Source organism: Photobacterium sp. CCB-ST2H9, assembly GCF_023151555.2.
Taxonomy (GTDB): Bacteria; Pseudomonadota; Gammaproteobacteria; order Enterobacterales; family Vibrionaceae; genus Photobacterium.
Window position 1 is genome coordinate 1,785,285 of the sequence record NZ_CP100425.1, and the last position, 115,343, is coordinate 1,900,627.

Here is a 115,343-nt window from a genome sequence, read left to right on the forward strand (position 1 = left end):
AGCACTGAAAAGCGGTCAGCTTTATGCTGTATTTTTATATAATGCAGCTGGAGAGGATCAGGATATTCCGGTAAACGTCAATATCGGTAATGGCTTCCCACCAAAAACTGTCACTGTACCCGGAACCACAGGCAACAATGGCTTAGCTGCTCTGGCATTGATCTCAGGTACCGATACACAAACAGTTTCTATCTCAATCACCAGTCAACAGTCAGGAGCGAAAGTTGATGCATGGATCGGTAGTGTTGGTATGCCAACAAACACTTCTGGTATCGAAAACATGCAATTACCTTTCAATGGTGAGACTCGTTCGTATGGCAGCCGTGATCGTTACTACGCAGTGCCTGAAAGCCGCTGGTACCAGCTGACGATTAATAGTCCGCAAAATCAGTTCATTTCAGTTCAATTCACCGAAAACCAAGCGAAAGTATTTATCAATAACCCTGTGGGTGATCCCGGTAATGTGATTGTGCCAACCGGTACAGTTGCTGAAGGTTCAAGCTACGAAATCGTAAAACCTAAAGGACAACCACAAACAATTACTTATGATGACCAGGGTAATGGCAGACAAAAAGTATGGATGAATGCTGATAGTCAGCAAAACTCATCTGACTCAACAATTGTTGCTCAATATCTGTAAAAAATAATGAGAGGTTGCGTGAAATGGAAAAACCAAAGCAACCTTCTCATAATCAAACCGCTATAATGAATGTGCCCAGGCGTCAATTTCTGATTTCAACGGTTGGAATTGTATGCTTGGGCTTTTCATTCCTTACCAGCTTTCCTGTTATTTCTTCTGAATCGCTGCAAAAAAGTCAAAGCATTATCAATTGGGATGATGGACGACTCATTTATTTGCAGGAAAGTCAAACTGCAACCTGCTCCTCTTTATTAAAAAATCATATATATTGTGTTGTCGTCTATAACGCTTCAGAAAACGATAACGATATTGAATTAACGGTCACTTGGAGCAATCAATACCAACCTGAGATTTTCACCATTCCAGGCACAACAGAACGTCAAGGAAACGCGTCTTTAATTATTGTTTCCGGTGATGATACTTCAACCCTTTCAATCTCTTTATCACAAGGCAATGGAGAACCACTGGAATGTTGGCTGGTGAGCACCGAAATGCCTAAAAACTTAACTCAATTATCAAAAACCGAACTACCCGCGGACGGAAAAATGTACCCGCTGCCAAAACGGAAAATATACAATGTTCAAACAAGCCAGAACTGGTATCAGTTAACGCTGGAGAACGTACAAACCCAATCCGTCATTGCTCAAATTCAGCAACAGAAAATTGTACTTTATATCGTCAACCCGGTTGAGCACCCAAATGTAAATATACTTGCACTGGGCACAGTGAAATCTGGTGATCAATATGTCATTCAGATGCCCCCTTCTGATGAACAGCCACAACGGTTAGAGACATTTGTTCAAGGAGACGGTGAGCAATTGGTTTGGCTTGGCGTGTCTAGTCAGCAGGACCTTGAAAATGCAAAAATTTCATTACAAACCCTGTAGTAAATGCCAATCGGCATAGTCACCAATCTTCATGTTCTCCTGATAATTTCTTCATTAACGGTGAAAACCCCGCTCAGCTTAACTTCGTCTTCCCAGGGATTGGTCGTGTAAACAAACACTTTTTCAGATCATAGGCTTCTGCGCGTTTACGCAAAACATACTGGAATCCATCGCAGGAATCCGTATCATACCCGCCATAATTTTTGCTAAAGGCCAGCAAGTCCGACTTGCGCCTCGAAAGCATGCATTTTTACGATGGCGAACTGTCGATTTAGCAGTTCATCACGCTCAGTGAAATAACCGCCAATAGGTTGAAAGCAATACTATTGGTGTGAAAGAGAGAAACAATGATTCAAGATCAAGAGCTTACAAAATCACAGAAGTATGGTTTTGACAAATTAGCGAAAAAACTGCGCCGCAATACCGGACAGGCCATTGCTGATTTCAACATGATCGAAGATGGCGATCGGATTATGGTCTGCCTGTCTGGTGGTAAAGACAGTTATACCATGCTGGAAATGTTGAGCAGTTTGCAACGCAGTGCGCCTGTTAGTTTTGAATTGATCGCAGTCAACCTTGATCAGAAACAACCTGGTTTCCCTGAGCACATTCTGCCTGAGTACCTGGAGTCAATTGGTGTTCAGTACAAGATTGTCAATGAAGATACCTACTCCATTGTGAAAGAGAAGGTTCCTGAAGGGAAAACAACCTGCTCTCTTTGCTCACGTCTGCGCCGGGGAATTCTGTACCGCACCGCCAAAGAGCTGGGTGCAACCAAGATTGCTCTTGGACACCACCGTGATGACATGCTGGAAACCCTGTTCCTGAATATGTTCTACGGCGGCAAGATGAAAGGTATGCCCCCCAAACTGGTTTCGGATAATGGCGAACACGTTGTGATCCGTCCTTTAGCGTACTGCCGTGAAAAAGACATTGAACGTTACTCGGAAATGAAGGAATTCCCAATCATTCCATGTAACCTTTGCGGTTCACAACCGAATCTTCAGCGTCAGGTGATCAAAGAGATGCTGCGTGACTGGGATAAACGTTATCCGGGCCGGATAGAGACCATGTTTACAGCCATGCAAAATGTGGTGCCATCACATCTGGCAGACTTTAATCTGTTCGATTTCAAATCGATCGACAAAGATTCAGGTGCAATCAACGGTGGCGATATCGCATTTGACCGAGAAGAAATGCCCGCCTCTCCCGCTGCTGCGGATGATGTCAGTGAATTTGATCCGGGTGAAAAACTGAATATCCTTCAGGTCAATTAACCCAAAGTACTCCCTGAGCCGCAGACACTGCGGCTTTTTTAATGTCTGCAGTCATCAGTTTCTCTGAGATTCCATACTTCAATTAAAAGATGATAGCTACAGCATCTATATTTACAGTCAGTCACACTGCATTTTGTAGAAAACATTTAACAAAACACCAAAGTTTTTGTTAAAAACGGACTGGTATATGGTTGTATTATCCGTATCATACTAAGGTACGTTAGATACTTGTCATCATTTGAAGCCGTCTGTTCGCCCGCTGCGCAGATCGTTAAGAACCAGATCGAAACCCAGGGGTTTCTTCCCTGAACATCATTTCATCGATTGAACAAAGTGGCCTTTGGCTGGGTTCTTTATCGCTAGACGCGTTTCAGACAAGTAAGGTTCAAAGTCTGCAGTAGTCCTGCACGCTGCCAAGTCACTATAAAGGATTAAAAATGACTTATTACCAAAAATTGGAGCAACACACTAAGAAGCTCTCAAGAATTCATCATTTATCCTCAATCTGCAGCTGGGATCAAGCTGCAAAAATGCCTGAAGGCGGGAACACTGCGCGCTCAGAAGCCATGGCTGAGCTGGCTTTAATTCACCATGAACTCTCTACCGCTCCTCACCTGAGTGAATGGTTTGAAAAAGCTGAATCTGAGTCTCTGTCCGCTGAACAAAAAATCAGCCTGAAAGAAATGAAGCGCCAGTGGAAAATGGACAACGTCCTTCCCGCAACATTAGTCGAGCAAAAATCTCTGGCCGGCTCAAAATGTGAGCATGCGTGGCGCTCTCAGCGTAAAGAAAACAACTGGCATGAATTCAGCCAGAATCTGGAAAAAGTGGTTCAGCTTGCGCGTGAAGAAGCGCAGATTCGGGCAGAAGCCACAGGATTAAGCCGCTATGACGCGATGCTGGATTTATACGAACCCGGAATGACCTGTGACAAAATTGATCAGATTTTTGGCCAGGTTAAAACCTGGTTACCTTCTCTGATTCAGGATGTCCGGACAAAACAAAGCCATGACGAAGTGTTAGTGCCAAAAGGCCCATTCCCGGTTGAACAGCAAAAGACGCTTAGTCTGGATATCATGGGCAAACTTGGTTTCGACTTCAGGCATGGCCGCCTTGATGTCAGCACCCACCCGTTTTGTGGCGGTGTGCCAACTGATGTTCGCATCACGACGCGTTATGATGAAGACGACTTCACCAGTGCATTAATGGGTGTCATTCATGAAACCGGACATGCTCGTTATGAGCAAGGTCTGCCTGAGCAATGGCTGGACTTCCCTGTCGGCCAGGCACGATCAATGGGAATTCACGAATCTCAGAGCCTGTTCTTCGAAATGCAGCTTTCCCGCTGTAAGCCTTTTATCGAAATTCTGGCGCCTCTCGCGCGTGAAGTATTTGGCCGCAATAACGATAAAGCCCTCAGCACAGAAAACATGGCACTCTTCAATACCCGCGTTGAGCCGGGCTATATTCGTGTCGATGCCGATGAGGTGACCTATCCTGCCCATATTATTCTTCGTTATGAAATTGAGCGTGATTTGATGGAAGGCAAGATTGAAGTCGCTGATATTCCTGAGCTTTGGGATAAGAAAATGACGGAATACCTAGGCCTGTCAACAAAAGGAAACTTCACCGACGGTTGCATGCAGGATATTCACTGGACAGACGGTAGTTTTGGCTACTTCCCTTCCTACACGCTTGGTGCCATGTATGCCGCGCAATTCATGGCCGCTATGCGCCGCGAGATGAATGTTGATAACCTGATCCGCGAACGGAACCTGCAACCTATTTTCAATTGGCTGGACCGACACATCTGGAAAAAAGCCAGCTTCCTCTCTACCGAGGACATCCTGAAAGAGGCGACAGGTGAAACATTGAATCCGGATTACTTCAAGGAACATCTGGTCAGCCGTTACCTTGAAGGTTAAATGAGCTGAATCACTGAAATAAAGGGCCGTTGAGGCCCTTTTTCATTTCAGACCATACTCATTTCAAGCACGGTGTTAATCGCAGTACCATTCCATTTATAGACATAGTGTGCAGACTGGCAGACTTTATGGACCAGATTTGGCTTATAAAGTGCGTAACAATCATGCCCCCGATGACGCACAGATTCATACACAACGCCATCGCTTTTATTTTCTTTCAATGAAACAGCCAGCGCCTGTGAATGGGCATAATGCGTTGGGTGGTACAAATTAGAATCCAAATGAACCTGTGTTGTCAGGTCAGTGAGATCGGCGGTAAACCAAGCCTGAATGCTCCGCATTTGGATATCTTGTGCAGGTTCCCGGGTATATCCGAGAATTCGTTCCATGTGATAGATCGTTTCCTTAATGGAGGTATTCACATCTCGTGACGCATAGTAAGCACCAAAATCAGACGTGTTAAACCGGCCACCGTCAGGGTTCACATGAGTAAAAGCTGCCATCACAAAACTACAGTGCGGGATACCGACTAACCTTTCTTTCGGCGGAACCCTTGAAAAGTCCCCCGTCTCTTCAGATAACCGGGGATTCGTTAAAGCCTCAACTGCAAAAACGGCTTCTAATTGTTCGGGATCGGCAACATCTTCATATAGATTGATCGGAGGATACTTTGAAGGGATCAGCCTGAAACAGACCTGATCATTAAAATGCTGAATATTGTCATCATTCGGCATATCAGGATCGTCCTCCTCGCCAGGCATTCAATCGCGATGCAACTTCGTACAAGTCTGCCACCCGGCCCTGAGACATCACATCCATTGCACTTCGGCCAGCGAAGAATGGGTGACTGTTTGGCTTTTGAACCCATCGATAGACACTGTCTTCACTGGTGAACAAAATTCTCAGACATTTATGAATGTTCAGCAGATAACTCATTCTTTCCAGCAGATCCTTCGAGACTTTGGCTGACTCAGGATTTGAACGGTATTTATTCAGTGTTGAGCGACTGGATAAACCCAGCAACGCCATCTGTTGGTTCTGATTACAGTCCCATTTGTCCAGAATGTTGAAGACAACGGGTAGCACTTTGTTACCCGCATTCTCAATCGGCTCATTGGCAGCAACGGAATGCGTACTCATGATCCTCTCCCACCATGCTTATTAATAGACATATTATAGCACAATGTTTATGAATGGACATTCATCCGCATATTGGGAAGAAGGGAAACTCAGCAGAATTGTGGAAGGCGGGCCCGAAGCACAGTCGCTCAAGCCCGGACCTGAATTGACTAGGAAGAGGATTTTGCCAGCCAAGGCGTCACCTTATCCGCAGGGTAAGGTAAGGTTAAAACAGCATTTTCAGGAAGATCTTTAACGTGAACGACAGCTTTACCATCTTGAATCGCAATCGTGCTCTTGTCTGAAACTTCAATCAGCCCTGATTGGGTCTGCTCAAAATGCATGACAACACCACTGACCTCTGGCATAAACCAGGAAGAGAACATACCACCAAGATCACTCAGCATTGTGTCCATTTGTGGCAGAAGTCCAGCAAGCTCAGCCTTTGTCACAGACTTTCCAAATGAGTGGGTCGCAATCACTTGCATGGACAGATCGCAGACGATGTCATCGTCAATGACAAATGTGACATCCGGATTCGCCTGACGGAGATTGTTATCCAGCGGAATCACCAAGGCATTATCTGCGGGAATCACAAGCTCCTCATAATGCTCTTCTTTCTGCATCCAGCCTTTATGGACAACACAGGTTTTACCCGTTTGCTGTTCAATCAAATAAAGGGCGATCTTTACATCAGGATGGGAAGATTCAACATTGTGCTTCAATTTGCCAAAAAGGTTGCTGTAGCGCATCTCAATATTCTGCGCCAAGGTTTGTGTTGAAGCACTGAGTAATGCTGCAGCGCATGCTGCCAGTAAAAAAGTGTTTTTAGCCATCGGTCAGCCCTGTTGCCAATACTGTCTGTTATGCCGAATCATTCCCTGAATTTCATCAACATAATCCTGCCCGCGCTCAGAGTAACGATGCAGGCCTTCCGCAAGTTTCAGTCCTGTAATTTTGTGGCCGGAAGCTCTTTCCTGAGCCCGGATTTCTCTCAGTTCTGCATAAGCCCGATTACGGTTCACATTCATGAAATAAGCGTGAACCGATTGCTGCGCATCGGAGAACACCGCGACTTCATGAGTTGCACCTTCGTTTCTTGCGCTCGGTACAAGGCCACAACCCGGTGTATAACACCATTGTCCAAAATAATTGTTGCCTTCTTTAGCGAAGCGGGAGGTTCCCCAGCCGGACTCGTTGGCGGCCTGGCTCAACACAAGCGTTTCCGGGATTTCATCGACGCGTACCAGCATCTCATCCAGCCATTGTTCGGTAATTTTGTCATCTGTGAGTTCAACTTTGTAAGCATCTCCAAGCTGCCGGGCTTCATCCAAGTCGTTTTCCTGAATTGCCTGTCCCACTTTAAACTGAGCCTGAATTGCCAATAAGAAAGAGCGTTCCTGGCTCACTCTGGCATTTTCCTGCGAGACTGCAGGACGGAGAAAGTTGAAAAAAGTTTGTTTCTTGTGAGTCACGTCTTCCATGACGTTGAAATCCGGCCGGGTCACTCGTTTCGTCTCTTCAGCTGGCTTTTCAGGTTCAGCACAGCCAAAAATCACCAACGTGCACCCTGCAACGGCAGTTTGTTTTATATTTTTTATCACGCGTCGAATACCTTCGTCTCTTCTTCTTTTCCTTGGTTATTGTTGTCGTCGCCATTGTCCCCTTTACGCACTGTGGTCACCTGAAGAGTGATACCAAACAGATTTCTGTACACAATCGCTTTTACATTAAAGAAAAACGGAATTGTCCAGATCAGACCAATACCTGCTGTCGCAAAGGAAAGGAAAAACAGGATCAGTACGGCCAGGAAAATGGCAGACATCGGCAGAATTTTACGGAATGTGGCGACAACCGAATATTGAATCGCCTTCATTGGTGTCACACGCTTTTCGCATACCAGAGTGATCGTCATGCTGAAAGCCATCGTCAGGAACAGGCCAATCAATGGGAACAACGCACTACCGATCCCCTGCAGCGAAGATGTCAGCAGCATTGTCACAACAGACACCACAGCAAAAGGAAAACCTTTCACCAGATATCGCGGTTTTGTAGGTAAACCGACCGCATGGTTCAATGCCATCAGGCTGACACCGGCATATAATGGCGCGCTGAGTACATCAGACCAGAAATTCGCCATAAATCCGGCTTCGAGAATATCCGGGGTCAGGCCTTCACCTGTGATAAAAGCGTCAAAGAAGATGCCCGGGTTACCCAGTTGCACTTTCAGCGCAACCAGCAGCAGTGCCAGCTGCGCCAGAAACAACCCTGCAATCGCGGGAAAAAATGTCAGAAAGTGCTTTGCAGTCACTTTCCAGGCTTCCTGAAGAACAGCGATAGCCTGCAAATCTGCTGTACCAGATGTTGCTTTTTCGATTGAGCCGCCAACCTGAAGACTTTTGTTATTCATACAGATATAAGATTCACAGTAAATTCAAAACAGTGCTGTCGATTGTACGCTACCCCTTTCGGTAAACAAATCGCGCGATGGTTAAAAAATGCTTCAATACCTCAAAATGAGCGCAAAAGTATCGTCTTGATTCGGGTTTTGTTCAGATTAACACTGGGCCCAGTCGTCAGATTGCAATCTAAAAGCTGCATGATAAAGCTGGAAAACCGACAGATTTTGTTCAGAAACATTCAAAAACCTTTCGCAAAATCAATTGGCAAAAAAGTCATGTTCATGGGTCAAAAAAAACTTTGAATTCAACCGGTGGAAGACTATTATCCGCCTCCTGAAATAGACCTTATTTATGCTGCATGTAGTTGCATGAAATGATGTGGAGACAAGGTAGAGTTGAACACAAACATCACATCCAAAGAATCGGTTATTCAACTGAAAGAGCTCAGTAAGAGCTTTGACGGTAAACAAATTATTACCGGGTTAAATCTCAATGTTAACGACGGCGAGTTCTTAACTATTCTTGGACCATCCGGCTGTGGAAAAACCACGGTCCTGCGTCTGATTGCAGGCTTCGAAGATGCTGACGAGGGCCAGATTCTGATTGCAGGACAAGATGTGACACAGGTTCAAGCCGAACAGCGTCATGTCAACACGGTATTTCAGAGTTACGCCCTGTTTCCACATATGACTGTGTTTGACAACGTTGCATTTGGCCTGCGGATGCAGAAAGTACCTGAAAAAGACATCAAGCCACGTGTGATGGAAGCGTTGCAGATGGTCCAGCTGGATCAATTTGCCCCGCGTAAACCGCATCAGTTATCTGGCGGACAACAACAGCGGGTTGCTATCGCCCGTGCTGTGGTCAATAAGCCGAAGGTACTGCTGCTGGATGAATCGCTTTCTGCTCTGGATTATAAACTCCGGAAACAGATGCAGCTGGAACTGAAACAACTTCAGCGTCGTTTGGGAATCACCTTCATTTTCGTGACTCACGATCAGGAAGAAGCCCTGTCGATGTCTGACCGCATTATTGTGATGCGTGACGGTAAGATCGAACAAGACGGCACTCCCCGTGAAATCTATGAAGAGCCGAGCAACCTGTTTGTTGCCCGCTTCATCGGTGAAATTAACGTCTTTGATGCAACGGTCATTGAGCGTATTGATGAGAAGCGCATCAAAGCAACCGTCGAAGGTCGTGAAGCCGTGATTCATTGTGACCTGAGCGTCAACAAAGACGATGCACTGAAAGTTTTGCTTCGTCCGGAAGATATTCGCCTGGAAGAAATCAACGAGAACGAAGAATCCTGGGGCCTGATGGGTCACGTTCGTGAACGTACCTATAAAGGGATGACTCTGGATTCAGTGGTTGAAATCGAAACCGGCAAATCGGTCATGGTCAGTGAATTCTTTAACGAAGATGATCCGGATGTAGACCACTCCTTGGATCAGAAAGTCGCGATCACCTGGGTTGAAAGTTGGGAAGTGGTACTGACTGATGACGAAAAAGCTTAATCTGCAAAACATCATCATTTCGGTGATTGTCGGATGGCTACTGCTGTTCGTTTTCATTCCGAACCTGATGATTATCAGCACCAGTTTTCTGACCCGTGACGATGCCAATCTGATTGATCTGACCTTCACGCTGGAAAACTATGTCCGTTTGTTTGATCCCCTGTATGCACAGGTGATGCTGCATTCGTTCTACATGGCCGGCATGGCAACAATTCTCTGCCTGCTGGTGGGCTATCCGTTTGCGTACTGCATTGCGAAAATGCCGCAGAAATGGCGTCCTGTCATGCTGTTTCTGGTCATTGTCCCCTTTTGGACAAACTCGCTGATCCGAACGTACGGCCTGAAGCTCATGTTAGGAACTCAGGGCGTGTTCAACAGCAGCCTGATGGCTATCGGAATCATCGATAAGCCACTTCGCATTATGTACACAGAGTATGCGGTCATGGTTGGCCTGGTCTATATCCTGTTACCTTTCATGGTGTTGCCCCTGTATTCTGCAATCGAAAAGCTGGATCACACCTATATTGAAGCGGCGCGGGATCTGGGCGCGAATAAAGTTCAAACCTTCATCAAAGTCATCGCACCTTTGACAATGCCGGGCGTGATTGCAGGCTGCCTGCTGGTATTCCTGCCGGCAATGGGAATGTTCTATATTTCCGATCTGCTGGGCGGCGCGAAAAACCTGCTGATTGGTAACGTGATTAAGAGCCAGGTACTGAATGCCCGTGACTGGCCATTTGGTGCAGCGACAAGCATTGCCCTCACCTTGTCCATGGCCGTCTTGCTGTATGCCTACTATCGTGCTGGTAAGCTACTCAACCGTAAAGTGGAGCTGGAATAATCGTGGGACGTATTTTTAAATTCAGCTTGATGTCTGTGGTATACGCCTTCTTGTATATCCCGATCATTATTCTGATCGTGAACTCATTCAATGCCAGCAAGTTTGGGATGAAATGGGGCGGCTTTACGACGAAATGGTATGAGCAGCTGGTCAATAACGACAGTCTGATGCAAGCAGCCTGGCACTCGCTCAATATCGCGGTGTTTTCTGCAACGGCTGCAGCGATCATCGGCAGTCTGACTGCCGTTGCCCTGTTCCGCTACCAGTTCAAAGGCAAAGGTTTCGTCAATGGCATGCTCTTTGTGGTGATGATGTCACCAGATATCGTGATGGCCATTTCCCTGCTGGCACTTTTTATCCTGATGGGTGCGAAGCTGGGTTTCCTCACGCTGTTGCTCTCCCACATCACCTTCTGTCTGCCATTTGTGGTGGTTACTGTATACAGCCGCCTGAAGGGCTTTGATGTCAAGATGCTGGAAGCGGCGCGTGATTTGGGAGCCAGTGAATGGGTCATCCTGAAGCAAATTATTTTGCCGTTAGCAAAACCGGCTGTATTGGCCGGGTGGTTGCTGAGCTTTACCCTGTCACTCGATGATGTCATTGTCAGTTCGTTTGTGACCGGCCCGACTTATGAAATTCTGCCATTGAAAATTTATTCAATGGTTAAAGTTGGAATTTCCCCTGAAGTCAATGCGTTAGCAACTGTCATGCTAATCATTTCGCTGAGCATGGTTGTACTTTCACAGGTCATTACCCGCGATAAATTAAAATAAGTTGCGTTTCTTCTTTTCTGCCCGATAATCAGGCAAGAAACACGGCCAGGTAGATTTCTGCCTGGCTGTTTACGCAGAGAGTCAGTCGATTGATTCTCTGTTTTATTAACCATCCCATCAGGGATTTTGGAGTTATCACATCAATGAAGAAGTGGTCCGCGTTTCTGGCCAGCGCCGCATGTGCCGCTACACTGGTATCCGGTAGTGTCAATGCAGCCAATGAAGAATTAGTCTTTATGAACTGGGGTCCGTATATCTCAACGGAATTACGTGAACAGTTCACTAAAGAAACGGGCATTAAAGTCATCTATTCGACTTATGAGTCGAACGAAACCATGTATGCCAAACTGAAAGCACACCCGGAAGGTTACGATCTGGTGGTGCCATCAACTTACTTCGTTGCCAAAATGCGCGATGAAGGCATGCTGCAGAAGATCGACAAATCGAAACTGACGAACTTCAAAAACCTTGATAAGAACTATCTGAACAAGCCATTTGACCCGAACAATGAGTACTCTATCCCTCATGTTCTGGGGATCACTGGCCTTGCGGTTAACACTGAAATGTATAACCCTGCTGATTTTGACAGCTGGGAAGACCTGTGGGATCCGAAATACCGTGGTCAGCTGATGCTGATGGATGACACCCGTGAAGTGCATCACATCGCATTGAAGATTCTAGGTTACTCAGGCAATACAACCGATCCTAAACAGATCAACGAAGCTTACGAAAAACTGAAAGAGCTGATGCCAAATGTTCTGGTCTTCAACTCTGACAACCCAGCTGCGCCATATATGGCCGGTGAAGTTGGCTTAGGCATGCTTTGGAATGGTTCAGCGGCGGCTGCGCAGCGTGAAGGACTGCCAATTCAATTAGTATGGCCAAAAGAAGGTGGTATTTACTGGGTAGACAACCTGTCGATTACCAGCAACGCGAAAAACGTGGACGCTGCGCACAAGATGATCGACTTCCTGCTGCGCCCGGATGTTGCCGCAAAAATTTCAGAAGAAACCGGTTACCTGACGGGTGTTGCTGCTTCGAATGCGAAGTATAAAGACAACCCGACATTATTCCCGCCACAGGAAGAACTGGATCGCGGCGAGTTCCAAAACGCCGTCGGCGATGCCAATATTCTGTACGAGGAAAACTTCCTGAAACTGAAAGCTGGCCAATAAGTACTTTCTTTAGGCAACCAAACCACATTGGTTGCCTTTTTCCGCCCCCCCTCTGCTATACTCTCCCACTGATTCTTGAATGAATTCCACACGTTAGAAACGGCACCCGTGCCCTTCTGACATGCACCCGTCAACGTATTTGACATCACTTGTCCGCAAGAGAGGTGGGCATTGCTATAGCGACCGGATAGCCTCAGCAAGGCTTCTGAAGTTAGGAGTAAAAAAATGAATAAATGGTCTTCAATGATGACCGGCGGTGTGTTCGCCATGTCGCTTGTTTCCAGTGCGGCGCTGGCAGCAGACAATGAACTGTATTTCTATAATTGGTCTGAGTATATCCCGGCTGACGTGCTGGAAGACTTTACCAAAGAAACCGGTATCAAAGTGATTTACTCGACCTACGAGTCGAATGAATCAATGTACGCAAAATTGAAGACCTATGGTTCTGGCTATGATCTGGTTGTGCCTTCAACTTATTACGTCTCTAAGATGCGTGATGAAGGCATGCTGCACAAGATTGACAAATCAAAGCTGAGTCATTTTAAAGACCTGGATTCAAACTTCCTGAATAAGCCTTTTGATCCGAATAACGACTACTCTATCCCCTACATTTGGGGTGCAACCGGCATCGGTGTGAATACTGATACGGTCAATAAGGACGAAATCAAAGGCTGGAGTAATTTCTGGGACAGCAAATGGCAAGGCCAGCTGATGATGATGGACGATGCGCGTGAGTTCTTCCATATCGCATTACGTAAGCTGGGCTACTCAGCCAATACCAAGAATCCGGAAGAAATTAAAGCAGCATATGAAGAGTTGAAAAAGCTGATGCCAAACGTATTGCTTTTTAACTCAGATTTTCCGGCAAACCCATATATGGCTGGCGAAACCTCTCTGGGTATGCTGTGGAATGGTTCAGCCTATATGGCTCGCCAGGAAGGTGCACCCATTGAAATCATCTGGCCGAAAGAAGGTGCGATCTTCTGGATGGACAGCCTGGCGATTCCGGCTGGTGCGAAGAATGTTGAAGCAGCCCATAAAATGATCGACTTTCTGCTCAAGCCAGAAAATGCAGCGAAAATTGCGCTTGAAATCGGTTATCCGACCCCGGTCGCAGCAGCAAAAGACAAACTGCCCAAATCCTTTGTCGACAACCCTAGTGTTTACCCGCCACAGGAAGTGCTGGATGCCGGTGAATGGCAAGACAGTGTCGGTGATGCTGTCACCCTCTATGAAGAATACTTCCAGAAGCTGAAAGCTGGTCAGTAAGGTTTAAGGCGCCGAAAACGGCGCCTTTTTTGTCAGGTTAAACAGAATCAGCTGCCAGTAACTCTTCAACCAGCTGCGGCACAATTTGAGATGCGGGCCCGTAGCGCTTTTCCTCAAACTCACTCTCGATAATACTCGGTTCCAGATTTAACTCGATGGTATGAGCACCATGCATTGCAGCCTCATGTACAAATCCGGCTGCCGGATATACAGAGCCAGATGTTCCGATGGCAATAAAGAGATCAGCTTCAGTCAACGCGGCATAAATCTTATCCATGCCTTGCGGCATTTCACCAAACCAAACCACATTTGGTCGTAAAGGTGCCGGAATCTGACAACAGTGGCAGCAATCATCCAAAGAAATATCGCCGCTCCAGTCAATCGTCTGCCCACTCTGACTGCACTGTGCTTTCAGTAATTCACCATGCATGTGAATGACTTGATGACTGCCAGCCAATTCATGCAGATTATCAATATTTTGCGTCACAACCGTAACCTTGCCATCCAGCTCTTGTTCCAGACGTGCAAGCGCGATATGAGCCGCATTCGGCTTTACCGTTCCGCTTTCTAACTGCCTGCGGCGTTGGTTATAAAATGACTGAACTAAAACCGGGTCTTTCTGGTAACCTTCCGGAGTTGCAACATCTTCAATACGGTGGTTTTCCCAAAGTCCGTCCTGATCCCGAAAAGTTTTGATGCCAGACTCAGCCGAAATCCCTGCTCCAGTGAGAATGACAATGTTTCGATAGGGAAAATGCATCTTACCTTGCCTTTGTTCATTTTTCTTTCAGTTATACCATCGACTGACAACGAATATAATGCCCTTCCTATCAGACCATGGTCTTATAGTGAGAGCATATTGTATGAATGCAATGTTTTAGTGTGTTGAATTTTAATACCACCAACAAGTTATAGTGCATTAGATGCAGATCAAAATTCTTACAATTCAGACCGCGTTATTTTTCCCAAGACAGCTCAAAAAATCCGCAACGTGGCAACCAATGCTCTGAATATACTTGTGAAATCAACAGAATCATTCCCTAACAAAGCTTTGAGCTTAATTGAGAAAAGTTTTCACAACCTCAGCAAGATTTTGAGCTCTCGTCTATGCTTCTGAAGTATCACAAAACAATGGAGTGATAAAAATGAAACAAAAAGCATTGGCATTATTGGTCTCAACGATGTTAGCCAGCCCGGCTGCACTTGCAGTAACCCTGGAAAAAGGTACGCAAGAGTTTGGTTTACAAGGTAGTTTGGACCTTGATTACATTGATGATTACCTGTTCATTTTAAATACCTCTTACGGATACTTCCTGACTAACGATTGGGAACTGGGTGGCGTACTGGATGTCAATATGAGTGACAGTATGAAAACATTCCAGATTGGTATGTTCACTGAGTACAACTTTACCAACTCCACCGATTGGGTACCCTACTTAGGTGCTGCAGCTCAGGTTGCAAACTTGTCTGCAAATGCTGATGAAGATGTCGATTTTGATATCGAAGATGTCACCGCCTTGAATATCAAACTGGCTGCTGGCCTGAAATATTTCATTAATCAACACGTTGCTCTCAGTGCTGAAGTGAACTACAACATCGCAACAGATGATATCAATGTGACCAAAGACGGTGTGGAAGACAGTTTCACCCGGTTTATTTTCGGTACACGATTCTACTTCTGAAGATTTTCCCCTCTGAATCAACGCCACTGAGTGTGGCGTTGATGCTTACTTCAATTTCAACGTGTTTTGCTGCGCTTTACTTAATCCGCTGACAACCAGTTGATAGGATGCTGAAGCAAGCTGCTCTAACATGCCAGACTGGATCTGACCATCCATACGAACCGTTATCCAGTGTCTCTTATTCATATGGTATCCGGGGGTAATGGAGGGGAACTCTCCCACCAAAAATTCCACATCTGCCGGCGTTGCCTTCACGGTCAGAACGGGGATATTTTCCCTCACAGCAACCCAGGCAAACATCTTCCCGGCCACTTTATAAACCGTTGGCTCAGGCCCAAATGGATAATCAATCACTGCACCAGGCTGGCTCAAAAGGTGCTGGTCAATGAAAGCAGCCCAATCATTTGTACTTTTCATTCCCACATCCTCCGCAAAGAAATACAACAACCGTATCAAAACTCAGACAGTTTGCATAAAGCTGTCTTGCTATACCTGAAAAGTTCCACAAAAAAATGCTGGCTCAATGTGAACTAGGTAAGCAGGTCTGTTATGAAATATGCGATGCCGTTGTTAGTGTTGTCATTCCAGTTACTGACCGGGTGCGAAAGCTTGTCAGTGACAAACACAGAAACAGTGAATCAAGAAGAACAAACCTTACTGCAATTGGCTCTGAATCATGCGCATTGTCAGATTAATCACGATGTGATTGAAGGACGCTATCTTGCGACGGGTTTGCCCGCAGATTACACTCCACCTTCCCTGCCCGAATTATCGTTGATGAAAGAAGCCAGTTTATGGGACAGATTTGCAAGAGAGAGCAACATTAACGTCCCCAATGACCGTCGTGTCAAATATTACCGGAACTGGTACCTTCAACGCCCTTTGCACATTAAAACAGTCTCCCAACGCGCCGAACCTTTTCTCTATTATCTGTATGAGAATGTTAAAGCACGACACTTGCCGGTTGAATTAGCTTTATTGCCTTTTATTGAAAGCGCGTTTGACCCTTACGCATACTCACATCAGGGCGCAGCAGGACTTTGGCAAATGACCAGAGCAACCGGAAAATCTTTTGGCCTTCGAATCAACAATGAATATGACGGACGGCTGGATATTGTGGCATCAACCAACGCCGCACTGGATTTGCTTGAATATCTGTATGACAGATTCAACGGTAACTGGCTTCATGCAATTGCTGCCTATAACAGCGGAGAAAGCCGGGTACGTAAAGCGATACGACAAAATAAGAAACTGGGTAAACCAACAGATTTCTGGGCATTAGATCTCCCGAAAGAAACAGCACATTACGTTCCGAAGTTACTCGCACTCAGCCAGCTACTAAAGGAACAGCATCAGTTCAGTATGCCACTCGCCTTCATTCCCAACAGACGGGTCATGACAACAATCACAGTCACACACCAAATGCCGCTGAAGCAGATTGCTGAAGATGCCGGTATGTCCGGAAAGACGCTGAGCCTGTTCAATCCGGCTTATGCTGCAGGGCTGACGCTCCAGCGCGAAGAAAGCACTTTGCTGATACCACGCAAGCAACTGGAGCACTTTTTTCAGCAGTCAGACGTCTTGCAATACATCAAACAAAAGTACAGCATTCATCATATTGAGCCGGGTGACTCGCTTTACCAGCTGGCGACACTGAACAACACTTCAATCGGCACCCTCAAACAAATCAATCAACTGGCGAGCAGCAAAATCCATGCAGGTCAGCGCTTGTTGATTCCAATCCCCTAGTTGAGAAGTCTCTGAATCATCAGCTAAAGCCACATATTTTCATGATGCGGAAGGGTTACTTCGGTGACCCTTCACTCGTGAATGTCTCACTGGTCATTGCCTCGCTGGTAACTGTCCCATTCTGAATGACATTCCAGTCAGGTTCAGCAGCAGATTTCAGCACACTGCCGACTTGATTCAGAAGTTTAATATCCGTTTGGTTATGAGATAAAGCCAGACCGACAATCACGCCTGCAAGCAAGCAAACCGGGGCGATCAGGCTCCGGATTGCCATCAGACTACTCAGGGCGACAACCATGAGGATCGTCGCGATATACAGATGCCCTGAAAACTGAGAAAAAAACGCGATGTAGACAGCAACCGCCTGGATCAGGCCACCGAGAATTAACAAGGAAATTGTCATTTTTTCACCACGATTGGTACTTTATTGTGCTGTTTTCAGTGAGTATAGACACAGGACTGACGTTTGTGGTGATCAACAGAAGTCACTTATATGAATTGATTCAGTGTTGCAAATTTGTTTTTCTTTCGTGTCAAATATGTTCTTGCATTCCTGGACTATACTGAAAATAAAAGAAAAGCTGTGCTGCCTGGAGGGAGAACAGTCACAGGACAGAATAGAACAACGATAAAATAGCAGGAGGGTATGTCCATGAATCATCACGACGAAATGATTGTCCCCAGTACATTCGGGTTAATTGGCAGAATTGAAATTGCTGCCGCCTGCATTCTGGTCGCCGGATTATTTTTAATGCTTGTTTGAAACAGGAAGTCTCGCGTTCGGACAAAAAAGAAAATGAAATGAGAAATGATAGGGTGCTCAGCCTCAGATAAAGCTGAGCACCCTTTCGAATGCAGTTTCCCTACCGCTTATAGTCTCTGGCCTCTTCTACACGTCCAGATCAAGGATGGAGAACATTCCCCAAATGGTCGGGAATCATACATGAGTATGTCATCAGTTGCATCACTTTTGTGCTAACTTCGGAGACATGTCTTTTTTCTGACACATTCACCATCTGGCTAGACCATTTGCTCTGAAATTATCGGTTAAACTACCCGGATTACGATGATCTAAGGTAGTTCCAACTCAATGTTTCTAAATTCTTACTTCGCTGAACAAAACGGTAGTTATTCTTTTTCTCGTGAACAAGCCAGCCACTTTGCCAAAAGAGTTGCCGGTGACTTTAACCCGATTCACGATGCTGACAACAAGCGCTTTTGTGTTCCTGGCGACCTGCTCTTTTCCGTGATGCTGGCAAAAACTGGATTAAGCCAGAAGATGCGTGTGGAATTTGCCGGAATGATCACCGATGGTATCGCACTGACTATCAACACCAAGTCAGCAACCGATCTGTCACTGGTCGACGACAAAGGAAAAGAATACCTGCATGTGATCCGTGATGGTGAGATTACCCACAATACAAAACTGATCGAAACAGTCACCCAAAACTATGTGAAATTCTCCGGGATGAACTTTCCGCATATCATGGTGCCACTCATGGAGTCTGAACAGGTGATGATCAACCCTGTCCGTCCACTGGTGATCTACGAAAGCATGGAGTTAGAATTTTCACGTCTGGATCTGGATGCTCCTCAAGTCGAACTGACTGACTCCATCATCGAAACCGACGGCAAGCGTGGCAGCGTCACACTAGCCTTCAGCTTTAAAGAAAATGGTGAAGTGGTTGGCGAAGGCAGAAAGAAAATGCTGATGAGCGGCCTGAAACCATATTCTCAGGAAGACATTAACGATCTGGTTGATCGCTTTAATGCCCGTAAAGCCGCATACCTGGCTGCATAATTCGTTTCATCAGACTCAGGTGTCCAGATTGTCTTGCTCAATTCTGGACACTTTTGTCTTTCCCTGCTAAATTCCCGTCACTTATCCCACAAAATGAAGGACACACGATGATTGTATTCAAAACCCGCCGGGCACAGAACATGGTAAAGAGTCAGTAAGCGAAAGAGTCCACTGAAACCCACTCCGCTTCTGCCCTTCCCGCTTGTCTTGCCCGGTTCATTCTGACCGGGGCCGTATTGCCCCTGAATAATTTCTAATTTCAGACAATGGCGCTTTGCGTCAGGGGTCAACACATCATGACAACACTTATTTCTCAACCCATACACGCTTTACAGGAACTGGGCTGGAAACCTTACTTTCAACAACAACTTTCCCTGCAAGAATGGGAAACATGTAAACCTGCACGTGTCAGTGCCGTCCATAAGAGCCGTATTGATGTTCTTACCGAACAAGGCCTGTTATCGCTGCCCATGCTACCGGCAATGCCGGCACTCGCCGTGGGAGACTGGCTTTTAGTTTCAGAAACCAACGCCTATATGCGCTTACTTGATCGTTATTCGCGCTTTCAGCGAAAAGCTGCCGGCAGTAAGGTGGCTGAGCAACTAATCGCCAGCAATATCGATACTGTATTTATCGTCTGTTCACTCAATCAAGATTTCAATCTGAGCCGAATTGAACGTTATCTTGCTTTAGCGCATCAAGCCGGTGTTGAGCCTGTCATCGTGCTGTCGAAAGCCGACTGTGTTGAAGACCCGGCACCATTCATGGAACAAGTCCGTCAGCTTGACAGCATGCTCCTGATTGAAGCCGTGAATGGACTTGATCCGGACAGCGTTGCCAAATTGTCAGCCTGGTGCGGCAAAGGAAAAACAATCGCTTTTCTCGGTTCATCTGGCGCCGGTAAATCAACACTGGTCAATACACTGTTATCTGCAAACGCTCAGTTAACGGGAAGTATTCGTGAAGATGACAGTAAGGGACGTCACACGACAACAGCCCGTTCCCTGCATCTTATGGCTGAGGGCGGTTTGCTTCTGGATACACCGGGTATGCGAGAGCTTCAGCTGGCAGACTGCAGTGAAGGTCTTTCCGTAACGTTTAATGATATTGAAGCACTTGCGGAAACATGCCGCTTCAGCGACTGTTCACATCGTCAGGAACCCGGCTGTGCGGTACAGGAAGCCATTATCAATGGCGATCTGGATGAGCGACGGCTGCGGAACTACCACAAACTGAACAGAGAAATTGCATTCAACTCTGCATCCATTGCGGAGAAACGTGCAAAAGCGAAACAGATTGGCCGCTACCACCACGCGATACAGACAAGCAACCGAAAACATAAAAACCGAGTATAAACAAAAAGCCCTCCGGAAACGGAGGGCTTATTTTATGTAACACACTAAATCAACGAAGATTTGCGCATTGCGCTTCTTTGTTCACAGAGTTCACAGACTGATGTTTTTCACGATAAAGCCGCACTGCGGCCTGCGGACCCGTCAGCAATGTCAGAACCATCAGGAAAGAAACCGGCACCGCTGTAATCACGATGAAAGACTGGAGTGCGTTTAATCCGCCATCACCAGCCATCACCAGCACAGCGGCAACACATCCCATAGCAATTGCCCAGAACAATCTGTGACTGGCCGCAGGTTCATTCTTCCCTGAAGTCACCATCGCAATGGCATAGGCCATTGAATCACCGGTTGTCACGACAAAAGTCGTCGTCAGTACCAGGAATGCCGGAATTAACCAGTCACTGAAAGGTAACTGCGCCAGTGTCGCCAGCAATACTGCAGGCAATCCCCCTTCATTCAGCGGACCAGAGATTGCACCTGGTTGCGTCAGCTCAAAATAAATCCCTGAACCACCCAACACGGAAAACCAGAAGTGCGTCACCAGAGGGGCACCAATCGCAACCGTCATCACCAACTCACGAATACTGCGACCGACTGAAATACGGGCAATAAAAATCGCCATCATCGGTGCAAATCCGATAAACCACCCCCAGAAAAACCAGGTCCACCATGCGTTCCAGTCAGGGGAAGTCTGAGTCAGACTCATCTCAGGCAAATGTTGAATGTACACAGACATTGCCTGTGAGAATTGTTCAAAAATAAATCCGGTAGGACCGGCCACCAGCATCACAGCCAACAGGAAAACAGCGACGATGACATTAAACCGGCTGAGCCACTGCAAACCTTTGTCCATACCTGTTGCTGCCGACAGAGAATAGATGGTGACGACAACCGCCAATAAACCGACTTGCGTCATCACCGAGTCACCCAGTCCGGCAACCACATGCAAGCTGTACCCCAGTTGCGAAGCCAGAAAACCAATCGGCCCGATGGTCCCCGCTGCAACTGCAATGATCGAACAGGCATCAATCACAGATCCAATCCAATGATTCTCCAGCCGGTCCCCCAGCAACGGATAAAGTAATGCTCTGGGACGCAACTGAATGCCCTTTTGATGATGCGCATACATCAGCACAATCGTCGCCAGTGTTCCCAGCACAGCCCAGGCAAGAAATCCCCAGTGCAGAAAACTTTGACTTAGTGCCGGAGCAACCGCTGCTGCCTGCCCCGCTTGGACTCCCTCAAAAACAGGTGGCGTGGTCACAAAATGATAAATGGGTTCAGCTGCCGACCAGAACACCCCGCCACCAGCCAGCAATGTGCACATAATCATTGCTGTCCATCTGAACTGACCGATTTCTGGTTTCAGGGAATTCCCGAGTCTGACCTGGCCCAATGGCAGCAGAGCCAGCACAACCGCGAGGATAAAGTTCAGCAACATAAACCATTGCCAGAAATGTCCAAATGCGGTGGTCGCTTGACCAAAGAGTGTTTGAATCGCTGAAGATACCCAGGACAGATCCGCGATTGCCGCGATCAGGAACAGGCTCAGGAAGCCAATCGTTAGAACTGAAATTAATTTATCAGCCCCTGGTTGTTTGGTGGTATGCATAAATTACTCACTAGTTGTGTGAGGGGACGCACACTAACAGCTTATTTTCTGTAATTCCAACGAACCTGTGTGATTTTTAGCCCGCCATTCCTAAAAAACCTTCAGTCGTACAGAAATCCACCAATTAAATTCTGATGACAAAATTTTACTTGTGATCACCAAGTCGGTTTGAGTACAAAACAAATGAGCCGATGTTGATTCCATCGGCCCAGGGAATTTGATTGATAAGTAATTTGACTGATTCGGAAAAAGTCAGGATCACTGCCCCAGCTTCTTGCAAATCATTTCAGCAAGATAATGAGAATTCAGGTTTCTCTGAATCAGCGTTTGATCCATCCTTCCATGTGAAACAACATCCAGCCAATGCGCAATCATCGCGGTAAAACCTTTACTCTCAAGCATTGGCGTCCAGTCCGGCAACGTCAGTTTGCTTTCTGCGCCATCAGTCCAGCCGGTCCCGGTCGCCAGTGAATCAAAATGGAGAGTCTGATTTTCAAAGTTTAGGGTCACCTGCTCTGCAGTGACACCATTAATCCGGTTCATTGATGCCTGATGAATGGTTTGATCAATCTGCCATGCGACGTCCAGTCTGGCTAACTTCCCATGCAATTGCTGAGTGATCACCTGAAGATCTTCTGCCTGGACATTTCCTTTCAGATTGACGCTATCAAGCGGATGGATAAAGTCATCAAATACAAAAGTCCGGGCATCTCCGGGCTGATTCAGCCGGTGTTTCTGCCAGCGTATCTCCAGCAACTGCTCTTGCATTACCTTTTCGCTCAGATGAGGTTGAATCAGAGGCAGATATCGCCGGTTAAATCCCATAAACAAAGGCAATTGCTTCGTTTCTGCAAGGTTATACAAGGATTCACATTCCGCGTAAGTGTCACTCAGCGGCTTATCGACAAAGACCGGAATCCCTTGATTCAGAAAAAACTGTGCGATTTCAAAATGAGAGGCCGTCGCGCTGTGGATCATCACACCATCAACTCCCAGCCCCGCCAGCTCGCGGTAGTCCGTCACTGCATCATGAATACGATGGGTCTGAGCAATCTGCTTCAGTACCCCTGGATTTCGGGTACAAAAAGCCAGCTCAATACCCGGCCATTGCGTGATCACAGGCAAATAAGCTTTCTGAGCGATATCGCCCAGCCCGATGATGCCAATTTTCATTTTTACTCCTTGTAATCCGGATAAAAAAAGCCCCTGTCTGTGACAAGGGCCGATGCATTCCGATCATGACAAATTGTCTGAGCCAATCAGTGCGTTGTCACGTTATGTTCATATTCAACAACGATTTGATTGCCACTATAACGCACATTTTTAATATTACCATCAACAATATAGGTATTGGTCAGCGTCACCGTATTCGGTAATGTGCCGCCAATTTGTTCCCGCAAAGAAGGAATCGTCAACACCGGATCAACCCCCATATACTGACAAAACTGACTGACGAAACGATGTTCCAGCGGCAAACTGCCCCGCAAAATGTCGGAGAAAAACAACTGACTGACGCCCAGCTTTTTCGCCATTTCAATTTGTGTCACCCGCATCTTCGCCTTGTAACTCATCCATGTTTCATACAGGACTTTTCTGTCTTCTTCTGTGTATTGCATACCCGTTCCTAGCGCAAAAAAATGTCAATTCATCGCAATTAAAGCCTAAAGCATCCGGTAAAATGTCAGAAAAACGTTAGGCTTGTTCCAAATAAAAATCTCGCAAAGCCGCATGAAATCTGGGTTTCGTTCATTCCACACAATTTCAGCAAGTTAGAAAACTCACCTTGTCTTGATTTTGATTATGAAAGCTTTCTGCAATCCGGTTATACTGCTTTGAGTTCATATTTCGTCAGGGATTTCATACCAAACGCCATGCTCTCACAGACGCGCAATCAGCAGAATTCAAGCTTAAGAAGGGTCATGATTGTTATCCTTTGTTTGCTGTTTTTGCCCTGGAGCAGCCTGAGTGTCGCCCTGACAATCGCTGGTGAAGATCTGCTCGATGACTGTATGAACCCCGCGATTGAGATGACACAGCCAGACTGTTGTGATGGCATGACGGATCAGATGTCGGAAGGCAAACAGCGCACCTGCCATGAAAGTCTCCATGCCGTGAATTGCGAACAACACTGTCAGTCTTCGTGTCACACGTCACTCTTTATGCCGGCATCCCCCCTGTTCCCCCTGATGCTGACATCCGCAATTTCATTTCATGCCTATGCATCCGGGTACTGGGATGAACCGGTTTCCACACGTTTAAGACCCCCGATTCGCTCCTGAACGAATAAATCCGTCCTCTTGTCTGGTTTTGTCTGGTTCAGACTGACTCTTGCCGGGAGGAATTTCGTTTTCGCCAGCCCGATCAGGCTGTGCACCAGAAGTGAATCAAGGAAATAAACATGAAAAAAACACATCAACTCTTATCCGCTGCTCTGCTCATGATGAGCTTGTCCTCTGTCGCAGCAGAGGTGATTGAGGGCACAAATTATCAGTCTCCGTCCTGTGGTTGTTGCAAGGGCTGGGTCAAACACATGAATGACAATGGGTTTGATATCAAAATGACCTTCGAGAATAACCTGCATCCAATTAAGCAAGCGAATGGCATTCATCCTGAGTACGCCTCCTGCCATACGGCAAAAATTCAGGGGTATGTCTTTGAAGGCCACGTTCCGGCCCAGGACATCAAACGGTTCCTGGCAGAAAAGCCTGCCAATCTGAAAGGTTTGGCCGTCGCGGGGATGCCGATGGGGTCACCGGGAATGGAATACAATGATCAGAAAATGCCATACGATGTCGTCGCATTTGATCAGGATGGTAATACCGTGGTCTGGGCAAGCCATCATCAGCCACAGACACCGTAAATAAAAATAAAGGCCGGGATGACCGGCCTTTTTCTTTTCTGAACTGGTTGATCAATTCGACTGCTGATTTAAGCGATGGAACCACTGACGATTCGGATCCTGAGTTTCGGCCCATTGCGGATCCAATGCCCGTTTTTCGAGGTACACTTGAAGCCCTGTAAAATACAGAACCGCCGTCAGCTCAGAATCCTGGCTGAAATAAGCGAAAAAGGCATCTTCTCGCTCGGCTAATTGTGCCAGTGTACTCACACCGTGACGCAATGCCCATTGCACGGCATAGGGGGACACTTCCGTGCGATGCAAAATCTGAGGCTCAATCGACTTAAGCGCGACATCAATCCCCTTCGGTTCTTGAGCCAGACGCACCGCCGATTGCACATGGCTTTCTTCTTCTGCCAGCCTTTCCCGCAAACTGGCCAGACTCGCCGCCTGTTGCGTTTCGGAGTAACCATGGGTTGTCTTACAGAAACGAATGGCAAATCCCAGCTGATGGCGGCCAACCAGCTCAACTGTTTGTTCCAGGTACTCTTGCGGAATCGCATAAGTTTTGGCTAACTGTTCTACAGCCTGAACCAGATTCGGATAGACGATACCATTATATTCCACCTGAAATGCCTGACTGACCTGACCAACAGGCTGACCATCAATCGCCAGCGGCCACCCGGTATAGTTCACGCGTTCTCTGGCAATCTCAAACATCTTCCAGGCACTTTCCTTAAAGCCTTCAAAGGCTTTGCCTTCCATTTCTGAGTCTTCCAGTTCTTCCTTTGTCCAGTGCGCACCAATCTGCAAATGTTTCTGATACTTACGGTGAAGCCTTGCTTTCACCCGATCGCGTAATAAATCCAGCCCGCTCGCTTTCGTCCGGGTACACAAACCATAGCATTCTTCACAACAAGGGACTTTGACCGGCAGATCGCCTGCATAGTCCGGTTCAGGCCGGAAAATAAAGCTCTCATAATAAGGCTCACCGCAAAACCAGCAGGTATGGCGAAACTCAAAAGGGACATCGATCGACTGGATAGTCATGATTCTGCAGGCTCTCTTTGCATCAGGTCCGTTTTATTATGCGTATCATCGGTGACCGGTACAAGGTAAGTCACTCATTTGTCTGAACCGCAAATTAATTACAACTTTGTTTTTTGCCATTCTCGTACCGAACACGCTAAAATACGTGACCGTTTTTTGAATGTGAGTGGTATGGATGTCTGAACAGAAGCGAAAGGCGCTGAAAAAAATCGCCAAATGCCTCGAATTAGGTAACTCAGCCAATGTCAATGAAGCAGCACAGGCCATCAAGATGGCGCATCGTCTGATGCTGAAGTATGGCCTTGAGAAAGATGACATTGAATTTATCCAGATGGGTAAAACAAAATCAGCAACGCTGTTACCAACAGACATCAGCCAGCAGATCCTGAAAATCATCCGTGGCATCAACCGGCGCTTTGGTGTCGAGTGTGTATTGACCAATTACAAAGGATTGAAGCAGGCCGAGTTTATCGGTGTCGCCGAGCGGGCAATTTTTGCCGCGTTTGCCTTTGATGTGGTTTACCGGGAAATGAACCAGCAAACCGGCCAGTTCCGCAACAGTTTTGCCGGGACAGGTGCCAGTCAGACCGAAGTCACGCGCCGGGTCTCTTCTTTCCTGGCAGGCTGGATTGAAGGGGCATTAGAAAAATTACCCGTTCTGAACACCGATGATGATCATGACAAGCGCATGAGCAACTACATCGATCGTGAATTTGAAAACCTGGATCGTGAGACGTTCAAACAACAACTTCAGGAAGCAATGAAAGGCATCACGGATGACTACGAAAAAGGCATGAAAAAAGGCCGATCCATTTCGGTCAACCGCCCTGTCGGCGGCGATCGCCGGGAAGCCACTAAACTACTGAGCTGACAGCGGTTTCCGAAACGGAAAACCGACTTCGGTAACATCTGCAAGAAAAAATAAATCCGGTGCCCAATCAGGCACCGGATTTTTTTTACATAATATCCCGCTTCGTTATCGGGTGCTGTTCTCCTCCGTTGCTATCTTCTGCAACAGAACATTCAGACACTCACCTAACCGGCGACGGTTATCTGAATCTGACATCATGCTGGCATGATCGCCTTCCACCAGCGTGACATTCAGTGAGTCAGCAGGCAGATATTGCTCCCAGCCCAATGCAGAATCATCCTTCCGGCTGTAACCCGGCGGTTGAATCCGCGCCCAGTACTCAGCCAGCGCCTGACTGCGGATCGGCGGCATTTCCTCCTTCGCTTTCAGCAAGTGTACCGGCAGGCCAGAAAGTGTAATGACTGTCTCTTCCACCAGCGTCGCAAAGTGATAGCGCCGTTTCCACAACGACAGTTCCTGTTGCGGGTCTTCCAGCAGCGTACGAACCCCCATCTTCTGCAGCGCCATCAGCACTTGCTGCAACGGCATTTCCCGCAGACTGTCCATCAGAGCCATTTCCAGTTCAGGATATTCACTCTCCAGCCAGCTCATGAACAGATGCGTCATACTTGCCATCGCAACCTGAGGCCGCATGGTGTCAAGCAGTCCCAAACATGCCACCTGTTCTCCTTCCCGTTGCAGCATATCAGCCACCTGATACGCAAGCACACCCCCAGAAGAGTAACCGAACACATGATACGGCCCGCTGGGTTGCACCTGACGAATCATCTCGATACAGGATTTCGCCATCATGGCCATACTTTCCGGCAACTGCGCTGACATATCCGGCCAAGGCACCGCATACACGGGATAATCCGCATGGAGTGACTTCGCGAACTCATACACATAGGAATGATCCCCGAAACCGGTCGGCATAAAGAACAGCGGTTGACGGGTTCCGCCACGACGCGCGGGAAGAGCATTGCGTGCGCCTTTCACTCCCGGATTCCGGTCAAGATACTCAGCCAGATCCGACAGCACCGGATAGTCGAAGACTGCCTGTACCAAAATCTCCAGCCCGTACTGCTTCGCCATACTCACCTGACGAACCACCAGCAGTGAATGACCGCCGAGCTCAAAGAAATGATCATGGCGTCCGACCTGCGCTATACCCAGAAGCTCGCCCCACATATGTGCCAGGATCATTTCCGTCTCGCTTCTTGGCGGTACATAGTCATCACTGACTGCAGTCAGTCCTTCAGGCTTCGGCAATGCACGGCGATCCACCTTGCCGTTTGGTGTCAGAGGCAATTGATCCAGCCACATATAGGCTGAAGGCAGCATGTAGGACGGCAGACGATCCGCCAGATACTTTCTCAGTTCAGCTGATTCCGGCGTTTTTGCACGATCACTATTAAAACCATCGCTTGGCGTCAGCCAGACTACCAGACGTTGCTCAGCGCCCAGTGTTCGCAAATCCACCAGCACATCACGAACCGCAGGATGTGACAATAATTGTGCTTCAATTTCACCCATTTCAATCCGGAAACCCCGGATTTTCACCTGCCCGTCATTCCGTCCCTGATACTCCAGACTGCCATCTGGCAGATACCGGACCAGATCCCCGGTACGATACATGGTTGTTCCCGCGTGAAATGGATCCGGCAGGAAACGCTCAGCGGTAAGTGCCGGACGGTTCAGGTAGCCAAGGGCCACCCCCACACCTCCAACATACAGTTCACCAATTGCTCCCCGGGGAACCACCTGACCCTGCTGGCTCAGCACATAAACCCGGGTATTTCCAACCGGCTTCCCAATCGGCAGCCGTTCACAGCCGTTCACTTGCTCAATATGAGCCGTCGTCGCATACGCACTTGCCTCCGTCGGGCCATAAGCATGAATCACTTTCACAGGCCCCTGATGTTTCAGCAGGCACTCGTAAGCCGATGGTTCTTCTTTCTCCCCACCGGAAATCAGATGCCGGAGCTGTGACAAAGCTTCGCCAATCAGGTGAACATACTGGTTGAACAATGCTGTCGTCAGGAACAAAGTCGTGATTTCAAGTTCCTTCAGCGACCGGGCAAGCAACTTCGCATCCATGATAACGTCCTGCGGAATCACCACCATCTGACCGCCATTCAACAGCGGCGCCCAGACTTCCATCGTCGAGGCATCAAAGGCCGGGTTCGATGAGAAAGCAATCCGTTCCGATGCATCAAAATCTGCATAGCCGTTGTGGATGACCAAACGGGTAATCCCCTGATGCGGCACCAGGACCCCTTTCGGCTGGCCGGTTGAGCCCGAGGTATACATCAGATAAGCCGCGCTCGTACTTTGCAGAGCCAGCTCAGGATTCTCGCGCCGCTGGCTGCGTTCTTCAGGGAACACATACGGCAATGCATCATTCCCCGGCTTATCTGCGATGATAAGACGGGCACCACTGTCACTGAGAATCCAGGCCTGTCGCGTTTCCGGCAGTTTTGAATCCACCGGAACAAACATCGCTCCTGTTTTCAGAACGGCCAGTTGCGCAGCCACCAGTGCCAGACTGCGGCCCAGCTTGAGTGCAATACGATCGCCGGGCTGAACGCCCCGTTCAATCAGCGTATGCGCCAATTGGTTTGCCATCCCATTCAGTTCGGCATAACTCACCCTTTGCTGGCCATCAATGACTGCAATCGCATTCGGCCGTCTGCGGACCTGCTGTTCAAATACGGTATGAACACAATCCTCTGCCGGATAATCCGTTACTGTCTGATTCCAGGTTTCCAGTTGCAGGTGATATTCAGCCTCCGGCAGAATCTCCAGTGAACTCACAGGCAAAGCCGGTGTTTCTGACAATGCATGCGACAGCGACGTCAGTGCATGAACCATATAACTGCAGATTCGTTCCGCTTCAATTGGCTGACTAATCTGAGCCGTCAGACCCAGTGAATCTCCGCCATCTTCCACCGACATCACAAACGGGTAATTGGTCCGCTCCTCAGCACTCAACAGAGAAACGCCTTCAGGCAGAACCAGTTCATCCCCCATGTTATGCCGGTAATTCAGCAAGGCACTGAACAGTGGCGCCCCTGCAGCCATACCGCTGCAACGCTGAGCCAGAGCCAGTGGTGCATGCTCATGCAGCAGCAGGCCACTTAAGCGCTGATGCGCCTGGCGTACCGCAGACACAACATCCTGATCATCGATATCCAGACGCAATGGCAGCGTATTGATAAAGAGACCCATCGCCTGATCAGCCCCCTCACCGGCCTGCATCCGACCCAGTAAGACGGTACCAAACACCACCGCAGCTTTGTCTGTCACACGGGAAAGAACCTGCGCCCAGGCCAGATGACACAGACTTGCCAGACTCACCCCGAGATGACGGGCCTGCTCCCGCAGTGCTGCATTGAGTTCAGCCGGCACAACGCAATGTGCTGTTGCAATGGCTTTGCCGTCGCCCCGAACGTTACTCAGCTCAAACGGCAGCACGGGTTCCTCGATATCTGCCAGCATTTCCCGGAAGAATGCTTCATGGGCATCCTGACTCATCCCCAGACGGGTCTGAGCAATTACATTCCGGTATGGCGGTGCAATCGCGAGCGAATCCGCTTTCCCGTCCAGAATCGCTGCCACTTCGCTTTCAATCAGTGCTGAAGTGGAGTGATCGCCGATCATATGATGCCATTGTTGCAGCATCAGCCATCGGCCCTGTTCATCTTTTGCAATCACCAGATTCAGGAGCGGTGCCTGTGTCAGATCCAGTCGTGAATGGCGCGGGTCAAACTGCGCCATCAACTGTTCGGCCACAGGTCCCTCCTGTGGATCCAGTACCAGTTCGCGGACAGGCAATGTTGCTTTGCGCCATACAACCTGAACCGGCTCAGACAGTCCCTGACTGAGAAAGGCTGAACGCAGGATATCGTGACGATCCACAACAAGCTGCATGGCCGACAGCCAGGCATCAAGGCGTGTACGACTATCAAATTGCAGCATGGCAGACAACAGATAGGTATCGCCTTGCTCACTGAGCAGATGATGGAAAAGGATTCCTTCCTGCAACGGCGACAGACCATAGATATCCTGCACATTGCCGACCCCGCCCGGAACCCCGGCAACCACCTGATCAATTTCCTGCTGACTCAGATTCGCCAGTGGCAGTAACGCAGGAGTGATGTGAGTTGTTTCAGCCGTGATCAGATTCTCCGGCACCTGAACCTCATGCTGGGTACCCAGCGCCGATGCCAGCGCCGCAAGCGTGGGTGAAGAGAAAAGCGTGTTCACACCAGCCGAAAGACCGTGCCGGCGCAGTGCCGCCATCAGTTTCACCACAAGTAACGAGTGACCGCCCAGTTCGAAGAAATTGTCATGGCGACCAATACCTTCCACCCCGAGCACTTCAGACCAGAGTCCAGCCAACAGGCGTTCCGTATCTCCCTGCGGCGCTTCATACACCCGGCCAGCATCAGCATCCGGCACAGGGAGCGCACGGCGATCCAGCTTACCATTCGGGGAAATTGGCAACGCCTGCATGCAGACAAAGGCTGCCGGAATCATATATTCAGGTAAACGTGCCGACAGGAACTGTCGTAACTGTTCGATCAGGGATGTCTGTACACTCGCTTCCTGATTGTCCTCTTCTTGTTCGAAGACTTTCGGAACCATCCAGGCCACCAGGCGTTTTTCGCCATTCCTTCCGGGCAAGGCATCCACAGCCACATCACGCAATGCCGGATGTGCTGCGAGCTGGGTTTCGATTTCTCCCAGTTCAATCCGGAAGCCACGGATTTTCACCTGCTGATCATTCCGGCCCAGATATTCCAGACTGCCGTCGGCCAGATAGCGCACCATATCGCCGGTACGATACATCCGCCCGCCCGGATGGAATGGATCTGCCAGGAAGCGCTCAGCCGTCAGTTCAGGCTGATTCAGATAGCCCCGTGCCACCTGAAGACCACCGACGTAAAGCTCTCCCACTGTGCCTCGAGGCACTGGCAGACCCGCTTCATCCAGCAGGTAGATCCGGGTATTGCTGACGGGTCGCCCGATGGAAGGCACCGCCGCATCCAGCGCTAACGTCGCAGACGTTGCTACGACGGTTGTTTCTGTCGGGCCATAGTTGTTCATTACGATCAGCCCTTCAGGTACCTCCAGCGGCCAATGGCGGAGACTGTCACCACCGATCAGCAATTGACGTAACGAAGGCGGCATCATCCCATTTGCCAGCGCAACTTCCGCCAGCGGCGTCACCATAAAGGAAACCTGTGCGCCACTGTGCTGCCACCAATGCAGCAATGCTTCACTGTTCCCGGCAACCTGAGGTGGCGGCAGCAACAAGGATGCACCCAGCGACAGTGCCGGCCAGATCTCCCAGACACAGGCATCAAAGCCAAGGCCAGCCATGCAGGTCGTTTTTTCCCTCGCCTGCAGCCCGGTCGCCTCTTCATGCCAGTGAATCAGATTCAGTAACTGACCGTGCTCGACCATCACCCCTTTGGGCTGTCCGGTAGAACCTGAGGTGTAGACGACATAGGCCAGATGCTCTGGACGAACCTCAACGACTGGTGCACCGACAGAGACAGGTGTCGACAAGGGCTGATCCAGTGACAGCACAGGCACATCAATATCACTCAGGGTCTGATCACCGATGGCTTTACAGCCGACGGAATCAGCCAGCAGCAGGGTTGGAGCACAGTCGCTCAGAATATAACTCAAGCGGTCACCGGGATAAGCCGGATCCAGCGGGACATAGGCACCACCGGCTTTCAGCACGGCCAGCAAAGCCACAACCATATCCGGTTTGCGTGCGGCGCAGACAGCGACCCGTGTTTCTGTGCCGACACCCCGGTCAATCAGGGCATGCGCCAGTCGGTTCGCCCGGCTGTCCAGCTGACCATAGCTCAGCACTTCATCGCCACAAACCAGTGCGAGTGACTGAGGAGAGCGCCCCACCTGTGCTTCAAACAGATGGTGGACTGCATGATGCTTCGGATACACCCGCTCCGTCTGGTTCATGTCATTGAGTAAGAGGTTACGTTCTGCTTCCGGCAATAGATCCACACGGGAAACCGGTATGGCAGAATCCGTCACCATCGCCTGAAGCACAGCTTTCAAATACTCGCTGAAGCGGTTGGCCGTGCCGGCATCAAACAAGGCGGTCGCATAGTTCAGAGCGCCCGTGATCTGATGGTCCGCTTCTCTCAGTTCCAGCGTCAGATCAAACTTCGCAATATCATAGGCCAGACCGGCCTCCGCAACAGTCAGCTCCGGTAAGTTGATGTCACGAACCGAACCCTCCTGCCAGGACAGCATGACCTGGAATAACGGTGTTCTGTCGAGCTGACGCGGCGGGTTAATCACTTCAACCACTTGCTCAAACGGCAAATCGCTGTTTTCGCGGGCAGCAAGGACAGACTGTCTGACCCGGGTCAGCAATGAACGCAATGTCGGATCGTCCCGCAGATCAATATGCAGGGCCAGTGTGCTGACAAAGAAGCCCACCAGCGGTTCAACTTCCAGACGGCCACGATTTGCATCCGGCATACCAATCATAACTTCCTGCTGACCGGCCAGACGCGAGAGGACAATCCCCCAGGCAGAGAGCACGGTCATAAACAGGGATGTTCCCTGACGCTGGCTTAACTGACGCAAGGCTTGAGTCAGCTCAGCATCAATCACAAGGGGTACTTCCGCCCCGGCGAAAGACTGCACCGGCGGACGGGGTCTGTCGGTTGGCAGCGTCAGCTGTATGGGGGCATCACCCAGTGTGGCTTTCCAGAAGCTGGCCTGTGCATCCAGTCGTTCCTGGCTGAGATGTTCCCGTTGCCAGTGCGCATAATCCGCATACTGCAAGGCCAGCGGCGGTAATGGATTAGCCTGTTGCTGGCGGAATGCGCCATACAGCTCGCTCAGTTCCTGCAAGAGGATCTTCGACGACCAGCCATCAGAGACAATATGATGACAAACCAGCAGGAACAGGTATTCATGGTCCGTCACCTGCCAGAGATGCGCAGCAACGAGCGGGCCATTTTCCAGATCAAACGGCGCAGCCATCACCTGACGAATCCGGGCCATGACCAGATCGCGGTTTCGGGTTTCATTGCTCAGCGTTTCCGTGCGCAGGTCATGCCAAACGTAAGGCATCGGTTCAACCGGAAGAATACGAACCTGAGGCTGATCGTCCTGCGTGACAAACACACTACGCAGACTTTCATGCCGTGCATAAAGCGCGTCCAGGCTTTGTCTGAATGCATCCGGATCCAGATCACCGGTCAGTTCCAGAACAAGCGGGATATGATAGGTTTCACTGTTGCCTTCCATCTGGCTCAGGAACCACAGCCGTTGCTGGGCAAACGACAGCGGCAAAACTTCATCCCGGGAAACCGGCACAATCGGTAACTGATGAACATCCTCATTCCGGTGGAGCTGTTCAGCTAATGCATGAAGGACCGGCGCAGCAAACAATGCGGACAGCGAGAGTTGCCATCCGGCCTGTTCTAGCCGGTTTGCCAGCTGTACCGCCAGCAACGAATGTCCGCCAAGATCGAAGAAGTTATCCTGGCGGCCAACTTTTTCAATGCCCAGCAGAGATTCCCACAACGTTGCCAGCAGCGTTTCCCGTTCACCTCGGGGTGACTCGTAGGATTCGCGGATCCCGGCTGCGCTTTCCGGCGCAGGCAAGGCACGTTTATCCAGTTTGCCATTGGTTGTGAGCGGCAACGCATCCAGCCAGAGATAAGAAGATGGCACCATGTAATCCGGCAAGCGACCCGCCAGGAACTGACGGAGTTGTCCTGCCAGCACCTCGCAGTCAGCCTGAGGTCCGGGAACAATCCAGGCCACCAGACGCTTGTCGCCATCTGCCGCTTCCCAGGCATCTACCGCAACATTGAGAACCGATTCGTGCGCAAGAATTGCAGCTTCCACTTCTCCGCATTCAATCCTGAAGCCACGAATTTTCACCTGATGGTCATTCCGGCCCAGATAGTCCAGCTCGCCGTTTGGCAAATAACGGGCTAAATCACCAGAGCGATACATGCGACAGCCCGGATGGAATGGATCATCCAGAAAACGTTCTGCATTCAGTTCCGGACGATTGAGATAGCCCCGGGCCACCCCTTCACCACCCACATACAATTCACCTACGGCGCCGTGCGGGACCGGCTGACCATGCGGATCCAGCAGATACACACGCAGATCCGAGATCCGGCGGCCAATCGGGCTGCCGCTGGACCGGACATCAGCCGGTGACATTGCCCTGTAAGTGACGTGAACAGTTGTTTCGGTGATCCCATACATATTGACCAATTGCGTTACATCGGCCGGATTGCGGGCATACCAGGGAGCCAAATCAGCCGGATTCAGCATTTCCCCGCCAAATACGATGGTTCTTAACTGATGCGGCGTTTCATCCTGGGCCTGAATGAAAGCTTTGAATGCACTTGGCGTCTGGTTCAGAACCGTCACGCCATGCCGGCAAATGAACGAATAGAAATCCCGGGCCGAACGTGCTGTCGCCTGAGGGACAACCACCAGGCAGCCACCGTGTCGCAGTGCCCCCCAGATTTCCCACACCGAAAAATCAAATGCAAACGAATGGAAAAGACACCAGACATCATCTGCACAAAAACTAAATTCGGTCTCAGTCGCACTGAACAGGCGATCGACCTGCCGGTGTTCAACCATGACGCCTTTCGGTTTCCCGGTGGAACCCGACGTATAAATCACATAAGCCAGACTGGCGGGCGTCAATCCGGTCACCTCCGGATTCCGGCTGTCTCCGTCAAAAGCTTGTTCAAGCGGCAACTGCGGCAGCTCTATCTCACCCAGCGCGGCACGGCCTTTTTCATCAGCCAGTAACAGAACCGGATTAGCGTCTTCAAGGATGTACTGCAAACGATCACCGGAATAAGCCGGATCTAACGGAACATAAGCGCCGCCCGCTTTCAGAATGCCAAGCAAACCGATGATCAACGCCGGACTGCGTTCAGCACAGATTGCAACTCGGCTCTCCGGCTGAACACCCCGTTCAATTAACACATGAGCAAGCCGGTTTGCTTCGGTATTCAGCGCAGCATAGGTCAGACGTTGCTCACCACAGACCAGCGCAATCGCTTCAGGCGTTTGCACCACCTGATCTTCGAACCGCTGTGTCAGGCATAGTGACGCAGTATTGAGGGCGGGTGTCTGATTCAGTGTTTCCAGTAACAGACGAAGTTCACTGGGGGGCATCACATCCAGCTGACTGACCGGCAACTCCGGTGTCTCCGACAAAGCGTGCACCAGTAAGGCCAGCGTCTGCTCCATATAACCGCAAATGCGCCCGGCTTCAATTGGCTGACTGATTTGTGCCGTCAGTCCCAGTGAATCACCACCGTCTTCAACAGACATCACAAACGGGTAGTTGGTCCGGTCATCCACATGCAGCAGCGTGACACCTTCCGGCAGCTCTAGCTCATCGCCGTCATTGTGCCGGTAGTTCAGCAAGGCACTGAACAAAGGCATTCCGGGAATAATGCCACTGCAACGCTGTGCTTCGGCCAGTGATGCATGTTCATGCTGCAACAATCCACTGAGTCGCTGATGCGCCTCGTGTACAGCGGCTTCAACTGTCCTCTGATTGATATCCAGACGCAGCGGCAGCGTATTAATGAACAGTCCCATGGCCTGTTCCGCGCCTTCCCCGGCTTGCATCCGGCCCAGCAGTACTGTACCGAACACCACAGCATCCTGTCCGGTCATCCGGGCAAGAACCTGCGCCCAGGCGAGATGACACAAGCTGGCCAGACTGACCCCCAGACGCCGGGCTTGCTGACGTAAATTCCGGTTCAGCTCAGCAGGCAGTTTCAGACTGGCTTCATTTATTGTCCGGCCGCCGCCCTGAACATCGCTCAGACCAAAAGGTAATGTCGGTTCATCGATATCCGCCAGCATCTCGCGGAAAAATGCTGCATGCTCACCCGTTCCGAACCGGGCCTGAGCCACTGCATGACGGAAAGGCTGTGCTGGCAGCAATGCGGCGCCCCGGCCAGACAGAATCGCCCTCACTTCCTCCATCATCAATGCCAGTGTCGAGTGATCCCCAATCAGGTGATGCCATTGCTGCAACAGACACCAGCTGCCGTCTGTGTCTTGCGCAGCCGCAAACCGCATCAGCGGCGCCCGGGTCAGATCCATCCGGTTCCGCGCCGAATCAAAGCGGGCTTCAAGGGCTGAGACAAGGGTTCTCTCCTCTGCTCCCTGTTCGGAATCCGATTCTGAACGCAGCTGGAGGAAATCAACCTTCAAGTTGGCTTTGCGCCAGACCACCTGAACCGATTCCGACAACCCGGCACTCACAAAGGCGGTACGCAGGATGTCATGACGATCAACCACCTGCTGCATTGCATTTAACCAGCCATCCAGTGTTGCACGAGATTCAAACCGCATCATCGCCGACAGCAGATAGGTATCACCGCGCTCATTCAGCCGATGGTGGAACAAAATCCCTTCCTGTAAGGGGGACAGACCATAAATATCCTGAATATTCCTGAGCCCCTCAGGAACCGTCGCCACAACACGATCAATTTCCTGCTGATTCAGACTGGCCAGAGGCAGCAGCTCTGGCGTAATTGCCTTCGTGTCCGGTGTGAGCTGATTCTCTGGAACCTGAACATCGTGTAATGTTGCCAGCGCTGCCGCCTGAGAAGCCAGAGTCGGAGCAGAAAACAACGCTTTCATCTCCGCAACCAGTCCATAACGGCGCAATTTTGCCAGTAACTTCACCACCAGCAGCGAATGGCCCCCCAGTTCGAAGAAATTATCCTGACGACCAATACGTTCAACACCCAGCACCTCTGCCCAGATGTCGGCCAGCAGCCTTTCCTGCTGCCCCTGTGGTGCCTCATAGCTGGCACGTTCCTGAGGATTTTCTTTGGGTTCAGGTAAAGCCCGGCGATCCAGTTTACCGTTTGGCGACAAAGGCAATGCATCGACCGCAGTCCATGTGACAGGCACCATATATTCCGGTAAACGTCCCGTCAGGAAATCCCGCAAGTCGGCCGGCACCAGCGCTGTGCCTGTTTCACACACAACCCAGGCCACCAGCCGTTTGTCACCACGGTCATCAGCACGCGCATCAACCACCACCTCACGAACCGCCGGATGAGTCGACAAGACCGCTTCAATTTCGCCACACTCAATCCGGAAACCGCGAATTTTCACCTGCTGGTCATTCCGGCCCAGATATTCAATGTTGCCATCAGGCAGATATCGAGCCAGATCCCCGGTACGATACATCCGCCCGCCGGAATGGAACGGATCAGCCAGAAACCGTTCTGCGGTCAGTTCGGGACGATTGAGATAGCCCCGTGCCACCTGAACCCCACCAATATAAAGTTCACCGGCTGCACCCTGCGGTACAGGTTGCCCGTATTCATCCAGCAGATAAATGCGAGTGTTTGCCACCGGACGACCGATCGGAACGGTCACCAGCTCAGATTCGCGGGTGCAATGCCAGGCCGTGACATCAATCGCGGCCTCCGTCGGACCATAAAGATTATGCAGTTCTGCATGAGGCATCTGACGATAAAACTCCGTCACCAGACTCGCAGGCAACGCTTCACCACTGCACATCACCCGGACAACGTGCTGACAGCGCGCAGTCGCTCCCTCAGATGCCAGAAAACTTTGCAGCATAGACGGAACAAAATGCATCGTCGTGACGTTGTCACGCAAGATGGCACAACTCAGATAATCCGGGTCCTTATGGCCTTCAGGACGCGCCATCACCAGGCGCGCACCATAAATCAACGGCCAGAAAAACTCCCAGACCGAAACATCAAAACCAAACGGTGTTTTCTGTAATACAGTATCTTCTGCAGTCAGACCATAAGTGTCCTGCATCCAGATCAACCGGTTGACGATCGCTCGGTGCTCATTCATCGCCCCTTTCGGTTTTCCGGTCGAGCCCGAGGTATAAATCACGTAAGCCAGATGATGGGCCTGCGATTGTGATAACGGATTCTGACTGCTGAGATCCGAAGAATATGCGCCATCCAGAGCCAGTACAGGCACGCTGTGTGTGCCAAGTGCCTGACGACCGGCAGCATCGGCCAGCAGCAGCACCGGATCAGCATCTTCCAGAATGTACTGAAGCCGCTCTCCCGGGTAAGCGGGATCTAACGGCACATAACCGCCGCCCGCTTTGAGGACCCCGAACAAGGCGACGACCATGGCCACACTTCGCTCAGCACAGACAGCCACCCGGCTGTCCGGACCAACACCGCGTGCAATCAGCACATGAGCCAGTTGGTTAGCTGCCGCGTTCAGCTCGGCGTACGTCAGACGCTCCTCTTCACAAACCAGTGCAATTGCTTCGGGTGAACGGGACACCTGCGCTTCAAACAATTGCTGCAGGGTCACATCAACCGGATAATGACGTTCGGTTTGATTTAAACCATCCAGTAACCACATCCGCTCAGTATCTGGCATCAGATTGAGTTGCGATGCAGGCTGCGCCGCATCAGACACCATCGCCAGAAGCACCTCACGCAAATAGCCGCCAAAACGCTCAACGGTAGAGACATCAAACAGCGCGGTTGCGTAATTGAGCATCCCTTGAATCTGATTGCCCTGCTCAGCCAGTTCCAGCGTCAGTTCATACCGGGCTGTGTCATGAACCAGATTTGTTTCTTTTACCTGAAGACCTGGAACAGAAATATTCCGGACTGAACCGTCCTGCCAGGCCAGCATCACCTGAAACAAGGGTGTTCTGTCCAGCATTCTTGGCGGATTGATGGCTTCCACCACCTGTTCAAAAGACACATCATTGTTTTCACGCGCAGCAAGTACCACCGTTTTTACCCGGGTCAGTAAATCAGCGACAGTCGGATCGTCACGCAGATCCAGATGCAGGGCCAGTGTACTGACAAAGAATCCGACCAGCGGCTCAACCTCCAATTGTCGCCGATTGGCCTCAGGGATCCCGATGACGACTTCCGGCTGCCCGGCAAGCCGAGACAGCACGATTCCCCAAGCGGTCAGCACCGTCATAAACACCGAGAGGTTGTGCTGTTCACTGAACTGACGCAGCGACGCTGTCAGTTCATCACTGAACACGACGGGGATCTGTGCACCGGCAAAGGATTGCACCGGCGGATGGGGCCTGTCGGTTGGCAATGTCAGATGTGTCGGGGCTTCACCTAACGTTTCCCGCCAGAATTGCGTCTGTTGTTCAAGCCGTGCCGGATTCAGTTGCACCTGTTGCCAGTTCGCATAATCCACGTACTGCAATTTCAGTGGCGGTAAAGGATTCACCTGTTGCTGGCTGAATGCCCCGTACAGCACACTCAGGTCTTGCAGGATGTTTTTAACCGACCAGCCATCTGACACAATGTGATGGCAAAGCAACAGGAACAGACATCTGTCGTCCGCCAGTTGCCAGAGATGCGCGCACACGACAGGGCCGGATGCCAGATCAAAGGGCTGGCCGATCACCTGACAGGCCTGAGCCATTGCCTTCGATTCACTGTCTTGATCAGCACGCAGGTCATGCCATGTCAGTGGCATCGGCGAAACCGGCAGAATCCGGACTTCCGGCTGACCGTTTGTCGCGACAAAAGTACTCCGTAAAGCTTCATGGCGTTCATAGAGTGCATCCAGACTTTGTTCAAATGCAGATGTGTTGAGATCTCCCTGCAACTCCAGCAACAGCGGAATATGATAGATTCCGCTGCTTCCTTCCAGTTGCTCCAGGAACCACAAACGCTGCTGCGCAGACGACAACGGCAGTTTGCTCTCTCTGTGAACCGGTTCAATCGGCTGAACAATTGCATGCTGAAGGCTTTCCAGTTGCTCAGCCTGTGCATGCAACACGGGTTTGGCGAACAGCGCAGCCAGCGGCAGTTTCCACCCGGCCTGTTCCATGCGGTTTGCCAGTTGTACGGCTAAGAGTGAATGCCCGCCCAGTGCAAAAAAGTTATCCTGACGACCGACCGTATCAATTTTCAGGACTTCTCCCCACAACCGGGCCAGCAATTGTTCTTTCTCCCCTTTCGCTGGTTCATAGGCCTGACGGATCCCGGCTGCATTTTCCGGTGCCGGTAAAGCACGCTTATCCAGCTTGCCATTGTTCGTGAGAGGCAAGCTGTCCAGCAGGACATAAGATGCCGGAATCATGTAGTCCGGCAGGCGATCTCCCAGTGCATCTCGGATTTGAGCCGAGAACTGACCCTGGTCGGCATTCGGATGCGGGACAATCCAGGCCACCAGCCGCTTGTCGCCATCCGGCGACTGCCATGCATCAACGGCCACGCTGGACACCTGTTCATGCGCCAGAATTGCAGCTTCCACCTCACCACACTCGATCCGGAAACCCCGGATTTTCACCTGCTGATCGTTTCGTCCCAGATATTCCAGCTCACCATTTGGTAAATAGCGGGCCAAATCTCCGGAACGGTATAAACGGCCACCCGGATGGAACGGATCATCCAGAAACCGTTCTGCATTGAGCTCCGGCCGGTTCAGATAACCGCGGGCCACCCCTTCGCCACCGACATACATTTCTCCCACGGCGCCCAGTGGCACAGGCTGACCGTAAGGATCAAGCAGATAGAGGCGAAGATCCGAAATGCGATGTCCGATCGGGCTGCCTATGTTTTCAATATCTGCCGGGGACATCGCACGGTAAGTCACATGCACCGTTGTTTCCGTAATGCCGTACATATTTACCAGTTGCGGTGCATCAGCAGCATTGCGTGCGTACCAGGGTGCCAGATCCGCCGGATTCAGCATTTCACCACCAAAAATAATGGTTCTCAGCTGGTGGGAAGTCTCATCCTGGGCCTGAATAAACGCCTTGAAGGCACTTGGGGTCTGATTCAGCACGGTCACACCGGTCTGACAGATCAACTGGTAAAAATCTGTCGCCGAACGAGCCGTTGCCTGCGGAACGATCACCAACTGTCCGCCATGTCGTAATGCGCCCCAGATTTCCCAGACAGAGAAATCAAAAGCATAGGAATGAAACAGACACCAGACGTCATCGGCACGGAAGTCAAAATCGGCATGTGTGGCATGGAACAACCGGTCAACCTGACGATGTTCAACCATCACCCCTTTCGGTTTGCCGGTTGAGCCGGACGTATAAATCACATAAGCCAGATGGGCTGGCGTTAAACCAGCGACCTGCGGATTCTGACGACTGCCTTCCCGAGACTGACCTAACGCAAACAGCGGCACATGTTGCTCTCCAACCGCCGCCTGACCGGCTTCATCGGCCAAAATCAGTACTGGCTCAGCGTCCTGCAGAATGTAATTCAGACGTTCACCGGAATAAGCCGGATCCAGCGGCACATAGGCCCCGCCCGCTTTGAGAATTGCCAGAATCGCGACGATTGTATTCGGCCCGCGCTCGGTACAGAGGGCAACCAGACTGCCCGGACCGACACCGCGCGCAATCAGATCATGCGACAGCAAATTAGCCTCGAAATTCAGTTGACCGTAGGTCACGGTTTTCTGCTGGTACACCAGCGCAATCGCCTCTGGCGTCCGGGCCGCCTGCGCCTCAAACCGGTGATGCAGACAGGCTGGCTGAGAGTCATTCTCCGCTGTGACATTCCAGCGGTTCACCAGCAGATCAAACTCATCGTCAGGCAAAATTGACAACTCATAGGCCGGAATATCCGGCGTCTGCGCCAGAGCATTGACCAGTGCACCCAGCGTTTGCTGCATATAACCACAAACACGCGACGCTTCGATCGGATGAATCACCTGAGCTGTTAAGGACAGTGAATCCATGCCGTCGTCGACACAGAGGACAAACGGATAATTTGTCCGCTCAATGGCGCTGACCAGGCTCACTCCGTCCGGCAACGGCAGATTTTCACCTTCGTTATGGCGATAATTGAGCAATGCACTGAACAACGGAGCTCCCGCCGTCACGCCGCTGCAACTTTGTGCGAGCGCCAGCGATGCATGTTCATGGGCAAGCAGCCCGCTCAGGTTCTGATGTGCCTGACGCGCAGCTTCTTCAATACTCCGGCTGTCGAGGTCCATACGCAGAGGCAAGGTATTGATAAAGAGACCCATTGCGCTGTCGGCACCTTCCCCGGCCTGCATCCGTCCCAGTAAAACGGTCCCGAAAACCACAGTGTCCTGTCCGCAGGTTCTCGCCAGTACCTGACCCCAGGCCAGGTGACACAAACTGGCCAGACTGATGCCCAGCCGTTTGGCCTGATAACGCAACGCCTGATTCAGTTCCGGCGTTATTGCCAGACGGGCTTCATTAACTTGATGACCATCACTGTGAACATTGCCCAGCCCAAAAGGCAGCACCGGTTCTGAAATATCAGCCAGCATCTTGCGGAAAAATACCTTATGTTCGCTTTCGCTGACACCCAGTCTTGCCTGCGCAACTGCATTCCGGAAAGGTTGCGGGCGGCTCAGTGTCTTCTGATGGCCTGCCATCATCGTCCGAACTTCATCGACCATAAAAGCCAGTGTGGAATGGTCACCGATCAGGTGATGCCATTGTTGCAGGACGCACCAGCTGCCGTCCGTATCTTCCGCAACCACGAAATGCAGCAATGGCGCCTGCGTCAGATCCAGACGGGTATGGCGGGGATCATAACGTGATTCCAGCTGTGTACTGACAGGCCCGTCTGCGGGGTCAAGATCCAGCTCTGCCACCTGAAAGTCGGCCTGACGCCAGACCACCTGAACCGGTGATGCGGCTCCGGATCCAACAAACGCAGTGCGCAAAATATCGTGACGGTTCACAACCTGCTGCATGGCGTGCAGCCAGGCATCCAGACGAGCCCGGTTTTCAAAACGCAATGTCGCTGACAACAGATAGGGATCACCCTTTTCTGCCAGCAAATGATGGAAAAAGATCCCTTCCTGCAAAGGAGACAAGGCGTAGATGTCCTGGACGTTGGCGACACCGCCCGGGACTATCTGAACGACGGCATCAATCACTGCCTGACTCAACTCAGCCAGAGGTAGCATCGCTGGCGTAATCTGCTGACTGTCTGGCCGGATCTGATTTTCCGGCACGATCACGTCATGTTGTGTGCTCAGCGTCTGAGCCAGTGCTGACAAGGTCGGCGCCGCAAATAAGGCCGGTAAATCCGTTGTCAGTCCGGCGCTTCTCAGCTTCGCCATCAGTTTCACCACCAGCAGTGAATGCCCGCCCAGTTCAAAAAAATTGTCCTGACGGCCAATACGTTCGATGCCCAGGATTTCCTGCCAGATCTTTGCCAGTAATTGTTCTGTTTCACCCTGCGGTGCAACATACTCGGTTCGGCCCCCCGTATTCAGTTCCGGCACAGGCAGTGCTCGCCGGTCCAGCTTGCCGTTCGGAGACAGCGGCAATGCGTCCAGACGAATATAAGCGGTTGGGATCATATAGCCGGGCAAGCGCTCCGCCAGAAACTCACTGAATTCTGCTGTTAAGCTCAGCCAGTCACAAGTCGCGGTCGGTACCACCCAGGCAACCAGTCGTTTCTCGCCGCTCTGGTCATCCGGGGCATCAACCACCACATCGCGGACTGCGGGATGAGCGCCCAGCTGCGCCTCAATTTCTCCCAGTTCAATCCGGAACCCCCGAATTTTAACCTGTTGATCGTTCCGTCCGAGGTATTCAAGACTGCCATCGTCTAGATACCGGACCAGATCCCCGGTCCGGTACATCCGTCCCCCCGGATAAAACGGATCATCCAGGAAACGTTCGGCAGTCAGTTCAGGCTGATTCAGATAGCCCCGGGCAACCTGTACGCCACCAACATATAATTCACCAATCGCGCCAAACGGAACGGGCTGCCTGTGCTCATCCAGCACATAAATCCGTGTATTCGAAATTGGACGACCAATCGAAGGAACAGCCGCACCTGTCTCCGGATTTCCTGACGTCGCGACAACCGTGGTTTCCGTCGGGCCGTAGTTATTCAGAAGCGTCAGCCCTTCCGGTAAGGCCTGCGGCCAGCGACGGATGCTGTCTCCGCCAATCAGCAGCATGTTCAGCGCGGGCGGTAACGTCCCGTCCGCCAGTGCAATCTCTGCAAGCGGCGTCACCATAAAAGACACTTGTGCTTCACTGCGACGCCACCAATTGAGTAACGCATCGCTGTCACCCGAGACCTGAGGCGGTGGCATCAGCAGCGTGGCCCCCAGAGACAATGACGGCCAGATTTCCCAGACGCAGGCGTCGAAGCCCAATCCGGCCATACAGGTCGTGTAGTCTCCGGCTTTCAGCCCGGTTGCCTCACCATGCCAGCCAATCAGATTTCGTAACTGATGATGTTCAACCATGACCCCTTTGGGCTGACCGGTTGAACCCGAGGTATAAACGACGTAAACCAGTTGGTCTGGCTGCACCTGTATCTCAAGATTTTCAGCAGACAACGTGGCAGTTAACGGGGCTTCCAGATCCAGTACCGGAATCTCTTGTTCACCCAGAGCAGACCGGCCTGTTGAATCGGCCAGCAAAAGCACCGGCTGGCAGTCGTGCAGAATATAAGTCAGCCGTTCACCGGGATATGCCGGATCGAGCGGCACATACGCCCCGCCCGCTTTCAGAACAGCAAGTAAAGCGACAATCAGGTTCGGTCCCCGGGCGGCACAGACAGCAACCCGGGTTTCAGCCTGAACACCACGCGTCAAAAGCTCACTGGCAAGACGGTTTGCCCGGTGATTCAGTTCAGCAAAACTGAATGCGGTATCTCCGCAGCACACCGCAATTGCATCGGGGGTTTGTCTGACCTGCGCTTCAAACAGCGTATGAACACCGTCCACTGCCGGGAAATCAATGGCAGTGCGATTCATCTCCTCCAGCAAGATGTGGCGCTCTTCTGCATCCAGTAAACTCAATGTTCCGACAGACAATTCAGGATGGATACGGGCCTGCTCCAGAAAGTCGCGTAAATGCTTACTGAAGGTATCAATGTGCTGCGAACTCTGTACCGACTGATCATAAACCCAGCGGAATGTCTCTCCGTTTTTATCAATCTGGAGCAAAGTGCTGACATGGCGTGCGCTTTCAGGGGCGGATGAAATATCGGAAATCAACTCAACCGCAAATGGCCATTGTGTGGTTTGCGTGATCAGTGCATGTAATTCTGGATGAAATGGGAGATGCGCCATCACCCGCTCACATTCACCCTTCAGCAGTTGCTGCGTACAGGTAAAGGTCTGGGTCATATCCAGAGAAATTTGTACTGGCAACACAGCATCGGGCAGAAGGCTGTTGGTTTTACGTTGCAGCCAGCCAATCTGAAAATCGGTTTGCGCCCCCATCCGGGCAATGTAAACCGCTACCGCGCTCAAAAATGTCGATAAGGCCGTCTGGTCCGTTGGCATCCATGCCGTGGTTTGCCAGTCTACTGCTGTCTGAGCCGCCCTTCGATGCGCCGGGAATGCAGATAACATGGGTTGTTTCAGTCGCGAATCCCAGAAAGACGCGTAACTGGCACCTTTGGCAAAGAGTTCAGCAAGTCGGGAGGCTTGTGCTTTCGTCAGAACTGGCAAGCGATGCCCAACTTCCAAATGGAACTGACGGGCAAGTTCCATCCCGGAACTGATTGCGCCCGATGCACTGAACCAGCCGCCAATACGCGCGATGCCCTGCGACGTTGCAATATCCCACCCTTGGTCATCGATATGCAGCAAAGTCCCCGGGGCTGCTTTGTGCACTTCCTCGCTCACAGTCAAATGACCTATCCCAACCACGCGATCAGGCAATGCCAGTTTCAGCGGACATCCATGAGACGGATGCGCAATCGCATAAAACAGACGTTCCAAATCCTTGGCAGGCTGATCCCAACGCAGTACACCGCCCGCATCAGGATCACGGCGGAAAACATAAAAGTTGTCATGAAGGATTGCCGGGTCTTTTTCAGCGGCAATTTGCGTCAAATCCCCGAGCGTGATATCTGGCTGACGACAACATGCCTGAAGAATAAACTGAAAGCGCTGCTGAAGGTTTTCAAGCTGCGCTTTTGAATGAATATGGGGGGCATCGACAAACATCACATCCATTGCCTGCGCCTGCCGATCTTCAAAAAACAGAATCTGCAAATCACTGACCGAAATATTACCGCCGTAATGCCAGCGGGTTTTGCACTGCCAGAAACTGTCCCCGTTATCAAAAGACACGATATTGATTGCCGGGCCGAACCAGGATGCATCTGCTGTGTCTCTCTGACGGCGGATATCTTCTCCGCGATATAATTGACGGCGCACCACTTTCCCCATTTCTGCCGTCACCTGCCGGGTAAAACCGGCCAGCATTTCCTCAGGGTTGATCTGCACAATCAGTGGTACCACATTCGCAGTCATACCAATGCTGTTTCTTTCAAGTGTCCCGGTCACAGGCAAACTAAAGTTCAGTGCGGTTTCGCCAGTGATACTGTAAAAACAAGCAGCCACGGCGGTTGCAAAAATATGGGCACGGTGTACGCCAATCTGTGATGCGCATTGGTCAATTTGATCTAAAGCTTCCTGACCGAGAACATGCAGACTGCTGTTCATTGCGGAATATTGGACCGGCTTTTCTTTTCGGGTCAGTGTATGCGGGGCAGAAGCAATGTAATTCTTCCAAAACTGGCTGTCTTTACTGAGTCTGGCGGAAGACTGGTATTTTTTATCGTTTTCAGACAAACAGGTAAAACCACGGTTATCAAACTCTGGTGTCGGCGAATTGGAAGCCAGTGCATTGTAATAAAGGACAATCCGACGAGAAAACTCACCACCACTCAAACCATCAATCAGCATGTGGTGCGTACGGCGATAAAAAATAAACTTTTCCGGCGCTAATGTCAGTACGGCGAAATGGTATAAATCCGGATCCAGTGCGGATACAATTTTATCGGCATCATTTTGCATCCAGGCCAATGCACTTTCGAATGGCGACGTACTGGCACTGAAATCATAGAATTTTAAATGTTCAGTGGTTGATATCGCACGGTATTGATAAAGTTCACCCTCTTTTTCAACAAAATGAGCTTGCATGGCAGGTGTATCATGAATAATCGCCTCTACGGCCTGACGCAATAACGCAATATTCAAAGGCCCTTCTATCGTGCCGTAACCCCAAATATTAAAGGGTTGCTTTTCAGACATGCGTTCACTTAACCAAAGTTCATGCTGAGCCGTCGTTAATTCATGCAGCTCATATTTTGCTGGAATGGTTAAAAATTGAGACTGACTTTCATTCCCATTTATTTGTTCCTGATTGTTCATTATATTCCCTATCATTTTGTCAATACGCAATAGAACTCACCGTCCGGTCTGCATACAAACAACGATGCGCCAACTGACAGACATGTGAAAAAGAAGTGTGGGATAAGATATATCCAAAAAATGACAAACGTGGTATCACGATTATTTTCTGAGATTCCTCACGTCATACACAGCGTGATAAATTGTAGAAAACAGTATTTCACTTGTCTAAATAACAAGAAGTGATAGAAGACATTTTTGCGTACGATAAGATGATGTGATGAAAATATTTGTAATTGAGAATATAGACAATTTAAAAACCAAATAAATCAATAGAGAATGTATGTTTAATAATTTTTTACTTCTCAATAAGTATTGATGAAAATTAAATCCAACTCTAACAAGCGTTTAAATTTCACTGTACCTGATGAATGGCCATAAAAAGAGTAATCACTCCAATTTTGTATGTTTGAAGCATTATATCAATTCGTTAGACAAGTGAACTTCAAACCGGTTTTTATTCACCCGAAAAGGTACTGCTGCGAAACCAGTGTTTCATGTTGAATATTTATTTATCTTAATTTACTGAAAAATAAATTTACTCAAAAAGCAACCAGAAACAAAATGGCGAGTTTCTCACTCGCCATCTATTGATATATGTTGAAGCATCGATGAAATTTACATGAATAGAATCATCATCAACATTCCGATATTGCATTCCGGACACGTTTATCCGACACCGGATAAGGCGTGCCTAATTGCTGAGCAAAATAACTGACCCGCAATTCCTCCATCATCCAGCGAATTTCTTTCACCTTCTCCGGAACAGGCTGGCCTTTCGGGATCTTATTCAGCAACTCTTGATAGTCATGAGCCACCGACTCAATCTTCAGTATATGCATTCTGTCTTTATTCGGATCGATCGGCAGTTTCTCCATTCTGCGCTCAATCGCCTTCATGTAGCGAAGAATATCCGGCAAACGACGCCAGCCACTCTCGGTCGCAAAGCCTTTAAAGATCAATCCTTCCATCTGGGCTTTGATATCAGACAAAGCAAACGCCATCGTGAAATCGACTTTTCCTTTCAGCTTTTTATGGATGTTAAACGCTGTCGTCAGAATCGATTCAACCTGCTTGGCAATGTCAACGACAGTATCTCCCAACTCGGCACGGACATACTCTTTCAATTCCGCGAAAGCTTCCGTGTCCCAAACCAGACCGCCTTTCTGTTCAATCAGCTTATCCACCCCGCAGGCAATACAGTCATCGATCAGATCCATGACCCGTCCATACGGGTTGAAATAAAGACCTAATTTTGACTTGTTCGGCAGGTTCTCGTGCAGATACTTAATCGGTGACGGCACATTCAACAGGATCAGACGTCGCTGTCCCTGCTGCATGGCGGTACGCTGCTCTTCTTCCGTTTCAAACAGCTTAATCCCGACAGAGTCCTTGTTATCAATAATTGCCGGATAAGCTTTGACTTCAAATCCGCCACGCTTCTGTTGATAACGCTCAGGTAATGCGCCGAAACTCCAGGTCGTCAGTCCATTCTGTTCAATGTCATCATCCGCGACCTGAGACAGGGTTTCCTGAACCTTTTCTTTCAGACTCTCTTTCAGCGCATACAGGTCTTTGCTTTCACGCAATTTGCGGTTGCGGTGGTCCACAGCCCGGAATGTGATCTTCAAATGCTCTGGCACCTGATCCAGATTCCAGTCTTCACGCAAGACAGTGACACCAGTGATTCGTTTCAGTTCTTTTTCCAAAGCATCCAGCAACGGCGCAGACATCGCCTGTACACGAGCCAATACCGCATCAGCATAGTTGGGTGCCGGCACAAAGTTACGCCGTAATGTTTTCGGCAATGACTTGATCAGCGCTACGACCAATTCATGACGTAACCCTGGAATCTGCCAGTCGAAACCGTCCGGCTCAACCTGATTCAGAACAGGCAACGGCAGATGTACGGTCACACCATCGTTATCCTCGCCCGGCTCAAACTGATAACTCAGTTTGAGTTTCAGGCTACCCTGATGCCAGAAGTTCGGATAGTCCAGCTCCGTCACATGGCTCGCATCCCCTCTGAACAGCATATCGCGTTCAAAGTTCAGCAATTCCTTGTCTTTACTTGATGCTTCTTTCCACCAGGTATCAAAATGGCGTCCTGAAACCACAGTATGATCAACCCGCTGGTCGTAAAATTCATACAGGGCGTCATCATCAATCAGAATGTCACGTCGACGGGACTTGTGCTCCAGCTCTTCAACTTCACGCAGCAACTGACGGTTCTGATGGAAGAACTTGTGCTTGGTCTCCCAGTCCCCCTCAACCAGCGCGGAACGAATGAAAATCTCCCGGCTGATCACCGGATCAATCTTGCCGTAATTCACCTTCCGCTTCGGAACGATCGGAATTCCGTACAAACTAACTTTCTCGAAGGCCTGAACCGAAGCTTGTTTTTTCTCCCAGTGCGGTTCACTGTAGCTGCGTTTGATCAGATGCTGTGCCAGTGGCTCAATCCATTCCGGCTGAATTTTGGCTGCAATACGTCCCCAGAGTTTCGAGGTTTCAACCAGCTCTGCCACCATGACCCATTTCGGCTGTTTCTTAAAAATGCCTGAGCCGGGGAAGATATTGAACCGGGCATTCCGCGCGCCCTGATACTCATTCTTCTCCTGATCTTTCTGACCGATATGCGACAGCATCCCCGCCAGCAGCGCCGTATGTACAGCCGGATAACTGGCTGGTTCATCGTTATGACGCAATTTCAGCTCACGGACCACCTGGTGAACCTGGAAGTAGATATCCTGCCACTCACGGACCCGTAAATAATTCAGATAATCACTTTTACACTGCTTACGGAACTGATTGCCCGACAAGGCTTTTTGCTGTTCTTTCAGGTAATCCCACAGGTTCACAAAGGTCAGAAAATCCGAATCTTTGTCATAAAAACGGCGGTGTTTTTCATCCGATGCCTGTTGTTTTTCCAGAGGACGTTCGCGAGGATCCTGAATCGACAGCGCAGATGCAATAATCATCACTTCCTGCAAAGCACCATGCTTCGGCGCTTCCAGAACCATACGTGCCAGACGCGGGTCAATCGGCAGCTTTGCCAGCTGACGGCCAACTTCCGTTAAACGCTTCCGCGGATCTTTGGCATTTGCATTGATAGCGCCCAGCTCTTCCAGCAGACGTACGCCATCCTGAATGTTGCGGTTATCTGGCGGCTCAACAAATGGAAAAGCCTGAATATCACCCAGCCCGATGGCTGTCATCTGCAGAATAACGGATGCCAGATTGGTCCGGAGAATTTCCGGATCCGTAAATTCCGGACGGGACAGAAAGTCTTCTTCAGAGTACAGACGGATACAGACACCCGCTGCAACCCGGCCACACCGGCCTTTACGCTGGTTTGCACTGGCTTGCGAGACTGGCTCAATCGGCAATCGCTGAACTTTGGTGCGGTAGCTGTACCGGCTGATCCGGGCTGTACCCGGGTCAATTACATACCTGATGCCCGGAACGGTCAGTGATGTTTCAGCCACATTGGTCGACAAGACAATCCGGCGGCCGCTGTGTGACTGGAACACCCGGTTTTGCTCGCTGGCAGACAATCGTGCGTACAGCGGAACAATTTCAGTATGTTTCAGGTTTCGTTTGCTCAGTGCATCGGCAGTATCACGAATTTCCCGCTCACCGTTCATGAAGATCAGGATATCACCCATGCCTTCGTCACACAGCTCATCCACAGCATCAAAGATTGCCTGCAGTTGGTCGCGATCGCTGTCGTCACTGTCATCCATCACCGGACGATAACGGACTTCAACCGGATAAGTCCGGCCAGAAACTTCAATAATCGGCGCATTACTGAAATGCTTCGAAAAACGTTCCGGATCGATCGTCGCCGAGGTAATGATCACTTTCAGATCCGGGCGTTTTGGCAGCAGATTCTTCAGATAGCCCAGAATGAAATCGATGTTCAGGCTGCGTTCGTGGGCTTCATCGATAATGATGGTGTCGTACTGATTCAGATACTTATCATTCTGAATTTCTGCCAGCAAGATACCATCGGTCATCAGCTTGACCTGAGTTTTATCAGAAACCTGATCGTTAAACCGAACCTTATAACCAACGGTTGAGCCCATTTCACAGCCCAGTTCCTCAGCAATACGGTTGGCAACGGAACGGGCCGCCAGGCGTCTTGGCTGCGTATGACCAATGGTACCAGTCGTCCCCAGACCCAATTCCAGACAGATTTTCGGCAACTGCGTGGTTTTACCCGAACCCGTTTCACCGGCCACAATCACGACCTGATGGTCACGGATAGCTTTCGCGATGTCGTCTTTTTTCTGACTGACCGGCAATTGTTCCGGATAAGTAATCGCCGGACAGCTGTTCCGGCGGATCTCAACGGACTGCATTGAACGTGCAATGTCCATCGCAATTTCATCGAACACGGCATGTCGGGCCTGTTCGTTCTTAATTTTTGCCGCGCCCTGCACTCGTTTGAGCAGACGGAATCGATCCCGGATCAGGCAATCTCGAATGGCGGCTTTCAATGTTTTTTCACTGTTGCGAACTTCTGTTCGCTCAGATTGAGGCGTTGTAGACTGAGTCAAGTGAATTCCTGCTTGTATCAGTAAGTCGTTCAGGTAAGGAAAACAAGAAGTAACCTGAACATGCTCTTCGTAAAACTGGCGCGATTCTACCACAGACTTCTGTATTCATCAGGCCAGCATCAACATGAAACTCAACAATCTCTTGCATTTTTTCTGACAGGGCTGCAATGATAAATAGGTAAGTAACTAAAAGGGAAATGGCTATGTTCCAGCAATTGCGTATTCTTTTTCGCCAGATCATGAATGATGGCAGTGATGATGGTGCTGTTGATACACCAGCCCTCCATCTTGCAATCGCGTCGTTGCTCTGTGAAGTTGCCAATGCGGACCATAACCGGGATCCCAACGAAGAGACTGCAAAAATCCACCTGCTGATGAAATTGCTCGAAACAGATGATATTCAGGCCAGGACATTGCTGCATGAGGCGCAGACCCGAAGCGAACAGTCGGTCTCGGTGTATGAGTTCACCAGCAAGCTACGTTCTTTATCCGCAGACGATCGCTATCGTCTGATTGAAGCCATGTGGCAGGTCGCTTTCGCAGACGGTATTTTGGATCCGCTGGAAGAAGCCGTTATCAGGCAGGTTTCAGAGCTGATTTACGTTGACCACGCAACGTTTATCAAAGCCAAATTCTCTGCCCAGGCTGGCGCCTCAGAATAGTCCCGCATTATTCTGTTGATGCGACAGAAGCAAACTGAACGGGTGAAGACAGAGTATATTTCTGACAATCACCCCAATAACCAACTGCAACGATACTAATCGACCCGAAATCAGCAAATTACCCCGCCCAAGAAACAAATATCGAACTTTTATCCTGTGATATGGACATTTTTGTGCTGAACTTTGATTTGTTCAACAAAAGTTGAAAATGTTGATCATTTTAACAATATTTTTGAATTTTCTCTTTGAATATAGTGGTTGTTAGGACTACGATGTGCCACTCAATAAAAAGAAATGCCAAAATTTCAGCCGAAAACAGAGTCTATTACATGAAAGACGATAAAAGACCCCTATATATCCCCTACGCCGGTCCGGCCCTGCTAGAAACTCCTCTCCTGAATAAAGGAAGTGCGTTCTCAGTCGAAGAAAGAATGTTCTTCAACCTGGAAGGCCTGCTGCCAGAAGCCATTGAAAGTATTGAAGAACAAACAGAGCGTGCTTACCAGCAATACCTGAAGTTTGATAATGATATGGATAAGCATATCTATCTGCGAAACATTCAGGATACCAATGAGACCCTGTTTTATCGACTGGTTGAAAATCATATCACTGAGATGATGCCAATCATCTACACCCCGACTGTTGGCGCCGCTTGTGAGAATTTCTCCAACATTTACCGCCGTGGTCGTGGTCTCTTTATCTCCTATCCGAACCGTGATCGCATTGAAGATATGCTCAACAATGCATCCCGCCACAACGTAAAAGTGATCGTTGTGACCGACGGCGAACGAATCCTTGGTCTGGGTGATCAGGGCATTGGCGGTATGGGTATTCCGATTGGTAAGCTGTCTCTGTATACCGCCTGTGGCGGGATCAGCCCGGCCTATACCCTGCCAGTTGTTCTGGATGTGGGTACGAACAATCCGCAGCGCCTGTCTGACCCGATGTACATGGGCTGGCGCCATACCCGGATTACCGGCAAAGAATACGATGACTTTGTTGATGAATTTATCCAGGCAGTGAAACGCCGCTGGCCAGATGCGCTGATCCAGTTTGAGGATTTCGCACAAAAGAATGCGATGCCATTGCTGGAACGCTACAAAAACAAAGTCTGCTGCTTCAATGATGATATTCAGGGAACGGCTGCCGTCACTGTCGGCTCTCTGCTGGCTGCATGTAAAGCGGCTGGCAGCAAACTGTCTGAACAACGTGTCACCTTCCTGGGTGCGGGTTCAGCAGGCTGCGGGATTGCAGAAGCCATCATTGCACAAATGGTGTCTGAAGGAATTTCTGAGAAACAGGCGCGCAGTCAGGTCTTCATGGTAGATCGCTGGGGCTTACTGCTGGACGACATGCCAAATCTGGTCAATTTCCAGAAGAAACTGGTTCAGACCCGTCAGAGTGTGAGCGAGTGGGAAACCGATGACAGCAACATCTCCCTGCTTGATGTGATGCGTAATGGCAAACCGAACATTCTGATTGGCGTATCTGGTGTACCAGGCCTGTTCAGTGAAGATGTGATTCGTGAAATGCACAAACACTGTGAGCGTCCGATCATTTTCCCGCTCTCGAACCCGACCAGCCGTGTGGAAGCCATGCCTGCGGATATCATCCGCTGGACAGACGGACAGGCGCTGGTGGCAACTGGTTCTCCATTCGAGCCTGTCGTCTATAACGGCAAAACCTACCCGATTGCCCAATGTAATAACAGTTACATCTTCCCGGGTATCGGACTGGGTGTGCTGGCTGTCGGCGCACGCCGCGTCACCGATGAAATGCTGATGGAAAGTAGCCGTGCGCTGGCTGAGTGTTCACCGCTGGCGATTAACGGCACTGGCGCATTGCTGCCACCACTGGAAGATATCCAGAATGTATCTCGCCATATTGCATTTTCCGTGGCGAAGAAAGCGGTTGCACAAGGTAAAGCGCCGAAGAATACAGATGAGCGTATCAGGGAAAAGATTGAAACGAACTTCTGGGAATCCGGCTACCGTCGTTACAAACGGACATCATTCTGATAAATATGCTGCACGTTTGATGAAAAACCCGCCAATGGCGGGTTTTTTGTTGAATCGCTCACCAACCCAGCGAAATCGTCATCATGTATGACCAGATTTTTACACAACATTATCAACGGATTAAGGTACACTTAATGAAATAAATTGAGGTGATTTATGCGTTTTAGACCATTATGAAGCTGCGTTCAGTTCTGCGATTTGCAGCCATCTTTCTCATCATTCTTTTTGGATTGTTTCTGGTACTCGACCGTTGGGTAGCAGCGACAACAGCTGATCGTATCTACACAGAAACAGCGGAAGTGCCTGCACGGACCGTTGGTCTGGTTCTGGGAACCAGTAAATACATTGCCCACAACCTCAACCCTTATTACAACTTCAGAATGGATGCTGCTGTCCGGCTGTATCGGGAAAAGAAGATCCAAATCCTGTTGCTCAGCGGCGATAATGCACACCGCTCATACAATGAGCCCTGGACCATGAAACGTGACCTGCTGAAAGCCGATATTCCTGATGAAGCCATCGTCCTCGACTATGCTGGTTTCCGGACACTGGACTCTGTCATTCGCGCCAAAGATGTCTTTGAAGCCAGCAGCCTTACCTTCATCACCCAACAGTTCCATTGCGAGCGAGCCCTGTTTATTGCCGCCCACAAGAATATTGATGCGATCTGTCTCGCGGTCCCTCAGCCCCGCGGACTGGCTGGTTTTAAAATCAGACTCAGAGAAGTATTTGCCAGAGTGAAAGCCTGGCTGGACCTTTACATTCTGGACGAACAGCCCCGCTTCCCGGGCCCGAAGGAACCTATTTTCAGTCAACCGTCTTTTGCTGAACCTCAGCAAGAGCCGGCATCACCCGAGCCAGTCCTGCCGCCGCTCCGGCAAGAGCCTGTCCCACCCGGTCAGCAACAGTAAGCGACGAAAATCGCTCAGGCTCAAGACGTTACACCTTTCGGCATGACCTGAAACAGGCAGAACCTGTCTGGCTTTCAGCCAACCGGCAGCATCCCATAACTACAGTTCTGACAATAGTGGGTGGATTCCCACACATTCAAAAAACACCACGTCACAAAAGCTGCCTCTTCTCACCTGAGCGCCCACAAACGCGTTAACAAACGATTAAAAAAATGCAACATTTCACACCGACGACACAAAGTGATCACAAATTCGCTTCGTGAATAACCGACATATGATAACAACAGTCAATCTGAAGGAACCTCTATGACAGCCTTAGCACTCACACTGAAACAGTGGCTGTTTGATCGAAACAGCCTGATTCTGCTCGCAGATATCGCCCTCTTTTTTGTTCTGCTCAATACGCTGCCCGTTGATAAAAACGTCGCAATAGGTTTGAGTATTCTCGCCTTTGTCGCCGTGTTATGGCTGACAGAAGCCGTCCACGTCAGCATTACCGCTTTGCTTGTTCCCCTTTTGGCGATTGGTTTTGGCGTGTTCAACACCTCTGTTGCACTGGGTAACTTTGCCAACCCGATTATTTTCCTGTTTCTGGGTGGTTTTGCACTGGCTGCAGCACTGCGAAGCCAGGAACTGGATAAAGCCATTGCAGATAAAGTTCTGCTCATGGCGAAAGGCAAAATGTCTGTCGCCGTCTTCATGTTATTTGGTGTCACAGCCGGTCTGTCAATGTGGATCAGTAACACCGCCACGGCTGCAATGATGCTGCCGCTCGTGCTGGGTGTTCTGGCAAAAGTGGATGCTAAAAACCAGCGCAATACCTATGTCTTCGTTCTGCTGGGTGTGGCGTATTGCGCAAGTATTGGTGGTATCGCAACACTGGTCGGCAGCCCGCCGAACGCGATTGCCGCAGCAGAAGCAGGTCTGAGCTTTACTGACTGGATGATGTTCGGCCTGCCAGTCACCATTGTTATGTTGCCACTGGCCGTCACGGTTCTTTACTTCCTGCTGAAACCGGATCTGAACCACACCTTCGAACTGGACCACAAACCCGTGGCGTGGACGAATGGTAAAAAAATTACGCTGGCAATTTTCATTCTGACCGTTTGTCTGTGGATTTTCAGTAAGCCAATCAATGCCATGCTGGGCGGACTCAGCAGTTTTGATACGCTGATCGCGCTGTTTGCTATTGCGCTGTTGGGTGCCTCACGGGTCGTAGAATGGAAACAAATCGAGAAAACCACAGACTGGGGTGTACTGCTGCTGTTCGGGGGTGGTATCTGCCTGAGCAATGTTCTCAAACAAACGGGAACCAGTGTCTTCATGGCGAACAGCCTGAGCGGCTTCCTTGATCAGGCCGGTATGCTGTATTCCATTCTGGTGATTGCTGCTTTCGTCATTTTCCTGACCGAATTTGCCAGTAACACAGCCAGTGCGGCGCTGTTAGTCCCAGTATTCGCATCAGTCGCAGAAGCGCTCGGTGTATCTCCGGTTCTTCTCTCTGTCCTGATTGGTGTGGCTGCTTCTTGTGCCTTCATGCTGCCGGTTGCAACGCCGCCAAATGCCATTGTGTTCGGTTCAGGCCACATCAAACAGAAAGAAATGATGCGCGCCGGTGTTTACCTGAACATCGTCTCCATTGCATTCCTGACCGCCGTGGCTTACTTCTTCTGGTAACCACTTCGCATAGCATCATCACAAGATCCCCTGCCGTTTCGACGCAATCACATCGAATCGTCAGGGGATTCATACTCATGCTTTTAACAATCTCTTCGATTTCCGGTGGCCAGACGGCCACCTTTTTAACGCCTGATTTCTATTAATCCGCTGGGTAACGAACACCAATGATATCCCGGGCTTTCGTCATCACACTGTGAACAATACGGCTGCGTTCCAGCCCTGAATGCACGTACATTTCATCTTCGATTAACTGGGCAAATGCCGCGGCTTCATACTGCATAGTATTTTTTGCCTGATATCGTGACAACGTCACTTCAGGTTCATTTTTCCGGTAAATTACGACCTTTTTGCAATCCGCGATCGCATCAATCACCAGAGTGCCCTGCTCGCCCTGAAGCTCACAAGGGAGCATACTGTCGCTGACCTTCGAGTGACTGATCACCGCATCAAAGTCGCCATAGTGCAAAACAAGCGTGCCATGCGCGTCCACTCCGGAGTCCAGTAATGTTCCCTGAGCGGTAAAACTCATCGGCTCGCCAAATAGTGCAATCGCCACACTCAATGGGTACACCCCAATATCCATCAGAGAACCATTCGAAAATTCAGGGTTAAAGGTGTTCGGATTTTCACCATTGAGGTATTTGTCATAACGGGATGAATACTGACAAAAATTAAAATAGGCTTTCCGCAGACGGCCGATTTTGTTCAGACTGTTACGAATCACTTCAAAATTGGGAATATAGGTTGTTTTCAGTGCTTCAAACAGAACGACATTGTGTGCTTTCGCCAGTGCAATCAGTTTGTCCACTTCTTCAATATTCGAAGCCATCGGCTTTTCAACAATGACATGCTTCCCGGCCCGGATAAACAGCTCTGCCTGCGCGGCATGCAGTGAATTGGGGCTGGCAATATAGACGGCATCAATCAAATCACTGTTTGCCATGTCTTCAAGCTGGTCAAAGCAATGTCTGATGCCATGTTTTCTGGCAAAGTGCTCGGCATGCTCTATTGTTCTTGAATAAACAGCTGTCGGATTCAATTTTCCGGTTTGCAGCACAGCCTCAATAAAGCGGTCTGTGATCCAGTTTGTGCCAATGGTGCCCACGCGTATCATGACTTCAAGGTTCCTGCTGACAATTTTATTCATTTCATTATGCATGGAAGACACTGCGCGTAAACGCCAACGCTTTGATAACGAGCACAAATCTCTGGCCTGATTGCTTGGAGTCACCCAGTGCTTGGAGTAAGATAACAAACTGAATGTAAACTCTTTCGACGATGTTCCTGCATTTTAGCGCAGAGAAGACACCCGAATTCATAATCAGGCTTATCAATTGCCTGAAATCATAATCAAAACAGAGAATCGCTATGTACCACGCTGAAATTACCGGTTGGGGCAAGTGCCTCCCTCCCGCAGTACTGACCAATGATGAACTCAGTCAGTTTGTCGATACCACTGATGAATGGATTCAGACCCGTACCGGTATCCAGGAACGTCGAATCAGCCATGTTGACACATCCAAAATGGCCGAAGTTGCAGCGACACACGCACTGGCGGCAGCTGGCCTGACTGGCAGTGACCTGGATTTGATCATCATTGCGACCTGTTCTCCGGATACCTTACTGCCAAACATTGCCTCTAAAGTCGCGCGCGAACTGGGCGCACAACGGGCTGCAGCATTTGACATAAACGCTGCATGCACCGGCTTTCTGTACAGTCTGGAAACCGCAACACGTCTGATTCAGCTGGGGAATTACCGTCATGCGCTGGTCATTGGTGCTGAGCGTCTGTCCTGGCTGATTGACTGGAGTAAACGTGATACTGCCGTGCTCTTTGGTGATGGTGCCGGTGCGGTCGTCCTGAGCCGGACTGAAGAAAACACTGGCCTTCAGGAGTCGCAACTGGGCTGTGATTCTGAAGGGCGTGATGTACTGGCGATTCCAGATTTCGGGACATCCATGGATCGTTTTGATCCGGATCCGGGACACTTTACATTTAACTTTGTCGGCCGTGAAATTTTCCGCCGGGCTGTCCGCGGCATGGGCTCAGCCGCCAGCACTGTCCTGGAGCGTGCAGGACTGAGTAAAGAAGACATTGATGTTGTGATTCCTCATCAGGCGAATAAACGCATTATTGAAGCGCTCTGCGATCATACCGGCATTCCGTTAGAGAAAGCTTTTGTGAACATTCACCGCTACGGCAATACCTCTGCGGCCACCGTGCCGATTGCGTTGTGCGAAGCCGTCGAGCAAGGGTTCATCAAACCAGGCAATACGATCCTGTCTGCAGCTTTTGGTGCGGGCCTGACCTGGGGTGCCAGCATTATCCGCTGGGGACAACGTGTCACACCAATCGCCCAGTCTGACGCGACGCTGCCGCCTTGCGAGCAAAGCGCCAGAGAAATCATGCAAAACGCAATTGATCATTGTACCGGTGTGAAATAAATCTGTTTCCGCCTCTTATAAAAAAGCCACTCAAATCTGAGTGGCTTTTTGCATGTTTCATATCAGCATGGCACAGCTTAACGTCTTGCTGAGCGCTTGCCTCTGCCCTGATGGACTTTGAGCTGCTTCTTCATGCGGCGCTTATCTGCCGAGCGTCCTTTCGGGGCATGCTCAGGCGGTGCAATCAAGGGATCCGGTTCATAGCCTGCCAGCCATTCCTGAGGCAAACGGGTATCCAGCAAATCTTCAATGGCTTTCAGCGCCCATTCTTCATCCAGACTCATCAGCGACACTGCCAGACCTTCACTGCCCGCACGGCCTGTTCGCCCGATACGATGCACGTAATCCTCTGCCTGAAACGGCAGATCGAAGTTCACGACATATGACAGCTGCTCAATGTCCAGTCCTCGCGCTGCAACATCAGTCGCAATCAGTGCACGGATCTGGCCTGATTTGAAATCATCCAACGCCCGCTGTCTGGCCCCCTGGCTTTTATCACCATTGATCGATGCCGCTTTGATACCGTCCAGTTTCAGCTCTTTAACCAGCGCATCGGAGCCTTGCTTGGTTTTGGTAAACACCAGCACCTGATCCCAGTTTCGGGAACCAATCAGATAAGCCAGCAACTCAGCTTTACGATGCTTATCAACCGGATAAACAATCTGCTTCACGGTTTCTGCCGTGGTGTTGGCTGGTGTCACTTCTATGACTTCAGGTTCTTTCATCATCCGGTAAGCCAGTTCTTTCACGGCTTTCGAGAACGTCGCAGAAAACAGCAGTGTCTGACGCGGCGCTTTCATCCGTTTCAGAATCCGCTGAATCTCTTCCTTGAAGCCCATATCCAGCATGCGATCCGCTTCATCGAACACCAGATAGTTCACCTGACTGAGATCAAGGTTGCCCACATGCACGTGATCCAGCAACCGTCCCGGTGTGGCAACCACTATATCCGGTCTTGCTCTCAGTGCTTTGGTCTGCACACTCATGCTGGTCCCGCCGTAGACGGCTACAGATGTCAGCGATAAATCATCGGCATAAGCGGCCAGATTATCCTGAACCTGCTGAGCCAGTTCCCGGGTCGGGGTCAGAATTAATGCCCGGACAGGTGCGGCATGGTTATCACGCTGTGGCAACTCAGACTGAATCAGCATTTGTTGCAGCAAAGGCAAACCATAAGCGGCGGTTTTTCCTGTGCCAGTCTGTGCAGCCGCCAGCACATCTTTACCTGCAAGCACCGCAGGAATCGCCAGTTGCTGCACCGGCGTCGGCTCGGAAAACCCTTGCTTTGTAATTGCAGATAAAATTTCAGCCTGAAGCCCTAACCCGGAAAACGCCATATTGCCGCCCTGAATACGAAAAAGCAGGGATTTTATCCCTGCTGGTTCAACTTGCCAATAAAAAAGCACCCGCCCGGGTGCTTTCAACCTTTACGAACTGCGATCAGGCTGTTTTGATATTCAGGAATGCCGCACCGCGAACACCACCAGCATCACCGTGTTTGGCTTTGATGATTTTCGGTACACGTGCCACAGACAGCAGATGTTTTGGCAGACGCTTCGGCAAGGCTTCATACAAATAATCAAAGTTCGACAGACCGCCACCCAGCACAACCACGTGCGGATCAAGGCCGGTCAGCAAGCCGCCCAGACAAATCGCCAGCAATTCGACAAACCGTTCCACGTGTTCAACAGCTTTCGCTTCGTCTTGTCGGAAATGCTCAATGATCTCAATTGCCGGAATTTTTTCACCATAATAATGGGCATAAAGCTGTTCAAAGCCACGACCTGACAGGTAGTTATCGATACAGCCCTTGTTATCGCAACCACAGGTGAACAACGGCGCTTTCTCGCCCAGATGGAACCAGGCATCGATAGGCAGACGGGTATGACCCAGCTCGCCGGCCACATGATTCTTCCCGGAGAACACTTTGCCATTGAATACGAGCCCACCGCCGAATCCTGTTCCCAGAATCAGCCCCAGCACGGATGGCTCATCACGCAGCGCTTCATCCCATGCCTCTGACAAAGCAAAACAGTTAGCATCGTTATCAATACTGACGCTTCGACCAAGACGGTTTTCCAGGTCCCGACGTAAATGACGGCCTTTGGCCGCAGGAATATTCGACGTCAGCACCGTGCCATCTTCCGCATCTTCCATGCCGGGAATGCCGATACCAATCTGACCTTCACAGCCAAAGGTTTGATCTGCTTTTTTGATCAGCGCCACCAGCGTATCAATCAACGCTTCGTAATCATCGCCAGGCGTTGCAACACGCTCTGATGCAACACGTTCCAATTGTTCGTTGAAAGCACCAAATTCAATTTTGGTTCCCCCAACATCGAAGCCGTAATACATTGTTGTCTCCATTATTTTACGCTGTGAAAATTATCCATACATCCGGGGCTACAGACTGTGATAGATGCCTTATTTAGTTATCAATCAATCAGCGTCAGTGCACATTTAGTGAAAGCAAGTCCTGAAAGCGCGGGCAAAATTACTCCACTACTCTTGGCTGAAATTCCTGTTGTAACTGCCGGATAGCTGAATCCTCGGGTAACGGACGATTCAGCTTACCCGCCAGATAACTTTCCCGGAACACATCAAACCAGAGGTCCAGAATTCTGGCATTCTCCTGCTCACCAAAAACATCGACGATACGGGCCGCCACCTCTGCCGTCCCCAGCTGATTATCTTTCACCGCTTCACGAACCTGATAACGGGACCGCGACTCCGGAGAAATTGACAGCATTAGGAATTGATTGAGATACGGACTTTTCCGGAACATCTTTTTGGCTTCCGCCCAGCTCCCGTCCAGCAGAATAAACAAAGGACGTTTTCCCGGTGCCAGCGTCACTTCTTCTGCCACACGTTCAGGCTCGCCATACTCCGCCGGAAAAATCACGTATGGCTGCCACTGCGGATCAGCCAGGACTTCAAGCATGGCCGGATCAGGCTCAGTGCGAGACCAAATGTAGGCAAATGTATCAGGAAACAGATCGGCAATCAGACGGCCAGTATTGCTGGGCTTCAGTACTTCGTCATCGTACATGATCAGCATGAAGGCAGCTTCAGATTCAAGCTGAGGCTTGAGCTCACAAATACACAGGTGCTCTCGGAGCATACAGAATTTACAGCGTGCGACCTTACCGCCCCGGGCCAGAAATGGACGGGTCGAACGCGCCAGGCGTGCGTCATAGAGGCTATGTACAGCGTGTATACGCATTGCAATATTATCCGGAAATAAAAAACGCCAGCATTCTACTGGCGTTGCTTATCCGGTGACAAGGCACTCAGAAAGGTTTCTGCGGTTGATCTTCCTGAATCTGATAACGGGTGAGCATCTGCCGTTGCTCACGGGCAATCGTGGCCACTTTGCCGGCTTCTTCAACCAGCGTCGACAATTGCTGGTTATTCAGATTCGCCTGAGCCGCAACGCCCTCTACACTACGGCCAACTTCGACAGAGGCATTTTCTTGTTGCTGCGTTGCCGCGGAGATCGTAATGACTTTGTCGGTGATTCGGGCAATCGCGCCCTGAATGCTGTGAATTGCAGATTCGACTTCTCCACTCAGCGAAATCGAAGCCGTCATTTCACTTCGGCTTTCCTGCATGGCCGTATTTGCATCCCGGGCAGCCCGGTGCAGCTCTTCGATAGTCAGACGAATCGACTCCGTTTGCTGACTGGTCTGGCTGGCTAATTTGCGAACTTCATCCGCCACCACGGCAAAACCACGGCCCTGATCACCCGCCCGGGCTGCTTCAATAGCAGCGTTCAATGCCAAAAGGTTAGTGTTATTCGCAATCGCGCTGATCAGTTCGACCACTTCCGTGATTTTATTCACGTGCTCGTCTAGTGAAGACATGCAGGCTTCATTGCGCGCAAACTGAGCATCCAACGCCTGCAAGCGATCGGTACTGCGGCTGATAATCGCCACGCCATCTTGTGCCAGCGTATTTGCCGCTTCCGCTTCCGCTTCCGACTCTGTTGTACTGAGAGCGATTTCCTTGATAGACGCTTCCAGCTCAGTAATTGCCGCCGCAATAGCACTTAACTGATCACTTTGCTGGCTCAGGGCCTGACGCGACTGAGCAGAGGCCGTCTGACTGCGTTCCGCTGCCTGCATCAGCGTCTGGCTGTTATGATTCAGCTGAGACATCGCATGGCTGTTCGTCCGGTTCGACTGATTCAGCAGACAGGCTAACTCTGCAAATTCGCGCGGTGCGTTCTCATCGGCAACGGCCGTCAAATCTCCCTGACTGTTTGCTTTCACCACATCATCCAGTCGCTGCAGTGACCGGTGCACGGTTTTACTCACCCAGACCCCACTGGTAACAGCAATCAGCAAACCAGCGACACTCAGCATGACAAAAATCAGTTTGGCATTTTCTCCCGCAGTCAGAACACCCTGTTCGCTTTGCTGCATCATCCGGGCTGCACCATCCTCCAGCGTATTCAACTGCTGCATGATTTGGCTGACCTGAGCTTTCGCCTGTCCTGCTTTCTGCGATTGTTCCTCAATCAGCCTGAGGGTTTGAAGCTTTAACGCAACCATACCCTGTTCTGAAAACAATCCCTGTACCATTTCGAACGGCACCGTCAGGCTGGCATATTCCGCGATTTCCGGGTTGACGCGATTGAGTTCTTTCCAGGCAAATTGCATCCCGGATAAGTTGGTACGTTTCAGATCCTTCGCAAGGTTTTCTGCTTTCGACAGATCATTCTCGAAGAGTAAAGCAACCATATTGGTTCCCATCTCCTGCGAATGATTGATAAAATTCGTGACATGCCCCATGGCCGACTGATCACCGGCATACAAGCCAATACTGATCCGGCTCATTTCGGAGCGGACCGATGTGATCGCGTAGTTCATGGTCGCTTTGTCAGATTCTAATTTCGACTGGTTGGTAAGAATTTGTTGCTGGGTCTGATAAACCGAATCGACCAGCAGATGAAATGCAGCCAGATCCTTCCTGAAATCTTTCACATTATCAGACAGCCATTCAATGCTGTTTTCCGTTGCCAGGTTTTCCAGCTGAGCCACTGCGTCTTCAACTTTCTGTTCATGAGAATTCAAAGATGCCAAAGCGGTATCCAGATTTTCCAGCGAAGTACTGTTCATCAACTCTGTAAGACTTTGCGCAGCAGCCAGCGAACCTTTCACCATTTCTGCATTTAATGTTGCAACTGGTAATGCCTGCTGGCTCAGCAGCCCAAACTGGGCTGAAACACGATTCAGACCCTGATTTCCGAAAAAAGACAGCAATCCGCCGATGATCACCAACAGCAGAAAAACTGACTGAATTAAAAACACGACAGACAGCCTTGTCTGATGTGAACGTTTTCTTGTCATGATGAACCTTTGTCGATGTCAGAATTGCTGGCTGTTCGCTTCTGGTGCATCACACGGCATCGGCCAGACAATTGTGATCTTATTCTCATTTATTCCCGTCGATAAAATACGCAGGGAATATGACAAATTCATGTCAACTGACAAAAAAGTACAATAAGCACGGATAGTTAGGACTTTGATAAAACAGAAAAAAGCAGCACTTGGCTGCTTTTTTGATACGTTTCTTAACAAATACGAGGAAAGATTTCAGGCGATTGAAGTTTGCTCACTGATGACACTGTCAAACAGGTTTTTCACCAGACTGATATAGTCTTCCAGGAATGTAATCTGCTCAATACCCGGATGCTTGAGCCACAAGCCCCCCAAAATTTCTGTCATATCTTCCAGAACAGCATCCGCTTCCTGCATCAACTTGAACCGAAAATCTGGTTTCAGATCTGGGTTCTGGCCAAAAACAGCCATGAGGTTGGTAGCGATCAGATCCGTGACAACATTTTCTACGGTTTCTTCACACACATCCGTACCTGACGCTTCAAACACACTCAGGTGCTCCGTAAAGTACTCGATTAATGCGTGATAACCTTCAGACTCAACAACCATATTCTTTGCTTTGTTCATCCAACACTACCCCGGATCATAGTGTCTCTTCTCCTTTTTTCAAGCTTGCTGATGTCAACTGTGCACAAGTTAACTATTTTAATTATCAGTAAGAAAAGGCTAATTTAGCTGGCACAGAAATCATCAACAGAACGAGTAATTTCCCGTCCAATTCGCCAATACTTTGACACTCTCCGGCAGGTTTTCCCGACTCATTTACCCGGATGACGTAGCCGTGCGCATTGAGATACAATCCCGGCTTCAAAATCAGAACCACAGAGAAGTACAACACGATGAAAATGATTCGCTGGATTCTTGGCCGAGTGATCCTGTTACTCAATGCCCTCTTTTCCCCGAAAGCAATGAAACGAACACAAGCTGAGCAACAGTCCGTCAATCAGGCTATGGAACAGCTTCACCTGTATCAGTTTGACGCCTGTCCGTTTTGCGTCAAAGTCCGCCGTCAGGCAAAACGGCTGGCTTTACCGCTGCAAACCCGTGATGCCAAACAGCCTGAAATTGAACAGGAACTGGTCAATGGCGGCGGTAAACGAAAAGTGCCTTGCCTGCGTATCGAAAAAGAAGATGGCCAGATTGAATGGATGTATGAATCAAACGATATTATCCGCTATCTGGAACAACGCTTCGCCTGAACCTATTTATCCCGGCTCCTGGCCGGGATGAACTGCCACAGTTTTGACATCAGTCTGATACGTCCCCACCCGAACTTCAGTATTATTTCTTATACATTCAACCATTAGCAGTTTGCTACACTCAATTTGCCACGATGACTAGTAAGGAGTCCCCATGCGATTACATCGTATAGCCTGCTTCTTCGCCCTTTTTCTGAGTTCTGCGATCACGACGCCGACTTTCGCAGCACAGGATGAAAAAGCCGTATCAGAAACTTCCTCTCAGGCTGCAAGCGATGACAACGCAGAAAAAAGCATCAAGGTGGGCGATGTTCTGACCGTGAAACTCGACGAAATTCTGCCAACACAGCCGGTTCTGGCCTACGACAGAATTTTTGCCAGTCTGGGACGCTATGAGGCACGTCCTGCGCAGCTTTATGATGACCTTTGTTTGACCAATGGCGGACAAGGCATACAAAGCTGGGATGATAATTCCAAACCCACAGATCTGGAGAGCTATCACTGTAAGAAACCGTTCGGCAGTCAGGAAGATGCCCTGCCGACCGTGCTGGTCGCGCCAGACGGAAAAACACTTTATCTGCTTTCCGGCCATCATATTCTCTCGACCTTCTGGGATATGCCCAATGGCGGAACCAGTGTTCCGGTGCTGGTCAAAGTGACACATAATCTGGCCGGGGATGATATTGATGAGAAATGGGATGCCATGAAACAAGCCGGGCAAATCTGGCTCTATAATACGCGCGGTGAACAAATCAAGCCTTCTGATCTTCCCCAGTACCTTGGAATGAAACAGCTAAAGCATGATAAATATCTGTCACTGGTGTTTTTCCTGCGCAATATTGCCTATAACGACCCAGATAAAGACTATCCGACCGTCAACCCGCTGATCCGGCCGATGTCGATCCCATACCTTCAGTATTACTGGGCACAGTATTTACAGAAGAAAATGAAAATTTCTCAGTATGATCTCAACGATCCTGAAGAATATGCCGAAGCGTTAAAGAAAGCAGCAGACATCATCGTGAATACGCCGGCTGATGAAGATATTGCTTCCTCGGGAAAAACGGCCAAAGCACTGGGTAAATTTGATGAAGTGAACACGAAAGTTCTGGAATCCCTGCTTTCCCGGCCATCATCCAGCTGGGGTTACGCCATGGCTTACCGCTTAAGGGTGAAAGAAGAATCCACACCTAAGCGTGTACTGGAAGAGCAAAAAGCAAAAGAAGCTGCAGAAAAAGCGAAAAAGGAAAAAGCTGCTGGCACTCAAAAGAACCCCACAGAGAGTCAGTGACAATCCGATAAGGCGAAGCATTCTTCGCCTTTTTCATTTTCCTGAAGTCAGGAACAACACTGTCATTAAGATCATCCCGATTAATACCGCAACAGAGGCAAGTGCAAGCACAGGATCAATGACTTCTATTGCAATGAAGTTCCCGTACAAAAGAAACAGACCCACCACCAATACCAGAACCCCAACCTGGTGAATCAGAAACTGAATTTTGGCTAATCTGCCGGATCCATTCGTCAGCCATAACCGGTGGCATAAACCGTAAATGAAAGAAACCACGAAGGCTGCAAGCATGATATGGGCATGAGTCACCATCTGACCATGATTATTGGATGCTGCCATATAAATCCCCAGACTCATGCCCAAAATTGCGTATATCAAACCTGAAATCACATATTTTCTGTCCATCTTACCTCCGCCTATTCACCACAAGACGTACTCAGAAGCGCTCTGTTTTCCTGATACAGCTTAGATAGAAAACAGGACGCAGGCTGACTAATTTTTGATTCAAATATCAACCAAACAGCTGGAACACAGACTTGGTTTCTCAGGACAGAAGCTTCAGAACGAGCGGTTAAAGCTTTCCTCAGAGAGGATGGGCTAAGTTAAGGCTGGTAAATATAAGGCACCGTTTCAGCAATCAGAGAAAAGCCATATTTTTCAACAATTGGCTTGCTCATTGGAGACGCATCGATCGTTAAATATCGTTTTCCTCTTTTTTTTGCATCCTGAATCCGTTTTTGCAGTAAAGCGGTGTAGTAACCTTTACCCCGGCATACTTCCAGGGTGCTTCCACCCCAAATACCAGCAAACGGGCTATCGTCATTAAAGATAATCCAGGCGGAGCTGACAGGAACACCCTGCTCATAAATGACATATATAGAAACGGTATCAGGTTGCGTCTGCTTCAGATAATGCAGGTTCGCCAAATGATGGCTCTGATCAGTTTTCCAGACCTTTTCCTGGACGGCCATTGCATCCTGAATCCCTTCAAGATCATGCACTTCTGTAATGATATTTTGTGCACTATCCGCCACATTCACGGCAGCCAGATCCAATACCATGAAAGCCTCTGAGGTTTCACGCTGAAATCCATGCGCAATCAGGTGTTCACCGATATTCGCAGGCGTATCCGTGCTGTAAGTCTTCCATTCAAACTGAGCTGAATACTGTGAAAAATAAGCGACTTCCCTCGGAATGACGGTATCCAGTTCAGTTTCCGGTAAATCATAAAAAGAAATAAACCCACCCTGACCGGTATCGGAACGAAATCTGACCACACCATGAGATGAGGATTTGATAAACCCCGGTATCTCAATATCAATCCGCTCGCACTGATTGTAAACCGACATCACTTCCTTTGAATCCATAGCAACTTCCGTCATGCTTTTCTCTGAAAATGTTCACGCCAACCACCCCATTGAATGTATCGAGTCAGGAGGCAATAAAGCGGAGTAACTTATCCATGTCGTGATAATCATTAATCATCTGGGCATGTTTTACTTTTTGCCCGACAATCACCAAATTCACCCCCAGTTCCTGACAGGCTTTCAGATCCCATACCGCGTCACCAAAATAGGTCAGTGGTAAATCGTCTTTATCCCCTGCTTTTTCTCTGGCCATCAGCATGATCTGCGTGCGGGCATAATGATCATTTGAAGAAGCCAGATGCAGATTCTCTGTGTAAAAACCGGCAGATTGCAATTTCAGTAATGCGGTTTCCCCCCAGCCGCCCGTGGCGACGGACACCAGAAACCGCTCGTCTGCCAGCAAATGATGAAAGAATGCTTTCGCCCCACTCACTTCCTGCGCCGGACGATGATTCAGGCGAGACTGAACGTTTTGAATGAATTCCACCTTCACTCGCTTTTCCAGGCTGATTAATTCTTCTTCCGGTGCCTGATTTGCAATAAATGTACGCAGAATACCCCGGTCTGTGATATGCGGATAGTTCTCCCATCTGCGGTTCAAATCCAGCCCGGTGACCGTTTTCACAGCCATCAGAAAGCAGTGCTCATCGAACTCACAAGACTGAATCAAAGTTCCGTCTACATCAAACATCACATGATACATACAAACAACAATTATCCTTATTTCACGCTGCATTCCGCGCTTGTTTATTCCGAGGCATATTCTAACCAGGTTACAGCGTCCTCCCGCTGATCCCGGCTGAATGCTTTAATCGTTAACCCGGGCATCAATGTGCCTTCCAGCTCACTGATTTTTTTAACCCAATTCTGATCAGACAACACTGAAGCCCGATCGAATTTTCGGATAAATCCCATCATGGCAGGAATTCGGGACAGTTCGACACCAATGGCACCCAGGGAAGGCAAATGGTAATCCACAACATCAAACAACATTTTACCGTGTTCAATTTCAGCAGATTTGTCCAGGAGCTCATCCAGTGCCAGCCCCATCGTCTGGGAATCCAGCTTGCCGCTCATTGCAATGTCCAGCCGATCATTCCCGACCTTTTCCACACTAAACATGCTGCACCTTTCTGTGGCTGTGAATTCAGTAAGTATGATTCATCACCACAAATCAGGCTATCGCTGACGCGTGAAAAACAAATTCCAGCCGATACAACGGCTTCAGGCTCAGGAATCAGATCTGACGTTGTGAATACCATTGTTTTGCCAGCAAACCAAATAATGCCGAGTCGGAAACCCGGCCATCGACAATCCATCTCTCCGGTAAATATCCTTCTTGCTCAAAGCCAAGTTTTTCTAGCAATCTGGCCGAGCCAATATTTTCCGGATCAATCTCTGCTTCAATCCGATTCAGTTGCATTGCCTCAAATCCGAAATGCAGTAACGCTGAAACAGCCTCAGAGACGACCCCTTTCCCCCAGGAGGATTGTGCAACACCGAAACCCACTTCTGCTCGGCGAGACGTGGGGTGGATATTAAATAACATGCATTTTCCCAGCAAATGATGATCCGATTTATCACAAATACCAAAGACCAGTTTTTCCGGTTCATCTAAAGAAGCTTTCGATGCCAAGATATAGTCATGCGCTTCTTCAATAGACTGCCATGGACTGCCATCCCAGTATTTCATAACTTCAGGGTCTGAAAAAATATCAAACAAAGGACCCGCATCACTCATGGTCAGCGGACGCAGCACCAATCTTTCCGTTGTTAACTGAAGCATTCCCTATGTCCTTCGCTCTATTTCTCTGTAAGGTGGTTTCTTACGGCTCAAAAATGAAACCTGTTGTATATCACAGAAGTATATTCAGCCTCAATTATTTGGTTCAAAAATTAAAGCTTAGCGAGAAATAAAAATATTGATGCTGCTGAAGTACAAAAAAACCGGAAGAGAAGATGTTGATCAACATTTCTCTTCCGGTTCTCGAAAATTAAAAGGCAATTTTAGAAAGTAAAGCCCAGATTCAGACCAAACCCACTGCCGTCATATGAAAGATCAGTGTCTTTTACTTCATAATCAATCTGGGTATAACGAGCGCCTATTACGAAAGCATTGTCATTTTCCAGAGGAACCCGGTATTCATAATGGACAATAAAGCCAAGGCTATCTTCAAACTCAACCGTACCATTTGAGCCAAAGCCATAACTATTTACATCCCACTCGTATTCAACACCCGTGTGGTAAGTTGCGCCAACACCAAACTGGTGCCGCCCGTACCCTTTTAACAGCAATAAATCCAACGGAAAACGGTCGAACGTGATATCACCATTTGACGCACTGGCACTGGAAAATTTATAGCCAATGGTTCCACGTAATTTCAGTTCATCTTGCAAAAAGTAATCTACGCCACCAAAAATTGACAGGCCTTCACCTGTTTTTACCTTGGTTGAATCACCATTGGTATAATAAGCTTCAACCAGGGTCTCACCACCAAAGTCGTAACCGGCTCCAATGATAAAATCAACTTTTGCCATGGATTGACTGGAAACCATGAACGCAGACATGCCGAGAGCGGCAATGAAAATATTTTTCTTGAGCATTGATAACCACATTTAAATCATGAAAAAGATATAACCTGCTTGAAGTGCGCTTTCCATAATATCCAGCATAAAATCCAGATACATCGCAACCACAAGCCCCGCTATTCTATCAAGAAACGAATATTTCAATCGTAGTCATGATTAAAAATGTGGGTGTGCTCAAACATGCATAAAATACATTCAACATTCAGGCGCAAGTTATTTGCAGCCTGAATAAATCTTGTGAACTATTATTTGTTTTTCGCAAGAAAACTATCAAGCTTGTTTGCGAACTGCTGACGGTCGGCCTGACTGATCGGTGCCGGGCCGCCAGTCTGAATACCACTGCTGCGCATGGTTTCCATAAAATCCCGCATTTGCAACCGCTGTTTAATTGTATCTTTCGTATACATTTCACCGCGCGGATTTAACGCATGTGCTCCTTTGGTGATAATCTCATCTGCCAGTGGAATATCTGCTGTAATGACCAAATCCCCCGGCTCGGTGTGCTGAACAATATGATTATCAGCGACATCAAAGCCAGACATCACCTGAATCGCCCGAATATGAGGCGATGGCGGCACACGAATCGCATGATTTGCCACAAGCGTCGTACTGACGCCAACACGGTTTGCTGCCCGAAAAATGATCTCTTTAATCACATTCGGGCAGGCATCTGCATCAACCCATATTTTCATGTCAAATCCTTACATCTTTTGTCTTGATTTGTCAGCATAGAAAAAAGCCGCCAACGCTGGCGGCTTTTTCATAATATCTTTTACTCAGCTCTCGATGCCTTGCTTGCGCAGGTACTCATCGTAAGTCCCGTGGAAGTCATTCACGCCTTCCTTGGTAATTTCGATAATACGGGTTGCAATCGAGGAAACAAACTGACGGTCATGAGAAACAAACATCAGTGTACCTCTATAGTTTTCCAGAGCCAGGTTCAACGATTCAATAGATTCCATATCCATGTGGTTGGTTGGTTCGTCCATCAGCAGGATGTTTGGTTTTTGCATGATCAGTTTACCAAACAGCATACGACCCTGCTCACCACCTGAAATCACGCGAACAGACTTTTTAATGTCGTTCTGGGAAAACAGCATACGGCCCAAAATACCGCGAACCGTCTGCTCATCATCCCCTTCATTTTTCCACTGACTCATCCAGTCCAGCAGGTTAATGTCCATATCAAAGTCAGCAGAATGATCCTGTGCGTAGAAACCGATGTTGGCATTCTCAGACCACTTCACCATACCAGCCATTGGCGCCATCGCACTTGCCAGTGTATTCAGGAAAGTAGACTTACCGATACCATTCTCACCGATGATCGCAATACGCTCACCGACTTCAACCATCAGGTTAACACCATTGATCAGAATGTTCTCGCCGTAGCCTTGTTTCAGACCTTCCACTTCCAGTGCATTCCGGAACAGTTCTTTTTCCTGCTCGAAACGAATGAATGGGTTCTGACGGCTTGAAGCTTTTACTTCTTCCAGCTGAATCTTATCAATCTGTTTCAGACGGGAAGTCGCCTGTTTCGCTTTCGAGGCGTTTGCAGAGAAGCGGCTGACGAAAGTATTCAGTTCAGCAATCTGAGCTTTCTTCTTCGCATTGTCTGCCAGCAGACGCTCACGCGCCTGAGTTGCTGCGACCATGTACTCATCGTAGTTACCCGGGAACGTACGCAATGCACCGTAATCCAGATCCGCCATGTGAGTACACACCGTATTCAGGAAGTGGCGGTCGTGCGAAATGATAATCATGGTGCAGTTACGCTGCATCAGGACCTGCTCTAACCAACGAATCGTGTTGATGTCCAGGTTGTTCGTCGGTTCGTCAAGCAGCATGATTTCCGGGTCAGCAAACAGAACCTGAGCCAGCAGAACACGAACTTTCAGGCCCGGTGCGACTTCACTCATCAGACCAAAATGCAGATGCTCCGGAATCCCCAGACCCAGCAGCAGTTCACCTGCACGTGCTTCCGCGGAGTAACCGTCCATTTCTGCGAATTCAGTTTCCAGGTCAGCAACACGCATACCGTCTTCTTCTGACATTTCTGGCAGCGAGTAAATACGGTCACGCTCGGCTTTGATTTCCCACAGCTCTTTGTGACCCATAATGACGGTATCAACCACTGTGAATTCTTCAAATGCGAACTGATCCTGACCCAGCTTTGCCATGCGCTCGTTCTGATCTTTATTGACCACACCAGCCGAAGGCTCCAGCTCTCCACTCAGAATTTTCATGAACGTCGACTTACCGCAACCATTCGCGCCAATCAGACCGTAACGGTTACCCTCGCCGAATTTGACGGAGATGTTTTCAAACAGTGGCTTATCGCCAAACTGCATGGTGATGTTCGCTGTTGTGATCAAAATAGGTTCCTACAACAAAAAATCAGACATGAAAAAAGCTGCCAGATCGCCGGCAGCTTTTTGTTGGAAATTGGCGTCATCTTAACAGATGACGTGAGTTTTATCACGCTTTGTCTTCTTCAACTGAATCTTTCGGTGATGACCCAAAAGAACCAAAAACGAAACCAACTGAATATGAGCCGCTTGAAACGCTTCTTTTTCGTCTAAATGGTGAAAAACCACCCAGGCAAACGATACCTTCAGTGAATTTTGCGACAATTTTCCCTTGTCTTGCAGGCTGCGACTGAAACAAGCTCATTTTTTTGTAAAAGAACTAACTTTTGTAAAGGATTGAGCGAATGAAACCAATTTTTCTTGTTTTATTACAATCATCCTAATAATCCGCTAAAAATAAGTAATTTCTGACATCACAGTTTTTTCAGCATATCCCACTGCGTTAATGATAAAGATCACAAGTTACAAAAGATCAGGATCACAATTACAAGCAATTAATTTTACTAGGATAATAATGTAACGACCGTTACAATCCCTGCCCATAAAAACGATAACAGTTCACAGGATAAATCCCTGTTTTTCTTCCCTATATGTGAAAGGTCCTAAGTAAAGATGAGTCCGGAAAAATACCTCCTCGACTGGCAAACCAGCCAAACAAATGCTGAATCCATCTCACCAATTCTTGGCCAGCTATACCGGCAAAAAGGCGTCGAAGTTCTGTTGTTCGGTCGTCAGATCGTCAATGCTTCTGTCATTGAACTGATTAAAGCCCACCGTATCGGTAAACGTTACACAGAAACAGAAATTTCGCCTTCCCTGACTCTGCCAATCATTGAAAAACTCAACCATCTGGACCTGTCCCCTTGCCGTATTGATGTTGGCCAACTGGCGAGCACTTACTGGAAAGAACACCAGGATGAAAATGGCCTGGATGATTTTCTGCAAGCGGCTCTGGCTGACTCGCTGAGCAGCACAGAATCTTTGCAGTCACGCGATGTCGTGCTGTACGGTTTTGGCCGTATCGGCCGCCTGCTGGCGCGTCTGCTGATTGAAAAAAGCGGTGCAGGATATCCGCTGCGCTTACGTGCCATTGTGGTTCGCGGCGGTAAAAACGGTGACCTGGAAAAACGTGCCAGCCTGCTGCGTCGTGATTCAGTTCACGGCCAGTTCAACGGCAGCATTACCGTGGATGAAGAGCGCAAAGCGATCATTGTCAACGGTAACTACATTCAGGTTATCTATGCGAACAGCCCTGCAGAAGTGGATTACACCACTTACGGCATCAATAATGCGCTGATTGTTGATAACACCGGTATCTGGCGTGATGCTGAAGGCTTGAGCCAGCATCTGAAATGCCCGGGAGCTGCGAAAGTGCTGCTGACGGCGCCTGGCAAAGGTGAAATCAAGAACATCGTCTTTGGTGTAAATGAAACTGACATCCTGAGCGAAGATACAATTATCTCTGCGGCAAGCTGTACCACCAACGCAATTACCCCTGTCCTGAAAGCAGTCAATGACAAGTACGGCGTTCTGAACGGCCACATCGAAACCGTTCACTCTTACACCAATGACCAGAACCTGATTGACAACTTCCACTCCGGCGAGCGTCGCGGCCGTTCTGCGTCACTGAACATGGTTCTGACCTCAACAGGCGCAGCAAAAGCCGTTGCAAAAGCACTGCCTGCGCTGGCTGGTAAACTGACGGGTAACGCGATTCGCGTGCCGACCCCGAACGTTTCGATGGCTGTTGCAAACCTGAACCTGAACACTGATGTGTCTGCAGAAGAACTCAACATCTATCTGCGCAATGTTGCACTGAATTCTGCCCTGTCAGGTCAGATTGATTACACTCAGTCCACTGAGATTGTCTCCAGCGATATCGTCGGTTCCCGCCATGCTGGTGTTGTAGACGGTGCTGCAACTATTGCTCAGGACAAGCGCTGCGTACTTTACATCTGGTATGACAATGAATTCGGTTACAGCTGCCAGGTCGTTCACTGTATGGAACAAATGATGGGTGTTCGCTATCAGACCTTCCCTGCACTGAAATAACGTATTCTACCTATAATAATTATTTCTCTTGCTGAACATTTGCCGCCCGGGATGAACTCATCCAGGCGGTTTTTTTATTTCTGTTTAAAAGAAACACTGCCCGATTACCCTGAAAAATCTGCCAAGACCTTTCTATATCCGCTGACCTATTTAATCTGAGCTGTTCAATCTGAGCTATCATCAAGAATATTTTCAATGTCTGGATTTCTTCCCTGTAAACCAGCATTTTCTGCAAGTATAAAATGCAGTGATTGTAAACCTCTCCTAATTATTTACACGTATATTTCGAGTTTCCAGCCGAATGATGCAGTGCCAGATATTCCTATAGCGTCAGATCAATCAGTGAATCATAAGGACGTTCTTCGTTATATTCCCGACTTCAGCCAACATGATGGATATATACAGATTTAGAGCTTCGTCACGCTATGTTCGGTTAAACCGTTCAACATTTGAGTTCTGGGTCGGTATTCCTGACTGTATAAACTCCAGCGGGATATGGTACTCTTCAGCCTATTCGACAAGGGCCGTAGAAATAAATTCAGGCCGTTATCCATACGAAGTTTTTAGGAAACCCCGTCAGCATCGACACGCTCCAATACCCGAATTACCCGTTTGGCTAATAAGCTGAGATCAATTTCTCTCAAAAGTGTTTCACGATTGAAGTCATCAACAAGGTTTAATGTCCTAAACTGTCTACTATAGTACAAGCTATCACTATTAAATCCATCGACCACAATTGTTAGCGTAACTCGGTACTGCCAATGGCTCTGGATAGCTCGAAGGCAAGCATTTCTTTCCTCTGTGTCGCTCGTTCAGGCTCAATAAACGCGCTTGTGGTGCCAATGATCGCCCCAACGACGTAGAATCTTGAACAGCTTGCTGAAGCCATAAGCAGGATATTGCTCAACCGCTTTCTATCACCTTCGCATGACATGCTCGTTCTTCTTTGTATTTGGCTGATACCGATAGACAGAATCACTGATGCCAGCAGCACGACAGACCAGACAACTGTATCGCATCCCCCCACCCGCGAAACCAATCCCTTGCTCCAACCGACTCTAAGCACAGCGTAAACCATATCCACGATTGACCAACAAGGTGACATTCCGCTGGCAAAAATGTGCCCGTCAGCCACAAATTTATCTAAACGCACCCGCATCCAATGTTTTCTTGATCGTCGCTTTCACATTCTCTGATCGTGGACCATGGTTCAGCTCCCAGACTTTGGGAGATGGAGAAGAATCTGAAGCTCGCTGAGCAGTATGATCATGAAAAATCGAACGTCTTACCTGAAGTGTGGCCAATGAAATGATGAACAGAACCAAGATCGGATGAGTTTCAAATGTCCAGATGTTCACATTGAGCCGTGTCAGGCACAGCGCTGTTAGGCGGCTTCGATCGTAAGCTCCGCTCTGTGATGAACTTGCTCATTCCCCTGTGACATACTTATGACCCCGTGAAAATGTTGACTAGACTTACAGGTAAGAAATTTTTGGACGGTTGTTCTCAAGGCAATCAAAACTCAATTTGAATTCAGAAGTGTAAAATGACAAATGTAGCCAGATATATATGGAGTTTAGTGTTGGTGTGGCTGATTTTTGTTGCTGCATACTTCTATTACTTTGAAGAAACGTATGTGGTTCCGGTTGTTGAGGAGTTCCATGTAGAAGAACAACAAGAGCAAGCTCATGAATAGGAATAAAGTGATGAAATTTCTATCTCTTGAGTGCTTCCTGGCTGTTGCTTTTGCTGCAGCAGTTTCGTTTTTTATCTCGTTCAAAGTCGAACATGACATCTTAGGCAAGCTTGAACGCTCGTTTATCGCGCACGCTCAGAGCCTCATCCACATGAGGAGTTACGCCCAACTCGCCGAGCCTGGCAGTGAAAACAAACACATTGAAGATTTATTAGCGCAAATACAGGCACTTGATTCCGATTTACAAAACCTTGTGTCGACGACCCTGAATATCGAAGCGCTTTTCCCTGATATTATTTGGCCCAAAGGCCAGATTCAACCACTTGTCGCTAAATATGAAAATACGGCACAAGAGCACATGGGCCTGCTCGATGAGCTTTTAAAAGCCAAAAAGCAGCCTTTAGCCCAGGCGTCGATTGAACCGCTTCAGAGAGCAATCCTGACTGAAGACATGGATGAAGCAATCGAGCACATCCACGAAGAGTTAATGAATGAAATCTTCAAGGCAAACAATGCGATGGTCACTTCGCTCTTGCTTGCTACTTGCGTTATGTTTTTGGTCGTTGTGCTTTATCTCTATCGTTATATTGATGCTCTGAGAGAGGCACAGATTGCGCTCAAAGAGGCAGTAAAAACCGCTCAGGAAGCAACCGCGGCGAAGTCCATGTTTCTCGCCACCATGAGCCATGAGTTAAGAACACCAATGAACGGTGTCATCGGAATGGCGCAGATCATCGCCTCTGAAATGCAGGATGAATCGCAGAAGTCCAACCTGAATATCTTGCTGGAATCGAGTGAACATCTGATGTCCGTTCTCAATGAGATCCTGGACTTCTCTAAATTAGAGCAAAACAAACTGGAGCTGGTCAGAGAGCCATTTCCTGTCATACAGCTGCTGTCACCTGTCGCAAGCAGCTTCTACCCGCTAGCTGCAGAAAAAGGCATCGTGTTGCAGCTTCATACCAAAAATCTTCCTGATGGCACTATCTTAGTGGGCGACAAAGCCAGAATTCGGCAAATTGTATATAACTTAATCGGCAATGCCGTGAAGTTCACCCCACAGGGGCATATTGATATTTCACTCGAATTTAAAGAAAGCGATGAAACACTGACGATTACTGTTACAGACACAGGGATTGGGATACATCCAACCAGGCTGGACAGTATATTTAATTCCTTTGAACAAGCTGACGCGACAATCAACCAAAATTTTGGTGGGACCGGACTGGGTTTATCCATCGTGAAACATCTCTGTATTGCGATGGGTGGCGATGTGTCGGTCAGTAGCGAGGTTGGCGTTGGCAGTACTTTTCAAGCCATTATCAAGACACCAAAGGGAATCACTGACTCAGCCAATCCTAACGCGCAACAGCTTGAAAAATTCAACTTGTCTGAACTTTCTGTCCTTCTGGTTGAAGATAACCGGGTCAATCAGCTGGTAGGGAAACATTTGTGTGAAAAGTTAGGATGCCATGTTTCTGTTGCTGAGAATGGCCGCATGGCTATAGATATGCTGCAAGAGGAATACTATGACGCTATTCTGATGGATAACCGAATGCCCGAAATGAACGGGATAGAAGCAACACGCTTCATCAGACAAAGTTTGAATTACCAGGGGCTTATACTGGCCTGCACCGCAGATGCGACAACGGATACGTCTTCAGAATTCCTGGCTGCAGGAGCCGACAGAGCGATCAGTAAACCTTTGCGGTTAGAGAAGCTGGAAAGCGTATTGACCCATTACTTTCAACAGCACGATACTCGTAAAGATTATCAATCCGTCAGCGTAGAAGATAGAGCATGACACGACAGAACTAAAACCCAAACCGCTTATTTTTTCTGATATTACGAATTCCGTATCTAATTGAATTTTAATCATAAAATTCAGCATCAATTTGTTCACGGGTTACTGCTTTGACTGTGTGGGATGGGTTTTCTATGAGAAAAGACGGATAACGGTTTTACCCTGTGTTGCAGGCTGATTATTCACACAAGCCTGCTGAAGTATGCATGTTGGTGGATTTCCTATTTTAAGTCATCTCGACTCACTCCGAATCAATCTGTTTTTCCCCTAACGCTAAATCTGACCTACCTGAACCGGTAGGCCAGAAAGGGAATGCCGGCTCTTTCAGCAAAGATCACTCATAAGAGTCTCGTATTCTTCCTCGGCATCATCAATCAGCCGCGTGAGCTCTTTGGCATCCTGACCAGTGAGCTCAACATGCCAACAGAGCTGCTTTGGCCTGTCATGTTTCTGACAAACAAGGACAGTGACTTTCCCTTTTTCTTTAAATAATAAATCCTCAAAATCGCCGTCAAGCTCACGCTTCTCATCTTTGACATCGATATGAAGGGTCCCAGTAGGATTGACTGTAACCTGAGCTTTTGGATGTGTTTTTCCAGCGAGAATATAGGAACATCGTTTGGCAAACATGAGATATCTCCTGGATGTGGGTGGGAGAATTCATATTTAAATTATAGTATTACCCGCCCCCTCCACCAGCGTAAATCAAGGTTGATTGATGTAGCTCAAACTCTGCCAACGTTAGCCCGTTTCAGCGCTCCGTACGCACAGCAGCACATCTGGATTTGCCAGTTTTTCACACACTATGCTTTGAGAACGACGCGTTTCGTTGTCGTGATGCCATCAAACAACGAAGATCCTTCTTGCTTGCTATATACGTCGCTACTGGCAAGTCAAGAGGAAAACAAATCTGGCCTTTCCTTTAGACCTAACCAATCCACTGCTCAGTGTTAGCCTCGGAGAGATCATTGCCATGTGCAGGAGTAATGTTGTGATGCATTTCATTCTTCATCAGAAAAAACGGTTACAGCAAACACAGTCAGGTGCCAATCAAGGTCAACCGGCTCTCACGTCACCTTGCTGATGTAAGAGACAGTAAAGCTCTCACCGTGGAAGGCACCCCATCCTTCCACGAACTGCGATCTTTAGCAGAAAGGACTGATAACAAAATTGGGATTGAGACTCAGCTCCTGCTTGGTCACCACGATCGCCCCATGACAGATAAATAACCGATATCAGCGGAGCTGAGTATGTGGTTGTGAGCAGATAGGCTTTTTCTGATGGTCGACTTAATCATAATTGTCCCGAAGTGAGTTCCAGGGTGGTTCGTAGCGTACGGTCCGTGTTTTACGAACCGAGAAATTTTTGCCCCCAAAACATGCTAATAGTGTAGGCTTCAGTTGACTCGAATTTGAAACCTTCAATACATACGCTAATGTGTAGCCATCTACAAGGGATATTATCGGCTGACAGTTATTCATCAATGAGGAAATGCCTATGAAGTTCTTTTTTACCTTTACTTGTTATAACAACTTCGCGATATCCAGGGACTCTTTCTATCCAGTCATTACTTTCAAAAAAACTAAGTAGTGATGCCCCTAAGTGACCACCAACGTGGAACTGTCTTTCGCTCCAATCTAAACATGGACAACATTTTTTCCTTCTAGTTTTTGCATCTATATTGATACCTAACTGTAAGAGCTTTTCTTGCCCTTGCACAGTAAGCTCTTTGCCCTCACTATCCATCCAGTTATTTTTCACTAGAGAATCATACAATTTAACCGCTATTTCACCGGCCAAATGGTCATAACATGTTCTTGCTCTTAGCAGTTCTTTAGGCACTTTGGTACGAGATGGACTACTTACTTGAAAAGTAATTCCCATCATATTTTCTAGTAATGCAGCGACGTTGCTACTATAGAGGCGAAAATATCTATGTCGCCCCTGAGCTAAACATTCAACAAGATTAGCTTTCAGTAGACGAGATAGGTGAGCGCTAGTAGTCGATGGTGCAATATCTGCTATCACGCTTAGTTCAGTAGCAGTCCAAGCTTTTCCATCCATCAACGCACATAGGATTTTCATCCTAGAGGCGTCCGACATAGCAGCCGCTAAGGCTGCCATGTCGGTTTCCTGACTATAGTCTAATAATTCTGTTGAAGAGATACTTTGTTTGCTCAAGTTTAGACTGCCCAATCAACCGTTGCATTTTCGGCCAATGTATAGTTATCAGTTACAAGTATCAACCGATTATCATGATCACTATACTGAACAATAATGTTAACACCTTTATCCGCTAACGCTTTAGCTATCGCACCAAGCTCACCTGGTTGTTCTTGTTTGAGTTTTCGTATGAGTGGAGAAACGACTCCCATTACTTCAAACCCATTATCAGTAAGAACATCCCTAGCTCTTTCTCCATCTTCAACTAGAAAATGAGCATGGCTGTGATTTTCATGAACAAATACGCCCCCACCTTCTAATCCAATTCCATTCTTTCCAAGGATTTCTCCAAAACGAGATAATTCTCCGGGACTATTTTTTAAAATTATATGTATATCATGCATATTTCTATCTCTATGTTATTGAGAACAATATTCTCGAGTTGAGGTTAAAACATTGATTTTGTAAGCAGAGAAAATAGAAGATTTTCCTTCGTCTTGAGCAAGCCTGTGCTGTACATTTTTCTTCCAATGCTTGATTGCTTCTTCATCTTTCCACCAGGATAGGGATATAAACTTGTCTGGGTTAGTTGTGCTTTGAAAACGTTCGATTGATATAAAGCCATCGATATCACTGAGAAGTGGTTTTAACTGTTCTGCCAACTGGAAATATCGGTCTCTCTTTTCGGCAACCGCCATTGCCTCAAATAATACGGCTATCATTACTTTCCCTATCTATGTCACTTAATTGTTGCTGGTACTATAGCGACTTGGAAAAGAGATGCTTCGTTGATGACCGAAATATGGTTGTCGTATGATTACTGTTCAGGAGAGGAGAGTTTACAAACAACACAGTTTTCCATATCTGTGCTAATTCGTGGTTGACTAAATTAAGTTGTAACTCTAAGAAGTTTTGTCCAATTTCGTTTTACGTGATTACTCAAAGCAACACCCACTTCAAAAATATCTGAAACACAAAAAGTTACAGCGTAACTAAGGTTCACAATGCTTTCCACTTGGTAATGGTCGTGAGAACTTACTGTCGTTTTGGAGGGAATTATCAAGCAATAAAAAAGCCTGTAAAAACAGGCTCTTTAAGTCATTTGGCAACGAAGTACATGTCCTTCGCGTAGATATTTCCTTTCGGGTTATTACGCGGGAAACCTTTCAGGTTACTTTTGACCAGTCTGGTGTGGTTGTAATAATAAACAGGCATGACCGGTGATGCTTTATCCAGAATTTGCTCCGCCTGACGATACAATCCGTACCGTGTGGGTTCATCAGAGACATCGGCCGCTTGCTTCAGCAGTGCATCAAAATCCGGGTTACAGAACCCGGTTTCGTTCCCGGGATGACCACAGGTAAAACTGTTCAAAATAGATGAAGGCTCAGCATAGTCACCAAAAGCATAAGAACGTGCAACAGTAAAATCTCCAGCAGCTTTCGCGGCCAGATAAGCGTTCCACTCCATGTTTTCCAGTGCGACGTTTACACCGAGTGTTTTCCACATCGCAGCAATGGCTAATGCCAGTTTCTTGTGGTTTTCACTGGTGTTGTACGTGAGCGTCACGTTTAAAGGCTTCGTCTGGCTGTAACCCGCTTTCGTCAGCAGGTCACGGGCTTCTGCCATTCGTGCGTCATGCCGCATCAGCTGATACGCCGGAGTATAATTCCTGTAATTCGGGATAATGTCCGGCACCACAGAAAATGCGGCCGGTTCACCCTGCCCTGTGACTTTTTGCACCAGCACATCCCGGTCAATCGCCATCGTCAGGGCGCGGCGCACATCCGGGTTATCAAATGGTGGTTGCTGGGTATTGAACGCGTATACATACGCCCCCAGCAGTCGCAATGACTTTAACTGTTCCGGGTTTTCTTTCATCAGCTTCTGGTAATACTCAAGCTGAACCCGGTTCGTCATATGAATTTCGCCAGCCTGATATCGCAATAACTCAGCATGTTGCGACGATAACGCCAGATAAGTCACACTGTTAATCACAGTAGAGGCGTTTTCCCGGTAGCGCTCATTCCGGGCCACCTCTACTCGTTCATTCGGTACCCAGGATTTCAGAACATACGCACCATTCGAAACAAAATGCTCCGGACGGGTCCAGCTATCCGGAAATTGGCTGACAACATGTGCCGGTACCGGAAAGAAAGTTTTAATGCTCATTAAACTGAGGAAGTAAGGTGTCGGCCGGGACAGAGTAACTTCAAGCTGATGAGAATTGAGCGCTTTCACACCGAGCGCTTCAGGGGGGTGCTCCCCATTCAGAATAGCTTTCGCGTTGAGGATATTAGCTGTAGCCAGATTAAAACCGGTATTGTTCCCAGTTGATTGATTGACAGCACGACGCCAGGCAAACACAAAATCTGCTGCAGTTAAGGCTGTGCCATCTGACCATCGCAAGCCGGGGCGCAACTGGAAGCGATACGTTTTTCCAACATCGGAAACTGACCAGGATTCTGCCTGTCCCGGGATGATCTCACCGTCAAGGTTCTCGATCACCAGTCCCTCGAACAGATCATTAACGATCACATCGCCCGGACTGCCTGAACCGACAAAGCCCGGATCAAGCGTACTGGGTTCAGCGCCATTGGCACGGACGAGATGCTGTGTTTTTGCCAGTTTGACGCCGTCAGGGACAACGGCAGCCGTCACCGAAACAGAACAAAAAACTGCGGTGAGCGCAAAACCGGCAATCAGAATTTTTTGATTCAAGACGAGTTCCCTTCGGTCTTTATCCCATCAACACCTGAAATCCTTGTGTCTGATGTACGCCTGTTTCAGCGATCCATAGAAAGTGCGGGGACTAGATAAAATGATGCCAGACCCTCAAAATGATTCAGGTCTGGCCAAAAGCAAAGCTTTTTTCTTTTCAATCAATTACTTGGGAATGTTAAAACTTTTGTCATTCAGACAGGTAAAAGTGTAGTATTCCGAACGTTCATTGAAATGGCTGAAGCCCTTGCCCTGACAGTATGCACCGTTGATTTCATTCATCACAGTCAGTGTTTGCTGACTCTTCACAGAGAAATAGCTGTCATTTTCACAGACGACCCGGATCTTGCCATCATCCCCCTGAGAGAATGCCCGCACTTTGGCAGCACACAATGAGTAGCTCACATCGACAAAGTCATTTGCTCTTTCATCTACCGATGCACTACAACCCGCAAGCATTACCGCTGAAACTGCAGCGAGACTAATTAAGGCTTTCACGATCATCTCCTTTTTTATATACCTCAGTTAGATTGTAGTGCGGTCGTAAATAAATCGCATCAATTTCCTGCTACTGAATCAAAAATATTTCGCATGGAATCATAAATTTAGACAAACCTAATGTATCACTCCAGGGAAGAAGCCGATGTAAACTCTTTAATTTTTCCGTCAACCACCAGAAAACAATCCATACCTGCTGCAAGTGCAGCCTGACGTCCAAGAGAAGTGTCCTCAAACACCACACACTGAGAAGGCACAAGGCCTATTCGTTGAGCAGCTTCGAGGAAAGTATCCGGGTGAGGTTTGTGATTTCGGACGTCGTCCGCCGTGACCAGTGCATCCAGTGAGGGAAGAATGTCCGTCATTGAGAGTAATTCCAGCGCATTGGACTTTCGGCAGCCTGTGCCGACGGCAATTTTCTTTTCCCCCCGGTAGCGCATCAGCAGCGAAAATGTGGCAGGAATCACCTCCCCTTTATGTTCAAGGGCTTCAAAGAATTGCCACTTTGTATCTGCGACTTCCTGAACACTGTGCTGCAGCTGATACTTTTCATTCATCATTTGCGCGGTTTTGACTGTCGGAGAGCCTCCCAGACTCATCAGCCATTTCGGATCAAACGGAATACAAGACTGTTCACATGCAGCACGCCAGGCCTGAAGATGCGCAGGCATTGAATCAATCAAAGTGCCATCCATATCGAAAATCAGACCGTGATATTGAGACAGATCCATCCTTAACCTCCAAATCAACACGTCTTCCATATTGGCTTAAAGTGCCTTTTCAAATCCAGATCTGTTTTCAACGCTTACCGGCGAAAAGTCACTCGATATCCATCACCACCAATCCCCATTTCTCGGCGATCCGATCAAAAAAACCCTGAGTTTTCTTCAACTCAATCCAATGGTTAATAAAGTTAATCCAGACCTGATCATCACGAGGTAACAGCATCGCCAGAGGTGTCGCTCGCCGCATGCCCCGGACATTGGGCACAGCCAGCTGTGCAAAGCGGCTGGTCAGTGTGGCAGCCTCAATATTAGAAGTCACAATCACGTGAGCGCGATTGGACAACAGCGCCTGATACGCTTTGCCGCTCTCAACCACTTCTTGTCTGGCTTTCGGGAAAAACTCTTTCACCATCATTTCTTCCACAGAGCCCCGACGCGATGCCACAGTGACTGAAGATGCGTTAAAGTCGCTCCAGTACCTGAAACGACTCTGAATTGATTGATGCGTCACCGGCACAAATCCCAGATAGTAATAAGGACGGCTGTAGCCTACGATTTTCGCCCGGCTGATATTCAGCGCTGCGCTGCCGGTCAGATCATATTTCTCCGTAACAATCCCGCTGACCAGTGTTTTCCAGTCTGTTGCAACATATTCCACCGTCACGCCCAGATCTTTAGCCAGCTCTGTCGTGATATCAATGTCATACCCTTTGTAGAAATTTGTTGCAGGATCCCGCATGGTCATGGGTCCCCAGTCCCCTGTGGTTCCGACGCGGAGTACCCCCCTGTCCATCACTTTCTGTAAACGACTTGAAGCAGCATGAGCCTGGCTTATCATTACGATACACAACAGAAAAGCCAGAAACAGCAGTTTGAAGGACAAGGTAAGCCTCATCAGGACACCTCCGGAAACAACAGCGCAATCTTCACTACGTTTTGAATTAAAGATAGCATTGTCTGTGTAAAAATTTGTTGTGGCAGACAAGTTAATTCTGTCTCAGAAGTACAACATCAGAGGGAATGATGAAATGAAAGTCACTGAAGTAAGGTGTTTTCTCAAAAATAAGAAATCACATCAAAAAAACTGCATTACTGTTGTAATGCAGGAAACACAATATAAGGAATATTCTTTCGCTTGATTGCAAAGGTGATTATTTTCCCCGAACGTGAACACCAACATTAATTGTGGTTCAGATTGTGTTTTCTCATTCGGAATTCACCCGGAGAGCAGCCCATGTGCTTTTTAAACACTCGCGAAAAATATGAAACATCTTTAAAGCCTGCCGAGTTCGCAATCTGAGATATTTTTTCACGATCTGAACTCAGCAATCCGCAGGCAAGATCCAAACGTTTCTTAATAATGTACTGTTTCAGTGTCACGCCCATGATGCTGTGGAACAAACGCGAAAAATAGGTCGGAGAATACTGGCATGCGTTTGCTAAGTCCTCTTCCCTCAACGGTGAGCTGAGGTTTTCATCAATGATCTTGAGTGCCGGTCGGATCGACATCTCTCGATTCTCGAATCCTGGCTCAATATCAGCTTCGATGTTATGCGTATGAAGGCGGCTGAAACATTCTTCCAGTTCCTGTCGGCTCGCATTCGCCGGTAATACATCTTCACCACCGGCCCGGAGGACGTTCAACGCCAGATTTCCGTCGAGATTATGATAGACGACAACGACCTTTGCGGCAGGGAAGCGAGTTTTCACTGCCCGCAGCAATTCAAATCCTTCCGATGTCGAGTCAATGACCTCAAGAAAAACAAGTTCCTGCCCTGTCATTGATGACAATAACTCGTACGGAGAGATCTCGACGACCTTATGCGAAAGTTTCAGGTTTTCTTTCGCTTCTACCTGCTTGTCATGATGACTACTACTAACCCAAATCACACATTCACCTTAAACTACTCGTGTCATATTCCCATGTACATCAATTGATATGTACATGAATGGTGGTTGACACTCCTTGTCGATGAATAAAAAAATATTTATAAGAATACGTATGAATATCAGGGCAAAAATGTATTTACTTAAAATAATTAAGGTTCATTAAACTAAATTAATCCAGTCTTTCCGAAATGTTTCAAATATAAGCATCAATTCTTTGAAAGTCTGCTATGAGTAAGACTTCAGTCAGTTGACATAGTTCCGTCATATGAATGATGTCATTTTTTAGTACTTATAATTATAATAATTAAAGCACTTATCACAAATAAGTCTATTTTTTTCACAGTGCTGACTTGTCGCAAAAAAAGACCAAAAGACAAAAAAGTCTGACAGCGAAGCTTAGAAATGCGGTCTTGGAAGGCTATATTTTTGTTTCAAAGGCGTTTTTCAGTATCACCTGAGATCCCATTGACTCCTACTTCAGGTAGCCCGTCAGCTGTTGATACAGGTCAAAACTGCTGTCCTCTAACCAGCATTCAGTGATGAAACCCGCTTCCAGCCGAAACTGAATCATACCTGTCATCTGAATGACCTGCTTTTTGCCCGGTATATTCAGCCAGCCGCCCTGGTATTGAGCCTGACAGCGATATCTCACCACGGTTAGCGGAGGCTGACAGACGGTATCAGATATAGAGAACACAACTGATTTAAATTTTTGCCGCCACAACTGAAGGTAGGAAAGGTAACTCTCATGGGAGACCTGCTGCTTACGGCCGCCCGGCAAATGAAAAATGAAAGGATCGGAGACGTATCTGGTCAGACTGTTACTATCGGCATTTGCCCAGATATCCTGGAACCAGGCATCGACCCATTCCCTTGTTGTCATCTCAGTTACAGCTCCGCTTCAATTCATCGGGACATCGTATTACACAGACTCGAATGCTGCGAAAATTGTGACATTAAAATGCTGCCTCAATTTATACTAGACCTGCATCAAATCCTATGTCGGGGTTTATTATTGCAAATTTTCTTCGCACAATATCAAATTTACTGACAATGAATAAAGTTAGCGTTGTGCATGCCACATCCGGCGAACATCAGACAAATTCTGTTTCGCCTGATCAGACGCATCTGAGAGAAAGGGCTCAGCCTGCCTCAGGTAAAACTTTGCTTTTTCTGGATCTTTTATTAAGAAATAGTTGTGCGCAATCACGCCCAGCAAATCAACGAATGCGCTTTTATCATGGGATCGGCTTGCCTGAGGCAGCATCGACTGAAAAATAAGAAGACTTGTTTCCGGTGTATTCACAGACATAATCTGCGACAGATCAGGGCTGACTGAATCGGGTGTGGCATAACAGTATGTCTTCGTATCATCTGCCCGGACGAAGCTACTCGCTAACAGCAGGCAGTAAATCACAATGCACGGGTAAAATTTTCTCATCACGCAACGTTTCGCTTTGTCCTGGCGGGGTACGCCAAAGGTAAAACAAGAAGTCATGTGCAGAATCATACTGATAAGTTCAACTGCCGCCGCACCAGTATTGTGCTGATTGTGCCAGCTTTGGTGATGGCCTCTCAGAGCCAAAGCAACTGAGAGGTGTGTTACCGTCAATAATACAAGTCAGATATCATTCAGAGCGGATCACTCATGTTCAGTCTGGATAATGCAGCCTGATAATAAGACAGGCTGGGAATGTGGGTATGGTGGCTGAGTTTCTTGCCAACGGCCACAAAATCATACCCCAGCTCCTGAGATGCTCTCTGGTTCCACTCCCCTTCGGCAAATACAATCCGTCTTTTAAATGTCATTCCGGAATCCTGTTTGGCCCTGAATGCAGCGAGCGCCATAATCTCAGTCCGGCTTGGTGCATCAGATGATGAGGCGAACGTCATTTTACTGACATCAATCCCAACCGCTTTCAGCTTCATGCGGCTGACTGCCGCCCAGCCGCCGCTGGTAATCGCAACATGGGTGTCCTGACGAGTCCCCATCAGCTCGAGGAATTCCCGTGCGCCTTTGCTGAGCACAGTCTCTGCCGGAAGCGAAGTCAGTTTGTCCGCTAAATAGTCCAGATACTTTTGCTCCACCTGACGATGAATGATAGACCGGCTTGTTTCCACCGGGAACTGACGCAAGATGTCATCCAGCATTGCTGAATCAGTCACCCATTTTTCCTGATAACGCGATTTATCTAAAGTAATGTGGAGCACATCTTCAATTGCCTGAAGAAAACAGCTCATGTCGATTCCCTGCGCATTCACCAGCGCACCGTCCACATCAACTAACAACAGATTCATCAAAATACCTTTGTTTATATCTTGGGAGATTGCGCCGTACAGCATGAAGATGTAAACAAAATGTTTCAATAACAATTTTGTTAAACTTCATTACTTTTTGAGTCGACTCAAACTCTTATCGTGCCATCAGATGCATTGCGTGTTCAGAACACAGCAAAGGATTACCACAAAACGCATGGTTATCAACAAAAATTTAACATCGTGATTTCTTAGCGATATTTCAGATTCTTTCCCACAATTATTCCGTTCGCCTCAAGAAGCGAGCCATATGTGAGTAATGAAGCAATCAAAGGATAATTATGATGAAAACTTCAACAGACCGCCGGCGTTTCCTGCGTCTGACCATGGCAGGAATCATTGGTATCACACTGGGTGATCAAATCTTGCAGAGAAAAGCTCTGGCCAGTGAAGAGCTCCCACACTTGGAAGAGGATGATCCGCAGGCTTCGGCGCTGACTTATACGCACAAATCACCTCATGCAGACAAACATTGCGGAAATTGCATGTTACTCCAGGGCAACGAAGGTGATGAATGGCGCCCCTGCTCAGTTTTCCCGGGTAAATTAGTGAATGTAGAAGGATGGTGCGCAGCCTGGACAGCCAAACCTGCGTGATTCCTGAAAGCCCGTTCCGCGGGCTTTTGCCCACCCGATTTTGGAAAAACATAGAATTTCAGAACAGATATCGAATGGAGGCGCGTCCCGGAGTCGAACCGAGGTCCACGGATTTGCAATCCGCTGCATAGCCACTCTGCCAACGCGCCTTATTGAAGCTTGTCTCAGAAGACGAAGCGCATTATCCAAATCCTGATAAAAAGTACAAGCCTTTTCTTCATCGGCCCGAATCAATTGGCGAATCTTCCGCCAAATGAAAGAAATCAGCCAAAAAACAGTCCGACCCGGTCATGGAGATAAACCTGCTCAACGGTTGTCTCGAAGGTTTGCTCAAGACATTCCACGGTCATTACTTGCTCAGGTGTCCCTTTTCCGACACAGGATCCCTGCTTAAGGATGATGACGCTGTCGGCATGCCGTAGTGCCCGGTTCAGATCGTGATTGGCCATGACAACCGCAATCCCCTGCTCCGACAGCTCGGCCAGAAGACGGTACAAAGCCGCTTCCTGACCGATATCCAATGCGGTTGCCGGCTCATCGAGCAGCAGCAGACGCCCCTCTGAATGCAGTTCCGGCCAGATTTGCAGACAGGCCGCTGCAAGCCTGACCCGTTGCCACTCGCCGCCAGAGAGCTGCTGAATATGTCGTGACAGCTTATCTTCAATCGACAAACGGCGACAGATCTCCAGAATCGCCTGATGAACACGTTCCGCCTCGGCATCAGGAATGGCAGACACCGCAAGTTGCAGATACTGATACACCCCGACTGCAAAACCGGGCTTATCCTGCTGAGGGAGATAGCTGCGATATCTGGCCATGTCATGCAAGTCCATCGACGAAAGCGCTTCACCCGCCAGCATGACCTGCCCTGAACCGTGAAATAATCCGGAAAGGCATTGAATCGCTGTACTTTTGCCACTCCCGTTCGGACCAATGAAATGGACAATTTCGCCCCGCCGGACCGAAAAACTGAGTGGCAACAATCTGGTATCAAACGCGATATTGTCCGCACGAAGGATTTCTTCTTGTCCTGTCTTATCTGTCATCTTCAATTACTCGGCCTGCGAACGCAGCAGCATCCAGATAAACACAGGCGCGCCCAGCGTCGTTGTCACGACCCCAACCGGCAGTTCTGCTGCCGGTAACGCCACTCTTGCCAGTACATCGGACAAAGCCAGCAGCAACGCGCCAAAGCCAGCAGAAAGCGGCAGCAGATAACGGTTCTCTGTCCCCAGCGCCAAGCGCAGCAGATGCGGAACAACCAGTCCAATAAACCCAATCACACCGGCCAAAGCAACGGCAGCGCCGACCAGCAAAGCAATGACCAGAATCAAACGCCAGCGAAGCGCAGAGACATCCAGACCCAGCTGACGTGCATGAATTTCTCCCAGCATCAGAATGTCCAGTTGTTTACCGCGTGTGCAGAGCCAGATCAGGGCTGGCAGCAAAATCGCAAGGACACTGAGCTGCCCCCAGCTGACACCACCCACACTCCCCATCAACCAGTACAGCAGCTGACGCTGATTCAGGTCATCACTGAAATAGAATGCCCAGGTCACCACAGCACCGGACAAAATACCCAGCGCGACCCCAATCAGTAAAAGGCGCGTGGTTGAGACCCGCCTGACTCTGGCGAGACTGACCAAGAGCAGCGTAAAAACTAATGCGCCCGACATCGCGACAATCATCGTCAGCCAGGGTCCTGGCACCCAGGGCAGCAAAAACAGCATCAAGACCAAAGCCAGACTGGCACCACCGGATATGCCCAAGACACCGGGTTCTGCTAACGGATTGCCAAGAAGAACCTGTAATACAGCGCCGGATGCAGCCAGCGCGGCACCAATAGCCATTGCCGCGACCAGACGGGGAAATCGGATCTGCCACAGTAACTGTTTTTCCAGATCACCCTGAGGCAACCAGGGCAGCACCCAAATCTCACCGACGGACAGCGACAAAAAACTACAGCCAATCAACAACAGAACCACCAGCCAGACGCTGAATTTCCATTGGGATTTCCGTCGCTGTAAAAAACGCTCTAAGTGCATGAATTCGATTATTTTCGTGTGATGGAGTCAGAAAAGAAACATACAGTGTCTGCTAATAAATGAAAAGCAAGCCAGAACAATTGGCTTGCTTTTATATTTGGACAACACTTGTTTTAAAGCAATGGGCAATCATCACCCATTGCTGAGAGTCTGTGAATCAGACTTTCGCCCGGACCTGATCCGTCAGCTCAATGTCTGCTTTTTGTACCAGCAAGCAGGCGCGCTGTCCCAAGGCGACATTGGGATTCGGAAAAACAACCGATTCCCCGCCTTCAGCTGCGACATAAGTTTCCCCGTTGTCCTGACCCAGCACTGTGCCTTCAGCAAAGTAAGTAAAATTGGCCTGATTTGCCGGGAAAGTAAAAGAAAAATCAGATGTCTGTTTGGTCAGTGTGCGGGTGACACGATAAACACAGACTTCTTTGTCACCTGCATAAGCCGCCAGTGAATCCTTTGACACCAGTGCCAGCATCGCCTGATTAAAGGCCTCCAGCCGGTGAAGATCGTTCTCTCCCAGCCGTGCGACCCGCCCGAGTTCCATTGTCAGCGCCTGAGCACCGTAATAATGTGCACTGTACCAGCTTAATGTTGGCGATGCAGAACCCGATAACATCATGGCTTCAATTTCACCGTGATGCAGGAAATTGAACAGCGCCAGTCCCCGGGTTTTCTTTTCACTGTAAGGGCTGACGGCAAACGTATAATGAGCGGATTCACGAATCGCACTATGCAGGTCTAAATGCCATCGTTCGGCGTTTTCCAGAGGAGAGTTCTGGTAAAAGTCGTCTACGGCTCGCATCAGTAGATTCGCCTGCCGGCGATCAACATTACTCTCTTCGTTGATGCCTGCAAAAAGGCGGTTCATATTTTCATCAATGAAACGGGTATGCGCATTAATCGCTTCAGGATGACCGATAATCAACAGGAGTCGATGCTTAGGGAGCAGCTCCCCTTGCATAATTTTTTTCACCAGTTGCTGAAGCAGCTCAATTGGCCCTGTTTCATCCCCGTGAACCCCGGAGGACAGAATAATATCTTTACTATCTACTGACAGTGAAGGCGGTGTCACGGTTAACACACCACGTGCGGTCAGCTCACAGCTGACGCCATTGTCTAATTGCCATTTTCCGGCTTCAAAAGGTCGTGTTAAATCCAACGTTGCGGAAAGAAACTCTCCTTCCTGTACTGCCTTGACCAAAGCCATCATGACCTCCTCGTCCGTGCAATCGGCATACTTAAATCAAGATTGTTTTATGCAGACATAAAGAATAAATAACCAATAAAACCAAATGCTGTCATAAAATCAGTGAAATAAACTGATTTCACTATACATCTTGGCTACATAGTTTCAACAATATCTTGATGATGGCAGGTAATAATGAGACGAAGGTAGACTGAGGCCATAAAATGAAAAACCCAAGTAAGCGAATCGTCTTACTTGGGTTCTTACTAACTTAAACCGCTTACTTTTCGATTTTGATACTCTCAACGCGTGCTTTAAGCTTCTGGCCCGGGCGAAAGGTCACCACTCGCCGTGCCGAAATTGGAATATCTTCACCGGTTTTAGGGTTTCGTCCAGGCCGCTCATTTTTGTCTCGCAGATCAAAATTACCAAAACCGGATAATTTCACCTGTTCGCCGTTTTCAAGTGCCTTTCTGATTTCTTCGAAGAAGACTTCCACCGTATCCTTGGCGTCCCGTTTGCTTAATCCCACATTCTCAAACAGGTTCTCAGCCAAATCGGCTTTTGTGAGCGCCATAGATAACTCCCTCAAGACTGTGTTGAACGATTAGTAAACATATTCATCAACATGCTTACTGCGAATTAGTCATTACAAGACAAACACCGCGATATGCATTTAAATGCATTATAGCCTTCTCTTCAGTGCCTGACCTTAACTAGTGACAAGTTTATGCCAACTCGCTGATTTCCGCCAACTTTTTTAGGCAAACTTATTGTCAAACCCTCGATATATATATACCGGAAAAGCATGACAACATGCACCTTGTTGTGCTTAAACTTGCAAATCGACAACAATAAATACCAAAAATAACAAAAGTATCAGTCAATATGACTGACAAAATGAAAGCTATAAGGAATTCTTACTATTTATCAGAATCTTAGCTCTGTCTGCAAAAAAATCAAAAAAAAGCAGCCTCTGCGGCTGCTTTTTCATCAAATCTCAAGTGATTACAGAGGGTTAATCACGCAGACTCGCACCAAATTGTTCGCCCAGTACGGCGACAATCGCTTCAACTGCCCCCTGAATATCCGCTTCTTCAAGCGTACGCTCAGCGGATTGCAGGTAAAGAGCAATCGCCAGACTCTTCTTACCTTCTTCAACGCCTTTACCACGGTAAACGTCGAACAGGTTAACATCAGTCAGCAATTCACCACCATGTGCCTGACAAGCTGCCAGAACCTCACCAGCAGCTACATCTTCTGCAACCACAACAGCAATGTCACGACGGTTTGCCGGGAACTTGGAAACAGGCTTAGCCTGAGGGATTGCGCGGCTTGCAATTGCAGTCCACTCAATTTCAAATACGATTGTACGACCATTTAGATCGAACTTACGCTCCAGCTCAGGGTGCACCGTACCGATAAAGCCGACTTCCTGGCCATCGACAATAATCGCTGCAGACTGACCCGGATGCAGAGCCGGGTGTTTGGCTGCTTTAAACGTAAAGTCAGCGTTCGCTGTCAGTTCCAGAATCGCTTCCAGATCACCTTTCAGGTCGAAGAAATCAACCGTGTTTGTCGCGATGTCCCAGTGTTCTTCACTGCGTGCACCGGCAATCACACCTGCCAGCATCGTTTCCTGACGAATGCCGTTTTCTGCATTCTCATCCGGAATAAAACGCATACCGGATTCGAACAGACGAACACGCGGCTGCTGACGATTCTGGTTGAACGCAACAGTATTCAGCAGACCAGGCCACAGGCTCAGACGCATCGCTGACATTTCAGCAGAGATAGGATGCGGCAGAATAATGGCGTCGATTTCAGGAACGATCAATTTTTGCTGCTCTGGCTCAACAAAGCTGTACGTAATCGCTTCCTGATAACCACGATCAACCAGCAGATCACGTACGCGTTTCAGCGGCAGATTTGCTTCCTGATGCAGATTCATGCTCAGCGCAGCCACTGGAGACTGAACCGGAATATTGTTGTAACCATAAATACGGCCAACTTCTTCAACCAGATCTTCTTCAATCGCCAGATCGAAACGCCATGATGGCGCAACCGCACGCCAGCCAGTATCTGTTGGTTCAACGATACAGCCCAGACGGCTCAGGATTTCAACCACGTCTTCATCGGAAACAAAATGGCCCAGCAGGCTGTCCAGTTTACTGCGACGCAGGATAATGCTGCTTTGCTGAGGCAGAGACTGCTCAGATTCAGCTTCAACAATCGGCGCAACGTCACCACCGCAAATCTCAACCATCAGCGCAGTCGCACGCTCCATGGCTTTTGTTTGCAATGCCACATCCACACCGCGCTCAAAGCGGTGAGAAGAATCGGTGTGCAGACCGTAGCTACGTGCACGGCCGCGGATTGCATCCGGTGCAAAGAACGCACATTCCAGCAGCACATCTTTGGTTTCTGCGCTCACACCTGAGTGTTCACCACCAAAGATACCGGCCATCGCCAGTGCTTTCGACTGGTCAGCAATCACCAGCGTATCGCTGTTCAGTTCAGCTTCGGTCCCGTCCAGCAGCGTCAGCTTCTCGCCCTGCTCTGCCATACGGACCACAATACCGCCATCGATCTGGTTCAGATCAAACGCATGCATCGGCTGACCCAGCTCCAGCATGACATAGTTGGTGATATCGACGATTGGATCAATTGAACGAACACCACAACGACGCAGTTTTTCCGTCATCCACAGAGGAGATTCAGCTTTCACATTCACATTGCGAATGATACGGCCCTGATAGCGCGGACAAGCTTCCGGCGCTTTCACTTCGATGGAAATTTTGTCGTCCATTGCAGGTGCAACGACTTCAAATGCTGGTTCAGTGACCGCAGCACGGTTCAGGACACCGACTTCACGAGCCAGGCCAGCAATGCTCAGGCAGTCTGCACGATTTGGCGTCAGATCAACATCAATGATGACATCGTTCAGGCTCAGGAATTCGCGGAAGTCAGTACCGATCACGGCACTTTCCGGCAGTTCCATGATGCCGTCGGAGTCAACATCAATACCTAATTCAGAAAAAGAACACAGCATGCCGTGAGAAGGCTGACCACGCAGTTTCGCTTTCTTAATTTTGAAGTCACCCGGCAGTACAGCGCCTACCGTTGCTACCGCAACTTTCAGACCCTGACGACAGTTTGGTGCACCGCAGACGATATCCAGCAGTTCTTCTTCACCCACATCAACTTTGGTGACACGCAGTTTGTCGGCATCAGGATGCTGACCACACTCAACCACCTGACCGACTTTCACGCCGTTAAAGGTGCCTGCGACAGCTTCAATACCGTCAACTTCCAGGCCCGCCATCGTGATCTGGTGAGCTAGTTCTTCGCTGTTGTTAGCAGGATTAACCCACTCGCGTAGCCAAGATTCAGAGAATTTCATAATTTGCTAGCCCCTAATGCTTACTTGAACTGTTTCAGGAAACGAAGATCGTTTTCGAAGAATGCACGCAGGTCGTTCACGCCGTATCGCAGCATGGTCAGACGCTCGACACCAATACCGAAGGCAAAGCCTGAGTATTTTTCCGGGTCGATGTTTACAGCGCGCAGTACATTAGGGTGAACCATACCGCAACCCAGAATCTCCAGCCACTTGCCGCCTTTACGACGCACATCGACTTCTGCTGAAGGCTCTGTAAACGGGAAATAAGAAGGACGGAAACGAATTTCCAAATCTTCCTCGAAGAAGTTTTTTAGAAAATCGTGCAGAATGCCTTTCAGCTGTGCGAAGTTGACGTTTTCATCAACCAGCATCCCTTCAACCTGATGGAACATTGGTGTATGGGTCTGGTCGTAGTCGTTACGGTATACACGGCCCGGTGCGATAAAACGCAGTGGCGGCTGACTCGCTTCCATCGTACGAATCTGTACACCAGAAGTGTGCGTACGCAGCATCAGATCCGGATTAAAGAAGAATGTATCGTGGTCGGTACGAGCCGGGTGATCTTTGGCAATGTTCAGCGCATCAAAGTTATGGAAACCATCTTCGATCTCCGGGCCGGATTCAACGGTAAAGCCAAGTTCGCCAAAGAAGCTTTCAATACGCTCCATTGTACGGGTAACCGGGTGCAGACCACCATTCTCAATGCGGCGGCCCGGCAGGCTGACGTCAATGGTTTCTGCAGCCAGTTTGGCTTCCAGTTCGGCGCGTTGCAAAGCGTCTTTACGAGCGGCAATTGCCTGCTGAACAGCTTGTTTCGCCTGGTTGATCAGCTGACCAGCTTCACGGCGCTCTTCAGGTGGCAATTTACCCAGACTTTGCAGTTGAAGGGTCAGGTCACCCTTCTTACCCAGATATTGGACACGGACTTCGTCCAGAGCGGCGACAGATTCAGCCTGCTCAATCGCTGCCGTTGCGTTGGCAATAATCTCTTCTAGATGTTGCATCGTTTCCTCATCCACACAAGGTGGCATCCTTCAAGGGAGATGATAAATTCGCGTAACGATACATATTAAAGAAAGCTGATGCTAAATCCAAACGCAATCGCCACTTAGCGGTGCATTTGCTTAAAAAAATTACCAGCCTGGAGCCTAAAAAGCTGGAATCTGTCCCTTTTTGCAAAGTCTGCACTGTCAGCATCCCGGCCCTCCTGCAACTGAGGGGGCCGGAAGCAATGGACATCTCGCAGTGTGCTTACCATTTATAGGTAACAGAGAACCGAATATCACGACCTGCACCCGGCACCCCTGCCGCCAGATAAGGTTCGTAGTAACGATCCGTCAGGTTTTTCACCGTCAGACTTGTGATGAAATCCTGATTTGATGGCACGGGCAGCCATTCTGCATACAGTTCCTGCAACGTATAAGATTCACTTTTCACTGAGAGGTAAAACAGATCGTCAGCGGGCGGCGTCCGGTGCTGTTCGTCGTACCAGCGAACTTTCCAGCCTGTTGTCAGCCCTTCATACCATTGATATCCCAGGCCCAGATTGACATTGAGCGGTGCAATGCCCGGCAGGTATTCATTCGTGCCGGTGCTGTCAGCAAGAGAACCCTCATGTTTGCCCCTCAGCACACTGGCTGACAGATCGGTATACCAGCCGTTCAGACGATAAAAAGCCCGGAAATCCGCACCATAAATATGGTAACCATCCAGATTCGTGCGCCAGCCCTGCAACTGTTCAGTCGACTTCTCACCACGGCGCTGTGCAACATCGTTTTCAGCCTGATTCCAGTGCAATGTCAGTTCAGCAGCCAGATGATCCCCTGCCGCCACAAAACCTCTCTCCTGATGCAGCACGCCAAGCTTGTACGCATGAATTCGCTCCAATTCCAGATCCCGGCTGCTGCTGATTGCTTTACTCGCACGGGCATACTGGACCGAATAAATATCATCAATACTGGGTGCCTTGAGGCTGTAAGCGTAAGCAAAATTAAACGCTGTGGTCGGCAGCCACTGATAATTCAACGCCAGTCGAGGGCTCCAGCCACGATGTGAGACTTTGCTGTAATCATGCCCGGCATCGGGATCATTGTAATCACTCGCCAGATTCTCTTTCCCTTCACTCACGATGTAATCGTAACGAAGTGAAGGTGTGATCAGCCATTGATCGGTCAGGTGATAGTCATCCTTGATATAGAAGGAATAAGTATCCTGCGTCCCGGAAGGTTCAAAATACGGTGTGTAATAGCCGAAATTCTTTTTCTCGTTCTTCGCGGCACTTTTATTGAAGACATGAGAGTTTCGATCAATCGATTTATACTGGAGACCGGTTTCGACCACATGCTTACCCAATGTGGCGGTATTCGTCAGGCTGGCGTAGTCACGTCGATAACTCAGCCAGGATTCATGACCATAGTTACCTACGCTGACGTACATCTTGTCCCATGCGATATCCGGCCGTACCCAATGGCGCTCATTTTTCGAGTGGGCAAGGACAAGCTCGACATCCACCCAAGGACTGATCGGAGAATACTGATAATTAAAGGTGGTTGTCTCGTCCGTGAAGGTATTATTGACTGTGTATGCATATAAGGCTGCATCATAAGAGCCGTATTTCTCAATCAAACGATCGGTAATTTCCGGCATGCCACCCCGTCGGGTTGCCCAGGGTTTCTGGCCTGTATCTTTGTAACGGCTGTGGCTGAGCATCAGCCGGTGCTCCAGGTTTTCATAACTCAGCTTCGCCAGCATGTTGTGCTGCTCATAAGCTGAATAATCCAGTGTCTCCCCATTCCCGAGCGTGACGTCGTTTGACTCGCGAAAAACACCATTGACCAAAAATTGCCAGTCTTCACCGAGCATGCCGTACGCAGTCGCACTGTAACGTTCCAACTCATCGTTTGTGTTGTAACCGCCTTGCAGACGAACACCAAAAGTATCATTCCCACGCAAGAAATCGGACGCGTCTTTGGTCCTCAGCTGCATGGTGCCGCCAAAGCCACCATTACCGGTACGCACTTCATGGGCACCTTTGGTCAGATAAACTTCGCTGATCAAGGCTGGATCAAAGAAGAAACTGCCGTAACGATATTGCTGAAAACCAATGGGCGCGCCGTCCACCATGACATTGATATCATCCGGATCAGAGAAGCCCCAAATGCTGATTCGCTCGCCGCTGGAGCGTGCGCCGCCATCCAGATTCACGCCCGGTATTGCATCCGCCAATTCAGCCAGATTTGTGGGCTGAAGCTCTTCAATTTCACTCAGGGTCATGGTGACTTCACCTGGCTTTTCAGCACAACCGGCCTGGCCATACGCGTACCAATGACATCAATCGTCTCCATCCCGGCTTCGTCATACGTTGATGGTGCAGCAATAGATAAAGGAGATGAAACCGCCAGAAAAACAGCGACAGAACATAATCTTACTTTAAATAACAACATGCCTAATAGGTAATAAACTGCATAGAACGAAAAGTGCGGGGATTCTATCGCAAGGACGCCGCCCTTTAAATGAAAATAATTATTATTTGTAAGTAAGAAGTGCGGATTGATTACATCTCGAGCTGAACAAGTCATCACTGATACCGGATCAGTCACTCTTCCCTTTGCAACGCTCTTCATTTATCAGAATTAATGCCGGAACTTTCAAAGAATTACTTTTTCATCATTCCTTAGCATCAAGGTTGTCATTCCTTTCTGGGATGATGTTTTTTTCATTCTGTTTTTTACTCGCGAAAAAGGAACCACTGATGAAAAAATACACAGCCACAATCTTATCTGGTCTCATCCTGGCTTCATCTGACCTGGTTTATGCTGGTTTATACCCCGCTCAGCAAAACAGTCCGATAGAAACGGTAAAAACACCTATGTTTATCGCACTGGGTTTTGACGACAACACAGAAGCCGATGGTCTGCGATGGGTCGAAGCAACCCTGAACAGCCATACCAACCCCCGGGGGCTGGATGCATTTGCCGGTTCACCTTTAACTTCCACCTTTTTCATGCATTGCCAGCCGGCAAGGACTCTGCCAGAAATTGTGTCACTCTGGCGACAGCTCAACCGAGCTGGCCACGAGATTGCCAATCACACAGAAACACACCCCGATGACAAAGTGAACTATAACCCGCTGGAATCCTGGATGACTGCGGCGCAATGGCAGCAGGAAGTCGCCCGTTGCAATCAGTTTCTGACGCAGAATGTTGAACAAGGGGGTATCGGCGCACCCGCTATTGCAGGATTCCGGGCCCCATTTCTGACGTATAACGACAATACATTAGATGCGCTGACAGCCAATGGGATTCAATATGATGTGAGTTTTCCGGCAGGCATTACTGCCGAAGAAGACGGCACCAACAATTACTGGCCCCACACACTGGATAACGGCAGTCCGTCACAATTCATTGCTCAGCAAGGTGGCTGGAAACCTGTGGTGAAAAATGTCACCGGACTTTGGGAAGTACCAATGCAAACGCTGATTGTGCCAAACGATGAAGAAGCCGTTGCGTATGGACTGCCCTATTCACTCAATGACAAAATAGCCAGCCGGGTTCCCTATTATGATCCGCAGACGAGAAAAGCTGATAATTTTGACTGGAACCTATACACCACAACCGATTGGGGTGGATATGGCCTGAATGCTGCCGATGTACTCGCGCTGTATAAATACAACCTCGACCTTCATTTACAAGGAAATCGTGCCCCGTTAGTGCTGGGCTTACACTCTGCTTTCTACGGCACAGTCAAGGGCGGCGAACACATCGGTATGCCTGACACCACGGTCTCTGAACGCCAGGAAGTGCTCAGATCATTTTTCCGGTACGCGCTGACCAAACAGGAAGTTCGCTTTATCTCTCACCGTCAGTTAGTGAAATGGATGCACGCCCCAACGCCTTATCTGAGTTGCGCTCAAGAGGCATGGTCTGCTCATCGGACATACCGAGCCGGTGATCTGGTGAAATATCAGGGCAGTTACTGGCAGGCAAAATGGTGGACCGTTCAGGAAATACCGGGCACGACACCTGACAGCCCCTGGGAAAAACTGAAGGGTTGTGAAGAGAAATAATCGAATCAATACAAAAAGAAAAAAGGAGAGCCGAAGCTCTCCTTTCCCATCAAACTGAACTGTAATTACAGTGCAGCTTTCGCTTTTTCAACCAGAACGGTGAAAGTCGCTTTGTCGAAAACAGCGATATCAGCCAGGATCTTACGATCGATTTCGATAGATGCTTTCTTCAGACCGTTGATGAATGCGCTGTAAGTCATGTCGTTTTGACGTGCCGCAGCATTGATACGTGCAATCCACAGTTGACGGAAAGTACGTTTCTTGTTGCGACGGTCACGGTAAGCGTATTGACCGGCTTTAGTAACTGCTTGGAAAGCTACGCGGTATACACGTGAACGTGCACCGTAGTAACCTTTAGCTTGTTTAAGAACTTTTTTGTGACGTGCACGTGCTTGTACACCACGTTTTACGCGAGGCATAGGAAACTCCTAACTTAAATTAAACGAGAACTAAAAACGATTAAGCGAATGGCAGCATACGTGCTACTGCTGCTACTTCACATGCTGGAAGAATGCAGTTTGGACGCAGCTGACGCTTGTTCTTAGTCGTACGTTTGGTCAGGATGTGACGCTTAGTCGCACGCTTGTACTTAAAACCACCAGCAGTTTTCTTAAAACGCTTAGCAGCACCTTTGTTGGATTTCATCTTAGGCATGATGAGACTCCGCATTGTTGATAGTTAATAACACAGTAATCAGGCGAACACAAAGCGCTGCTCAAAGCAGCGCTTTGTGCTACTTGAAGGCCTAAATTACTTCTTCTTAGGGGCAAGCATCATGGTCATCTGACGACCTTCAACTTTATTAGGGAAGCTCTCGACGACAGCGATGTCGGCCAGTTCATCCTTAATGCGGTTGAGCAGATCGATACCCAGACCTTGGTGGGCCATTTCACGACCGCGGAAACGCAGTGTGACTTTACCCTTGTTGCCCTCTTCTAAAAAGCGAGTCAGGTTGCGCAGTTTTACCTGATAATCGCCTTCATCTGTACCAGGACGGAATTTAACTTCCTTCACTTGGATTTGTTTTTGCTTTTTCTTTTGCTCTTTAGCAGCCTTGCTCTTTTCGAACAGGTACTTGCCGTAGTCCATCACACGACAGACAGGTGGCTCGGCATTAGGGCTGATTTCAACGAGATCGACACCAGCTTCATTCGCTGTTTCCATTGCTTCTTCAATAGAAACAACACCGATAGATTCGCCATCGATTCCAGTTAAACGAACTTCGCGTACGCCACGGATTTCGCCATTGACACGGTGTGGATTTTGCTTAACTGGTGCTTGAGTTCTTCTTCCGCCTTTAATACCTTATTCCTCCAAAACATTGAGCTTACGACTGCTAATCTCTTGCTGCATGTAAGCAACAAAATCGTCAATCTTAAATTTACCCAAATCGTTACCCTTGCGAGTCCGAACTGCAATCTCGCCTGCTTCGACTTCTTTGTCGCCGCAAACCAGCATGTACGGAACTCGCTTCAAAGTATGTTCGCGGATTTTAAAGCCAATTTTCTCATTTCTCAAGTCCGCATTGACTCGGATTCCACTTTTTTGCAGTTTTTCTACAACTTCGCGAACATATTCTGACTGACTGTCAGTGATATTCATGACAACTGCTTGTTGTGGCGCCAGCCAGGTCGGGAAATAACCTGCATACTCTTCAATCAGAATACCGATGAAACGTTCCAGGGAGCCAAGAATTGCACGGTGAATCATCACAGGCGTGTGACGCTCGTTATCTTCACCCACATAAGTAGCACCCAAACGCTCAGGCAGAGCAAAGTCTAGCTGAACAGTACCGCACTGCCAAGCACGATCCAGACAGTCATGCAGAGTGAACTCAATCTTAGGTCCGTAGAACGCACCTTCGCCTTCCTGAATGTCATATGGAATATTCATGGATTCCAGTGCAACTTTCAGGTCTGATTCCGCGCGATCCCACATTTCGTCAGAGCCGACACGCTTTTCAGGACGCGTAGACAGTTTCACCACGATGTTATTAAAACCAAAGGTCTCATACATGTCGTAAACCATCTTGATACAAGCCGTGACTTCTTCCTGCACCTGATCTTCAGTACAGAACACGTGAGCATCATCCTGAGTAAAACCACGAACACGCATCAGACCGTGCAGTGCACCTGATGGTTCGTTCCGGTGACAGCTGCCGAACTCCGCCATACGGAGCGGCAGATCACGGTAAGATTTCAGACCCTGGTTGAAGATCTGAACATGGCCCGGACAGTTCATTGGCTTGATGGCATATTCACGCTTCTCAGATTCAGTGGTGAACATGTTTTCAGCGTACTTGTCCCAGTGACCAGAACGTTCCCACAGCACGCGGTCCATCATCAGCGGACCTTTCACTTCCTGGTAATCGTACTCAGTCAGTTTGCTGCGAACGAACACTTCCAGCTCACGGAAAACAGTCCAGCCGTTGTGATGCCAGAACACCATGCCCGGCGCTTCCTGCTGCATGTGGTACAGATCAAGTTGCTTACCCAGTTTACGGTGGTCACGCTTGGCTGCTTCTTCCAGACGAGTCAGGTGTGCTTTCAGCGCTTTCTTGTCATGGAATGCTGTACCGTAGATACGCTGCAGCATTTTGTTGTCGCTGTTACCACGCCAGTACGCACCGGCAACGTTCAGCAGTTTAAAGTGCTGACAGAAACCCATGTGCGGAACGTGCGGGCCACGACACATGTCGATATATTCTTCGTGATGGTATAAACCCGGACGATCTTCGCGAGAAACATTCTCGTCCAGAATTTCCATCTTGTACGGTTCGCCACGTGATTCAAATGTATCACGCGCTTCCTGCCAGCTGACTTTCTTCTTGATCACCGGATATTTGGTTTTCGCCAGCTCCACCATACGTTTTTCGATCTTTTCCAGATCTTCGGTGGTCAGCGGTTGCTCGAGATCAACGTCATAATAGAAACCGGAATCAATAGTAGGACCGATCGCCATTTTCACATCAGGATAAAGCTGCTTGATCGCATGACCCAGCAAGTGTGCACAAGAGTGGCGAACGATTTCCAGACCGTCATCGTCTTTCGCAGTGATGATTTCCAGGTTCGCGTCGTTTTCAATCAGATCGCACGCATCAACGCGTACACCATCAACACGACCAGCGATACAGGCTTTCGCCAGACCAGGGCCGATTGATGCTGCGACATCCATTGTAGAAACCGAGTTATCAAACTGGCGTTGACTGCCGTCAGGAAGAGTAATTACAGGCATTCATTAATCCTTTGTTCAGTGGTGCCACATACCAAGTAGCACATGCAATTTTTTGTTTGACCGCCTGCCAAGATGCAGTACGGTGATGAGAAAGCGTCTGTTTCGGTATGAATTTTGGTACAAATCAAAATTGCTGACCCCAGACAGAAGGCGAATTGTAATGGAATGACTCATAAAACTAAAGGAAGAAAAGCCTTTGGGATGTGAGTCACTTGCAAAAAAAGGCAAAAGTTGCTTTCATTTGTATAGGCAATTTAAAGTCGCGTATGACTCAGAGACAACACCATGGCAAACGCACCGCGTTATCAGCAAATTAAAGACTACCTCGATCAGAAGATTCAGAGCCGCGAGTGGCCCCCTGGTCATAAAATTCCAACCGAAATTGAGCTGTCTGAACAATTTGAAGTCAGCCGGATGACGGCGAATAAAGCGATCAAGGAACTGGTCAATGAAGGTTTTCTGGAACGCACGCCACGGTTAGGCACTTTTGTCTGTAATAAAAAAGCCGAATCTCCCCTGATGGAAATCCGCAATATTGCAACAGAAGTTACCAGCCGGGGGCACCAGTACTCCAGTAAAGTGATCACCCAAAAGCAAGTGAAAGCCCGCGATGATATCGCATTGCGTCTGGGGGTGCGTCATGACACCACAGTCTACTTTACCCAAATTGTCCATTACGAAAACAGCGTCCCGATTCAGCTCGAAGAACGCTGGGTTAATCCGTATTTTGCGCCGGACTACATCCAGCAGGATTTTACGACACAAACGCCGAATGAATACCTGATGCAGACATGCCCGCTCAGTGACATCGAGCATACTGTTGAGGCCATCCTGCCGCCGCCTCACATCAGTGAGCTGCTTGAAATGACTGAAGCATCTCCTTGTCTGCTCCTGAATCGCCGTACCTGGAGCAGTACAAATCTGATCAGCACTGCCCTGCTCTACCATCCGGGCGACAAATACAAACTCAGTTCCAGAACCCGGGTGGGATAACCTGCCACTTCAGCCCGGAACACAGCATACAAAGTCTCCTATCTCTGCTATCTGACTGATTACAAAGCCTGAATGTCGTATTCAGGCTTTTTTGTATACCTCACGCATGTCTTCTTTCACTGACAACAAACACTGCATTCTCAACAGCTGTTAATAGAATCATTCAATATTGATCACATTTTTATTACATGACGTCTTGAGTTTTATCGCATTTCAGACTTTAATTTGTATATACATAAACAACCCCAAGAGATGCAGCTCAATGGAACGCATTCTGACCAATCTCAAACTTGTCACGATGGCACCGGAACACGGTTATCAGGTCATTGATAACGCGATGGTGATCATTCGTCAGGGCAAGATCAGCTATGCGGGATCATATCAGGCGGACCAGCTCAACTATGCAGAGCGTCAGGCTGAGATTATCGATTGCCGGCAAGCACTGGTCACACCGGGATTCATCGACTGCCACACGCATCTTGTCTTTGCAGGCAATCGTGCCAATGAATTCGAACAGCGTCTGAACGGCGTGCCTTATGAAGACATTGCCAAAGCCGGCGGCGGTATTTTGTCTACCGTACGGGCCACCCGGGAAGCAACCGAAGACGAGTTGTTCGACTCAGCCATGGAACGTCTGGCTGGCCTGAAACGTGACGGTGTCACTACAGTGGAAATCAAATCCGGCTATGGCCTGACCTCAGAAGATGAACTGAAGATGCTGCGTGTTGCCCGTCGTATCGGTGAACAGGCAGATATCAAAGTCTCCACCACCCTGCTGGCGGCCCATGCACTGCCACCAGAATTCGCAGGCCGCAGTGATGCTTACATTGACTTAGTGTGCGATGAAATCATTCCGGCTGCAGCGCAGGAGAATCTGGCTGATGCAGTCGATGTGTTCTGCGAAGGCATCGGGTTCTCCCCTGCGCAATGCGAACGTGTTTTCAATGCTGCAATCAAACACGGCCTGATGATCAAAGGCCACACCGAGCAGCTGTCGAATCTGGGCGGGAGTGCATTAGCCGCCGAAATGGGCGCCAAGTCAGTCGACCATATTGAATATCTGGATGAAGCGGGTGTGGAAGCACTGGCGAAACACAACACGGTCGCGACGCTTCTGCCGGGTGCCTTCTATTTCCTGCGTGAAACCCAGCAGCCGCCTGTCGCGTTGTTAAGGGAAAAAGGTGTGCCGATGGCAATTTCCACCGATTTCAATCCGGGGACGTCTCCGATTGCTTCCCTGAAAACCATGATGAACATGGCCTGTACCTTCTTCCGTCTGACCCCTGAAGAATGTCTGCGGGGCGTAACCGCCAATGCGGCACAGGCACTGGGACGGAGTGAAACATGCGGGCAAATCCGCGAAGGCATGGCTGCTGATCTGGCACTGTGGCGCGTCGGTTCTCCTGCAGAACTGTCTTATCGCATGGGCGTACCGGATTTGATTGCCCGTGTCGTTGACGGCGAATTCTTTTATCAACCTGAAAATCAGTAACAGGAGGCTGTATGCCGATTGATATGAGTGTCTGGCAAGGCCGCAGTGATCCTGAAGACGGCAACAAAGGTCTGCGCTGGCACGAAAAAGTCCAGCCTGCCGACAACGCAAATGACAGCGGCATCATGCTGCTGGGCTTTGCCTGCGATGAAGGGGTATCCCGCAACAAGGGCCGTACCGGCGCCTATGATGCCCCGGTTGCCATTCGCCGTGCGCTGGCCAATCTGGCCTGGCACCACGAAGGCCCGGTGTATGACGGTGGCAACATCAGTTGCGACGACAGCAATCTGGAACTGGCACAACATCGCCTGTCCGAAGATGTCAGCCGTGCCCTGCGTCAGAAGCACAAAGTAATTGTGTTTGGCGGCGGCCATGAAGTGGCCTGGGGATCGTTTCAGGGCATCGGTAACTACCTGCTGCAAAAACAGCATGTTGCGACAGAAGGTAACGACGAAGCACCACGCATTGGCATCATTAACTTCGATGCCCACTTTGACCTGCGCAACCCGCCGGGTGGTCAGCAGTCCCAAAAAGGCAGCTCTGGCACACCTTTTCATCAGGCGGCCCGCTTTTGTGAAGTGCATAACTGGCCGTTCAAATACGCTTGTCTGGGCCTGGCACGGACCAGCAATACAGAAGCGCTCTATGAAAAAGCAGACCGGCTGGGCGTGTTTTACAAAGATGACCATGAACTGAACTATCAGAAGATTGAACAGACACTGGTCGAACTGCAGCGTTTCATTGATCAGTGTGACTACCTCTATCTGACCATTGATCTGGATGTGTTCCCTGCCTCAGTGGCACCGGGCGTCAGCGCCCCGGCCGCCCGCGGCGTGCCGTTCGACATCGTAGAAATGCTGCTCGAACCGATTTTAAAAGCCAGAACCCCGAAAGGTGAATCGAAGATCCTGGTCGCGGATCTGGCTGAGTACAACCCTCGATTTGATATTGATAATCAAACTGCACGGTTAGCTGCACGGCTGGCCTGGACTATCGCCCGCGCGATTCGTTAATCGAAGAGCGGCAAGGAGAGCAAAATGACACAACATAATTCACGACTGGATACCACCCGTACCATCAAGGCGCCAACCGGCACGACGCTGAATGCCAAGTCATGGCTGACAGAAGCTCCACTGCGCATGCTGATGAACAACCTGCATCCGGATGTCGCTGAACACCCGCATTCACTGGTGGTTTACGGTGGTATTGGCCGTGCAGCCCGTAACTGGGAATGTTATGACAAAATTGTTGAAGTTCTGAAGCGTCTGGAAGACGACGAAACGCTGCTGGTTCAGTCCGGTAAACCTGTGGGTGTGTTCAAAACACATAGCAACGCACCACGTGTCCTGATCGCAAACTCGAACATCGTGCCACACTGGGCAAACTGGGAGCACTTCAACGAGCTGGATAAAAAAGGCCTGATGATGTACGGCCAGATGACTGCGGGCAGCTGGATCTACATCGGCTCTCAGGGCATCGTGCAGGGCACTTACGAAACTTTCGTTGCGATGGCACGCCAGCACTTTAACGGTGATGCTTCCGGTCGCTGGATCCTGACCGGTGGTCTGGGCGGTATGGGTGGCGCTCAGCCGCTGGCAGCAACCATGGCAGGTTTCTCTATGGTTGCCGTCGAGTGTGACGAATCCCGTATCGATTACCGCCTGCGTACCGGTTATGTCGACTGTAAAGCAACGACGCTGGATGAAGCACTGGCAATTATTGAAGAAGCAAAACAAACCGGTAAGCCTGTGTCTGTTGGCCTGCTGGGCAATGCCGCTGACGTTTTCCCTGAGCTGGTGAAACGCGGTATCGTACCAGACTGTACGACAGACCAAACCTCTGCCCACGATCCGCTGAATGGTTACCTGCCACAAGGCTGGACCATGGCACACGCGGCAGAAATGCGCCAGAAAGACGAAGCTGCCGTTGTGAAAGCAGCCAAACAATCCATGGCGGTTCAGGTTCAGGCGATGCTGGACTTACAAAAAGCAGGTTCTGCAACCGTCGACTACGGTAACAACATCCGTCAGATGGCGCTGGAAGAAGGCGTTGAAAACGCATTTGATTTCCCTGGATTTGTACCGGCTTACATCCGTCCGCTGTTCTGTGAAGGTGTTGGTCCGTTCCGTTGGGCTGCCCTGTCCGGCGACCCGGAAGACATCTACAAAACCGATCAGAAAGTCAAAGAGCTGATCCCGGATAACCCGCACCTGCACAACTGGCTGGACATGGCGCGCGAGCGTATCCAGTTCCAGGGACTGCCGGCGCGTATCTGCTGGGTCGGCCTGAAAGACCGTGCCCGTCTGGGTCTGGCATTCAACGAAATGGTCCGTAACGGCGAGCTGAAAGCCCCGATCGTAATTGGCCGTGACCACCTGGATTCAGGTTCTGTTTCCAGCCCGAACCGCGAAACTGAAGGAATGATGGACGGTTCAGACACCGTATCCGACTGGCCGCTGCTGAATGCCCTGCTGAACACCGCTTCCGGTGCAACCTGGGTATCTCTGCACCATGGTGGTGGTGTGGGTATGGGCTTCTCCCAGCATTCAGGTATGGTGATCGTCTGTGACGGTACCGACGAAGCTGAAGAGCGTATCCGCCGCGTTCTGCGCAACGACCCGGGTACAGGTGTGATGCGTCACGCAGACGCTGGCTACGACATTGCGATCAACTGTGCCAAAGAGCAGGGCCTGGATCTGCCAATGATCACTGACAAATAATTTCGAGCAGGAACAATGACTATGTATCAATTAGAAATCATCCCGGGAAAACTGAATCTGAAGCAGCTGCGTGAAGTGAGCCGCAACCCGGTGAAATTGTCTCTGCATGACTCAGCGCTGGCAGGCATGAAAGCCAGCACTGAAGCGGTTGAAAAGATCATTCGTGAAGACCGCGTGGTTTACGGTATCAACACCGGGTTTGGTCTGCTGGCCAACACGCGGATCGCAGTGGAAGATCTGGAAACCCTGCAACGCAGTATCGTCCTGTCACATGCAGCCGGTATTGGCGAATTCATGGATGACGCGACTGTCCGTCTGATGATGGTACTGAAAATCAACAGTCTGTCCCGTGGCTTCTCCGGCATCCGCCCTGAAGTCGTCAATGCCCTGATCACTCTGGTCAACGCTGAAGTGTATCCTTGCATTCCGAAAAAAGGCTCTGTCGGTGCATCCGGTGACCTGGCGCCACTGGCACACATGAGTACTGTTCTGCTTGGCGAAGGTCAGGCACGTTACCATGGTGAGATCATTTCAGGCGCTCAGGCACTCAAAGCTGCGGGTCTGGAGCCGATTGTCCTGGCACCGAAAGAAGGTCTGGCCCTGCTGAACGGTACGCAAGCCTCGACTGCCTTTGCACTGGAAGGTCTGTTTGCCGCAGAGGATCTGTTCTCTGCAGCGACCGTATGCGGCGCAATGTCTGTCGATGCAGCACTGGGCAGCCGTCGTCCGTTTGACCCGCGTATTCACAGCGTTCGTGGTCATCGCAGCCAGATGGATGCCGCCGCAGCCTACCGTCATATGCTGGATCACCGCAGTGAAATCGGTGACTCGCACGTCGACTGTGAGAAAGTGCAGGATCCGTATTCCCTGCGCTGTCAGCCACAGGTGATGGGTGCCTGCCTGCAGCAAATCCGTCAGGCCGCCGAAGTGCTTCTGGTCGAGTCCAACGCGGTTTCTGACAACCCGCTGGTCTTTGCGGAAGATGATGACATTATCTCCGGCGGTAACTTCCATGCAGAACCAGTCGCCATGGCAGCTGATAACCTGGCGCTGGCAATTGCTGAAATCGGCAGCCTGTCTGAGCGACGCATGGCGCTGTTGATTGACAGTGCACTGAGCAAACTGCCACCGTTCCTGGTGGACAATGGCGGCGTGAACTCAGGGTTCATGATTGCTCAGGTGACGTCTGCAGCTCTGGCAAGCGAGAACAAAACCCTCGCCCACCCGGCTTCGGTTGACAGCCTGCCAACCTCGGCAAACCAGGAAGACCACGTCTCAATGGCTACTTTTGCCGGTCGCCGTCTGGCGGACATGGCTGAAAACACCCGCGGTATTCTGGCGGTTGAACTGCTGGCTGCGGCGCAAGGGCTGGATTTCCGTTCACCGAGAAAGAGCTCCGGACGAATCGAAGAAGCCAAAGATCGTCTGCGTGAGCGCGTCAGCTTCTATGATAAAGACCGCTACTTCGCGCCTGATATCGAGAAAGCCAATGCGCTGCTGCTTGAAGCCAGCTATAACAATCTGATGCCTGAAGCACTCCTGCCAAGTGTATAAGTCAGACAAAGGTTAAAAACGAAGCCGGGATTATCCCGGCTTTCTTTTTGCCAGAACCCAAAATCATACACTGCCTTTCCCATTCATCTGGCTTCATTTTTCTTGTCCTGCGCGTAACCATCACTACACCATTCCCACAAAGATAACCCGCCACGTCAGAGAATCCAGGTCATTCCTATTTTTGCAAAGCCAATTGCCTGTTTTTGCTCTTTAATCAGTAGAAACACAAGAAATAGTCTAAGCTGTGATGAGGTAGAGCCGGGGCAACTGATATAAATCAAAGAGAATGAATCGCATCAGGCCATAATAGCCGGTAACTGTCAGCGAATACGTGGCAGGCTAACCTGTGCCCCTACAGATTTGGCGTCACTGTCTTTTAAATTCAGTCCGATTGGACTGTGTTGTTCCGTTATTTGATTTGTACCCAAACTGGTTTGTACCCGGAGGATGCTATGTGGCAAGCGATTTCCGATCAGCTTTCAGACGTACTCGAACACCCCTTTACAATCCGAGAGCGGGATACCCTCCCCGGCGGGGATGTGAACGACTGCTACTGCATCAGCGACGGGGACCAGAGGTACTTCATTAAACTCAACGACAAAGAACACCTGCCCGTCTTTGAGGCCGAAGCAGAAAGTCTCCGCCTGTTAAATGAAACCGGTTTTGTCACCGTCCCTGTCAGCCGGTATATGGGGGTCAGCCGGGACAAGGCTTTTCTGGTGCTGGATTTCATGCCCATGAAAAGTATGGATACCGAAGCTGCACATACTCTGGGGCAGCAACTGGCGCATTTACATCAATGGGGGGAACAGCCTGAATATGGCTTCGATATGGACAATTTTATTGGTCTGACCCCTCAGCCCAACCAATGGCGGCGAAAATGGTGCCGTTTCTTTGCCGAACAACGCATTGCCTGGCAGCTTCAGCTCTGTGAAGAAAAAGGCATGGAGTTCGGCAATATTGATGTCATCACCGGAAATGTGATTGAAATCCTGTCCGCCCGCCAGCCCAAACCTTCCCTGCTGCACGGCGATTTATGGCATGGCAATACTGCCCTGAGTGTCGACGGCCCGGTCATTTTCGATCCGGCCAGTTACTGGGGAGACCGGGAATGCGACATTGCCATGACAGAGCTTTTCGGTGGCTTTCCTGAAAGCTTTTACAATGGCTATCAGTCGGTCTTTCCGCTGGATGAAGGCTACAGCCAGAGACGGGATTTATACAACCTCTACCATCTGCTGAACCACTGCAACCTCTTCGGTGGTGAATACTTAGATCAGGCCGAACACTGTATCCGTAAACTGGACCTGAACAGCAGGTAATCTCCCGCCGCTCACTGCAATTTGACTACCGTCTTCAGGGCTGAAGTGATAAGGTTCACACTCCTTAAGTTTCACTTCAGCCCAAGACAGGATTCAAATGTTAAAAGCCGCAATCTTTGATATGGACGGCCTTCTGGTCGATTCTGAACCTTTCTGGCAACGTGCTCAGGTCGAGGTATTTTCTTCTTTGGGAGTCAAAATTTCTCAGCAGGATACGCTGGAAACCATGGGACTCCGCATCGACCACATTGTTGACCTCTGGTTTGAGCGTCAGCCGTGGCAGGGACCAAACTGCCAGGAAGTCAACGACCTGATCACCAAACGCGTCGAAGCACTGGTTCAGGAGCACAAACCCATGTTACCCGGTGTTCTGGAAGCCATCCAAACCTGCCAGGAGCTGGGCCTGAAAATTGCCCTGGCTTCATCTTCACCAATGAGTCTGATCCACGCCACGCTGGATGCGCTGTCGCTCACCGAAGCTTTCAGTGCACTGTTCTCTGCCGAGCACCTGCGTTTTGGTAAACCTCACCCGGAAGTGTATCTGAATGCAGCTGATGCACTGGGTGTTGAGCCCCATCTGTGCGTCGCATTTGAAGATTCGCTGAATGGCCTTCTGGCGGTGAAAGCGGCACGGATGAAAAGCATTGCTGTCCCGGAAGCTCAGCATCGCGATGACCTGCGCTGGTCCATTGCCGACCGAAAACTTAACTCGCTGCTCGAAGTAAATAAAGCATTAATCACCGGTCTTTAATCAGCTTCAGTGATGATTAGCATTTCTGTTTTTACCAGCAGAGATGCTAATCCATTGAATTCTCAGTTCCTCTGCTTTTTCCAGCCGCATTGAGGCTGTTTTGACTCAAAAAAATAGAGTTCACTTCACACCTTCAGACGCTTGTCCACCGCAGATTTCCGAAGTTGCCAGACACCCGCTTTCCAATCCGCAAAACTTCTCAGCAACTCAAAGTTTGCGGTTAATTCACGGCAAAAACTAATCCGGCTCGCTAGGATTAACATAACGGTTTACAAATCGATTCTCCGTGTCATTTCAGGACGAGGCGCTTCATCTCATCCTCCGGGTTCAGCGCTGAGCCGGACCCGAATGCACAGGGAAAATACCACTCTCCAGTAAGGAAGTTGGACGCAGTGTCTGTGTGCCATTTGGTGTTAGGTACATGTTAAGGAGTTTAGAATGAAGAATTACAGCGAGCAGAGTGTGATTTGTCCGCATTGCGGCCACAATATCCGCATTACGCTGGATACCAGTGCCGGCAGCCAGGAATTTTATGATGATTGTCCCGCCTGTTGTCATGCCATCCACCTGAACATGCAGGTCGATGATCTGCACAAAACAATTCATTTGTTTGTGGATGCAGACGACG

The 115,343-nt window shown here is 49.0% G+C and carries 88 protein-coding genes and 1 tRNA gene (2 of these 89 cut by a window edge); 36 read left to right on the plus strand and 53 right to left on the minus strand.

The window, feature by feature from the left end; translation table 11 throughout:
- The 4 genes from L4174_RS08370 to L4174_RS08385 form a co-directional block, all read left to right on the plus strand.
- Positions 1 to 640: the 3' portion of a hypothetical protein gene (locus L4174_RS08370; protein WP_248140327.1), read on the plus strand. Its footprint begins 68 nt before the window's first position; only the last 640 of its 708 coding nucleotides appear in the window; its start codon lies beyond the left edge, outside the window; the stop codon is at positions 638 to 640.
- Between the two features lie 23 nt (positions 641 to 663).
- On the plus strand, positions 664 to 1,527 hold the full coding sequence (locus tag L4174_RS08375) for a hypothetical protein (RefSeq protein ID WP_248140328.1): 864 nt from the start codon (positions 664 to 666) through the stop codon (positions 1,525 to 1,527).
- Positions 1,528 to 1,874: 347 nt separating this feature from the next.
- The gene (ttcA, locus tag L4174_RS08380; protein WP_248140329.1) at positions 1,875 to 2,804 is read left to right on the plus strand and encodes a tRNA 2-thiocytidine(32) synthetase TtcA; all 930 of its coding nucleotides are present in this window, start codon (positions 1,875 to 1,877) and stop codon (positions 2,802 to 2,804) included.
- Between the two features lie 437 nt (positions 2,805 to 3,241).
- On the plus strand, positions 3,242 to 4,729 hold the full coding sequence (locus L4174_RS08385; protein WP_248140330.1) for a carboxypeptidase M32: 1,488 nt from the start codon (positions 3,242 to 3,244) through the stop codon (positions 4,727 to 4,729).
- Between the two features lie 47 nt (positions 4,730 to 4,776).
- Here L4174_RS08385 and L4174_RS08390 read toward each other — a convergent pair whose 3' ends face one another.
- The 5 genes from L4174_RS08390 to L4174_RS08410 all read right to left on the minus strand — a co-directional run bounded on the left by L4174_RS08390 (position 4,777) and on the right by L4174_RS08410 (position 8,258).
- On the minus strand, positions 4,777 to 5,463 hold the full coding sequence (locus tag L4174_RS08390) for an RES family NAD+ phosphorylase (RefSeq protein WP_248140331.1): 687 nt from the start codon (positions 5,461 to 5,463) through the stop codon (positions 4,777 to 4,779).
- Between the two features lies 1 nt (position 5,464).
- Positions 5,465 to 5,869 carry an MbcA/ParS/Xre antitoxin family protein gene (locus L4174_RS08395; RefSeq protein ID WP_248140332.1) on the minus strand — a complete coding sequence of 135 codons (405 nt, stop codon included), beginning with the start codon at positions 5,867 to 5,869 and terminating at the stop codon, positions 5,465 to 5,467.
- 149 nt (positions 5,870 to 6,018) lie between these two features.
- Complete coding sequence (locus L4174_RS08400) at positions 6,019 to 6,684, minus strand: DUF2987 domain-containing protein (RefSeq protein ID WP_248140333.1); 666 nt, start codon at positions 6,682 to 6,684, stop codon at positions 6,019 to 6,021.
- 3 nt (positions 6,685 to 6,687) lie between these two features.
- A complete protein-coding gene (locus L4174_RS08405) occupies positions 6,688 to 7,449 on the minus strand; it encodes a glucosaminidase domain-containing protein (protein ID WP_371929403.1) in 762 nt (253 codons plus the stop codon).
- Entirely contained in the window at positions 7,449 to 8,258 is an 810-nt protein-coding gene (locus L4174_RS08410) for a hypothetical protein (protein ID WP_248140335.1), read from the minus strand. Before L4174_RS08410 ends, L4174_RS08405 begins: the two co-directional genes overlap by 1 nt.
- A 387-nt stretch (positions 8,259 to 8,645) precedes the next feature.
- On the opposite strand from L4174_RS08410, the gene potA reads away from it, so the two are divergent.
- From potA to L4174_RS08435, 5 genes are all read left to right on the plus strand, one after another.
- Entirely contained in the window at positions 8,646 to 9,764 is a 1,119-nt protein-coding gene (gene potA / locus L4174_RS08415; RefSeq protein ID WP_248140336.1) for a spermidine/putrescine ABC transporter ATP-binding protein PotA, read from the plus strand.
- Positions 9,748 to 10,605 (plus strand): spermidine/putrescine ABC transporter permease PotB, encoded by an 858-nt coding sequence (gene potB / locus L4174_RS08420; protein ID WP_248140337.1) that lies wholly within the window; start codon positions 9,748 to 9,750, stop codon positions 10,603 to 10,605. The genes potA and potB overlap by 17 nt, the downstream gene beginning before the upstream one ends.
- Positions 10,606 to 10,607: 2 nt before the next feature.
- Positions 10,608 to 11,378, plus strand: a complete 771-nt coding sequence (gene potC / locus L4174_RS08425) for a spermidine/putrescine ABC transporter permease PotC (protein WP_248140338.1) — start codon at positions 10,608 to 10,610, stop codon at positions 11,376 to 11,378.
- A 143-nt stretch (positions 11,379 to 11,521) separates the two neighbouring features.
- Entirely contained in the window at positions 11,522 to 12,553 is a 1,032-nt protein-coding gene (locus tag L4174_RS08430) for an extracellular solute-binding protein (protein WP_248140339.1), read from the plus strand.
- Positions 12,554 to 12,796: 243 nt separating this feature from the next.
- A complete protein-coding gene (locus tag L4174_RS08435; RefSeq protein WP_371929404.1) occupies positions 12,797 to 13,822 on the plus strand; it encodes an extracellular solute-binding protein in 1,026 nt (341 codons plus the stop codon).
- Positions 13,823 to 13,859: 37 nt separating this feature from the next.
- Here the strand turns inward: L4174_RS08435 and cobB are convergent, their stop codons facing one another.
- Positions 13,860 to 14,582, minus strand: coding sequence for a Sir2 family NAD+-dependent deacetylase (cobB, locus tag L4174_RS08440; protein WP_248140340.1), 723 nt, complete (start codon positions 14,580 to 14,582; stop codon positions 13,860 to 13,862).
- Between the two features lie 385 nt (positions 14,583 to 14,967).
- Here cobB and L4174_RS08445 point away from each other — a divergent pair, with 385 nt between their 5' ends.
- Positions 14,968 to 15,504: an outer membrane beta-barrel protein gene (locus L4174_RS08445; protein WP_248140341.1), complete on the plus strand. Its 537-nt coding sequence runs from the start codon at positions 14,968 to 14,970 to the stop codon at positions 15,502 to 15,504.
- Positions 15,505 to 15,549: 45 nt separating this feature from the next.
- Here L4174_RS08445 and L4174_RS08450 read toward each other — a convergent pair whose 3' ends face one another.
- Positions 15,550 to 15,921, minus strand: a complete 372-nt coding sequence (locus L4174_RS08450) for an MmcQ/YjbR family DNA-binding protein (RefSeq protein WP_248140342.1) — start codon at positions 15,919 to 15,921, stop codon at positions 15,550 to 15,552.
- 132 nt (positions 15,922 to 16,053) lie between these two features.
- Here L4174_RS08450 and L4174_RS08455 point away from each other — a divergent pair, with 132 nt between their 5' ends.
- Entirely contained in the window at positions 16,054 to 17,253 is a 1,200-nt protein-coding gene (locus tag L4174_RS08455; protein WP_248140343.1) for a transglycosylase SLT domain-containing protein, read from the plus strand.
- Positions 17,254 to 17,308: 55 nt separating this feature from the next.
- Here L4174_RS08455 and L4174_RS08460 read toward each other — a convergent pair whose 3' ends face one another.
- Positions 17,309 to 17,656, minus strand: a complete 348-nt coding sequence (locus L4174_RS08460) for a hypothetical protein (protein ID WP_248140344.1) — start codon at positions 17,654 to 17,656, stop codon at positions 17,309 to 17,311.
- 687 nt (positions 17,657 to 18,343) lie between these two features.
- On the opposite strand from L4174_RS08460, the gene L4174_RS08465 reads away from it, so the two are divergent.
- Complete coding sequence (locus L4174_RS08465; RefSeq protein WP_248140345.1) at positions 18,344 to 19,054, plus strand: DUF3581 domain-containing protein; 711 nt, start codon at positions 18,344 to 18,346, stop codon at positions 19,052 to 19,054.
- Positions 19,055 to 19,350: 296 nt separating this feature from the next.
- Positions 19,351 to 20,409, plus strand: coding sequence for a ribosome small subunit-dependent GTPase A (gene rsgA, locus L4174_RS08470; RefSeq protein ID WP_248140346.1), 1,059 nt, complete (start codon positions 19,351 to 19,353; stop codon positions 20,407 to 20,409).
- A 49-nt stretch (positions 20,410 to 20,458) separates the two neighbouring features.
- Here the strand turns inward: rsgA and L4174_RS08475 are convergent, their stop codons facing one another.
- The 3 genes from L4174_RS08475 to L4174_RS08485 all read right to left on the minus strand — a co-directional run bounded on the left by L4174_RS08475 (position 20,459) and on the right by L4174_RS08485 (position 23,637).
- On the minus strand, positions 20,459 to 22,021 hold the full coding sequence (locus L4174_RS08475; protein WP_248140347.1) for a BCCT family transporter: 1,563 nt from the start codon (positions 22,019 to 22,021) through the stop codon (positions 20,459 to 20,461).
- A gap of 258 nt (positions 22,022 to 22,279) precedes the next feature.
- Complete coding sequence (locus L4174_RS08480; RefSeq protein WP_248140348.1) at positions 22,280 to 23,194, minus strand: Gfo/Idh/MocA family protein; 915 nt, start codon at positions 23,192 to 23,194, stop codon at positions 22,280 to 22,282.
- Positions 23,195 to 23,280: 86 nt separating this feature from the next.
- The gene (locus L4174_RS08485; RefSeq protein ID WP_036752068.1) at positions 23,281 to 23,637 is read right to left on the minus strand and encodes a helix-turn-helix transcriptional regulator; all 357 of its coding nucleotides are present in this window, start codon (positions 23,635 to 23,637) and stop codon (positions 23,281 to 23,283) included.
- Between the two features lie 303 nt (positions 23,638 to 23,940).
- On the opposite strand from L4174_RS08485, the gene L4174_RS08490 reads away from it, so the two are divergent.
- On the plus strand, positions 23,941 to 24,300 hold the full coding sequence (locus tag L4174_RS08490; RefSeq protein WP_248140349.1) for a hypothetical protein: 360 nt from the start codon (positions 23,941 to 23,943) through the stop codon (positions 24,298 to 24,300).
- A 119-nt stretch (positions 24,301 to 24,419) separates the two neighbouring features.
- Complete coding sequence (locus L4174_RS08495) at positions 24,420 to 24,881, plus strand: DUF411 domain-containing protein (protein WP_248140350.1); 462 nt, start codon at positions 24,420 to 24,422, stop codon at positions 24,879 to 24,881.
- A 51-nt stretch (positions 24,882 to 24,932) separates the two neighbouring features.
- Here the strand turns inward: L4174_RS08495 and L4174_RS08500 are convergent, their stop codons facing one another.
- Positions 24,933 to 25,910, minus strand: a complete 978-nt coding sequence (locus tag L4174_RS08500) for a hypothetical protein (RefSeq protein ID WP_248140351.1) — start codon at positions 25,908 to 25,910, stop codon at positions 24,933 to 24,935.
- Positions 25,911 to 26,085: 175 nt separating this feature from the next.
- Between L4174_RS08500 and L4174_RS08505 the strand changes: the two genes are divergently transcribed.
- Positions 26,086 to 26,781 carry a DUF2786 domain-containing protein gene (locus tag L4174_RS08505; protein WP_248140352.1) on the plus strand — a complete coding sequence of 232 codons (696 nt, stop codon included), beginning with the start codon at positions 26,086 to 26,088 and terminating at the stop codon, positions 26,779 to 26,781.
- Positions 26,782 to 26,886: 105 nt separating this feature from the next.
- On the opposite strand, the gene L4174_RS08510 is transcribed toward L4174_RS08505, so the two are convergent.
- Positions 26,887 to 47,961, minus strand: coding sequence for a non-ribosomal peptide synthase/polyketide synthase (locus L4174_RS08510; RefSeq protein ID WP_248140353.1), 21,075 nt, complete (start codon positions 47,959 to 47,961; stop codon positions 26,887 to 26,889).
- 677 nt (positions 47,962 to 48,638) lie between these two features.
- Entirely contained in the window at positions 48,639 to 52,562 is a 3,924-nt protein-coding gene (gene hrpA / locus L4174_RS08515; protein ID WP_248140354.1) for an ATP-dependent RNA helicase HrpA, read from the minus strand.
- Positions 52,563 to 52,765: 203 nt separating this feature from the next.
- Between hrpA and L4174_RS08520 the strand changes: the two genes are divergently transcribed.
- The 4 genes from L4174_RS08520 (at position 52,766) to L4174_RS08535 (ending at position 57,830) form a co-directional block, all read left to right on the plus strand.
- Positions 52,766 to 53,224, plus strand: coding sequence for a TerB family tellurite resistance protein (locus L4174_RS08520; protein WP_248140355.1), 459 nt, complete (start codon positions 52,766 to 52,768; stop codon positions 53,222 to 53,224).
- 329 nt (positions 53,225 to 53,553) lie between these two features.
- Entirely contained in the window at positions 53,554 to 55,242 is a 1,689-nt protein-coding gene (locus tag L4174_RS08525) for an NAD-dependent malic enzyme (protein ID WP_248140356.1), read from the plus strand.
- Positions 55,243 to 55,415: 173 nt separating this feature from the next.
- Positions 55,416 to 56,153: a vancomycin high temperature exclusion protein gene (locus L4174_RS08530; protein WP_248140357.1), complete on the plus strand. Its 738-nt coding sequence runs from the start codon at positions 55,416 to 55,418 to the stop codon at positions 56,151 to 56,153.
- A 306-nt stretch (positions 56,154 to 56,459) separates the two neighbouring features.
- Positions 56,460 to 57,830: a DASS family sodium-coupled anion symporter gene (locus L4174_RS08535; RefSeq protein ID WP_248140358.1), complete on the plus strand. Its 1,371-nt coding sequence runs from the start codon at positions 56,460 to 56,462 to the stop codon at positions 57,828 to 57,830.
- Between the two features lie 142 nt (positions 57,831 to 57,972).
- Here the strand turns inward: L4174_RS08535 and L4174_RS08540 are convergent, their stop codons facing one another.
- Positions 57,973 to 58,947, minus strand: coding sequence for a Gfo/Idh/MocA family protein (locus L4174_RS08540; RefSeq protein WP_248140359.1), 975 nt, complete (start codon positions 58,945 to 58,947; stop codon positions 57,973 to 57,975).
- A 248-nt stretch (positions 58,948 to 59,195) separates the two neighbouring features.
- Between L4174_RS08540 and L4174_RS08545 the strand changes: the two genes are divergently transcribed.
- A complete protein-coding gene (locus L4174_RS08545) occupies positions 59,196 to 60,278 on the plus strand; it encodes a ketoacyl-ACP synthase III (protein ID WP_248141644.1) in 1,083 nt (360 codons plus the stop codon).
- 77 nt (positions 60,279 to 60,355) lie between these two features.
- Here L4174_RS08545 and L4174_RS08550 read toward each other — a convergent pair whose 3' ends face one another.
- The 5 genes from L4174_RS08550 to L4174_RS08570 form a co-directional block, all read right to left on the minus strand.
- The gene (locus tag L4174_RS08550; protein WP_248140360.1) at positions 60,356 to 61,615 is read right to left on the minus strand and encodes a DEAD/DEAH box helicase; all 1,260 of its coding nucleotides are present in this window, start codon (positions 61,613 to 61,615) and stop codon (positions 60,356 to 60,358) included.
- A gap of 103 nt (positions 61,616 to 61,718) precedes the next feature.
- The gene (gene nagK / locus L4174_RS08555) at positions 61,719 to 62,633 is read right to left on the minus strand and encodes an N-acetylglucosamine kinase (protein WP_248140361.1); all 915 of its coding nucleotides are present in this window, start codon (positions 62,631 to 62,633) and stop codon (positions 61,719 to 61,721) included.
- 139 nt (positions 62,634 to 62,772) lie between these two features.
- Complete coding sequence (locus L4174_RS08560; RefSeq protein ID WP_248140362.1) at positions 62,773 to 63,501, minus strand: tRNA-uridine aminocarboxypropyltransferase; 729 nt, start codon at positions 63,499 to 63,501, stop codon at positions 62,773 to 62,775.
- A gap of 67 nt (positions 63,502 to 63,568) precedes the next feature.
- Positions 63,569 to 65,629 (minus strand): methyl-accepting chemotaxis protein, encoded by a 2,061-nt coding sequence (locus tag L4174_RS08565; protein WP_248140363.1) that lies wholly within the window; start codon positions 65,627 to 65,629, stop codon positions 63,569 to 63,571.
- A 246-nt stretch (positions 65,630 to 65,875) separates the two neighbouring features.
- Positions 65,876 to 66,229 carry a DUF3802 family protein gene (locus L4174_RS08570; RefSeq protein ID WP_248141645.1) on the minus strand — a complete coding sequence of 118 codons (354 nt, stop codon included), beginning with the start codon at positions 66,227 to 66,229 and terminating at the stop codon, positions 65,876 to 65,878.
- 290 nt (positions 66,230 to 66,519) lie between these two features.
- Here L4174_RS08570 and L4174_RS08575 point away from each other — a divergent pair, with 290 nt between their 5' ends.
- Together L4174_RS08575 and L4174_RS08580 are read left to right on the plus strand one after the other, a co-directional pair.
- Entirely contained in the window at positions 66,520 to 66,879 is a 360-nt protein-coding gene (locus L4174_RS08575) for a glutathione S-transferase N-terminal domain-containing protein (RefSeq protein WP_248140364.1), read from the plus strand.
- Positions 66,880 to 67,033: 154 nt separating this feature from the next.
- On the plus strand, positions 67,034 to 68,170 hold the full coding sequence (locus L4174_RS08580; protein ID WP_248140365.1) for a ParB/Srx family N-terminal domain-containing protein: 1,137 nt from the start codon (positions 67,034 to 67,036) through the stop codon (positions 68,168 to 68,170).
- Between the two features lie 33 nt (positions 68,171 to 68,203).
- On the opposite strand, the gene L4174_RS08585 is transcribed toward L4174_RS08580, so the two are convergent.
- From L4174_RS08585 to L4174_RS08620, 8 genes are all read right to left on the minus strand, one after another.
- On the minus strand, positions 68,204 to 68,575 hold the full coding sequence (locus tag L4174_RS08585) for a TonB-dependent receptor (protein WP_248140366.1): 372 nt from the start codon (positions 68,573 to 68,575) through the stop codon (positions 68,204 to 68,206).
- 197 nt (positions 68,576 to 68,772) lie between these two features.
- Positions 68,773 to 69,537, minus strand: coding sequence for a GNAT family N-acetyltransferase (locus tag L4174_RS08590; RefSeq protein ID WP_248140367.1), 765 nt, complete (start codon positions 69,535 to 69,537; stop codon positions 68,773 to 68,775).
- A 64-nt stretch (positions 69,538 to 69,601) separates the two neighbouring features.
- Entirely contained in the window at positions 69,602 to 70,240 is a 639-nt protein-coding gene (locus L4174_RS08595) for an HAD family hydrolase (RefSeq protein ID WP_248140368.1), read from the minus strand.
- A gap of 44 nt (positions 70,241 to 70,284) precedes the next feature.
- Positions 70,285 to 70,659: an STAS/SEC14 domain-containing protein gene (locus L4174_RS08600; RefSeq protein ID WP_248140369.1), complete on the minus strand. Its 375-nt coding sequence runs from the start codon at positions 70,657 to 70,659 to the stop codon at positions 70,285 to 70,287.
- A 115-nt stretch (positions 70,660 to 70,774) separates the two neighbouring features.
- On the minus strand, positions 70,775 to 71,323 hold the full coding sequence (locus tag L4174_RS08605; RefSeq protein WP_248140370.1) for a GNAT family N-acetyltransferase: 549 nt from the start codon (positions 71,321 to 71,323) through the stop codon (positions 70,775 to 70,777).
- Positions 71,324 to 71,544: 221 nt separating this feature from the next.
- On the minus strand, positions 71,545 to 72,141 hold the full coding sequence (locus tag L4174_RS08610; RefSeq protein WP_248140371.1) for a hypothetical protein: 597 nt from the start codon (positions 72,139 to 72,141) through the stop codon (positions 71,545 to 71,547).
- Between the two features lie 230 nt (positions 72,142 to 72,371).
- Positions 72,372 to 72,818: a YaiI/YqxD family protein gene (locus L4174_RS08615; protein WP_248140372.1), complete on the minus strand. Its 447-nt coding sequence runs from the start codon at positions 72,816 to 72,818 to the stop codon at positions 72,372 to 72,374.
- Positions 72,819 to 72,902: 84 nt separating this feature from the next.
- On the minus strand, positions 72,903 to 74,498 hold the full coding sequence (locus L4174_RS08620; RefSeq protein WP_248140373.1) for an ABC-F family ATPase: 1,596 nt from the start codon (positions 74,496 to 74,498) through the stop codon (positions 72,903 to 72,905).
- A gap of 606 nt (positions 74,499 to 75,104) precedes the next feature.
- On the opposite strand from L4174_RS08620, the gene L4174_RS08625 reads away from it, so the two are divergent.
- The 3 genes from L4174_RS08625 (at position 75,105) to L4174_RS08635 (ending at position 80,044) form a co-directional block, all read left to right on the plus strand.
- Positions 75,105 to 76,544: a glyceraldehyde-3-phosphate dehydrogenase gene (locus L4174_RS08625; RefSeq protein WP_248140374.1), complete on the plus strand. Its 1,440-nt coding sequence runs from the start codon at positions 75,105 to 75,107 to the stop codon at positions 76,542 to 76,544.
- Between the two features lie 1,546 nt (positions 76,545 to 78,090).
- Entirely contained in the window at positions 78,091 to 78,240 is a 150-nt protein-coding gene (locus L4174_RS08630; protein ID WP_248140375.1) for a hypothetical protein, read from the plus strand.
- Positions 78,233 to 80,044, plus strand: coding sequence for an ATP-binding protein (locus L4174_RS08635; protein ID WP_248140376.1), 1,812 nt, complete (start codon positions 78,233 to 78,235; stop codon positions 80,042 to 80,044). Before L4174_RS08630 ends, L4174_RS08635 begins: the two co-directional genes overlap by 8 nt.
- A gap of 324 nt (positions 80,045 to 80,368) precedes the next feature.
- Here the strand turns inward: L4174_RS08635 and L4174_RS08640 are convergent, their stop codons facing one another.
- The 12 genes from L4174_RS08640 to L4174_RS08695 form a co-directional block, all read right to left on the minus strand.
- A complete protein-coding gene (locus L4174_RS08640) occupies positions 80,369 to 80,674 on the minus strand; it encodes a hypothetical protein (RefSeq protein WP_248140377.1) in 306 nt (101 codons plus the stop codon).
- Between the two features lie 843 nt (positions 80,675 to 81,517).
- Positions 81,518 to 82,168 carry a helix-turn-helix transcriptional regulator gene (locus L4174_RS08645; protein ID WP_248140378.1) on the minus strand — a complete coding sequence of 217 codons (651 nt, stop codon included), beginning with the start codon at positions 82,166 to 82,168 and terminating at the stop codon, positions 81,518 to 81,520.
- Positions 82,169 to 82,227: 59 nt separating this feature from the next.
- Complete coding sequence (locus L4174_RS08650) at positions 82,228 to 82,611, minus strand: amino acid-binding protein (RefSeq protein ID WP_248140379.1); 384 nt, start codon at positions 82,609 to 82,611, stop codon at positions 82,228 to 82,230.
- A 15-nt stretch (positions 82,612 to 82,626) separates the two neighbouring features.
- Positions 82,627 to 82,929, minus strand: coding sequence for an antibiotic biosynthesis monooxygenase (locus L4174_RS08655; RefSeq protein WP_248140380.1), 303 nt, complete (start codon positions 82,927 to 82,929; stop codon positions 82,627 to 82,629).
- Between the two features lie 376 nt (positions 82,930 to 83,305).
- Positions 83,306 to 84,928 carry a peptide ABC transporter substrate-binding protein gene (locus tag L4174_RS08660; protein WP_248140381.1) on the minus strand — a complete coding sequence of 541 codons (1,623 nt, stop codon included), beginning with the start codon at positions 84,926 to 84,928 and terminating at the stop codon, positions 83,306 to 83,308.
- 165 nt (positions 84,929 to 85,093) lie between these two features.
- Complete coding sequence (locus L4174_RS08665) at positions 85,094 to 85,426, minus strand: hypothetical protein (protein WP_248140382.1); 333 nt, start codon at positions 85,424 to 85,426, stop codon at positions 85,094 to 85,096.
- 125 nt (positions 85,427 to 85,551) lie between these two features.
- On the minus strand, positions 85,552 to 86,157 hold the full coding sequence (locus tag L4174_RS08670; protein WP_248140383.1) for a beta-phosphoglucomutase family hydrolase: 606 nt from the start codon (positions 86,155 to 86,157) through the stop codon (positions 85,552 to 85,554).
- Positions 86,158 to 86,245: 88 nt separating this feature from the next.
- Positions 86,246 to 87,046, minus strand: coding sequence for a transporter substrate-binding domain-containing protein (locus L4174_RS08675; RefSeq protein ID WP_330959443.1), 801 nt, complete (start codon positions 87,044 to 87,046; stop codon positions 86,246 to 86,248).
- 284 nt (positions 87,047 to 87,330) lie between these two features.
- A complete protein-coding gene (locus L4174_RS08680; RefSeq protein ID WP_248140384.1) occupies positions 87,331 to 88,041 on the minus strand; it encodes an AraC family transcriptional regulator in 711 nt (236 codons plus the stop codon).
- Between the two features lie 472 nt (positions 88,042 to 88,513).
- Positions 88,514 to 88,924: an ester cyclase gene (locus L4174_RS08685; RefSeq protein WP_248140385.1), complete on the minus strand. Its 411-nt coding sequence runs from the start codon at positions 88,922 to 88,924 to the stop codon at positions 88,514 to 88,516.
- 180 nt (positions 88,925 to 89,104) lie between these two features.
- Positions 89,105 to 89,539: a hypothetical protein gene (locus tag L4174_RS08690; protein WP_248140386.1), complete on the minus strand. Its 435-nt coding sequence runs from the start codon at positions 89,537 to 89,539 to the stop codon at positions 89,105 to 89,107.
- Between the two features lie 134 nt (positions 89,540 to 89,673).
- Entirely contained in the window at positions 89,674 to 90,339 is a 666-nt protein-coding gene (locus L4174_RS08695; RefSeq protein WP_248140387.1) for a haloacid dehalogenase-like hydrolase, read from the minus strand.
- A gap of 299 nt (positions 90,340 to 90,638) precedes the next feature.
- Here L4174_RS08695 and L4174_RS08700 point away from each other — a divergent pair, with 299 nt between their 5' ends.
- On the plus strand, positions 90,639 to 90,953 hold the full coding sequence (locus L4174_RS08700; RefSeq protein ID WP_330959438.1) for a high-potential iron-sulfur protein: 315 nt from the start codon (positions 90,639 to 90,641) through the stop codon (positions 90,951 to 90,953).
- Between the two features lie 75 nt (positions 90,954 to 91,028).
- Here L4174_RS08700 and L4174_RS08705 read toward each other — a convergent pair.
- From L4174_RS08705 to L4174_RS08745, 9 genes are all read right to left on the minus strand, one after another.
- Positions 91,029 to 91,102 (minus strand) — tRNA-Cys (locus L4174_RS08705).
- Between the two features lie 114 nt (positions 91,103 to 91,216).
- On the minus strand, positions 91,217 to 91,999 hold the full coding sequence (gene btuD / locus L4174_RS08710) for a vitamin B12 ABC transporter ATP-binding protein BtuD (RefSeq protein WP_248140388.1): 783 nt from the start codon (positions 91,997 to 91,999) through the stop codon (positions 91,217 to 91,219).
- 6 nt (positions 92,000 to 92,005) lie between these two features.
- The gene (gene btuC / locus L4174_RS08715; RefSeq protein WP_248140389.1) at positions 92,006 to 92,998 is read right to left on the minus strand and encodes a vitamin B12 ABC transporter permease BtuC; all 993 of its coding nucleotides are present in this window, start codon (positions 92,996 to 92,998) and stop codon (positions 92,006 to 92,008) included.
- A 157-nt stretch (positions 92,999 to 93,155) separates the two neighbouring features.
- The gene (locus tag L4174_RS08720; protein ID WP_248140390.1) at positions 93,156 to 94,205 is read right to left on the minus strand and encodes a succinylglutamate desuccinylase; all 1,050 of its coding nucleotides are present in this window, start codon (positions 94,203 to 94,205) and stop codon (positions 93,156 to 93,158) included.
- Between the two features lie 256 nt (positions 94,206 to 94,461).
- Positions 94,462 to 94,758 (minus strand): integration host factor subunit alpha, encoded by a 297-nt coding sequence (gene ihfA, locus L4174_RS08725; RefSeq protein WP_248140391.1) that lies wholly within the window; start codon positions 94,756 to 94,758, stop codon positions 94,462 to 94,464.
- 441 nt (positions 94,759 to 95,199) lie between these two features.
- Positions 95,200 to 97,584, minus strand: coding sequence for a phenylalanine--tRNA ligase subunit beta (gene pheT, locus L4174_RS08730; RefSeq protein WP_248140392.1), 2,385 nt, complete (start codon positions 97,582 to 97,584; stop codon positions 95,200 to 95,202).
- A gap of 20 nt (positions 97,585 to 97,604) precedes the next feature.
- Positions 97,605 to 98,588 carry a phenylalanine--tRNA ligase subunit alpha gene (gene pheS / locus L4174_RS08735; RefSeq protein WP_248140393.1) on the minus strand — a complete coding sequence of 328 codons (984 nt, stop codon included), beginning with the start codon at positions 98,586 to 98,588 and terminating at the stop codon, positions 97,605 to 97,607.
- A gap of 247 nt (positions 98,589 to 98,835) precedes the next feature.
- Entirely contained in the window at positions 98,836 to 100,857 is a 2,022-nt protein-coding gene (locus L4174_RS08740) for a TonB-dependent receptor domain-containing protein (RefSeq protein WP_248140394.1), read from the minus strand.
- Entirely contained in the window at positions 100,854 to 101,183 is a 330-nt protein-coding gene (locus L4174_RS08745; RefSeq protein WP_248140395.1) for a hypothetical protein, read from the minus strand. Before L4174_RS08745 ends, L4174_RS08740 begins: the two co-directional genes overlap by 4 nt.
- 152 nt (positions 101,184 to 101,335) lie before the next feature.
- On the opposite strand from L4174_RS08745, the gene L4174_RS08750 reads away from it, so the two are divergent.
- Entirely contained in the window at positions 101,336 to 102,649 is a 1,314-nt protein-coding gene (locus L4174_RS08750) for a polysaccharide deacetylase family protein (RefSeq protein WP_248140396.1), read from the plus strand.
- Between the two features lie 65 nt (positions 102,650 to 102,714).
- Here the strand turns inward: L4174_RS08750 and rplT are convergent, their stop codons facing one another.
- The 4 genes from rplT to thrS all read right to left on the minus strand — a co-directional run bounded on the left by rplT (position 102,715) and on the right by thrS (position 105,883).
- Complete coding sequence (gene rplT, locus L4174_RS08755; RefSeq protein ID WP_248140397.1) at positions 102,715 to 103,068, minus strand: 50S ribosomal protein L20; 354 nt, start codon at positions 103,066 to 103,068, stop codon at positions 102,715 to 102,717.
- A 40-nt stretch (positions 103,069 to 103,108) separates the two neighbouring features.
- Positions 103,109 to 103,303 (minus strand): 50S ribosomal protein L35, encoded by a 195-nt coding sequence (gene rpmI / locus L4174_RS08760; protein ID WP_036752866.1) that lies wholly within the window; start codon positions 103,301 to 103,303, stop codon positions 103,109 to 103,111.
- A gap of 96 nt (positions 103,304 to 103,399) precedes the next feature.
- Complete coding sequence (gene infC / locus L4174_RS08765; RefSeq protein WP_248141651.1) at positions 103,400 to 103,951, minus strand: translation initiation factor IF-3; 552 nt, start codon at positions 103,949 to 103,951, stop codon at positions 103,400 to 103,402.
- A 3-nt stretch (positions 103,952 to 103,954) separates the two neighbouring features.
- Positions 103,955 to 105,883 carry a threonine--tRNA ligase gene (gene thrS / locus L4174_RS08770; RefSeq protein WP_248140398.1) on the minus strand — a complete coding sequence of 643 codons (1,929 nt, stop codon included), beginning with the start codon at positions 105,881 to 105,883 and terminating at the stop codon, positions 103,955 to 103,957.
- Positions 105,884 to 106,168: 285 nt separating this feature from the next.
- Between thrS and hutC the strand changes: the two genes are divergently transcribed.
- From hutC to L4174_RS08810, 8 genes are all read left to right on the plus strand, one after another.
- Positions 106,169 to 106,876, plus strand: a complete 708-nt coding sequence (gene hutC, locus L4174_RS08775) for a histidine utilization repressor (RefSeq protein WP_248140399.1) — start codon at positions 106,169 to 106,171, stop codon at positions 106,874 to 106,876.
- A 262-nt stretch (positions 106,877 to 107,138) separates the two neighbouring features.
- Positions 107,139 to 108,368: an imidazolonepropionase gene (gene hutI, locus L4174_RS08780; RefSeq protein ID WP_248140400.1), complete on the plus strand. Its 1,230-nt coding sequence runs from the start codon at positions 107,139 to 107,141 to the stop codon at positions 108,366 to 108,368.
- A gap of 11 nt (positions 108,369 to 108,379) precedes the next feature.
- Positions 108,380 to 109,381 carry a formimidoylglutamase gene (gene hutG, locus L4174_RS08785; RefSeq protein ID WP_248140401.1) on the plus strand — a complete coding sequence of 334 codons (1,002 nt, stop codon included), beginning with the start codon at positions 108,380 to 108,382 and terminating at the stop codon, positions 109,379 to 109,381.
- Positions 109,382 to 109,405: 24 nt separating this feature from the next.
- Positions 109,406 to 111,088, plus strand: coding sequence for a urocanate hydratase (gene hutU, locus L4174_RS08790; protein ID WP_248140402.1), 1,683 nt, complete (start codon positions 109,406 to 109,408; stop codon positions 111,086 to 111,088).
- A gap of 21 nt (positions 111,089 to 111,109) precedes the next feature.
- Positions 111,110 to 112,642, plus strand: coding sequence for a histidine ammonia-lyase (gene hutH / locus L4174_RS08795; protein WP_371929323.1), 1,533 nt, complete (start codon positions 111,110 to 111,112; stop codon positions 112,640 to 112,642).
- Positions 112,643 to 113,094: 452 nt separating this feature from the next.
- Positions 113,095 to 113,964 (plus strand): fructosamine kinase family protein, encoded by an 870-nt coding sequence (locus L4174_RS08800; protein ID WP_248140404.1) that lies wholly within the window; start codon positions 113,095 to 113,097, stop codon positions 113,962 to 113,964.
- Between the two features lie 97 nt (positions 113,965 to 114,061).
- Positions 114,062 to 114,715, plus strand: a complete 654-nt coding sequence (hxpB, locus tag L4174_RS08805; RefSeq protein WP_248140405.1) for a hexitol phosphatase HxpB — start codon at positions 114,062 to 114,064, stop codon at positions 114,713 to 114,715.
- A 438-nt stretch (positions 114,716 to 115,153) separates the two neighbouring features.
- Positions 115,154 to 115,343 carry the 5' portion of a CPXCG motif-containing cysteine-rich protein gene (locus L4174_RS08810; RefSeq protein WP_248140406.1) on the plus strand. Its footprint extends 14 nt past the window's final position, so 190 of the gene's 204 nt are visible here — the first part of the coding sequence; its start codon is at positions 115,154 to 115,156; the stop codon falls past the right edge of the window.

Bases quoted from the DNA above. Each gene is read 5' to 3' on its own strand.
- L4174_RS08635 (WP_248140376.1), top strand. From the start codon at position 78,233: ATGAATAGGAATAAAGTGATGAAATTTCTATCTCTTGAGTGCTTCCTG.
- L4174_RS08390 (WP_248140331.1), bottom strand. From the start codon at position 5,463: ATGCCGAATGATGACAATATTCAGCATTTTAATGATCAGGTCTGTTTC.
- nagK (WP_248140361.1), bottom strand. From the start codon at position 62,633: ATGTATTACGGCTTCGATGTTGGGGGAACCAAAATTGAATTTGGTGCT.
- L4174_RS08435 (WP_371929404.1), top strand. From the start codon at position 12,797: ATGATGACCGGCGGTGTGTTCGCCATGTCGCTTGTTTCCAGTGCGGCG.
- L4174_RS08400 (WP_248140333.1), bottom strand. From the start codon at position 6,684: ATGGCTAAAAACACTTTTTTACTGGCAGCATGCGCTGCAGCATTACTC.
- btuC (WP_248140389.1), bottom strand. From the start codon at position 92,998: ATGCACTTAGAGCGTTTTTTACAGCGACGGAAATCCCAATGGAAATTC.
- L4174_RS08610 (WP_248140371.1), bottom strand. From the start codon at position 72,141: ATGCTCAAGAAAAATATTTTCATTGCCGCTCTCGGCATGTCTGCGTTC.
- L4174_RS08650 (WP_248140379.1), bottom strand. From the start codon at position 82,611: ATGCATGATATACATATAATTTTAAAAAATAGTCCCGGAGAATTATCT.
- L4174_RS08450 (WP_248140342.1), bottom strand. From the start codon at position 15,921: ATGAAAAGTACAAATGATTGGGCTGCTTTCATTGACCAGCACCTTTTG.
- L4174_RS08670 (WP_248140383.1), bottom strand. From the start codon at position 86,157: ATGGATCTGTCTCAATATCACGGTCTGATTTTCGATATGGATGGCACT.
- L4174_RS08645 (WP_248140378.1), bottom strand. From the start codon at position 82,168: ATGGCAGCCTTAGCGGCTGCTATGTCGGACGCCTCTAGGATGAAAATC.
- hutC (WP_248140399.1), top strand. From the start codon at position 106,169: ATGGCAAACGCACCGCGTTATCAGCAAATTAAAGACTACCTCGATCAG.
- rplT (WP_248140397.1), bottom strand. From the start codon at position 103,068: ATGCCTCGCGTAAAACGTGGTGTACAAGCACGTGCACGTCACAAAAAA.
- L4174_RS08615 (WP_248140372.1), bottom strand. From the start codon at position 72,818: ATGAAAATATGGGTTGATGCAGATGCCTGCCCGAATGTGATTAAAGAG.
- L4174_RS08575 (WP_248140364.1), top strand. From the start codon at position 66,520: ATGAAAATGATTCGCTGGATTCTTGGCCGAGTGATCCTGTTACTCAAT.
- L4174_RS08500 (WP_248140351.1), bottom strand. From the start codon at position 25,910: ATGACTATCCAGTCGATCGATGTCCCTTTTGAGTTTCGCCATACCTGC.
- L4174_RS08480 (WP_248140348.1), bottom strand. From the start codon at position 23,194: ATGAAAATTGGCATCATCGGGCTGGGCGATATCGCTCAGAAAGCTTAT.
- L4174_RS08485 (WP_036752068.1), bottom strand. From the start codon at position 23,637: ATGCAATACACAGAAGAAGACAGAAAAGTCCTGTATGAAACATGGATG.
- L4174_RS08695 (WP_248140387.1), bottom strand. From the start codon at position 90,339: ATGAATCTGTTGTTAGTTGATGTGGACGGTGCGCTGGTGAATGCGCAG.
- L4174_RS08595 (WP_248140368.1), bottom strand. From the start codon at position 70,240: ATGTATCATGTGATGTTTGATGTAGACGGAACTTTGATTCAGTCTTGT.
- L4174_RS08520 (WP_248140355.1), top strand. From the start codon at position 52,766: ATGTTCCAGCAATTGCGTATTCTTTTTCGCCAGATCATGAATGATGGC.
- L4174_RS08700 (WP_330959438.1), top strand. From the start codon at position 90,639: ATGATGAAAACTTCAACAGACCGCCGGCGTTTCCTGCGTCTGACCATG.
- L4174_RS08630 (WP_248140375.1), top strand. From the start codon at position 78,091: ATGACAAATGTAGCCAGATATATATGGAGTTTAGTGTTGGTGTGGCTG.
- L4174_RS08445 (WP_248140341.1), top strand. From the start codon at position 14,968: ATGAAACAAAAAGCATTGGCATTATTGGTCTCAACGATGTTAGCCAGC.
- L4174_RS08385 (WP_248140330.1), top strand. From the start codon at position 3,242: ATGACTTATTACCAAAAATTGGAGCAACACACTAAGAAGCTCTCAAGA.
- hutU (WP_248140402.1), top strand. From the start codon at position 109,406: ATGACACAACATAATTCACGACTGGATACCACCCGTACCATCAAGGCG.
- L4174_RS08655 (WP_248140380.1), bottom strand. From the start codon at position 82,929: ATGATAGCCGTATTATTTGAGGCAATGGCGGTTGCCGAAAAGAGAGAC.
- L4174_RS08475 (WP_248140347.1), bottom strand. From the start codon at position 22,021: ATGCATACCACCAAACAACCAGGGGCTGATAAATTAATTTCAGTTCTA.
- L4174_RS08640 (WP_248140377.1), bottom strand. From the start codon at position 80,674: ATGTTTGCCAAACGATGTTCCTATATTCTCGCTGGAAAAACACATCCA.
- L4174_RS08510 (WP_248140353.1), bottom strand. From the start codon at position 47,961: ATGAACAATCAGGAACAAATAAATGGGAATGAAAGTCAGTCTCAATTT.
- thrS (WP_248140398.1), bottom strand. From the start codon at position 105,883: ATGCCTGTAATTACTCTTCCTGACGGCAGTCAACGCCAGTTTGATAAC.
- L4174_RS08495 (WP_248140350.1), top strand. From the start codon at position 24,420: ATGAAAAAAACACATCAACTCTTATCCGCTGCTCTGCTCATGATGAGC.
- L4174_RS08570 (WP_248141645.1), bottom strand. From the start codon at position 66,229: ATGGTTGTTGAGTCTGAAGGTTATCACGCATTAATCGAGTACTTTACG.
- L4174_RS08465 (WP_248140345.1), top strand. From the start codon at position 18,344: ATGTTTCTAAATTCTTACTTCGCTGAACAAAACGGTAGTTATTCTTTT.
- hutH (WP_371929323.1), top strand. From the start codon at position 111,110: ATGTATCAATTAGAAATCATCCCGGGAAAACTGAATCTGAAGCAGCTG.
- rpmI (WP_036752866.1), bottom strand. From the start codon at position 103,303: ATGCCTAAGATGAAATCCAACAAAGGTGCTGCTAAGCGTTTTAAGAAA.
- btuD (WP_248140388.1), bottom strand. From the start codon at position 91,999: ATGACAGATAAGACAGGACAAGAAGAAATCCTTCGTGCGGACAATATC.
- pheS (WP_248140393.1), bottom strand. From the start codon at position 98,588: ATGCAACATCTAGAAGAGATTATTGCCAACGCAACGGCAGCGATTGAG.
- L4174_RS08580 (WP_248140365.1), top strand. From the start codon at position 67,034: ATGCGATTACATCGTATAGCCTGCTTCTTCGCCCTTTTTCTGAGTTCT.
- L4174_RS08720 (WP_248140390.1), bottom strand. From the start codon at position 94,205: ATGATGGCTTTGGTCAAGGCAGTACAGGAAGGAGAGTTTCTTTCCGCA.
- L4174_RS08750 (WP_248140396.1), top strand. From the start codon at position 101,336: ATGAAAAAATACACAGCCACAATCTTATCTGGTCTCATCCTGGCTTCA.
- L4174_RS08565 (WP_248140363.1), bottom strand. From the start codon at position 65,629: ATGACAAGAAAACGTTCACATCAGACAAGGCTGTCTGTCGTGTTTTTA.
- cobB (WP_248140340.1), bottom strand. From the start codon at position 14,582: ATGCATTTTCCCTATCGAAACATTGTCATTCTCACTGGAGCAGGGATT.
- L4174_RS08625 (WP_248140374.1), top strand. From the start codon at position 75,105: ATGAGTCCGGAAAAATACCTCCTCGACTGGCAAACCAGCCAAACAAAT.
- L4174_RS08410 (WP_248140335.1), bottom strand. From the start codon at position 8,258: ATGAATAACAAAAGTCTTCAGGTTGGCGGCTCAATCGAAAAAGCAACA.
- L4174_RS08540 (WP_248140359.1), bottom strand. From the start codon at position 58,947: ATGATACGCGTGGGCACCATTGGCACAAACTGGATCACAGACCGCTTT.
- L4174_RS08505 (WP_248140352.1), top strand. From the start codon at position 26,086: ATGTCTGAACAGAAGCGAAAGGCGCTGAAAAAAATCGCCAAATGCCTC.
- L4174_RS08590 (WP_248140367.1), bottom strand. From the start codon at position 69,537: ATGGATTCAAAGGAAGTGATGTCGGTTTACAATCAGTGCGAGCGGATT.
- L4174_RS08685 (WP_248140385.1), bottom strand. From the start codon at position 88,924: ATGACAACAAGGGAATGGGTCGATGCCTGGTTCCAGGATATCTGGGCA.
- L4174_RS08740 (WP_248140394.1), bottom strand. From the start codon at position 100,857: ATGACCCTGAGTGAAATTGAAGAGCTTCAGCCCACAAATCTGGCTGAA.
- L4174_RS08490 (WP_248140349.1), top strand. From the start codon at position 23,941: ATGATTGTTATCCTTTGTTTGCTGTTTTTGCCCTGGAGCAGCCTGAGT.
- L4174_RS08605 (WP_248140370.1), bottom strand. From the start codon at position 71,323: ATGCTTCAGTTAACAACGGAAAGATTGGTGCTGCGTCCGCTGACCATG.
- L4174_RS08455 (WP_248140343.1), top strand. From the start codon at position 16,054: ATGAAATATGCGATGCCGTTGTTAGTGTTGTCATTCCAGTTACTGACC.
- L4174_RS08550 (WP_248140360.1), bottom strand. From the start codon at position 61,615: ATGGCGTTTTCCGGGTTAGGGCTTCAGGCTGAAATTTTATCTGCAATT.
- hutI (WP_248140400.1), top strand. From the start codon at position 107,139: ATGGAACGCATTCTGACCAATCTCAAACTTGTCACGATGGCACCGGAA.
- hxpB (WP_248140405.1), top strand. From the start codon at position 114,062: ATGTTAAAAGCCGCAATCTTTGATATGGACGGCCTTCTGGTCGATTCT.
- L4174_RS08800 (WP_248140404.1), top strand. From the start codon at position 113,095: ATGTGGCAAGCGATTTCCGATCAGCTTTCAGACGTACTCGAACACCCC.
- L4174_RS08560 (WP_248140362.1), bottom strand. From the start codon at position 63,501: ATGCGTATACACGCTGTACATAGCCTCTATGACGCACGCCTGGCGCGT.
- rsgA (WP_248140346.1), top strand. From the start codon at position 19,351: ATGACAACACTTATTTCTCAACCCATACACGCTTTACAGGAACTGGGC.
- L4174_RS08460 (WP_248140344.1), bottom strand. From the start codon at position 17,656: ATGACAATTTCCTTGTTAATTCTCGGTGGCCTGATCCAGGCGGTTGCT.
- ttcA (WP_248140329.1), top strand. From the start codon at position 1,875: ATGATTCAAGATCAAGAGCTTACAAAATCACAGAAGTATGGTTTTGAC.
- L4174_RS08690 (WP_248140386.1), bottom strand. From the start codon at position 89,539: ATGACTTCTTGTTTTACCTTTGGCGTACCCCGCCAGGACAAAGCGAAA.
- L4174_RS08530 (WP_248140357.1), top strand. From the start codon at position 55,416: ATGAAGCTGCGTTCAGTTCTGCGATTTGCAGCCATCTTTCTCATCATT.
- L4174_RS08525 (WP_248140356.1), top strand. From the start codon at position 53,554: ATGAAAGACGATAAAAGACCCCTATATATCCCCTACGCCGGTCCGGCC.
- L4174_RS08675 (WP_330959443.1), bottom strand. From the start codon at position 87,046: ATGAGGCTTACCTTGTCCTTCAAACTGCTGTTTCTGGCTTTTCTGTTG.
- L4174_RS08535 (WP_248140358.1), top strand. From the start codon at position 56,460: ATGACAGCCTTAGCACTCACACTGAAACAGTGGCTGTTTGATCGAAAC.
- potB (WP_248140337.1), top strand. From the start codon at position 9,748: ATGACGAAAAAGCTTAATCTGCAAAACATCATCATTTCGGTGATTGTC.
- L4174_RS08375 (WP_248140328.1), top strand. From the start codon at position 664: ATGGAAAAACCAAAGCAACCTTCTCATAATCAAACCGCTATAATGAAT.
- L4174_RS08430 (WP_248140339.1), top strand. From the start codon at position 11,522: ATGAAGAAGTGGTCCGCGTTTCTGGCCAGCGCCGCATGTGCCGCTACA.
- L4174_RS08395 (WP_248140332.1), bottom strand. From the start codon at position 5,869: ATGAGTACGCATTCCGTTGCTGCCAATGAGCCGATTGAGAATGCGGGT.
- L4174_RS08600 (WP_248140369.1), bottom strand. From the start codon at position 70,659: ATGTTTAGTGTGGAAAAGGTCGGGAATGATCGGCTGGACATTGCAATG.
- hutG (WP_248140401.1), top strand. From the start codon at position 108,380: ATGCCGATTGATATGAGTGTCTGGCAAGGCCGCAGTGATCCTGAAGAC.
- L4174_RS08585 (WP_248140366.1), bottom strand. From the start codon at position 68,575: ATGGACAGAAAATATGTGATTTCAGGTTTGATATACGCAATTTTGGGC.
- pheT (WP_248140392.1), bottom strand. From the start codon at position 97,584: ATGAAATTCTCTGAATCTTGGCTACGCGAGTGGGTTAATCCTGCTAAC.
- ihfA (WP_248140391.1), bottom strand. From the start codon at position 94,758: ATGGCGCTCACAAAAGCCGATTTGGCTGAGAACCTGTTTGAGAATGTG.